Here is a 115,343-nt window from a genome sequence, read left to right on the forward strand (position 1 = left end):
TCTCCCCTGATCGCCGAATGGGTGGGAGTAAAAGCTTTCTCTCCTACACGCACAGGAGAGCAACCGGACTATGACGGTCCCCGGATAGCCTCGATGGAATTGACGGAAGATACTCTACCCCGTGTAAGTACCCGTGCAACAGTGCCTGCGGGAGTCTATTTCCGGCTGATTGTTTTCCGGAAGTCCGGAAATAACTATGTCTTCCAGTCGGTTGCCGATTACGCCTCCAATGGTACGGGCACTCCTGTACTCAAACAAGGGAAACTGCTGACACGCTCGGGAACGATACGTGTGGTGGGCTACTCCTTTAATACCACTGCCGACTTGGGAGATATGCCTTCCACGTATGCCTACAACAGCAGTACAGTGTCTATCCCTGACATGAGCAAGGACTTCATGACCTTCGATTCCGGAGATATAACAAATGTAAATAGCCTGAGCCACAATCTTCTTCCGGTGAGTTTCAGCCAGAAGCTATGTAAATTGACGATTACCATCAGTCCTACCGGATTTCCAAGCAATACGATCACCAATTGCACGGGTGTATACGTAAAGCAAGGTGGAAATTCCACATCATGGAAGATCGGTCCTTCGACCAATGTGGTAGCCGCCAACACGAATAATACGGCGGCATTCAGTCCGAAGACGACTCTGAGTACAACCATACGCATGGTTCCGTTTGCAGGGGCAAGGACCATTACAGTGCATTTCAATACGCTGACAATAAGCGGACGGACCGTTCCCAACAATACGGAAATCACCTCCACCCAAAGCATACAGTTGAAAGAGGGAAAAAGCTATACGATGAAAATACAGTTTAAGAAAACCATCGGAATTAATGTACCCTCCGGAAGTATCAATTTAACTACAAATGGTTGTTCCTCAGCCGATAAAACAGCGTTAGCCAAGCTGATCTGGGCAGACGGGAATCTGAAAAGCACCGGATCTGCTAGTTATGTGTGGGGGACTTATTCAGAATATGGATATTATTACACATGGAAAAGTACATATACGGGAAATACATCACTCAATAATACCGATCCTTGCCCAAAACTTAAAAGTGATTACGGAACGGGGTGGCGTACCCCTTCAAAAGATGAAATGGACAAGTTATCCAGATGTACGAATAAAGCTGTTGTAACCAGCGGAGGTAATAAGGGATTTTGGTTTATGAACTCAACAATAGGACTTTTCTTACCATTTGGTGGATCTCACGGTGGCGCTACAGGAAGTAAGACAACTCCTCCAGGCAATGCCGGTTCAGAAGGAGCTTACTGGTGCCTTGATGCTAATGGTTCAACATATGGTTATCTACTATATTTTACTACTGGTGGTGAATCCCGAACGGGCCACTATCCAAAGACTAATGGACAATCTGTCCGTTGCGTGAAAAACAAATAATAATATTCACTTTTAAACTTAACAAATCATGAAAACCGAACTCAAAGGCTGGCTTGCGGACAATACCGTGACCACCGACAACAAAGAAGACAAAATCCTGGTACTGGAAAGCGCCGGAAACCTGACACTATCCGATGTACTGGATGAAATGAAGAAAGAAGATACCGGCTTGCGGGCAGAGACTTTAAAGCATGCCGTCGACCTCTTTCAGCGTACCGTATCGGAATTGGTACTGAACGGATACTCTGTCAATACGGGGCTTTTTCGTGCCGTACCCCAGTTTCGCGGTGTTATAGACGGTGGAGTATGGAATCCCGAGAAAAATTCTATCTATGTTTCTTTCAATCAGGATAAGGATTTACGTGAAGCCATCGCACGGACCGGCGTGAAAATTCTGGGAGCCAAAGGTGACCCGGCCTACTTCATCGGCGGTGAAGACGCCGCTACCCGAGCTACGGATGGTAGTGCAACTGCCGGACGTAACTATCGTCTGCAAGGAAAGAATATTAAAGTAACTGGTACAGACTCTGCAGTGGGTATCGTATTGATTGATGAGAAAGGTACGGAAACAAAGTTGCCGATGGATATGATCGCCGTAAACAACCCTTCGGAAGTGTTGGTGCTACTTCCTGCAGACTTAAAAGACGGAGTCTATGAATTACGACTGACTACCCAGTTTTCAACCGGTAATAAGTTGCTGAAAGTACCTCGTACAGTGATACGTAGCCTGGTTATTGGTCTTCCTTCGGGAGGGGGTGGTGATATTGTAGATGATCCTACAGCCTGATTCCTGGGAAAGAGGTTTTCCTTACTCGGGGAAACCTTGCTTCCTGGTGGAGGGAAACTATCGTTCCTTGGCTTAGGAAAGAGGATTGTGCAAAAACTCCGCCCTGCATTGCTTCATCTTTTATGTGAAGTGATGCAGGGCGGAGTTTTTCTATGGAATAAGGCGTCCTTTGTCAGGCTTTGCCATCCTCGTGGCAATGACAATGCTCGCCCAGCACCCGGTGAGGCAGTGTGCCGTGTCCCAGCAGCTCGATCGGGCAGTTGAAGTTCCGTTCCAGCCATTCGGTGTTGACGCTTGCGGCCGGGTGATAGTCCAGTGTTTCGTTCACGCAGGCGATGTTCTTTACCTGTTGCAGCACCGTCCCGATGTCATGGCTGACGAGGATGATGGCGCAGTCGCGGTTGATCTCCGCCAGCAGCTGGTAGAGGCGGGCTTCGAAGCGCTTGTCGATGTAGGTGCTCGGCTCGTCGAGAATAAGCAGTTGCGGGTCGCTGATGATGGCTCGTCCCAGCAGGGCGCGTTGCAGTTGTCCGCCGCTCAGCTGTCCGATGGCCCGGTGTTCAAGTCCCTCGAGTCCCATGCGGTGGATCACTTGTCGGGCTTTCTCGCGGTGACGGTCATTGAAACGGCCGGTCAGCGACTTCTTGGAGCTGAGTCCCGAGAGGACTACCTCGAGAACCGAGATGGGGAAGGAGCGGTCGATCGAGTTGTACTGCGGGAGATAGCCCGTCGTGAGTGGTTCGTGATATTTGATGATTTCTCCTCCTGTGGGGCGAAGCAGTCCCAGAATGCATTTGATAAGCGTTGTCTTGCCTCCGCCGTTGGGCCCGATGATGCCGAGGAAATCGTGCTCGTAGACCTCCAGATCGACATCGTGGAGCACCGTGCGTCCGTCATAGGCGGCGGAGAGTCCTCTGATGGAGAGGAGGGGGGAGGAAGTCGCTGCTTCCGTATGCTTGTGGGGTTTTCTTTCTTTATCCATGAATTGCTTGAGGTTGGTTATTAGTATCCGGATTCACCACGGAGGCTTCTCGCCACATTCAGCATCTCTTCTTCCCAGTCGTACGAAAGGGGATTGATGGAGATCACCCGGGTGCCGGTCTGCTTCGCGATGATTTCGGCGTTTCGGCGGTCAAATTCCGGTTGGACGAAAATGACGCGTACCCCTTCCTTTTTACAGAGATCCATCAGCCCTTTCAGGTGGGCGGGCGACGGCTCTTTGCCTCCCTCTTCGATACTGATCTGATGCAGTCCGTAGTCGCGGGCGAAGTAGGAGAGTGCCGGATGGTAGATGATGAAGGCACGGTCGGCGCCGGGCACCGACAACGTTTGCCGGATCAGGCTGTCTGTCTGCTCGATGCGTTGGCAGAGCGAGTCATAGCGAGTCTTGTAGTATGCTTCGTTCTCTTTGTCGAGTACGGTGAGCGCCTTGAATGTATTTCCGGCTATGATCAACGCGTTGGCGGTGGAGTTCCAGATGTGCGGCTCCACACCTCCTTCATGGCGGTGGTCGCCGTGATCGAAGGCGGACTCAAAGATCAGGTCCACCCCTGTTGAGGTGTCGAACACCTGGATATGAGGAGTATTGTTCATCAACCGGTCCATCCACGAGCGTTCGAATCCGATATAGCCGATGCGCAGATATGCCTCACTTTCACCCAGCGATACCAGTTGCTGCGGGGTGGGGTCGTAAGTCTCGGGGCTGCTGCCTTTGGGCACCATGCTGCGTACGGTGAACTTATCTCCGGCAATGGCTTCGGTGAAGTACCGTTGCGGTTCCATCGTGACGGTGATGATCCGCTCTCCCGCATCGCCTTTCCCGCGGCCGGAACAGGCGGAAAGGAGCAGGAGGAAAAGGAAGAGAACAGTCTGTCCTCTCATTCCTCTCCCGGGGATATGGGTTACTATTGACTGATGTGTTCGATTCATTCTCATAATGTTTATCCTTTCTGTTTTAATGTGGGTTGCGCGTTACATTGCGTTACGGCCGGAGAATCCTGGGATCTCTTCTTTGCCCTCAGTATCTCCCTTTTGCCTCCCGGAGGTCCGGGCAGACGTTCAACGATGAATCCTGCCGCTTGCAACATCCTTCTTACCACTCCTTTAGCGCAATAAGTGGTCAGTATTCCTTCTTCTTCCATCATAACGTACAGCTCATCGAATAGTTCTTGCGTCCACATCTCAGGTTGTTTCTCCGGTGCGAAGGCATCGAAATAAAGGAGGGAGAATAACGATGTACGGTCAGTGATCAATGATGAACGGTCCATGATTGTGAAGTCTCCCTGTATCTTCCTCAGGGTGAAATGCGGAGTGATCCGCACGTCTTCTCCCCAGGGCGATGTATGGAGGGCTTTCATCCATTGCGCGGTCTGTTCATCGCCGGTCGTTAATCGTTGTTCACCATCCCCTCCCGGTCGGTCGTTATATCTCAGTTTCTCTACCGTTTCCCATGGCAGCGGGTAAAGCTCGATGCCCGTATAATGGATCTGTCTGCCCGATCTTTCCGCTTCAATCAGTGTGAGCAATGCGTTCAGCCCCGTTCCGAAACCGATTTCAAGGATATGGGGTGCAGGAGAAGCAGAGGCTTTCAGGCCCATGTCGATAAAGATATGAGAGGACTCCGTCAGAGCCCCTTTCACGGAATGGTAGTGCTCGTTCAGCTCCGGAACGAAGAGGGTGGCACTTCCGTCGGCCGTATATTCAATGATTCTTTCCATATTCTTCTTTACATAACCAGGTTCAGGGCTTCCTGCATGGCTTTCAGCAGGATGATGTAGCGTATCAGTTTTCCGGCGAACATTGAAGCCGTGGTCAGCCATACATTGCTCCTCATATATCCGAGGGCTATGGATATCACTTCACCGATGGCGGGCAGAAAGGCGAAGAACGCCATCAAAGCGCCTTTCCCCTGAAGGAAGCGTTGCATCTTGTCTATCTTTTCCTTCTTGACCTTGAAGTATTTCTCGATCCAGTCTATCCTGCCCAAGCGCCCCATATAGTAGCAGGTCATCCCTCCGGCGGTGTTCCCCAGCGAGGCGGAAATGAGGCAAAGGGTAGGATCGAGTCCCAACTTTACCAGTCCCAGCAGCACGATCTCCGAACTGAACGGGACAATACTTCCGGCCAGCAGTGCCGAAATGAACAGGCCGGGATATCCCCAGTCGATAAGTATCTGTGAAACGGTTTCTATAAAAGCGTCCATATATTAAAGCAGAATAAAGCGATAAGGGTAATCATCGAACCGATAAAGAAGAGGTTGGACGATTTGCTGTTGGTCAGTACAAACAAGTGTCCCACTAATATACTGATGCCTATCAGCAACAGCGAAAGCAGATTCATGCTCAGGGCGGGTTGCAACACAATGAACAGGAAGATGCAGAAGTTGAGGAAAATAAGAAAGTGCAGATAAGCGCGTGTCCGTATCTTGTCCTCATATCCTGCCACGATGCAATGTATCGAACTGACTATGTAGAGGATGAATAGATAGCCCAGCGTGACGACTTCCCATAGTTGGAAGTCACGGCCGAAGTCAATGTCCCGGAAGTCGGCCAGATGGATGAACGGTTGGTAGAAAAGCTCTATTTCGTTGTGAAAAAAGGCATGTCCCAATAAGAACCAGTAAGGGATGCTCCAACCTATTATGGCACCGCAGAAACTGCGGAACGTGAGCGACTGAAAACCGGATGCACCCATCAGCCAGATGGGGATGAAGTACGTCAGCTGAGGAAACGCCACGCTGCCGGCGCTCAGCAAAGCAAACGAATGGAACAGATAACCGGCAGGACGAGGCTGCTGATAGCTTTTGAACAGGAAATAGAGCGAAATGAGAAAGGTTACAGCAGCGACGTCGCCCGCATAGAGCAGGTGCATGCCGGGGCAGGCCGTGATGAGCAGAAAGTAAAGTGAGGTTTGTACGGATGCTCTCATGCGGATGATGGCAAACGTATTGTTCAGCTCTATCAGGAAATAGCCGATACCGGCAAAGAGCAAAAAGCTGACAATGCGGTTGGCCCATGCGGGTATGTTCACGATATTCCACAGCGGGTAGGACGACTCCTTAACTTCCAGTCCGGGCAGGAGAACGGAGGTCAGCACCCAACAGGCAATACACGTAAAGATAACGATGGGCAGCGTAAATCTGCCCGCCGTTATCCGTCCTTGTAATCTTTGATTCCTCATTATAAATCGAAGCCGATGTCGCGGCGATAATTCTTGTCTTTGAAGTCAATCATGTCGGCCACTTTGTAGCATTGTGCCAGTGCGTCGGCCTTGTCGTTGCCATACGAGCAGATGGCAAGCACACGTCCGCCGGAGGTCACTGCCTGTCCGTCCTTCATGGCTGTTCCGGCATGAAACAGAATGCTGTCCGTTGCCCGGGCTGCTTCCAGTCCGTTGATGGCATATCCTTTCTGATAGGTTTCGGGGTATCCTCCGCTGACCATCATCACACAAGTGGCTGTACGCGGATCGATGACAAGCGATCGGGCGTCGAGGTTACCTTCGGCCACCCCTTCCAGCAGTTCTACCAGGTCGCTCTGTATGCGCAGCATGACACTTTCGGTTTCGGGATCACCCATACGGACATTGTATTCGATTACCATCGGTTCGCCTTTCACGTTGATCAGCCCCAGGAAGATGAATCCTTTATAGGTGATACCTTCTGCCTTTAGTCCGTTGACAGTCGGTTCGATGATGCGGGTACGTACCTTTTCCATAAACACTTCGTCGGCAAACGGAACGGGAGTCACACTGCCCATACCGCCGGTATTGAGCCCTTTGTCACCTTCGCCGATGCGTTTGTAGTCTTTGGCTACGGGCAGCACCTTATAGTGGTCGCCATCTGTCAGTACAAATACCGAACATTCGATACCACTCAGGAACTCTTCAATGACAACGGTTGCCGAGGCATTGCCGAACATACCTCCGAGCATCTCTTTCAGTTCTTTCTTGGCTTCTTCGAGAGTCGGCAGAATCAATACTCCTTTTCCGGCACAAAGTCCGTCTGCTTTCAGCACATAAGGAGCTTCAAGTGTTTCGAGAAATGCCAGTCCTTCGTTCAGGGTATCGGCTGTCACGCTTTGGTAGCGGGCTGTCGGTATGTGGTGGCGGTGCATGAATTCTTTCGCGAACTCCTTACTGCCTTCCAGCCTGGCTCCTTCTTTCGACGGGCCGATAATGGCGATGTTTTTCAGGCAGGGGTTACTTTGGAAGTGGTCATAGATACCTTCTACCAACGGGTCTTCGGGGCCTACCACAATCATATCGATACTTTCTTCAAGAGCGAATGCCCCTAAAGCGGCGAAGTCGGTTGCTTTGATATTCACGTTTTCACCTACTTCACCGGTTCCGGCATTGCCGGGTGCAATGAACAGCTTCTCTACTTTCGGACTTTGGGCGATTTTCCATGCCAGGGCGTGTTCACGGCCGCCCGAACCTAATAGTAATATCTTCATGTCTTTTGAGGATTTATATCTTTATAAATAGTCTTCGAAATAACGGGTTATCTTTTCATGCAGATGTACACGGTCGCGGCCTGACACATTGTGCTTGTGGCACGGGTAGATGAAGAGGTCCGGATACGTGCGGGCATCGATGCACGCTTTCATAAACGAGAGGGTGTGCTGCGGCACGCAGGTGTCGTCGTGGTCATCGTGGATGATCATCAGATGTCCTTTCAGGTTGCCTGCCAGGTTTTTCAGGTTACACTCTTTATATCCTTTCGGATTGCTTTGCGGGGTATCCATATAGCGTTCTCCGTACATCACTTCGTAATACCCCCAGTCAATGACGGGACCGCCGGCCACGCCCACTTTAAATATTTCGGGATAGCGAAGGAGAAGGGCAGTGGTCATGTGACCGCCAAAGCTCCAGCCGTGTACTCCGATACGGTTCCCATCGACGTAGGGGAGGCTTTTCAGGAATTCGGTTCCTTTCACCTGGTCTCTTCCTTCTTCGATTCCCAACTGGCGGAAAGTAACATTCTCAAAATCGAGTCCCCGATTGCTGCTTCCACGTCCGTCTACGGTAAACATGATGTAACCTTTGTTGGCCATATAGATATCCCAGCCTCGTGCACCGTTCTGCCAGCCGTTGGTGACCAGTTGTGCGTGAGGACCGCCGTATACGTATACGATAGCCGGGTATTTCTTGTTCGGATCGAAATCGGCCGGTTTTATTAATCGGTAATATAAGTCCGTCTTGCCATCTGCTGCTTTGATGGTACCTGTCTCGATACCCGGCATCTTGTAGCCGGTGAAAGGATCGGCTGCTGTGAGCAGATTGACGCTTTTACCACTTTGCACATCGATGATATTGATACTTCTCGGGACAGTCGGTGAGTTGTATTGGTCAATCAGGTAGCGTCCCGAAGGGCTCAACTGGCCGCTGTGTACGCCTTCTGCACTGCCCAGGGGAGTACGTGTTCCGGTTTTTGTATCCAGGCGGAACAGGTTGTCCTGCAATGGCGAGAACTCTGTGCTGGCAATAATAATCTCTTTTTTCTTGGTGTCGAAGCCCAGAACCTCTTTTACCAGCCAGTCTCCCTCGGTCAACTGACGGATTTGCCGGCCGTTCGTATCGTACAGGTAAAGGTGGCTGAAGCCATCTTTTTGGCTCTGGTAGATGAACTTGCTGTTATCCCAAGGCAGGAAAATGATAGGGTCCTGCGGCTCTACATACTTGTCGCTCTTCTCTTCAAAAAGAGTGGCCGTCAATTCGCCTGTTTCAACATCATACCGGCACAACTTGGCATGATTTTGATCGCGGTTCAACTCGATCAGATAAAGGCTCTTTTCATCCGGCGCCCAACTGATGTTAGTGAAATAGCGATCGGTCGGGTCTCCGGCATTGAGATAGATACTTTTGCCGGTAGCGGGGTTGTAGATGCCTACTTTTACCTGGTGGCTGGTCATCCCTGCCATCGGGTAGCGGATGTTGTTGACTTCGGCAATGGGAGCTGTGACATCGACCAGGGGATATTGGGCTACCATACTTTGATCCATCCGATAGAATGCGAGCAGATTGCCCAAGGGACTCCAGAAAGTTCCTTTCTTAATTCCGAATTCGTTGCGATGAACAGACTGGCCGCATACGATACCTTCCGGTTCGTTGGTTACGGCCCGATCGTCCACATACAGATTGTTGCCTATGGTATAGGCTACATGTCCCGTTTCAGGGTGATAATCTCTATTGGCACCTTCCTTTGGCAATGGACGTGTGCTGATAACCTCACGGTAGTCGAAATCGTATACGATGTATTTATCCGGCAGGGTGATCAGCATAAGGCTTTTCTTCGGCCATGGGAAACTGACATTGTAGAAGTGTTGCAACTTACCGTGATTTCCGGCTTCCAACGCCTTGTTTACTATGTTGCGGGTGGTGAGCGGTGTTTCTTTTCCGTTTTTAGGGTTTATCATGAACACTGCTTCTATTCCCGGTTTGATACATTGGTCACCCCACCATTGCAGGCCGGATATATTCTCGGCAGAACGGTAGGTAGCTCCACCCGGAATCAGATCCTCCAAGGTCGGCATTTTCGGTTCTTGTGCCATAATGTTTGGTATTAGTAAGGATAAGAGCATTACTAACAAAGCACTCTTTTGTTTACTGTTGGTTTTCATGATTTGCTTTATCATTATTTAAATCCTTTGATTTATACTCTGTCTGATTTCGTCGTTTCCGGGCGGATGACAGCGTCATACTTTGGTACCGTATCGTTTATCTTCTATGACTGCCTGTTCATCCGTCTGTATATTTGTGTTCGGAACGGTTTAGTCCTCCTGGGGCTTTTTGATTTTGGGCTCACGGTTGCCTTTGAATTCTCTCGGTCTTCTGTCTCCGTATTCCGAATTACGTTCTTCGCGTGGGCTTCTTTCTCCTCTGAAACCGCCTTCCTCCCGGCGCGGCTTGAACTCTCTTCTTTCCTTCGGAGCACGTTCACCGTTTTCATCACCGCCTTCCTGGCTTTTGAATTCCTTATATTTACCGTCGAAAATCTGATATTTACGGAATTCACATTCCAAAGGACCGTTGAATAAGGGAGTTTTTACGCTCGGTTTCAGGCCAATCTGATCGAAACACTCTTCACGATAAGAAAGTATCCATGCATCGTTACCCACAAAAGCGTGTTTCAGGCGTTCGCCGATCATATTGTACAGTCCCAGCAAGTCGTTGGTCGAAATACGTTCTCCGTAAGGGGGATTGGTTATAATGATCGATTTTTCAGCCGGCTGTTCGAATTGCTGGAACGGTTGCAACTTCAGGATAATGTCTTTTGATACCCCTGCTGCCTTCACGTTGTGCGTTGCGATTTCGTTGGCTTTGGGATTGTTGTCATAACCGTATATCTTGTGGGTAAATTCACGTTCCTGACTGTCGTCGTTGTATATCCGGTCGAACAGGTTTTGATCGAAATCTCCCCATTTTTCAAAAGCAAACTCTTTGCGAAACACTCCCGGCGCGATATTACGGGCAATCAGGGCTGCTTCAATGGGAATAGTACCTGAACCGCACATCGGGTCAATCAGGTCGCATTCGCCTTTCCATCCGGTCATCAAAATCATACCGGCGGCCAGAACTTCATTTAATGGAGCTTCTACGGCTTCCTGACGGTAACCTCTGCGGTGGAGCGATTCGCCCGATGAATCGAGTGAAAGCGTACAGGTAGTCTGTGCAATGTGTATATTCAGTAGTACATCCGGTCTGCTGATACGCACAGAAGGGCGTTTTCCATTCAATTCGCGGAAATAATCGACAATGGCATCTTTTACTTTGTATGAGACAAACTTGGAGTGGCGGAATTCATCGCTGAATACTACTGCGTCGACAGCAAAGGTTTTGTCTACATCCAGGATTTCTTCCCAACGGATGGCTTTGATTTGTTCATATACAGCATCAGCGTCTTTTGCGGTGAAGTGCTTAATTGGTTTTAAAATACGGATTGCGGTACGCAGGCAGAAATTTGCTTTGTACATCATCTCCTTGTCACCGGTAAACGAGACCATGCGGCGGCCTATTTGTACGTCGTTTGCCCCAAGTGTTGTCAATTCCTCAGCCAGTATCTCTTCCAGTCCCTGAAAGGTTTTGGCAATCATTTCAAATTGTTCGCTCATAAAAATGGATAACATGCCAGTATGCTAATGTTCCGGTAATGAACCGGGCGACCGGCGCTTTAATGTTGTTAATTATATTATTTTTTCGCTTTTGTCTGTACGATTCTTGCCCCTGCCGGTATGTTCTCTGTCACCCAGATGTTACCGCCTACGGTCGCATCACGCCCGATGGTAATCCGGCCCAGAATGGTGGCATTGGAGTATACAATCACGTTATCTTCCAGAATCGGATGACGTGGAATGCCTTTAATAGGTTTGCCGTCAGCATCCAGGGGGAAGCTTCTGGCACCCAATGTCACCCCCTGATAGAGTTTCACATTATTACCGATGATACTTGTCGCACCAATCACTACACCGGTTCCATGGTCGATCGTGAAATGTGTGCCGATTCTTGCTCCCGGATGTATGTCAATACCGGTTTCGCTATGTGCCATTTCGGTGATGATACGGGGGATAAGCGGTACACCCAATTCCAGAAGTTCGTGGGCGATGCGATAGTTGCTGATGGCTTTGATGGCCGGATAGCAGAAGATCACTTCACCAAAACTTTGTGCAGCCGGGTCACCGTTGTAAGCAGCTTCCACATCTGTAGCCAGGACACGGCGCAAGTGCGGTAGTTTGCTGATAAACTTGGCAGCCAGGCGCGCTGCTTCTTCACGTTTGGCCTCGGTACATTCATCGCACCGGTCACCATTACCGAAACATAAACCGGCGAGAATCTGCTCTGTTAGCAGATTGAACAGCTTTTCTACATTGACACCAATGTGGTAATTGATAGTCCGGCTGTTGACTGTTGAGTTTCCGTAATATCCGGGAAAGAGAATGGAACGCGCTAATTCGATAACATCGCACAATACCCGTGGCGAGGGTAATGGCTCACCGTCTTTATGTTGGTGAAACAGTCCTTTGTATGATTCGCTTTCCGATAGCTCATCGACTGTCTGTGTCAGGATGTGAGTGAAGTTCAGTGGACTCATTATGAGACTATTCTAATTATATTGGCTACAAAGATATGAATAATTGCGCATAAAAAGTAGTACGTTTGTTATCGAATTTAAAAAAAGGATGTATTTTTGTTGGGTATTACACGATAAATCAAAACAATGAGGCATAGAGCAAACCTGGCAATTGTATTTTTTTGTTTGTTATTACCGTTAACAGGCTGTAAGCAAAAAATAAACCGTTCTGATTCCGCTTTTGGGGGTATGAGCATAGACTCTGTGGAACGTTGTGCTCAGGATTCATTGTTTAGTAATACCCGATATTCACGTTCTTTGTTGCGACACGCCATGGCGGATGCTCCGGATAGCCTGTCTTATTATTACCTTTTGTCATTTTATTCCAAATCTTATTTTGTTACGGCAGACTTTGATTCAGTCTTGTATTACAATCGGCTTGTGAAGCGCTTTTGTAATGAAGTGGAGCTTTCCGCGGAAGTGCATGATCTGCTTTCGACTGTTTATAATATGGAAGGCAACGTCTTGATGCAGCGCACTCAGCCCGATTCGGCGATTATCTCCTATAAAAAAGCCTACGAAGAAAGGCTTCAAGGACAACAAACGGACTATCTACCGGACTTGTGCATAAATTTGGCTGATGCCAATGTGCATAAGGGAGATTATGCGTATGCCGCTTATTATTATCGTCGCGCACTGTTCATTTGTGATTCTCTCGGATTGCCCGATCGTAATAAATTTCCGGTTTACTATGGTCTCGGACAGACTTATATGGAATTACGTGATTTTGAGCTTTCCAATCATTATTATGAACTTGCAGGAAACTTTTTTCCTCAGATGAGCGTGTCTGAGAAATGGACTTACCTGAATAACCGGGGAAACCATTTTTATTATAAAAAAGACTATCCGCAGGCTGTTCATTATATTGGGCGTGCATTAGAGGTCGTGAAGTCTTATCCTCAAATGGTTTTTGAACAGAATTTGTGTAAGGCAAATCTTGGAGAACTTTATGTGATTACCAATAAACTGGATTCAGCGCAATTATATCTGGACGAGAGCTATCGCTTCTTTTCCGGAATCGGGAATCAATCGGCGCTTTATTACATAGAGACTCAAATGATCGAGCTTGCACTTAAAAAGGGAAATGTCGCTCTTGCCGGAGATATAATCAGACGATCAGCCGATTACGGGCATATAGATGCCAATATGATCAATATCCGTAATCACTATCTACAGCATTATTACGAGCAGGTGGGAAACTATAAAAAGGCTTATGAATATCAGAAACACGATCTTCAACTTAATGATTCCATCCGTAATGAACGTGTCAGGACGCGTGTAGCCGAACTGGATATGCGTTACCGGCAGGATACGATTGTGATGCGGAAAGAATTGGTGATCGAGAAACAAAAAGGAGAGATGGAGGTGCTGAAACTGACAACCTATATATGGGCTCTGATCGGTATTGTATCTGTTATTGTAGCGGGACTTGTTTATTGGTATATGAAGAAGAAACGCATGTTTCTTCAGGAACGGCATATCAACCAGATCAGCCGTTTCCGTATGGAGAATATCCGGAATCGTCTTTCACCGCATTTCACGTTTAATGTATTGAATCGTGAGATCAGTCGGTTTAGGGATGGGGAAACGTTGTGTGGTGATCTGACAGAATTGGTGAAACTACTTCGTAAGAGCTTGGAATTGACAGAGAAACTCAGTATTTCTCTTTATGATGAACTGGAATTTGTGAAGACTTACATCCATCTTGAGCAAGGACGTCTCGGAAGTGATTTTTCAATGGATGTGAAGATCGAGGAAGACTTGGATATTCAGCAGGTTGTCATTCCTTCAATGGTAGTACAGATACCGGTGGAGAATGCATTGAAACATGGATTGGCCGGAATTGATGGTTTGAAGTTACTTGGTATATCTGTTTGCCGAAAGGGAAGTGGAATCCTTATTGATATTTGCGATAATGGACGTGGATATTCTCCACAAACTTTATCATCTACACGTGGAACAGGAACAGGGTTGAAAGTGCTTTATCAGACTATTCAGCTATTGAATGATAAGAATCGCGAGAAAATACGTTTTGAAATCAAGAATCTGGTGAATAATGGACAGACCGGAACACAAGTTCTAATCTATATACCATTGGATTATTCTTACAATTTATAAAGATAGGAAATTATGTATAAGGTGATCATTATAGATGATGAGAAGGCGGCTATTGAGACCTTACGCCGGGATCTGGAGGTGCAGACTGATCTGGAAATAAAAGGGACTGCCGGCAATGGGGCAAAAGGGAAGAAACTTATTATGGATATACATCCCGATCTTTTGTTCCTGGACATAGAGTTGCCCGATATTCAGGGAATCCGTTTGCTTAGTGAGATTCGTGAACAGGTGTTGTGGGATATGAAAGTCGTTTTCTATACTGCCTATGATAAATATCTGTTGCAGGCCTTGCGCGAATCGGCTTTTGATTATTTACTGAAGCCTTATGATATAGATGAACTGAATTTGATTATTGAACGTTACCGCAAGACGATGGCTTCTGTTCAGCCTCTGCCTTCTTTTGCTTCTGCTGTGGGTACTTTGATGCCCGGTAGAGATTTGTTTATGATTAGTACAGTAACGGGATTTAGATTTCTTCGTCTTGAAGAAATAGGTTATTTTGAATATCTGAAAGATAAGAGGCTGTGGCAAGTGGAACTTTTTAATCAAACGAAACTTTGTCTGAAGAAAAATACGACTGCCGGTGATATAATCGGCTATTCCGACGCATTTGTACAAATCAGTCAGTCGGCTATTATCAACATCAATTATCTGGCAATGATAAAGAGCAAACAGTGCTTACTCTATCCTCCTTTTAGTGATAAAGAAGACTTGATTATTTCACGCGGATTCTTGAAAGAACTACAAGAGCGCTTTTGTATAATTTGAAGTTTTTCTGTCGGATAGACTCTTATTTTACCGCTTATACTCTGACTGTAACCATATAATCGGCTTTCAGATAAAAAAGGGTTGCTATGCTTTTACTTTGATTGTATCTTTGTGAGGTACGATTACTCTTAAAAACAACTGAGATGAACAGTGTTAAACAATTAAACAACTCTCTTGATAGTTAACTGGTTGGGTAAAGCCGGAGCTTTTTGTGAAAAAACTCCGGCTATTTTATGATGTTGTTATCTCAAATAATCTTTTTTATTTCTTCTTTATGTTTCACGTGACACAAAAAAAGACCGAAGCTGTTAGCAACGGTCTTTTTTAGAGTATTTAATGTGTTAGATCTTTAAGAAAGAGTAAAGTGTTTGGAGATTATAGATTAGGGTTATCCATTGTAACGGTCATTTCCGGAGCCAGTATAAATTCACTTTTCCGGTTATTCCATTTATAATAGTTTGTGGTAATGGTTTTGCCTTCGTACGTATAGCGAACCAGCAAATCGTTCTCCCAATTATTTTTATTGCTGTTCCATTTCATAGTCTGACTTTCAATCATGCGTTTATTGTCATCGTATTTATAGTTATATTTCATATAATTGGCTAGGGAAGAGCCTTCTTTCTTATAAACGGTTTGTCCTATTAACATGCCGTTTTCTTCTTCGGAGTTATAAATAAGATTGTTATCATAGTTCCGGGCGGAAACTGCAACGCTGCTTACCAAAAGAACTGCTGACAATGCTACTGTTTTTAAAAATCCTGTTGTTTTCATGATATCTGTTTTTAAGTCTTTAAATTGTCATATTTCTACCATTTGTTGGCTTTAACGGTGGCAAAGTTACATATTAAACGGATATAAATGCATAAAATCGAAAGAATTTTATCATATTGTCAGTATTAGGACCTTTGAGTTACTTTCTTTTTGATAAGTATGCTGACAAAAAGATATCCGGCAGATTGTTTGCCGGATATTTATATAAACAGTAAGCATTTTTAGATGGATCTTTCATAGCTTTCTGTACGAATGGTTAATGATTGTTATCAATGTGCCTCCAGCCAGTTTGTACCCCATCCGCAATCTGCTTTTAAGGGAACATGCATACGATAGGCTTTCTCCATTTCCTCAATAACCACTTGCTCTACTATTTCTTTCTCTTTTGCCGGTACACTGAAATTCAGCTCATCGTGTACTTGCAAAATCATTTTTGCTTTCAGGCCTTCTGCTTTGAAACGTTCATAAATACGTGCCATAGCAACTTTGATTATGTCAGCTGCGCTTCCCTGTATCGGAGCATTGATGGCATTTCGCTCTGCGTATCCGCGTACTACGGCATTACGGGAGTTAATATCCGGTAAAAAGCGTTTGCGATGGAAAATCGTTTCCACATAACCGTGCTCGCGTGCCACCTGGATACTCTTGTCCATATAGGATTTTACTTGCGGATAGGTTTCAAAATAACCGTCTATCAGCTCTTTGGCTTCTTTGCGGTCGACATTCATGCGTTCCGCCAGGCCAAATACGGAGATACCGTAGATAATACCGAAATTGGCAGTCTTGGCCTTACGGCGCATATCGGCGGTAACCTCTTTTATATCTACCTTATAAATCTTGGCAGCTGTAGCCGCATGAATATCATAGCCACTGAGGAAAGCATCGATCATGTTTTTGTCTTCACTCAGGTGTGCCATTATGCGTAGCTCAATCTGTGAATAGTCGGCGGAGAAGAAACTGCAACCATCATCCGGAATAAAAGCTTTGCGTATCTCTTTACCGTCTTCGTCCCGGATCGGGATATTCTGCAGGTTAGGGTTACTTGAACTCAATCTTCCTGTTGCGGTAACGGTCTGGTTAAAGGAGGTGTGTATACGTCCGGTTTTGGGATTGATCAATTGCGGCAGAGCATCGATATAAGTACTTAATAGTTTCTTAAGTCCCCGGTATTCCAAAATCTTACCGATGATATCGTGCTTATTTCGCAAGCTCTCCAATACCTCTTCTGAGGTGACGTACTGTCCGGTTTTTGTTTTTTTAGCTTTCTCTACTATTTTCAATTTATCAAAAAGTATCTCTCCTACCTGTTTGGGAGATGCAATGTTGAATTCTCCTTCGGCGAGAGTATAAATTTCTTTTTCGATACTTTGCAGTCTCGTAGTGAAGTGTTCCGACGATTGTTTCAGAGCCTCCGTATCTAAACGCACTCCGTTGCTCTCGATATTGACAAGAACAGGGACCAGAGGCATTTCGATTTCATAGAATAACTTCTCGGCATCATTTTTCTTTAATTCCTGTTCCAGTATATTTTTAAGTTTTAGTGTAACGTCTGCATCTTCGCAGGCGTACAGATAAACTTCTTGAGGGGAGAGGTCGCGCATATTTTTCTGCCCTTTGCCTTTTGGCCCTATTAACTCTTCAATATGTATGGTTTGATAATGCAGATAGATTTCGGCCAGATAATCCATGTTATGACGGAGTTCGGGTTGGAGGACATAATGTGCTACCATGGTATCGAAGAGTTTACCTCGGACTTCAATCCCATAGTTTTGCAGAACGAGCATGTCGTACTTTATATTCTGACCGACCTTGAGTGACTTCTCGTTTTTGAAGACAGGTTCGAACTCCCGAACGATTTTGATTGCCTCTTCCCGTTCGGCAGGTACCGGAACGTAAAATGCCTGATTTTCGGTAATACTAAAACTCATTCCAACCAATTCTGCATCCATTGGATCCGTTCCGGTGGTTTCCGTATCTAACGCAAGAATTTCGGATGTAAGTAGTTTTTTAATAATTTCGTTTCTTTTCTCCTCTGTATCAATTAATTGGTAGTCGTAGCTTAATGAATTTAAGCTTTCCAGATTTGATTTTTTTTCTTCATTCGTATGATCGGGCGTAAATTCTTCAAAGAGATTGCCTTGAACCGGGCCGTTTTCCTGATTAAATAATGTACCGGCGATAGGGGAGGCGGGTGATGATTCTTTTTTGAATATCCGTTCCATCAGTGTGCGGAATTCCAGCTCTTCAAATATTTTACGCAACGTGTCCTCATCTGCTTGTTCCCGGACGAGTGAGTTCATATCGAGCCGGATAGGTACATCCACTTTGATTGTTGCCAGGAATTTGGAGAAAATAATCATTTCCCGATTCGTCTCGACTTTTGTCTTCAGTGCTCCTTTCAACTGATCGGTATGTTCAAGCAGATTTTCTATACTCCCAAACTCGGCAATTAATTTTTGGGCAGTTTTTTCTCCCACACCCGGACACCCCGGAATATTATCGGAAGAGTCGCCCATCAGTCCGAGCATATCTATCACTTGTGCCGGTGATTGAATATCGAATTTAGCTTTTACTTGTTCTACCCCCATAACTTCAAATTCTTTGTCTCCATATTTGGGGCGATACATAAATACATGATCCGTTACCAACTGACCATAGTCCTTGTCAGGAGTCATCATATAAGTAGTGATACCCTGATTGCCGGCTTCTGTTGCCAGAGTTCCGATTACATCGTCCGCTTCATATCCCGCTACCTCCAGGATGGGGATTCGGTAAGCCTTGATAATATCTTTTATAATAGGTACCGAAAGACGGATTGCTTCCGGAGTTTCTTCTCGTTGAGCTTTGTACTGTTCAAAAGCTTCGTGGCGGAATGTGGGTCCCGGTGGATCGAATGCAACTCCAATGTGGGTGGGGTTCTCTTTCTTCAGCACCTCTTCCAGGGTGTTGACGAATCCTAGTATGGCTGAAGTATTAAAACCCTTGGAATTAATGCGGGGATTTTTAATGAACGCATAGTACGCCCGATAGATAAGAGCATAAGCATCCAAGAGGAATAGTTTGCTGTTTTGATTCATATTTTTCAGTTTTTTCATGGTAAAAGTACAAAAAAATACCGTATTAACCGTTTTATTATTACTTTTGTGCTCAAATAGTGTGTGCATGGATAGCTTATCTTTAATAAAGTCCCCGATTACTACGGAGCTGGAAGATTTCAAAAATCTATTTGATAGTTCTCTGTCCAGTTCAAATCTTTTGCTTAATAATGTGATTGCTCACATCCGGCAGAGGAATGGTAAGATGATGCGCCCTATCCTTGTGTTGCTTGTAGCAAAGCTTTACGGAGAAATAAAGCCTGAGACATTACATGCGGCAGTATCCCTTGAACTTCTTCATACGGCAAGTCTGGTGCACGACGATGTGGTAGACGAAAGTACAGAACGTCGCGGACAGTTATCAGTGAATGCTATTTTTAATAATAAAGTAGCAGTGCTGGTAGGCGATTTTCTTTTGGCAACAAGTCTGGTGCATGCCGAACGTACTCGTAATCATGATATAATCGGTGTGGTAGCGTGTTTGGGACAAGATTTGGCAGAAGGGGAGATACTTCAACTCTCTAATGTCAGTAACCGGGAATACTCTGAGACTATTTACTTCGATGTGATCCGTAAGAAGACGGCTGCCCTTTTTGCCGCATGTACTAAAGCTGCTGCTCTTTCAGTAGAAGTTACCGATGAAAAGGCTGAATTTGCACGTCTTTTTGGTGAGAACATCGGAATTTGCTTTCAGATTAAAGACGATATATTCGATTATTTTGAGAGTAAGGAGATTGGAAAACCGACCGGAAATGATATGCTGGAAGGTAAGCTTACTCTACCTGCTTTATATGTACTGAATACCACGACTGATGCGTGGGCTCAGGAAATGGCCCTTAGGGTAAAAGCCGGTACGGCTACAGTAGACGAAATCACCCGTTTAATCGAGTTTATCAAGCAAAACGGGGGAATAGAATATGCTGTGAAAGTGATGTATGAATACAAAGAGCGTGCTCTTGACCTATTGCGCACTTTGCCGGATTCGGCAGTAAAGACCTCCTTGATTACCTACTTGGATTATGTGGTCGATCGTGATAAATAAGTTTCTTATTTATTTCAGTGTTCTCTTTTTCCATGGACTGTTTGGGTTCTCTGTGGCCTGACGGTAAAGACGGATGTATAGTTCCTGCTTCCTTTTTTCAGTAGCTTCCATTGCCTGTCCTAATAAGAAACTTTTTCCTACCTCAGTCCAATCATTAAAAGCTTGTATGCATTGTTGTCCGGCCGAGCAAATATAGTTCCATGCAAGGCTTTCATCTATAAATCCCGCATCATAAGCTATGCGTGTCAGGCATACCATTCTTCCCATATCCCATGCAAGTACCCCTCTTTTTAGCTCCTCTTCTCCTATTTTGAAGGTTTGATCGGCTTTTATACAAGTGATGAAATGGTGCAGATTATTGCATTTGCGGATGAAAAGTTCTATGCCGAAAAAACGTTCGCGTATCTTTTCTTCCAGTTCTTTCGGATCATATTCGGCCACTAAAAAGGGTAGGAGAATGCTGAATGAAATGCGGTCGCCTTCATCATGCAGGAAATGAATCATTTCAATAACAGCCGTTTCATTTTTAATTCTGGGGTTTCTTAAAAGAAGTTTGGATAGGGTTTCTTTGCTTGCTCCGGTTGTCAGGCTGTCTACGTAGAAGTCTTCCTGTAAACTGGGGATCAGGCTGATTAGTAGACCCGTCTCTTTTGTGTTCTCTAAATTCTCCCTTTGTTGGTTCCGGTTGAATGGTTGAAATAATGCTTGTTCTGCCATACTCTTGTTTATTTTAATTCTTTGTTAACCGAAAAGCGTGAGAACTGTTGCTCTGTATCTTTCCTGGGGCTTCGGCAAGCCGTTATGATGATACAAGCAACAGTCTCACGCTCCATTCGATATATAACAAGAGTATATACGTGAAGGTGCGTGAGACCCGTTTGCTTATTACCTTTCATAACATGAATTTTGCCGAATTCCAGGAAAAAGATAATAATTGAAACGTTCTCTAATACAATGAATTAGCCTATTCTCTGTGGGCTAATATCTGCGCAAAGATAGAAAAATCTTCTGACTTCTCTGTAGCTAACTTTAGTTTTTCTTAAATAAAAATACCGTGTCACCCCACATGAATAAAGAGGACGACACGGCATGACATATTTGATTGCTAATGTAGCCTTTAGAAAAATTTCAGCTCTTCACCTTTAATTTCAGATAAAAGAAGATTAGCCAAACGGCTGGTTCCTAAGCGAAACAGCTCGTTGCTGAGCCATTCTTTACCCAATACTTCTTTTACGATGGTATAATAAATCAATGCATCGTTTACGGTATTGATGCCGCCTGCAGGTTTGAAACCGACTTTGTTTCCTGTCTGTTCGTAGTACTCTTTGATAGCTTGGCACATTACATAAGCTGCTTCCGGGGTTGCTGCCGGTTGCTGTTTTCCGGTGGATGTTTTGATGAAATCGGCTCCGGAATACATGGATAGGATAGAGGCTTTTTTAATGTTAGAGGCAGTCTTTAAAGCGCCTGTTTCGAGGATTACTTTCAGATGGTGTTCTTTGCAAGTCTCTTTTAATTCCATGATTTCTTCACACATCGTTTCGTAGTCGCCACTCAGAAATGCCCCTACGGGAATTACGATATCTATTTCATCGGCTCCGTCAGCCAATGCCATAGCTGTTTCTGCTATCTTTACTTCGGTAAATGTCTGAGAAGAGGGAAAGCCTCCTGATACACAGGCAATGTTTATACCTTCTACCTCAAGTGTGTCTTTTACTACTTGTGCAAAATTCGGATATACACAGATAGCTGCAACGTTCTTCAGGTCAGGGAATTCATCATCAAACCGATTTACTTTTTCTGTGAATCTCATGACACTTTCATCACTGTCTGTTGTATTGAGAGTGGTCAGGTCAATACAGTTGAAAAGGAATTTCTTCACTTCTTCCGTATTGTTTTCGGGAACCTTTTTCTCGATTAATGCAGCAACCTGAACCTGTACATCAGCATCATTCAGTTGCGTGTCATACTTGGCCAATGCCGTCAGGTACTTGTCTTGAGGGGTATCATTCATTTCCATGTTCACTCAGTTTTGGATTATTGATATGTCTTTTGTTGTCTCTTTGGGTTTTCTTTTCCAGATTTCGTGCAAATGCTTCTGTGAGGTTTACCCCGGTCTGGTTTGCGATGCAAAGGAGTACCCAGAGTACGTCCGTTATCTCGTCGCTGATATCGTCTTTTTCACCTTCCTTGAAAGATTGGTCTCCATATTTACGGGCCATGATACGTGCCAGTTCGCCTACTTCTTCGGTGAGAACTGCCATGTTGGTCAATTCGCTGAAATAACGTACACCGTATTTGTGTATCCATTCATCAACGGCTTTCTGTGCTTCTTCTAATGTCATTATTCCTTGTTTTTGGTATCGATGCAAATAGTTACAGGTCCGTCGTTCAATAACTCTACTTTCATGTCGGCTCCGAATTCTCCTGTTTTCACTTCTTTCCCTAATGCACAACTCAAATCTTTGCAGAATTGTTCGTAAAGTGGGATTGAAATTTCCGGTTTAGCAGCCTTTATGTAGGATGGACGATTTCCTTTTTTAGTAGACGCATGTAGTGTGAATTGACTAATAACCAATATGTTACCTTCGTCTTCAAGGATTGATTTATTCATAACTCCGTTTTCGTCGTCAAAAATACGGAGATTTACGATTTTCTTGCATAACCAATCGATATCCTCCCGGCTGTCCGTCTCTTCGATGCCTACCAGGATCATCATTCCTTTCTGAATAGCCGATTTGCAGTGCCCGTCAATCGTGACTGATGCGTGGCTGACGCGTTGTATAACTACTCTCATTCGAATTATATTGCTTAATCTTTGTTATTGCAAAGATAGCTATTTTTAATGATTATCGAGACCCTCTTTTATGATTTTTGCCTTTGATTCACCTATTATGGCTGACACTTCTTCTATGGTGGCTTCTTTGATACGTTTTACGCTCTTGAACTCTTTCAGCAGGGCGGTTTTGGTTTTCTCGCCAATTCCTTTGATATTGTCCAGGGCAGATGCTACTTGCCGTTTGCTTCGTTTATCCCTGTGGAAGGTAATGGCAAAGCGATGTACTTCATCTTGTATCTGTTCCAATAGGCGGAATAGGGGGCTATGTTGTTTGATGCCGATGGTTTGAGGTGGAAACCCGAAAAGAACTTCAGATGTACGGTGTTTGCGATCCTTGGCGAGTCCTGCAATCGGAATATCTAACTGTAACTCTTCCATTACTTGTCTGACCACCTCCATTTGCCCTTTTCCGCCATCGGTGATAATTAGGTCGGGCAGGGGGGATTCTTCTTCTATAGCGCGCTGATAACGCCTCCTGACGACCTCTTTCATTGAGGCGTAATCATCAGCGCCCACAACCGTTTTGATGTTGTATTTCCGATAATCGCTTTTCGATGGTTTCGCCTTTTTAAAAACAACACAAGCTGCTACCGCATCTGTTCCCTGGATGTTTGAGTTATCAAAACATTCTATCTGCATAGGCAGTCTGTCCAAGTGTAATTCCTGTTGAATCTCTTTCATCAGGCGCATGCTACGCTGTTCCGGATTCAACTTTTCGGCTTGCTTCATCCTGTCTGCTTTGTACTGTTTCACGTTGAGTAGAGATAATTCCAACAGCTTCTTTTTGTCTCCTCGTTGAGGAATGGTGAAAGTGACATCATTCAGTTCTATCTCGATGTCAAACGGGACGATGATTTCGCGTGAAGCGCTCTTGTAGCGTTCCCGCATTTCTATAATTCCCAGTGTCAGCAATTCCTCTTTTGTTTCATTCAGTTTCTTCTTGTATTCGAAAGTGAAAGCTTGGTTAATGGCTCCGTTTGTGATATGCAGATAGTTGATGAAGGCTGACTTTTCGCCGTCTTCTTCGATGGAAAATACATCTATATTGTGTAATACGGAGCTGACAACCTCGGACTTTGAACGATAATTTTCGATTAATGCATACTTTTCTTTCACCTTTTGCGCTTCTTCGAATTTCATTTCTGCGGCAAGGTCCTGCATGCGCTGGTATAACAATCTGCTTATCTCCTGGGTATTCCCTTTCAGGATCTCTTTTATCTCGGCAATATTTTTTAGATATTCTTCCTGTGATTGCAGGCCGATACACGGGCCGGCGCAGTTCTTTATGTGATATTCAAGGCATACATTGAACTTTCCCGCACGGATATTCTCCGGTGAGAGGTTGAGGTTGCATGTACGCAGAGGGTATAAGTGTTTTATTAAATCGAGCACTGCGTGCATGGATGGGCTATGGCTGTACGGGCCATAGTACGAAGAGCCGTTTCGGATAATACGCCTGGTCTTGAATACTCTTGGAAAATATTCGTTTTGTACGCAGATGGACGGATAGGTTTTGTCGTCTTTTAGCAAAACATTGTAACGCGGCTTATATTTTTTGATTAGGTTGTTCTCAAGCAGTAGTGCATCTTCTTCTGAGTTTACCACGATATAACGTATGTCTGCGATCTTGCTTACCAATACCCGGGTTTTTCCGGGCTGATGCTCTTTGCTGAAATAGGAGTAGACTCTCCGCTTCAGGTTTTTGGCTTTCCCTACATAGATGATAGTTCCCTCTGCATTCAGATATTGATAAATGCCGGGCTTCTCAGGAAGATTTGAAACAATTCCTTTTAGATATTCGCTGGTTTTAAGTTCTTGATTTGTATCCATGAAAAAAGGGCATAGCGATTATCGCTATGCCCTGCAAATATATTCATTTTATTTATAACGACAATACTGATTGTATATCTACGTCTTGGTCGTTTTCAAATACTTGTTTTCCGTTCAGTTCCTTTAACTCAATGATGAAGTTTACGTATACCTTTTTCGGATGGAGCTTTTTCACGAGGTTGCAGGCGGCTTTCATAGTACCTCCGGTAGCCAGTAAGTCATCGTGCAGCAATACGACGTCGTTCTCGTTCAATGCATCTTTGTGTATCTGCACGGTGTCTTTGCCATATTCTTTATCGTAGCTTTCTTCCATTGTTTCGGCAGGGAGTTTGCCGGGTTTACGGATGGGGATAAATCCTGCCCCTAAGCGGGTGGCAAGAATCGGTCCCATAATGAAGCCTCTCGATTCGATGCCTACTACCTTGGTGATTCCTTTATCCTTGTACATTTCGTACATAATATCCGAAAGTTCCTGAAGACGTTCCGAATCTTTGAATAGTGTGGTTACATCGTAGAACAGGATTCCGGGGATTGGAAAATCGGGTATCTCACGGATGCTTTTGATAAGCTTTTCTTTGCTCATAATCATTCTTTTATGTTGTTTCTTTAAATGTTTTGTTTCACGTGAAACGCAGCAGTCTATCGTCCCGAAAGCACTAATAATACATTGATGTCGCTTGGTGACACGCCGGGGATGCGGCTTGCCTGAGCTATTGTTTCGGGGTCGATCTTCTTCAGTTTTTGCCGGGCTTCGGTCGAAAGTGATTGAAGGCTGTCATAGTCGAACTTACCTTTTATTTTAATACTTTCCAATCGTGCCAGTTTGTCTGCTATAATTCTTTCCCGTCCAATATAGCCTTCATATTTGATTAAAATCTCAGCGGCCTCCAGAATCTCTTCTTTTCGTTCATCTGTGATTTTATCCAGTTCCCGTTTAAATGCCGGTACATATTCGGAGATATTTTCTATTGTAATCTGTGGACGGTTAATCAAGTCGATCAGTTTGCATCCTTGACGCAGGGGAGTCGTTCCTAAATTCTCAAGTGCATCGTTTATTAATGCTGCCTTGATCGAATAATTGCGGGTAAAGTTTACGATATTTTCGACTGCTTCTCTTTTACTCTTTAATAGAGCATAGCGGTCTTCTTTTACTAATCCCAGTTTATAGGCTCTTTCTGTAAGTCGCATGTCCGCATCATCCATACGAAGTAGAATACGATATTCTGCTCGTGAAGTAAACATACGATAAGGCTCATCTACCCCTTTGGTCACCAAGTCGTCTATTAATACGCCGATATATGCCTCGTCTCTTGCTAAAGTGAAAGGTTCTCCACCGTGGCAGTTGATGTGAGCATTGATACCTGCAATGATACCTTGTCCTCCTGCTTCTTCATATCCGGTAGTACCATTTACTTGTCCGGCGAAGAAGAGGTTTTTGATTTTCTTCGATTCCAGCGTATGTTTTAGTTGCGTTGGATCGAAATAATCGTATTCGATGGCATATCCCGGACGATAAATCACCAGGTCTTTAAAAGCAGGGATCTTTTTTAGTGCTTCTATTTGGATCTCCATTGGCAATGAAGAAGAGAATCCATTCAGGTATAATTCTTGTGTGGTTTCTCCTTCCGGTTCAAGGAATAGCTGGTGTTGCTCTTTGTCGGGGAAGGTGACGATCTTCGTTTCGATGCTAGGGCAATAGCGCGGGCCGATACTTTGTATTTGTCCGTTGAAAAGGGGAGAATCCGCTAATCCGTTACGAAGAACATTATGTGCTTCTTCATTAGTAAAGCATGTCCAGCATTGCAATTGTTTAAGGTGACGCACACTAGTATTCATGAATGAAAACTTGTGAAAGTCACATTCTCCATCTTGGGTATCCATCAGCTCATAGTGTACACTTCTTCCGTCAATCCGTACGGGGGTTCCGGTTTTCATCCGGCCGTACTCAATGCCATGTTTTGCGATGGATTCGGTTAATTTATACGATGCCGGTTCTGCCATGCGTCCACCCGGGAGTTGATTTTTTCCTACATGCATCAATCCGTTCAAGAAGGTTCCTGCTGTTAATACAATACATCTGGCGTGAAACGTCACATCCCAAAATGTTTTTAATCCCACAACTTCACCGTTTTCAACGATGATTTCCTTTACAGTATCTTGCCAGATATGAAGGTTCGGAATATTTTCTAATATTTCGCGCCAGGCCCAGATAAACTTGTTTCGGTCACATTGGGCGCGGGGACTCCACATGGCCGGTCCTTTCGAGCGGTTTAGTATGCGGAACTGGATAGCTGTCTGATCTGTTACCAATCCCATATATCCGCCTAAAGCGTCTATCTCACGTACAATTTGTCCTTTAGCAATCCCTCCTACGGCGGGGTTACAGCTCATTTGCGCTACCTTGTTCATATCCATAGTGATCAAGCAGGTTTTTGAGCCTAAGTTTGCTGCCGCTGCTGCTGCTTCGCAGCCTGCATGTCCGGCACCAATTACAATAACGTCGTACTTAAAATCCATTGAATCAATGTTTATTTCTTAACCGCGCAAAGTTACGAAAAAGTTGCCAGTTGCGGGTTTTATGCAATAAGTTTTAAGGGTTTATAGGGATCGCCAATTGCAGGATTGTTTTGTCAATAAGCGGCTGATCGGGGGCACTTACTTACATAATGTTTGTAACTTGAGTATTTTGAAAACTTGAATTGTAAATAGAATGTTCTTAATAGACCGGGTTCCGAGGTATTTTATGCATCTTTTGTCATAGATGACCAAATGAAGTTAACTTCATACTTCTGTGAAGTTAACCTTCTGTCGATAGGATATTAATTCTTTCCAAATATGAAGTTAACATCCTGTTGGCACGAAGTGCGTTTTGGGTTGGGGGGAATTAGCTTTTATCCTTAAAGAGTTGTTTGCTATCCTATAAAATACCTTTTTCATTTCCAGAATATATCAAAAGTGTTTTTGCTTTTGTGTGTCTTAATGTGGCGAATTTGTACTTTTTGTTTTTGATAATGTCATTGTTTTACGTTTATATCGAATATATTGTTCGTGTAAATGGCAAATTGTTGTTTTATTGATATTACGAAAATCGAAATACAGGCATTTTTTTTAATGAGTCTTCCGGTTGGTCGGAAATAGAGCGTTTTAGAACGGTTTGAAAATACAGAATGACAGATAGACAGTTGTCTTCCTTTGAAAAATTTGGAAGTGGCTGAAAAGAATCGTAAGTTTGTCATCATAAAGTATTTTAATTATGAATAAGACATTTGTCGGTTTTATCTTTTTATTGTTTTTAGTGAGCGGAGTAGTTTCTTGTCAACGTTCCTCGTCACCGTATCCGTATTCTTTGAGATATGCCGATTCTTTGATGGAGATATCTCCTGAACGTACGTTGGCTTATCTTCGTAAACTTGATGTTTCTACTTATTCAGCGGGTGACAGGGCATACTTTAGCTTACTGTTCACGCAGGCTACTGATAAAAATATGCTTTCTCTTCTTCCATGTGACTCTTTGATTGATACTGCATTAGATTATTATATTAAAAAAGATGGTGTCAATTGGGCTAAAGCTTGGCTTTATAAAGGCCGGATTCAAAAAAAAATGAATATGACTGAACAGGCTTTGAAGAGTTGCTTTACTGCTCTGCAGGGAGTTGAAGGAAATACCGGGGAGGAATTAAAACTGAAAGGAATGCTATATGAAGATATGGGATCGATTTATTTACATCAATCTCTTTATCAGAAAGCGTTTGATGCGTTTTATCGCTCTTATCAATGTGATTCTTTACTGAATGACCATAGATTGGTAATGTATCCTTTGTCAAATATGGGGTGGGTGCGTGTGATTCAAGGAAAAACGGTAGAAGCTTTTTATTATTTGAACCAATCTATACAATTAGCTTTGAGATTGAATGATTCAGCTTTTGTTAGTGATATATATGAACGAATGAGTTTGAATTGTGAGAATGTCGATTCTGCTTTCCTATATGCCCATTTGTCACATCAATATTTGACAAAGGATGGCGACTCTATTAGTTTATGGTTAACATTTGGTGATTTGTATTTAGACAAGCAAGAACTAGACTCTGCTGAATATTATTTAAAGCGTATACTTGATACTGCTGATTTTAAAAGGAAGATTCTAGCGTCGTATTCTTTGGCTGAAGTCGAGAAGATTAGGGGTAATTATCAACGGGCCTTTGAATATCAGTCTTATTATGGTGATAATATAGATTCTATTTTTTTGTTAAATAAAGCCTCCGATATTGAGCGCTTAGCGTATAAATATGATTCAGAAGCAAAAGTAGTAAAGGAAAAGGAAAAGCAGAGGTTTTTCATTCAGCAACTTTGTTATGGAGGAGTTTTGTTTCTGCTGGTTATTATTGTAATTTTTCAATGTATTTATCGGCGTCGTCAAATAGCTCGATTACTGTACGAACAGCGTATAACTTATTTAAATGAGAAAACAGCCTTATCTCAATTACAAATAGAACGTTTGGAAGTTCAAATTTCTGCTTTAAAGCAGTCTGGCATGGAGCGTGAACAGGAAATAGATTTGAAACAAGCAGAATTATGCTGTGTTATTGATGAAAAAGCACGATTGCGTAACTGTTTGTTTATGGAAACTTCTATTTTTAAGCATATTCGAGAACTAAGCACTCAACCCAGGTTGGGACAAAATGGAACAAAGGGGAGTCCGAAAGTTCTTCTTATGAAAGAACAGGAACAATTGAAAAATATATTGTTTGGTATTTATGATGATTATATTCGATACCTTAAGGGTACTTATCCTAAAATAACAGATAATGACTGTATTTATTGTTGCTTGAAACTTTGTGAATTTGATGATCAAACCATAGCTTATTGTTTTGGTAATGTAAGCAAGCAAATTGTAGCGCAGCGGCGTTTACGATTAAAGAAAAAAATGGCTGAAGCCAATTGAACAAGCCCTCTTTAGCTTTTTAGAGTATTGGTGGACATAAATGTTATCATACCCCATTGCTTTATATCTGTTAATCTGCTATTTACAATGTTTAAGATGTTATCTCTTTTCTTCTTTTTAGAAGAAGAAATGTGGTAACTTTGCTTTTGAAATAAAAAAACACATAACAATGAAAACAAAGATGATTGTATTAGTGGGGATGCTGTTTACACAAATAGTATTCACGTCTAATAATGTTTATGGAGAGGATGTAATGGCTATTATGAAAGATAGACATAAGGTACATTTGATTACTCATAAGGAGGCAAATCTGCAGAGAAGTACTCTACTTGTTGCTTGTGGTTATATTGAAGAGAGCCAACTATTTTTAAATTTTAATTCCTCCTTAGAAAATAGAAAGATACAGGTTGTTGATTCCGAAACAGGGCAGACTGTTTTTGATGATACTATAACAGGTACTTCTTTCTCTATCTTTTTGGAAAGGGATTCTGATAGTTTTGACATTTATATTGGAAGGTAAAATTGATTTTAATTAGAAACTCAAAATAATACGAGATGAAAGAAATATTTAAATTAATATTGTTATTAGTTATACTTAGTGGATGTATTGAGAATGACGAAGAAATCATTTTGAATAATAGCGATTTAGAGGATGTATCTGAGTATAAAAGAGCCGAAGACTTGATATGTCAATTCAGTGAGAGAATAGATAAGGAGAAAGGTGGTACGAGAAGTAGTACTTCACAAATTATATTATCTTTAGCCGGTAAGAAATCTGTTGTTATACCGAAAATAGCTACAAGAACTGGTGAGATAAGTACGGATAGTGTGAATATGTTCATATTTGATACGGAAAAGGATGGACGATTTGGATTTGCAATAGCCACCGGAAAAGCTGAAGTAGGAAGAGTTTATGCTTATGTGGAAAATGGAATCTTGTCAGATACTATAGAAAATGAAGGTATGGCTTATCTCGTTAGTCAGATTCCGGATATTATAAAACAGGATCAGTTGAATCCGAATTTAACAAGAAGCGGTGAACAAAGAACGACACATGTTTCTATACCATTGGTAAAGACTGAATGGAATCAACATTATCCTTATAATGCACAAATGCCGACAAACGGAAAGTGCTCTATAAGTTATTATTATGCGGGTTGTATTCCTATTGCAGTTGCTCAGGCGATTACTTATTATAGAAAATGCCCGGTTGCTTATGATTGGGATGCATTTACTGTAAATACTGGAATATACGATGCTAATCTAATAGCTCCTGTATCTCAATTTGTAAAAAAGGTGGCGGATGGTATTAAGGTCGGTTATAAATGTGATGGAACAGGAGCAAAAAATTTAGGTTCAACCAATGACTTCTTGAAAGGATGGGGATATAACGTTGAAAGGCATAAAACGAATGACGTTGATAAGAATTTATTGTATAAGTGTCTTATAACTAAGAATGTTGTTATCTTTGGGGGAAAGAAGAAAAAGAGTACAGGACATGTTTGGCTAGTTGATGGTGGAGTTTTTGAATATTCTGGAAATATGATGATTGGCTGCACGAATATACAGGTAAAGGCAATTCATTGTAATTTTGGATGGAATAGAGCTAATAATGGCTGGTATGCTATTAAGGATGGGGCTTATAATAGACCCGCTAATAGCGCTTCTCAAGATGGCAATAATCCAACTAATGATAAAAATTCACCGAATGGTAATTTTTATACTGAAAATGATTACATCTATTTTCATGAAGCGATGGGAACTGAAATTTTGTGGTAAAATATAAACTTATAATTATGAAAAAGGTATTCTTTTTGTATTGCATTTCTTTATTATGTATTTATGGATGCAATGATGATTCTGATAAATATTCTTCTAATTTTCTGAAGAGTAGGGAAGTGACTCTGAATGCGGAAGGAGGAGATATTACTGTAGAAGGAAGAGAGAAGTTTATACTTGTACAGACAGAAGAGATTCTAAATCAGGATACTATCTTCAGTATAGGCGAGATTAATGGCGTTGAATATCAGGGAGGATGGTATCAATTAGAGGTTAATGGAAAAGAAATGACTCTCAACTGTGACAGAAATTTAACGGGAAATAAGCGGAAAGTTGTTTTGCATTTCCAAGGGACCGGTAATTCATTTGATGTTTTTTCTCTGACACAATTAGAATAATAAGATTTCGCCTTTTAAGGATAGCCGTTTCTCAAACTGGCAGTTCTCTGTTTATATTCCTTTGTCGAAATCTGCGTTTGGAAAATAACCTAAACAATGGGCTGTCTTGTCTTCTTCTTATCCGTTTCTTTGGTCTGCGAAGCCAGTTCGTAACACGGTTTTATGCAGTCCGTGCTCAATCAGTCCCAAAGGAGAAGAATTAATTTCTGATAGGCTCTATATTTAACTATAAAGATGGGATGGAATGATTGCCATGCATGATTCCTATCCCATCTTTTATTTGAGGGAGAATTACTGCTTTCTCATAGCTAGTGCCTTATTCTCTGCAGCTTCCATAATTTCACGTTCTCCAGGACCCTTATCGTTGATTCCGCAAAGGTGGAGTATACCGTGAATAATTGTCCGGTGGAGTTCTTCTTCATAAGGAGTGTTGAACTGTTCCGAGTTAGTCTTCACTGTTTCCAGGCTAATGAATAAATCACCTGAAAGACGATTGCCCTCGCAATAGTCAAAAGTGATGATATCTGTATAGTAATCGTGTTGAAGATATTGGCGGTTCACTTCCAATATTTTTTCGTCCGAACAGAAAATATAGGCGATTTCACCGATTCTTTTTTCATAAGTGGCGGCTACGGCTTTGATCCATTCGGTAGTCTCACGTTTTTTGATATCGGGCATTTTGATACCCTCTGTCTGATAAGTTATAGCCATATTATTTGATTTTTAATAATGATCGGAATACGCAGTTTTCGGGAGAGTTACCATGCTTCCGATGTACTTTAAAAAAAAGTATTTCTTTTTTTCAAAGACAAAGATAAGAATTTTAATTGAGGATAAGCGCAAATTGCAGTAATAAGGCTGATGAATAGCGGTTTAAACTACACTGTTCCGTTACTTCCTTGGGTTGGTAGTGGTTAGGATCGTTTTCAAAGAACTGATTTCTATGATTTTCAGACACTATTTGTTTGCCAATATAACCGAAGCTCCGAAAAGCAGAAGTGATATAGAGGAAAATCGTGAAATGTCAAATTGGACAGCTTGTCCGGTCAGAGTATTATTGCACAAGAAGAATACTATCTTTTGAGACCGTAACTATTTTGTTTTTTATATATTTGCAAATGACAATTATCCAGGTCGGATATTACTATTACATACAATACTATGACAGAGTTCAGATACAGTATTTGCGAACCACTTAATCCGAAAGTGATAGAAAAAGGAATGATAGCCCCTGACTCCGTTATCGGGTTGTTCAATGATTTTCAGTGGGACTATTATTTAAAGCAGATAGAAGTCGCTGAAACGAGGAAAATGGACATTTATTTTTCTCCCTCGCTGGAAGTGGAGAATAAAGCGAATAAAAACGGGCTTACGATCTCTGCTGTCGGCGATCCGGAAGATCCTGAGTTTTATATTTTTTACAAACGTCCCATAAGCGTGGTGAAGAAGCAGTTTTTTCGTAAACCGCAAACGGTCGTGGAGGATTATGTCAGTGAGATCACTGGTCAAACGAAAGAGGATGTTATTGAATGTCTGAATGCCCTTATCAAAAACGATCAGGAATTCCTAAGGAGAAAAATTGCATAAAGAGTAGTACCCCCAGGATAAATGAGATAGAAAGCCTTTTAGATAAGCAAAATACGGAAGCTAAGAGCAACTTTTGGAAGATTGTTGCTTAACAGTACTGATCAAGTCGTTTTTGTAGCACCCGAAGATAAAATATAAATCGTTTAAAAAGAATAACCGAATCAATGAAAATAGTAATAAAGGAAAAAGTAATACCGTATATCTTGATTTCCCTGTTCAGTTTCATCGGACTTTCAGCGTACGGTTACAAGGCAGAGAGACAAGGCGGTAGCAAAGCGGTCGTTTGGTCGATATCCAAAATTGATACGATGCACAAGAATGTACAACGTAACGATGGGCGGAATCCTAATATACAAAACATCGAATATCTCAAAAAAATGTTTCGGCAAAAAGCTGTCGACGAAATATCCGAAAATATAGTTTATCCGTTGAAGAGAACATCCCCTATACCGAGTGTTGAGAATGCAGAGGAATTGAAAGAAAGATTCGATTCAATCTTCGATGAAGACTTAATCCGTATTATTACGAGTTCGGATATTGATCAATGGTCGGAAATGGGATGGAGAGGAATAATGCTGGACGATGGCATACTTTGGATGGATTACGACGGAAAAATTACAGCTGTGAATTATCAAAGCAAATACGAGAAAAAGCTTGCCAAGAAGCTTACCTCCAAAGTAAAAGGTGACCTATCCTCGGATTTGCGACATAACTTCAAAGGGGAAGTATATAAATTTAAGACAAAAAATTATTTTATAAGGATAGATGAACTGAAAAACGGCATGTACCGGTATGCCTGTTGGAAAAAAGAGAACCCAGAATCGACCAAGCCGGATTTAGTCTTGGAAAATGGAAAAATAGAATTTAGTGGAAGTGGAGGAAATCACGTGATTACATTTAAAAATAATATCTATGAATATAAGGTGTTCCATAATAAAATAGCCGCGTCGGGGATCGCGGACATCACTCTTGTTGTAGAGAAAAATGGCAAAGAAATACTCTCGGAAGATGGGAAATTGGAAGGTGACACCACCCAAACTGATTAGCGGTACGAGGATCTTATGTTTAGTTTTAAGCGCACATATAATTTGAATCACACCATTTCCAAATCATTGGTCTGATAGTGAAACTTACGAGGTATGCAAAGTACGGAATATTAATGCTGTCTGACTTTTGTCAAATCGCTATCGACAACTTGTTATTTCTCAATTACTGTTTATCAATCAGATAAATACTGGAAAGTATATGGGATATCAGCATCCTTTGTACGCAAGGGAAGAGCTACCGGGCTCGAAGGCAATTTCGGTACGCAAAAACAGCATTACTCGCTATCAAAAATCAAGGCACGGAACAGGAAAATAGAAATCCTGTGGATTTTCTTTGGAATACATACGGCAAACGCCATATTAATGATTGACAAAATCAAAAACAGACAGAGGGAAACCGCATAGTATGATTATAAAGAATCTATTAGAAGAAGTTGTCAGGCTTCTTCCGGAACATCATGCCCAAACGGATAAGATTTTAGGTCAGAGAGAGAAACTATAATAAAAATGGCATATGAGATGATATTAGCAAGTCATCTTCATATGCCATCTTACTTTTTAAAGACATTTACTGAATATCCCGTAGTATGGGTGTTTGTGGCAGGCCCAGAAAGCCCGTTCTTTAAGGTGTCAGGCTTACTGGCTTCTGACTTCATCTGGCAAACTCGCTAGAGATTGTGAACACATCGGACAGAAACACCGGACTTCCTGTTACCGTTAGCGTCTACGAAGACGTCATTTTTAAGGATATAAAGACCATAGGCTGAATTACCGTTGAGGTCACTACTCCAGTAGTAGCTGCCTGTACCATCGGTATAAGCGGTAGCAGTAGTACCACTGCCATTGTTGCCATCTCGCCAGCCTGCAGCAGGCAAAAATAGACCGGTCGAGCTATTCATAAACCACATACCTTGGATACCGTTATACTTTACCAATTGCTTGTTGCTACAGCGGGAGAGACTTATGAATTCACTTCTTGTTGGAGTACGCCAACCACTACCGTATTTACTTTCGTCAAGACGTGTACAAGGATCAACAGCACCATAGCCTGTATACCCAGATGATACATATACATTCTTCCATATATAATAATAACCGTAATCGGTAGTAGAAGAAGCCCATGTCAGATTATAGTTGCTTTGGGAATTGAGATTACCTTCAGCCCATCGGAGTTTTGATAAGATGGTTTTGTCGTTTTCTATACACCCATTTTGCGTAAGATTAATGTTACTTGCGGGTACATTAATTCCGATGGCTTTTTTGAACTGTATTTTCATCGTATAGCTTTTTCCCTCTTTCAGTTGCACGCTTTGGGTGGAGGTGATTTCCGTATTGTTGGGCACAGTCCGTCCGCTTATTGTCAGCGTATTGAAATGCACTGTAATGGTCCTGGCCCCTGCAAACGGAACCATGCGTATGGTTGTACTCAGAGTCGTGTTCGGACTGAATGCCGCCGTATTATTCGTGTTGGCGGCTACCACATTGGTCGAAGGACCGATCTTCCATGATGTGGAATTTCCACCTTGCTTTACATATACACCCGTGCAATTGGTGATCGTATTGCTTGGAAATCCGGTGGGACTGATGGTAATTGTCAGTTTACATAGCTTCTGGCTGAAACTCACCGGAAGATTGTGGCTGAGGCTGTTTACATTCGTTATATCTCCGGAATCGAAGGTCATGAAGTCCTTGCTCATGTCAGGGATAGACACTGTACTGCTGTTGTAGGCATACGTGGAAGGCATATCTCCCAAGTCGGCAGTGGTATTAAATGAGTAGCCCACCACACGTATCGTTCCCGAGCGTGTCAGCAGTTTCCCTCGTTCGAGTACAGGAGTGCCCGTACCATTGGAGGCGTAATCGGCAACCGACTGGAAGACATAGTTATTTCCGGACTTCCGGAAAACAATCAGCCGGAAACGAACTCCCGCAGGCACTGTTGCACGGGTACTTACACGGGGTAGGGTATCTTCCGTCAGTTCCATCGAGGCTATCCGTGGACCTTCATAGTCCGGTTGCTCTCCTGTGCGTGTAGGTGAGAAAGCTTTTACTCCCACCCATTCGGCGATCAGGGGAGAGTGGCTACGGGTCGAAGCGTCGTTAAAAGAGGAAGAATGATAGTCGTTGTCACCCGTCAGACTGATATGGATAGGAATTAACTCGTCGGCAGTATCCCCGCTGTCAGCAGACAGGGGAGTCATTCTGTCATCTTCCGCACATCCTGTTATCGAAAGGCAAAAACACAGCCATAAGGCTTTACCGAGACACTCTCGCATAATAAAAGTTCTATTCATATACTAAGATATTAAAGTGAATAATCGTATCAAAGACGCATTGCGGACCTATACATCTTCGTATGAGTCCGGAAAGACTGTTTGATACAACTTTTATTATGCGTAAGTTTGTGTATTACAATCAGATATAACGGTCTTGAATACACAATGGTGTTTCAAAAAACGTACGTCTTTTGAAACAAGATTTTATAATGTAAGATGTTTATTATCAGAATAATCTGTCTTCCTTTAGTAGATTTTTTAGGTATACTTTTTCTGGACTCTAGTTGTCAGAGTCTTTGGAGAAGTTAACATCAGAATTTTTGGTGTATGCAGAACATGGTAAAGTTTGTGAAGTCAACTGTCATAATAGCTCTTTGACGGAATATCTCTAAGTGAATAACTACTTTAGACACTCCGGTACTTTCAACCATCCCAATGCTGCCGAACTGTCGTTACGGATTTCTGCCGGAGATAGCCCTTGGATACCTAATTCTTGTTGATGTTCTTTTTAAAAGAAAAATAAGTAACTGATTAAAATGGCTGCAATAATTCCGGCAAAGTCGGCAATCAGTCCGCACGTGACCGCATTACGTGTTTTTGTGATGCCTACGCTTCCAAAATATACTGCTAAAATATAGAAGGTGGTGTCCGATGCACCGCGAACGACACAACTGACACGTCCGACAAATGAATCGGGTCCAAACTGTTTCATGGTGTCGATCATCAGGCCATTGGCACCGCTGCCGCTCAGTGACTTCATTAAGGCCGTTGGCAGTGCTCCCACAAAGCCGGTGTCCAGTCCGCAAAATTCTACGATTGCCCCAATGCCGCCGACCAGTATATCCATGGCACCCGAAGTGCGGAAAACAGCGATTCCAACGAGAAAAGCCACTAGATAGGGGATGATCCGGACCGCAGTGGTGAATCCCTCTTTGGCTCCTTCGACAAAGGAGTCGTACACATTGATTTTTTTCCGGATACCTGCTATAATGAACAGTAAAATGACCGAGAATAAGATTACATTAGCAATCAGAGTGGAATAAACTCCCATCTCTTCACGGGAAAGTGTAGTTGTCAGATAGATAATTCCGCCGAAGAAAAGGCTCAGGCAACCCATTAGTGTCAATATAGCTTTGTTTATCAGGTTAATGCGTTGGGAGATGCTGACGGCAATGACTCCTACGAGTGTAGAAATGAAGGTGCTTAGCAGGATAGGGATGAAGATGTCTGTAGGTTGGGCCGCTCCCATTTGAGCCCGGTAGACCATGATGCTGATCGGGATAATGATCAGTCCCGAAGTGTTAATCACCAGGAACATAATCATCGGGTTGCTGGCAGTGTCTTTTTTCGGATTCAGTTCTTGCAGTTCCTTCATAGCTTTCAGTCCCATGGGAGTGGCAGCATTGTCAAGCCCCAGCATATTGGCGGACATATTCATGAAAATAGATCCCATGACCGGATGTCCTTTCGGAATGTCCGGAAACAAGCGGCAGAAGACCGGACTCAGCCAGCGTGAAAGGGCATTAATCAGGCCGCTGTTCTCGCCAATCTTCATTACACCGAGCCAAAGCGACAACACACCTGTCAGGCCGAGAGAGATTTCGAATGCCGTTTTAGATGAATCGAAGGTGGAGTTGATGATCTCTGTGAATATTTGGGTATCGCCGAAGAACAAAAGTTTGCAGACGGCAACTACGAAAGCAATCACGAAGAATGCGATCCAGATGTAATTTAAAACCATAAATATGCCCGTTAATTTTCCTACAAAATTAAGAATATGTTTCCACTCATTGCGGCTTTTTTGACTATTTTTGTCCGTATATAACTTTGTAGACTCAAATATCCCGATGAAAGCGATAGAAATTCAAAAAGAACTGGAGACTTATATTGATCCGGTAAAAAGGGAATATCTTCCCGGATTCTTTAAAACCGGCAAGGGGCAATATGGTGAAGGCGACCGGTTTCTTGGAATAGTGGTTCCTGCAACCCGGCTTGTAGCGAAGAAGTATAAGAACGCGCCTTTTGAGGTGATGGCGGAGCTTTTACAATCCGAATGGCATGAATGTCGTTTGTGTGCATTACTGATGATGGTGGAGCGGTTTAAGAAAAGTGGTGGAGAGGAGCGGGAAGCGATCTACCGTTTTTATCTGTCGCAGACGGAGCGCATAAATAATTGGGACCTTGTGGACCTGTCGGCACCTTATATTGTGGGTGAATACCTAAAGGATAAGTCGCGTGATGATCTTTATCGGCTGGCGGAAAGTACTCTGCTGTGGGATCAGCGTATTGCTGTCGTATCTACGGTTACCTTCATCCGGAATAACGATTTCATCGATATTCTCCGTCTTTCGGAATTGTTGCTGCAACACAAACATGACTTGATGCGGAAGGCTATAGGCTGGATGCTGCGTGAAATGGGAAAGCGGGACAAGACCCTGCTGTTGCAGTTTCTGGATAAATATAGCAAAGTGATGCCCCGCACTATGCTGCGTTATTCCATAGAGAAGCTCACGGACGAGGAGCGGAAGTTGTATATGGGGCGATGATCCGCATTGAACGGAGGAGAAATGGGCTTTCAGAACCGGAAGTGAGGTCGGTGTGTAATGAAAATGTCCGACAGAAGAACCATTGGCTTGAACTGCTTCCGGGAGAGAACCGTTGGAAAACTTTGTACGGGATATAAGTTCCGGTGCAGCGAAAGAGATCAGCTGTCCGGAGTCAGACAATAAAGAACGGCAGATTTGTCGGAGGAACCTTTGGGCTTGTCTTAGCCTAAACAAAGCTTAAACGTACTTCGTAAAGGAAAAACTCTGTGAAACTCTGCCTTACTATGTAGCGAAATCTATATCTTTGCTACCTATTTATAAAAAAGGAATGGAAGAAGATTTTAATATACGTGATCATCAGCTGACCAGCAGAGAGCGGGATTTTGAAAATGCCCTCCGGCCATTGAGTTTCGAAGACTTCAATGGACAGGATAAAGTGGTAGATAATCTCCGTATTTTTGTCAAGGCAGCTCGTTTGAGAGCAGAAGCACTGGACCATGTATTGCTTCACGGCCCCCCCGGATTGGGTAAAACCACTTTATCGAACATCATAGCCAACGAACTGGGAGTAGGATTTAAGGTAACTTCCGGACCGGTACTCGACAAACCGGGTGATTTGGCCGGCGTCTTAACCAGTCTCGAACCTAACGACGTGCTGTTTATCGATGAGATCCACCGCCTTTCACCGGTAGTGGAGGAATATCTGTATTCGGCCATGGAGGATTACCGGATCGATATTATGATCGACAAGGGCCCCTCGGCGCGTAGTATCCAGATCGATCTGAACCCGTTTACATTGGTGGGAGCCACTACCCGGAGCGGATTACTGACGGCACCTCTGCGTGCCCGGTTCGGTATTAACTTGCATCTGGAATATTACGATGACGATATTCTGAGCAACATTATCAGCCGTTCGGCCGGCATACTCGATGTGCCCTGTTCGTCTCAGGCTGCGGGTGAGATTGCTTCGCGCAGCCGCGGGACACCTCGTATAGCCAATGCGCTGCTGCGCAGGGTGCGTGATTTTGCACAAGTGAAAGGGTCCGGTTCTATCGATACGGAGATAGCCAACTATGCGCTTGAGGCGCTAAATATCGATAAATACGGACTGGACGAGATAGACAACAAGATTCTCTGTACTATTATTGATAAATTTAAGGGTGGTCCCGTGGGGCTTACGACTATTGCCACTGCACTGGGCGAAGATGCCGGAACGATTGAGGAGGTCTACGAACCGTTCCTGATCAAAGAGGGATTCCTGAAGCGTACTCCCCGCGGACGTGAGGTGACGGAACTCGCCTATAAGCATTTGGGGCGCAGTCTCTACAATAGTCAGAAAACACTGTTTAATGATTAGTGGAAACACTATTAATCACAAAAATAACATGGCCGGATTAAAATCCCTGGTAAAAGATACAGCCTTGTATGGGTTGAGTAGTATGGTTGGCAGGTTCCTGAACTATCTGTTGGTGCCTTTATATACCGCAGTTCTGCCGGCTGCGTCCGGCGGATACGGAGTGGTTACCAATGTGTATGCCTGGGCCGGGTTGATTATGGTACTTTTGACGTTCGGTATGGAGACCGGTTTCTTCCGTTTTGCCAATAAGTCGGAAGAAGATCCGGTGAAAGTATATGCCAATTCACTGATTTCGGTAGGGGGCATTTCACTGATATTTGCTATTCTCTGCCTGACGTTTCTCCAACCGGTCTCTCATCTTCTGGAATATGGCGATCATCCCGATTTCATCGGAATGATGATTATAGTGATGGCACTCGATGCTTTTCTGTGCATTCCGTTTGCTTATCTGCGTTTCAAGAAGCGGCCCATTAAGTTTGTTGCCATTAAGTTTGTCTCCATCATTGCCAACATTGTTCTGAACTTGTTCTTCCTGTTGCTGTGTCCGTGGTTGCATGAACACTTTCCCGCTTGGGTCGATTGGTTCTATAACCCGACCTATTTGGTGGGGTATATCTTCGTTTCCAATCTGATAACAACCTGTCTGCAGCTCTTTTGCCTGATTCCCGAACTTCGCGGTTTCGCTTACAGGGTTGATAAACAGTTGTTGAAGCGGATGCTTATCTATTCTTTCCCGATATTGATTTTCGGGTTGGTAGGCATTCTGAATCAGACGGTAGATAAGATTATCTATCCTTTTCTCTTTGCCGACCGGCAGGAGGGATTGGTGCAGCTCGGCATTTATGGGGCCGCCACCAAGATTGCCATGGTAATGGCCATGTTCACCCAAGCTTTCCGCTATGCCTACGAGCCTTTTGTGTTCGGCAAACAAAAGGAAGGGGATAACCGCCGGATGTATGCACAGGCGATGAAGTATTTCCTTATTTTTGCGATGTTCGCTTTTCTGGTGGTAATGTTTTACCTGGATCTTTTGCGTTATATGGTGGCACCTGATTATTGGGCGGGACTGAGCGTTGTCGCCATCGTGATCGGAGCGGAAATATTCAAAGGTATCTATTTCAATCTTTCGTTCTGGTATAAGCTGATAGACGAAACCCGTTGGGGAGCATACTTTTCCATTGTCGGATGTGTCATCATTGTAGGAATGAATGTGATGCTTGTCCCCACTTACGGATTTGTGGCTTCGGCATGGGCTTCGGTGGCCGGATACGCTGTGATTACGATCCTTTCTTATTGGATCGGGCAGAAGAAATATCCCATTCACTATGACCTGAAACACCTTGGTACGTATGTGCTGTTTACAGCAGTGCTTTATGTGATCGGAGAGTGGGTTCCCATTGAGAATATCGTGCTCCGTCTGGCTTTCCGTACTGTATTGTTGCTGATATTTATGGCTTATGTTGTTCGGAAAGATTTACCGCTGAGCCAGATTCCTGTGATTAACCGAATTATAAAGAAGAAATAGTTATGAAGGCAGACAACCGAAACATTTTTGCCATTAAGGCGTTTCTGAGAGAGTATCTCGATCTGAGAAAGGATAAGGACAATGAACTGGCAACCGTCGACTCTATCCGCAAGGGAGTTGAGTTTAAAGGAGCTAATCTCTGGATTCTGATTTTTGCCATTTTCATGGCTTCACTCGGACTGAATGTCAACTCGACGGCCGTGATTATCGGTGCCATGTTGATTTCTCCGTTGATGGGCCCGATTATGGGGGTGGGGCTGTCTGTCGGTATGAACGATTTCGAGTTGATGAAGCGTTCCCTGAAGAGCTTCCTGATTACAACTGCATTCAGTGTCACGACGGCGACTGTTTTCTTTCTTTTCACTCCCATCGCTGAGGCGCAGTCGGAACTGCTGGCGCGTACGTCACCGACCATTTATGACGTTTTCATCGCACTTTTCGGCGGACTTGCCGGAGTGGTTGCCCTCTCTACCAAGGAGAAAGGAAATGTAATTCCGGGAGTTGCCATTGCCACTGCGCTGATGCCTCCTCTCTGTACGGCCGGTTACGGATTGGCTTCGGGCAATCTGATCTATTTTCTGGGCGCGTTCTACCTCTATTTCATCAATTCCGTATTTATCAGTCTGGCTACGTTTATCGGTGTGAGGCTGATGCATTTCCAGCGGAAAGAGTTTGTGGATAAGAACCGGGAAAAGAAAGTGCGGAAATACATCGTATTGATCGTAATCCTGACCATGTGTCCGGCTATTTACCTGACTATGGGAATTATCCGAAGCACCTTCTTCGAAGCGGCAGCGAATCGTTTCGTTTCCGAACAGCTCAACTTCGACAATACCCAGGTCTTGAATAAGAAGATTCATTATGAAGGAGATTCATGCGAAATCCGGGTTGTGCTGATTGGTCCGGAGGTGCCGGAAGCTTCCATTGCCATTGCCCGCAGCAAGATGAAAGATTATAAACTGGAGAATACGAAACTGATCGTTCTGCAGGGGATGAACAATAATGAAGCGATGGATATGTCGTCTATCCGTGCCATGGTTATGGAAGACTTCTATAAAAACAGTGAACAACGCCTGCAGGAACAGCAAGTCAAGATAGCCACGCTCCAGCAAAGCCTCGAACGGTATAAGTCTTACGATGAAATGAGCCGGAAAATTATCCCGGAACTGAAAGTACTCTATCCGTCGGTGACGGCTTTGTCTATTTCACATACCATCGAGACAACGGTCGATTCGATGAAAACGGATACCATAGCGCTCGCCGTATTGAAATTCACCCGTCATCCGAAGAACGAGGAAAAAGCGAAAATCAGTGCATGGCTTCAGGCGCGGATAGGGGCGAAGAAACTTCGGCTGATTGTTGAAGAGTGACGGTAAGCGTGTCGCCAGAGAAAAGAAGATGAATAAACATGATTTATATAAATGAATAAAATGAAAGTGATTACCTCTTTCCGCAACGGAAAGAGGTGGGGGGAGGCTCTGTTTCTGGCATTGCTTTTACTCTATCCGGTTTCGATGCATGCCGATGAAGGTATGTGGATGCTTGGCAATTTGAATAAAGAAACCCGTAAGACGATGAAAGAGTTGGGTTTGCAGATGCCTGCCGACCAACTTTATTGCACCAGGCACCCGTCTCTGAAAGACGCTGTGGTCAGTTTCGGAGGATTCTGTTCGGGAGTAGTCGTCTCCGAAGATGGCTTGGTGTTTACCAATCACCATTGCGGATTCAGCAGCATACAGCAACACAGTTCGGTGGATCATGATTATTTGAAAGATGGGTTCACGGCACATAGCCGGGAGGAAGAATTGCCCAATCCCGAGCTGTATGTCCGGTTTCTGCTTCGTACGGAAAACGTAACCCGGCGGGTACTGAAAGCTACGACACCCGGTATGACCGAATCCGAACGCAGCCTGGCCATCGATTCGATGATGGTGTTGCTGGGAGATGAAGTCACTAAAAAGGACTCTACACTGGTCGGCATTGTGGATGCGTATTATGGTGGCAATGAGTTTTGGCTTTCTGTTTACCGCGATTTCAACGATGTACGCCTGGTGTTTGCTCCACCGTCTTCCATCGGTAAGTTCGGTTGGGATACGGACAATTGGATGTGGCCCCGTCATACTGGCGATTTCTGCGTCTTTCGTATCTATGCCGGTAAAGACAACCGTCCTGCCGACTATTCACCCGACAACGTGCCCTATCGCCCCGAATACGTGGCTCCCATCACATTGGATGGATACAAAGAAGGTTCATTCTGCATGACTCTGGGTTATCCCGGTAGCACGGAACGTTATCTTTCTTCGTTTGGTATCGAAGAGATGATGAACGGCATGAACCAGGCTATGATCGATGTCCGCGGAGTGAAACAGGCCATTTGGAAACGTGAGATGGATCGCAGGGATTCCATCCGTATCAAGTATGCGTCAAAATATGATGAAAGTTCCAATTACTGGAAAAACAGCATCGGAACCAATAAAGCGATACGCAAGCTGAAGGTGCTTGACAAGAAACGGCAGGCGGAAGAAGCACTCCGGCAGTGGATTCAGAAGACTCCGGCAGAACGTGAGAAACTGTTGCATCTGATGTCGTCGCTCGAACTGAATTATAAGGACCGTAAGGAGGTGAACCGGGCGATGTCTTATTTCGGGGAGTCATTTATCAATGGTCCCGAGCTGGTGCAATTTGCGTTGACTATCCTCAATTTTGATTTTGAGGCGGAACAGAAACAGGTCGTGGCCCAGCTCCAGAAATTACTCGATAAGTATGCAAATTATGACGTTTCCATCGATAAGGAGGTGTTTGTGGCCATGCTGAAGGAGTATCGGACCAAAGTGGATAAGGCTTATCTGCCCGATCTTTATCAGGCCATAGATACACTTTACGGAGGCAATGAACAGATGTATGTCGACACGTTGTATGCTCATTCGGAACTTACCTCCCCCCGCGGCTTGAAGCGTTTTCTGGAGCGTGACACAACTTTCCACATGATCGATGATCCTGCTGTTTCGCTGGGCATCGATCTCATTGTAAAACTCTTCGATATGCGTAGTCAGATGGCTGAGGCTTCCGATAATATAGAGAAGGACGAACGTGAGTTCAATGCTGCCATGAGACGGATGTATGCCGACCGTAATTTCTATCCCGATGCCAATTCTACCATGCGGTTGAGCTTCGGTACCATTGGCAGTTATTCACCTTACGATGGGGCTGATTATGGCTATTACACTACGGTGAAGGGTATTTTCGAGAAGGTAAAAGAGCACAGCGGCGATCCCGACTTTGCCGTGCAACCCGAGGTGCTGTCCCTGCTGTCATCGGGTGATTTCGGGCGTTATGCCGATACGAAGGGAGACATGAATGTCTGCTTTATCTCAAACAACGACATCACAGGTGGAAACTCCGGCAGCGCCATGTTCAATGGCAAAGGCGAATTGTTGGGATTGGCGTTCGATGGAAACTGGGAAGCCATGAGCAGTGATATTGTTTTCGAGCCCGATGTGCAACGCTGCATTGGAGTCGATGTGCGTTATATGCTCTTTATTATCGAGAAGTTTGGTAAAGCAAGCCATCTGATACAAGAACTGAAAATAGAGGGGTGAGGGCATCACTTACCGCAGAGTAACGCAGGGTACGGTTTCGACATACCTCCTAACGTTTCAGTATAATAACGATTACTGCCGAAATAATCAGCAGAATACCGATCCCGATGCTTTGGGTAAAGGGTTCGCCGAATATAAAGATACCTACACAAACAGCTGTCACCGGCTCCATGGCTCCAAGTACGGAAGTGAGCGTGGAGCCGATGCTTTTTACCGCCCGTACCAATGCCAGGTTGGAGACCACTGTCGGGATCAGTGCCAGGAGTACCAGGTTTCCACCCGTGTGCCAGTCAGGGATAGTTTGTATGCCTGTAGTAGCACCTATGCCTGCCAGCAATAAGAGCGTGCCGAACAGGAAAACATAGAAAGTAAGCCGTAATCCCTTCATCTGTCCGATTTTGAGCTGGCTGACCGTAACCAGATAAAGTGCATATCCCAAAGCCGACAGGAGGACGATAAACAATCCGAGGGCGGTAATTCCTCCCGAACTGTCGCCATAAGAGAGGCAGGAGACACCGACCACTGCGAGGGCGATAGCAAAGAAACGCCACGTCGATTTCCTTTCGCGGAAGAAGATCATCATGATCAGAGTGGTCAATACCGGATACATGAAATGAATGGTGGTGGCTACGCCGCTTGCCATAAATTTATATCCCCAGAACAGAAAGACTGCGGACATCAGATACAGAAAAGCAAGTAACATTAATGACGGGATCTCTTTCCGCTTGATATGGAAAGACTGCTTGTCTAGCAATAGGATGCATCCCAATGCCAGGCAGGCAAACAGGAACCGGTAGAACAGAATGGACTCGAAGTTCATTCCTTCACGCATGGCAGGGATCGTGAAAAGAGGAATAAGGCCGAAAGAGGCCGACGACAGCAAACCGTAAAGGAAACCATTCAATTTGTTCATACCCGAAAACTATTACCTGTTTTTTTTAATTCACGCAAAGGTAGCACTTTTAAAGACAATAATAAAGAGGGGAAGGATTTTTACTATGGGGGATCGCAACTCGTGTTCACTGCGGATTCCACAGCTTTCCGCAGATAAATATCATTCGTTACCCATAGGTCAGGTTTACTCTTTGTTGCTCTGCGGTGGATGTTGTCATTTTGACTTTTTGCTTTTCCGACCCATTCAGAATCGTTTATTTCGGCCCTCTCTCCTGTGGAGGTAATAAAAATGGCTGGATTTTGCATCAGGGAAAGGATCCGATGCTTGAGAATTCTTCTGTTTCCTTTCTGATTTTTGCTATAAGCGGTGATCTGTGAGCAAATAGACCTTTCGGATAAAAATATAGTGCCTTTTTGATAGTTCGTTCGTGCTCCTCTTCGGATACCAACCGACTCGGAAACGGGAGCTTTTATGAAGAATGTACCGATAGAGTGGGTCTCTTCTTCCGATGCAGCAGGCATTTGCTCCCGATGCAGTAACCTTTTGGGGTAAATGCAGTAAGCATTTCATTCGGGAGCTTGCTTGTCGGAACGGGAAAGCCCGGCTCTCCGTCTCACTCAGACGGTAGCTGAGTGGGATGAAGCGCCGGGCTTTCGTTCGGGATCTCTCTGAAAGAGTGATCTTATAAAGAGGGAAGGTTGGTCAGAAACGGCTATTTGAATCCTTTTGTAAGTCCGTCAGCCGTTTTCCCTGTCCTTTTGTATTTAGCTCTTTTTAGGCTTTCTTCTTGCCCATCCTTCTTCGCTGAAGTCGGGTTCGGCATCTTTAAAGAACTGTTTCCATTCATCTTTGCCTTTGGGGCCGCGGGCTGCGGAATATCCCCGTTCCTCACGGCTTGGCTTTTTGCCTTTCCGGCTGTCGGCTTGTTTGCTGTCTTTGCTGCCTTTGCCTCTCTCTTTGCGGTCGGCAGATGGAGCGCTGCTTCTTCCTCTGCCACCCTGATCGTTACCTTCATTCCGCTTTCCACGTCCTTTGTGCTCTGTAGATGCCTCTTCTCCGGCTACCTCTACTGTGACTTTACGTCCGTTCCAGTTTGTCCGGTTCAGCGCCTTTACGACGTTTTGTGCTTGTTTCTCTTCCACTTCGAAGAACGAGAAATTTTTCATCAGGTCGATGCGTCCCAATTCTACTCTTCCTCGTGTGTTATTGTTGAGCAAGGTGATCAGTTCGTGAGGGAAGAAGTTATCCATCTTACCCAGATTGATGAAAAGGCGGGTGTAACCCGGTTCTGCCTGGCGGCTGCTTTTTCCTTCACGGCTTTTTCCGGCGCGTTCACTGCGGCTATCAGTCGGCACCTCTATTTCTTCGCGGTTGCGATAATAGTCGACAAACCGGTTGAACTCATGCGATACCATGCGCTTGATGAGGTCTTCTTTACTCAGCCACTCCAGTTTACGGTAAATCTCAGGCATGAAATCATTGATATCCTCCTCGTTTACCTTTACTTTTTCAAGATCGTCTATCACTTTGAGAAGCTGTTTCTCGCAGATCTGCTTACCGGTAGGCATTTCACCGGCAATGAATTTCTTACCGATGATGCGTTCTATTTCGCGCATCTTTCCTTTTTCACGCAAATTGATGATGGCGATGGATGTACCTGTCTTTCCGGCACGTCCTGTACGTCCGCTACGGTGCGTATAACTTTCCGTATCGTCCGGCAATCCGTAGTTGATGACGTGTGTCAGGTCGTCTACGTCCAGTCCGCGCGCAGCTACATCGGTGGCTACCAGGATCTGGATGTTGCGGATGCGGAACTTCTGCATCACCGTGTCACGCTGTGCCTGTGAGAGTTCTCCGTGCAACGAGTCAGCGTTATAACCTTCCTGCATCAGTTTATCGGCAATCTCCTGTGTCTCTTTGCGGGTACGGCAGAAGATGATACCATAAATCTGCGGATAATAGTCTACGATGCGTTTCAGAGCGGCGTATTTATCTTTTGCATGTACGGTATAGACCACATGCTTCACGTTGCTCGTACTTTCGTTCTTGCGTCCGATGGTGATCTCTTTTGCATTGTGAAGGTAGTTCTTCGAAATACGGGCTATTTCCGGGCTCATAGTGGCCGAGAAAAGCAGTGTGTTACGTTCTTGCGGAACATCTGCCAGGATGGCATTGATACTGTCCGTAAAGCCCATATTGAGCATTTCGTCCGCTTCGTCCATCACTACGTTTGTGACAGTGGCAAGAGATACCGTTTTGCGTTCCATCAAGTCGAGGAGTCGCCCCGGTGTGGCAACAATGATATGCACACCCCGTTTCAGGCTGCGTATCTGGCTGTCGATGGATGAACCGCCGTATACAGGCAATACTTTCAGCCCGTCGATGTATTTGGAATAGTCGTTCAGGTCGCCTGCTATCTGGAGGCAAAGCTCGCGTGTGGGGCAAAGAACGAGTGATTGAGGTATTCTGTTTTTTACGTTAATTTTCTGGATGAGGGGCAAGCCAAACGCTGCGGTCTTACCCGTCCCTGTCTGTGCAAGAGCTACTACATCATTATTCTCTCCTAATAGGTATGGAATCACTTCCTCCTGTACCGGCATGGGATTCTCGTATCCCATCTCTTCAATAGCTTTACGTATCTCCGGAGAAACGCCAAGCTCTTCAAATGTCTTCATTAAATCTCTGTATATCTTTATTTTCGGGTGCAAAGATACGCATTAATTGTGAATAATGAATGATAACAATAAATAATGATGAACAAAAAGTGCGTTATTCCAGTAAGATGGTGCGTAGCCTGTGTATGTCTTCGGACTGAAGGCCGATTGCCTTTCGCAGATAGGTGGGTACATCACCGTATTTCCGCTCTATCTCGTCTTTGGCTGCATTGAGAAAGTCTTCTTTTGCCGAAAAGAGGGTGGTGATGGCTTCCTGTGAATTGACCGGCAGGTTATAGGCGTATTTGGAGGCTTTGGGGATGTTGAAGTAATCGTTGCTCAAACGGTAATCTTCCATAATGATATCTGCATTGACATCTAAAGAGGCCAGTATCAGTGCGGATACAATGCCTGTCCGTCCTTTTCCCGACGAGCAGTGAATCACGACCGGATAACTGTTTTTATCGAGCAGGATGTCGAAAATCTCTTTATATTCCTTTTGGTATTTTGCCACCAGTTCACGATTCATCGCTTCTACCATGTGGTAAATGGTATCTGTCTTGATCTTCTCTTGCTGTATGCCGTGCAGGATATGTTCCATGTCGCCCGTGTTGATGGGGATATGTACTACATTGAATCCCTTTTGCAAGGGAGGTGTATTATGGAGTTCGCTCTCGGAGCGCAGATCCAGAATGGTCTTGATACCCAGGTTTTGCAGTTTCCTGAGGGCAAAGCAATTCAGGCTGTCTATCTGTGCCGAACGGTAGAGCTTGCCCCAACGTACATGCTTTCCGGTGGCGGATTTGTAACCTCCCAAGTCACGGAAGTTTTGAATGCCGGGCATATTCACGTTGCGGGGAGCCACTTTCACACGGTATTTATCGTTGAACACCAGCATGTAATAAGAGCGCCTGGAAGGATCGTTGGTCACAATCGTCATTCGCGCATCGGAGATATTGGCCATGGCAACCGGATTATCTTCGGGTATGAATTCCGGATTGTCGGATGTATATACTTTCACCTGCCCCTTGATGAGAGGAGTCGTTTCCCATTTAAGAATACAGTTTCCTATATTATTCTCTTCGCAAACCACCGAAATGTTAGGAGACATGTCTGTGCACGAAGGCAGAATAAGTAAAATAGTTAGTAAATTGAACAGGTTCTTGTACATAGTTTGTATTTGTCTGAAAGCACTGATTGCAAAGATAGGAATTCTCGTTACATGGTATAATTACTTTGCGATAATTAGGCAACGTTAATAGTAATTAGCTACGAATTGCAGGCTACAAGCTACAGGTAACCGTGCCGGATGACTGTACATTCATTCGCAGTTTGTAGCCCGTAGCTTATTGCTTTCAACGGTAGTTGGCCGCAAACTCCCCGGATATGGAGTTGTTGAAACTTTTGCAAACTTCGGCTGCAAAGTCTTGTCCGCATTGTATCACTTTATCCCAGGTCTCTTCACTCAGGTGTTGCAAGTCACGGTACCGGACGTCGTACTTTAGCATGCCATAGATCAGCCCGGCATTAAAATTGTCTCCTGCACCGATAGTGCTGACTGCCTCTAATGGCGCGACAGGATACTCTTTGGATATTGCGTTCGTACGCAGTGAGATTCTTTCGGCTCCGGCTGTGCAAAGGAAGAGCGGACAATAGAACTTTATCTTGTCCTTGTAGATTTTTTCTACGTCTTTGATTCCGTACATATAATAGAAGTCTTCCAAAGAGCCTCTTACAATGTCGGCATATTCCAGGTTCTCGATAATGGTCGGAGCCAGTTTCATCGCTTCATTCTTGTGTGAGGATCGGAAATTGGGATCGTAGTATACAATCGCTCTTTTTTCTTTTGCTATGTCCAGCAGTTCCAATATCTTATCACGCAATACCGGATTGAGAGCATAATATGAACCGATGACAATGATGTCGTCTTCATTGATGGACGGGAATAAAACGTCCAGCCGCTGTTTTGGGTAGTCTTTATAGAAGATATATTCTGCATCGCTGTGTTCGTTGAGGAAAGCTAGGGATACGGGCGATTTGCCGTCCGGAAACACGTTGACGTGATCCGTCGGGATGTGATTGTCACGCATGAATTGCAGAATGATGTTTCCTACATGGTCATTCCCTGTTTCACTGATGAAGCATACATTGACTCCCATGCGTCCCAAAGAAACGATGCCGTTGAATACAGAGCCTCCGGGAACGGCTGCCGAAGGCTGGTCGTTCCGGAAGATGATATCGAGTATAGTCTCTCCGATGCCGATTACTTTACGCATAGTTTTCTTGATTTTTCGCCCAAGTAGCCACCGTGATGGCGTTTGGAGTATTCTTCAATAGTAAATTCGGTCCTTTTCATGGTTTGCACTACGAGAATATCGCCGATGACGGTCATTACCGTAGTCGAAGTGGTCGGAGTCATCCCCAGGGTACAAACTTCGGCAGGATGTCCTGTGCTCAGGCATACATCCGATTCGCTGGCAAGCGGACTGTCCGGATTGCCGGTGATGACAATGAATTTCAGACCCGGATTCAGGTTGTGGGCCAGCTGGGTTAACTCTACGATTTCACGGGTTTTACCTGAATTTGAAATCAATAATAACAGGTCGTTCTCTTGCAGGATGCCCAGATCGCCGTGTTGTGCCTCGCTGGGGTGCAGGAAGACAGAGGGAATTCCGGTCGAACAAAACGTAGTGGCGATGTTCATCGCTATTTGTCCGGCTTTACCCATGCCGGAAGTTACAAGTTTGCCTTTTTTTCTGTGTATTTGTTCCACTATTAATTCAACGGCCTTTTCGTAGGCATCAGTCACAGGAATATTCAGCACAGCTTGTGCTTCCTTTTGCAGGAGTTCTTGAATAGATTCAATCATTATATCTTAATTGTTAATTCATTAAATGTGTTTGCTACTTCATAATAGGAGGACAGAGGGTGACGGGTGAATCCTCTTGCCTGTAATTCGCTGAGCACGGCGAGCAGTGGGTTGTAGAAACCATCTGCATTGTAGAAGATCACTTTCTTCTGATGATAGCCGATGGAAGCGGCTGCCATGACATGAAATACCTCATCCAGCGTGCCTATGCCGCCGGGAAGGGCCACCAATACATCCGATTGTTGCAGGATGATATCCTTGCGGTCGCTCAGGTCGTGTGTGGCGATTATCTCATCGGGGTATGTACTCACTTTGCCGTTTTCTTCCAGTTTGGAAGGTACTACACCGATGACATGTCCCCCGTTTTCTTTGACTGCTTTGGCCACGCATTCCATGAGTCCGAGGTTGGCACCACCATAGATAAGTGTCTTGCCGTTTTTCCCCATCCATTCGCCAATCTGATGGGCGGCATCGAAGTATATCGGGTCGATGCTGCCGGATGCGGAACAGAAAATTCCTATCTTCTCCATAAGGGTTATTGATGTTATAGCTTACAAATATCTGCAATTTTCTATAAACGACAATAAGTTTTATTGTATTTTTGTGTCCTCAACCTAACTTAATAGTAAGAATGAAGCAGTTAAGTACCCGTGCAGAAATGCAATATAATATACATACCCTGTCCAATGGACTTCGCATTATTCATGAACCCTCTTCTTCGAAGGTGGCTTATTGCGGATTTGCCGTAGATGCCGGAACCCGTGATGAGGCCGAAAATGAACAAGGAATGGCTCACTTTGTAGAGCATCTTATTTTTAAAGGTACCCGGAAACGGAAGGCTTGGCATATCCTGAACCGCATGGAGAATGTGGGTGGCGATCTGAATGCGTATACCAATAAAGAGGAAACTGTGATATATTCGGCATTTCTGACCGAGCACTTCGGAAGAGCACTGGAACTGCTGGCGGATATCGTTTTCCATTCCACCTTTCCGCAGAACGAAATCGAAAAAGAGACAGAGGTGATTATCGATGAAATACAGTCGTACGAAGACACTCCTTCGGAATTGATCTTTGATGACTTTGAAGATATGATCTTCCGCAATCATCCGTTAGGACGTAATATCCTGGGCAGACCCGATCTGCTGAAGAAATTCCGGAGCGAGGATGCCATGGCTTTTACTTCCCGGTTTTATCAACCCTCCAATATGGTATTCTTTGTCCTGGGTGATTTCAATTTTCAGAAAATAGTCCGTCAGGTGGAGAAGCTGTTAGTGGATCTTCCGTTGGTTACGGTTGAGAATCAGCGTACGATACCTCCGCTTTATGTACCCGAGCAGTTGGTTGTTCACAAGGAGACCCATCAGGCACATGTGATGATTGGCAGTCGGGGATATAATGCCTATGATGACAAGCGTACCGCATTGTATCTGCTGAATAATATTCTGGGTGGTCCGGGGATGAACAGTCGTCTGAATGTCTCTCTGCGCGAACGCAGGGGACTGGTCTATACGGTGGAGTCCAACTTAACGTCATATACCGATACGGGAGCTTTCTGCATTTATTTCGGTACCGATCCGGAGGATGTGGATACTTGTCTGAAACTGACTTACAAGGAGCTGAAACGGATGCGTGATGTGAAGATGACCTCTTCGCAATTGATGGCTGCCAAAAAGCAACTGATCGGCCAGATCGGGGTCGCTTCCGATAATAACGAAAACAATGCGCTGGGAATGGCGAAGACTTTTCTGCACTACAATAAGTATGAATCATCCGAATCTGTTTTCCGGCGTATCGAAGCCTTGACGGCAGAAGGACTGTTGGAGGTAGCCAATGAAATGTTTGCAGAGGAATATCTCTCTACACTGATTTACAGATAAGAAAAAAAGGAAGAGGGTGCATCTGAGGATTGACATTACTATTAGACACACAATTAATACTTATATAAATCTTTACGATGCACTCTCTGACCTTGGAATATATAAACTAAAAAAACATCCTGGTGCGGGCTGTATATGAACCTATAAAGCCGTGATGCAGAAAGTGCTAAATAAGGATATGCCTGAGCGCAAATACATCGTATTTTTGTGCAGGCTTAACTCTGTTACGGAGGGTATAGGTAGAAGTATCTTCTTTGAATGTTATCGGTCTCTGAGCATCCGTCTTGATAGCGGGATGGAAGTTATTGCTCTGTTTATACGGATTGGCTGAATCCGAAACCGATTTCTTAAGCAGTATCCCCTGATTGAAGTCAAACAGATCGTGACCGGAGTTATCAAAAGAGGGAACATTGTGAGTGTGGCTTTTTACGGCAGTAGTGACCGCCACCCCGTTATTTACGGGCTGTAGAGCACTGCTTTTCTGGGTACCGAATACCAAAAACAACAGGCATAACATTAGTAGTTTGATGTATGCTGTCATAATTGGCGGCAAATGTATGGATTAATATGGCTCTTTGGTCCGGGTGACTCTGCTTTTTCTCGCTTATTAATTATTTTTAATAGTATTGGATTGAACCTGTCGGGGGATGTCCGTCGGTGAATAATGCCTGCATATCTTCTGCTTACAAAGATTGCGTAAAAATGTTTAAAGACTGCTGTCTTCCGGCTTATTCAGCTTATCTTTGCTCGAAAACATAGAATTTATGATGACATTAATCCGTATTACGAGTGCTGACGATTCACGTCTGAACCGTTTGATTCCTTTGTACGAGGAGTCTTTTCCCGAAAGTGAGAGAAGAAAAATCGGGCAGTTGAAGCGAATGATTGAGAACCATGCCCCAATGTATTTCAATGCTATTGAATGTGATGGAGAATTGAGTGGAATGTTTGTATATTGGGATATGGGTGACTTCTACTATCTGGAACATTTGGCTGTATTCCCTGAGATGCGGAATAAAAAGATAGGGCAGCAAGTGCTTGATTATGTGGCTGAACACCTGAAAGGGGTACGCCTGCTCGAAGTAGAACCTACGGAAGATGAAATGACTACCCGTCGTGTGAATTACTACCGGCGTAATGGATATGAAGTGCTGGATAAAACTTATGTGCAGCCTTCTTATCATGCGTTGGAAGATGCTTGTCCGCTTTGGATTATGGGAAGTGAAGATTCTCCCCGGTTGGCTGAGCAGGTAGAAAGAATCAAGGAGGAGGTGTACAGGCAGCAAGTCGGCTGACCCTTGTACAAACCTTGTATATTTGTCGATATACTATTGATTCCACAGATTAGCAGAGATTGATTGTCCTATTGGAGAATCTGTGTTAATCTGTGGAATCTGTATTTGTACCGGATAAAGAAGTTGGCTGTTGTAGCTTTCGGATTTTAAAAGATTGACTTTGCAATTCCCATTTCCAATCCCCTTAACTCGGCAAGTCCTCGCAGGCGTCCTATGCAGGAGTATCCCGGGTTTGTTTTCTTTTTGAGGTCATCCACCATCTGGTGTCCGTGGTCCGGGCGCATGGGGATCGATACTTTTCTTCTCTGTTGTAACTCCAGGAAGGCTTTCATGACGTGATACATGTCCACGTCTCCTTCCAGGTGATTGGCTTCGTAGAAATTACCTTCAGCATCCCGTTGGGTACTTCGGAAATGGACAAAGTTGATCCGGTCTCCGAACCGTCTCATCATACCTTCCAAGTCATTGGCACAGCTTACACCGAGTGATCCGGTACAAAGGCAGAGTCCGTTCGATTCGTTAGGGACGACATCGATCAGTGCCTGAAAATCTTCTGCACAGCTCATGATGCGTGGCAAACCGAGAATGGAGCAAGGAGGATCGTCCGGGTGGATAACCAGCTTCACGCCGGCTTCGTCCGCCGTCGAAGTTATTTCTTTGAGGAAATGGATTAAGTGGGTGCGTAACTTTTCTGCATCGATGCCTCTGTATCGGTCCAATTCATGCTGAAATTGCTCCAATGTGAAACTTTCTTCCGAACCGGGAAGCCCGGCAATCATATTACGGACAAGGAGTTGTTTCTCCTTTTCGTCCATCTGTTCAAACCGGATTCTCGCTTTCGTTTTTTCTTCATCTGTGTATTCGGCTTCGGCACCCGGCCGTTTCAGTAAGAAAAGATCAAAAGCTATGAAGGCGGCGCGTTCAAAACGCAGGGCTTTGGAGCCATCGGGGAGGGTATAGGCAAGATCCGTACGAGTCCAGTCGAGCACAGGCATAAAATTGTAAGTAACGATATGGATGCCGCATTGTCCCAAGTTACGCAAACTCTCTTTATAATTCTCGATGTATTTCCGAAAGTTGCCAGTCTGGGTTTTGATATGTTCGTGTACCGGGACACTCTCTACTACCGACCATTTCAGCCCGACAGATTCGATCAGTTCCTTTCGTTTCATAATTTCTTCGACGGTCCACACTTCACCGTTGGGAATGTGGTGTAAAGCGTTAACAATACCCGTAGCTCCGGCTTGTTTAATATCCCAAAGGCTGACAGGATCGTCCGGTCCGTACCAACGCCAGGTTTGTTCGGATAAAAAGAGTTTGTCTTTTGGTAAAGTCATGATATTTGGTTGATTCATAAGTCTGTTTTCATTTGAGGTTGGTTTAATCAGTCAGTGTGTCTGTTCTGTCTCTTCCCTTTTCAGATATGTGTGGGATCAGAAGTTAGACTTTCTTTACATCGCAAAGGCATTGAATCCTCCATCCACTACCGCCACTGTACCCGTTACAAAGCTTGCTGCGTCGCTGATGAGGTATTGAATTGTTCCGCATAACTCTTCGGCACGTCCCATACGCCCGAATGGCGTTTGACGGATTACGTCTTGTCCCCGTTGTGTATAGGTACCGTCCGGATTGGTTAGTAGTGCACGATTCTGTTCTGTCAGGAAGAATCCCGGGGCGATGGCATTTATACGGATTCCTTCACCAAACTTTTTGGCAATCTCCGTGGCCATAAATGCGGTGAAATTGGTGATTCCGGCCTTGGCAGCGGCATAGCCGGCCACACGCGTCAAAGGGCGGAAAGCAGCCATGGATGAGAAATTGACGATAGCGCCCGCTCTTTGCTCCACCATGGGTTTCAGGAATACTTGTGTCGGCAGTATCGTACCGGTCAGGTTCAGATCCAATACTTTCTGGAATTCATCTATTTTCAGGTCAAAGATATCGCCTGTAGGTGAGATCGTAGCTCCCGGCATATTGCCTCCTGCCGCATTGAGTAATGCATCTATCCGCCCATAAGCTTTCAGTATATCCGCCAGGTTCTGTTCAAGTATCTTCCGGTCGAGTACATCGGTTGTCAGAAACAGAGCTTCACCTCCTTGGGTACGAATTGATTCTACAATCTTATTACCCACTTCGGTTTTACGTCCGAGGAGAATGACTTTGGCACCTTCTTCTGCCAGGTGGGCTGCAATTGCTTTTCCTAATACTCCCGTTCCACCGGTAATGACTACTACTTTGTCCTTTACACTAAATAAGTTTGCCATACTATTGCTTTTAAAGGTTAGACTTCTTGTCTTGTGGCTTCGTTATCGCACACGCAGAGCGCAAATATAGCTATAAAGTTGATGGGATGGTTTAAAAAAAGAGGGAAATTCAAGGGGATCGCTCCCTTTTATTGAGAATCGGCACATGTTTTCTGCAGTATCAGCAGGCTTTCCGGTCCCATATTAAACAGAAGGTCGATGATGCTCAGGTTGGGTAGAAAACCGTGGCGGGCTTCGAATACCTGATAGTAAGGCTGAGAGATAAATTCCGGATCTGTCCGGTGAAAATCTTTCTTGGGATGGATCGCTTCGCGAAAATCGATTTCGTTCGGGGCAAAGTCTGTTTTATATTCTTTCGTCCGTTCAATGGCAGGCTGTATATCTATCAGTTCGCAAACCAGTCGGCATAATTCTTCGTTGAAGTCCGTCAGAAATTCATGTTTTTTCTCATAGAACGGGCGGAAATCATCTTTGTAATATTCAAAAAATGGAGTACTGTTATAGGCCGACTCTATTGCATTCCAGTGTAGATGCCTCCAATTCCCATGATCCGAAATCCGGATATCTTTCATCGGGCATTTAGGCCCTTCCGGTTTTACGGTGGGGATAGAAAGTGCCAGTTCGCCTTCCGGTCCGGCAATGGTACAACGGTTCCGGTAGGTCTGCTTCATGTAATGGTCATGTTGTTCGATGAATATTTTATCGTAGTTCAACAATTTGCTGTAGTATTCTACAGGAGCCAGATAGGCAGAAGAAAGATAGGCAACTTTCATTGGTAATTGATGATTAGTGATTACTTGATTGTTATTATATAATTTGTTATCCGGGGATACGAACTATTTTACCGGTTGGAAGAATCGTTCCCAGCGGTATCCGCTAAAGATTCCCGTATGGTCTGTTTTTGAGAACCAGATTCGTGAAGCTTTTCCAATGACATGATCCTGCGGTACGAAACCGAACAGGCGGGAATCGGAAAGATTTACCGAATTATTGGAAGCCATCCAGTAATAATCTTTGGTGAAATAACAATGTTGTGAAGGACGTCCTTCGATGTAGAGCGTATCGTTTCGGATCTCCGCCTGTTTACCCTCATGCAGTACCAGCGTGTTTCGTAACAATGTCCGGTTCCACGGATATACCCGGACTGCTTTTCCTTTACCCGGAACAATAAGTGGTTTAGCTTCTTCCTGTAAGCTTTGTTGTAAAGGCTGTATCCAGCTTTTCCCGTTCATAGCCTGATCGAGCAAATAATACTCATAGCGGCTGAAGCTCCGTACATTTTTTCCTTCGTGTTGTCCCATCAGTTCATTAGGGCCAATAGAAAGAATAGAAAGCAATGAATCCAGTTGCTGTTCCTTGGTTTGCGGATACGTATATAGTTGTTTCCGGTCCGGTCCGAGTTGTGTGCTACGGTCGACCACGTTGAAGAGTGAATCGATAAGTAACGTATCCCCCGGTACACCGATGCATCGGCTTATATAAATCTCTCTTCGGTCTATAACGGGTTCTTTGATACCCGCAGGGTTATTGAATACGACGATGTCGTCTTTATGTATGGGACTTTCTCCCCAGCGGTGGTAGGAGAATAATGACATATAGGGTACACGAAGTCCGTAGCTCCATTTATTTACCAGAATACGTTCACCCTGAAAAAGGGAATTCTCCATACCCGCCGAAGGTATCAGGCATGAGGTAAAAGCAAAGCCGCGGAGCAACAGTACGATGACCATTGCTCCGGCAAAAGCTATAATCCATTTGAGTCCCTTTCCCATTGATTACTCAGTCTACCCACTTAAAGATGCGGTTCCAGCGGATTTTACCATCGAACCAGTTACGGTCTTTATCTAATGATAACCATACGACGATCGGTTTACCTACTACGTGATCTTCCGGTACGAATCCCCAATAGCGGGAGTCGGCGGAATTATGACGGTTATCGCCCATCATCCAATAATAATCCATCTGGAAAGTGTATTGGTTTGTCTTCACACCGTTGATGTAGATTCCGTCTTCTTTCTGTTCCAGTTTATTGCCTTCATAAGCAGTGATACACCGTTCATAAATGGGCAGATTGTCCGGGGTCAGTGTGATGGTGGCACCCTTTGCTGGAATCCAGATAGGGCCGTAGTCACTACGATTCCAATGGGTATTTAAATTCAGGGGATACACTTCTCCGGAGTATTCTTCCGGTTCTATTACAATCTTACCGACTAATTTTTTGTTACCGGATAGAGTGTCATACATCTTCTTCGTTAACGGAAGATGATAAACAGGATTCAGTCCACCTTGGGCATTTCGTCCGTCCAATCCCAGCTCAATCAGTCCCTCTTCATAGCCTGCTCCTTCGGGAGTTAGTCTTTGGTCGGCTTTGCTGATACCCAGTTCGCGGAACATTTCTTCCGTGATGTACGGGCCGGTAGTTTGCACAAAATAGTTGAATTGCAAGTTTTCCGGGTTTTCAATGGCCTTGCCATCGATCATAACCTGACCGTTGATAATCTGGAGTGTATCTCCCGGAAGTCCTACACAACGTTTTACATAGTTCTCCCGGCGGTCTACCGGACGGGTAACAACTTTACCATATCGTTGAGGGTTTGACAGTATCTCTTTCCGACCGGCATTATAGTATAAATCATACACTGTCTTCTGCTGCTCCCGAGTCAGGCTGTCCATGTCGATCGGGTTCGGGTAAATCTGCTTTCCGATGTTGTACGCCAATGTATAAAAGTCTGCATCCTGGAAATTCAGTGCGACGGTATCTCCCGCAGGGAAGTTAAACACTACGATGTCATTCAGTTTCACTTTACCGAATCCGGGTACACGTTTGTATTTCCATTGCGGCCATTCAATATAGGATTTAGTATTCAGAATCGGCAATGTATGTTGTGCCAAGGGCATTGATAGCGGTGTGTTCGGCACACGGGGGCCGTAACTCATTTTGCTCACGTAGAGGAAGTCTCCAACCAGCAGCGATTTTTCCAGTGACGATGATGGGATCTGATAATTCTGAAAAACATAGATGTTTACGAAATATACTGCTACCAAAGCGAAAACGATGGCATCTACCCAACTCATCACACTACGGACCGTCGGGTTTTTAGATTTCTTCCAGAACGACCAGGGAATCTTTTTGGTGATGTAGATGTCGAAGATGAAAGGAACTACGATCAGTCCCCACCAGCTTTTCACCCAAATCAGGAATATCAGATACAAAAGAATGGCAATGGAACACTTTATCCATTGAGTACGTGTTGCTTTTCTCATGATGTTAATCTTTTAAGAATGGGAATAAATCACTCATACCCAGATAGCCTTCATGGGCTGCTGTATACTCAGCCGCCAATACGGCTCCCAATGCGAAACCTCCCCGGTTTTTGGCATCGTGGGTGATGGAGATACTGTCTGCTTCGGAGTCATAGCGGATGGTATGGATACCGAATACTTCTCCTTCGCGAATAGAGTGGATCGGCAATTCATTGGTTGCATGTGCTTCCTCTTTTACCCAGACGCTTTTGCGTTCCATATTTTCAAGGATTCCTTCTGCCAGTGTGATCGCTGTTCCGCTTGGTGCATCGAGCTTGTGTACGTGGTGGGTTTCGCTCATGGTTACGTCATAGGCGGGGAATTGGTTCATTATCTTAGCCAGATACTTGTTGACAGCCGAGAAGATAGTTACTCCCAAACTGAAATTAGATGACCAGAATAAGGTCTTTCCACCTTTGTTACACAGTTCTTTTACTTCGTCACCGTGCTCTGCCATCCATCCGGTACTGCCCGAAACCAACTTTACACCTGCTTTGAAAGCTTTCATATAATTGCTGTAGGCTACCATGGGATTAGTGAATTCAATGGCCACATCTGCCGATTTGAACGCTTCGGATTCGAAATCATCCTGGTTGTTGATGTCGATAATGCTGACAATTTCGTGTCCGCGACTGAGGGCAACCTTTTCGATTTCTTTGCCCATTTTTCCGTAACCTATTAATGCTATTTTCATTGTTTTACTGACTTTATAGACTTTATATCCAGAATATTAGTCGCAAAGATAAGATTTTTATTACATTTGTCGAGCACATTAACGTCTTGTTAACAATGGAACAACTCCTGCACTATGTGTGGAAACACAAAATCTTCCCTCTCCATGAACTGCAAACAACCACCGGGCTGCCTGTTGAAGTGATTGATACCGGATTGCCGAATTCTGATTCCGGCCCCGATTTTTTTAATGCCAAACTAAAAATCGGTGGTACGCTTTGGGTAGGTAATGTCGAAATACATACTGCTTCTTCTGATTGGTTTCGTCACGGACATGACCGTGACATAGCGTATGACTCAGTGATTCTGCACATTGTCACAGAGATCGATTGCGAGATATATCGTTCCAATGGGGAACCGGTTCCGCAACTCCGGTTACCTTGCCCCGAACAGGTGAAAGAGCATTATGATGAGCTTTGCCGGGCAGATATACACCCGCCTTGCTATTCCATTCTGGAAACCCTTCCTAAATTAACGATTCACTCTTGGCTGACCGCTTTACAGACAGAGCGCTTTGATCAGAAGAACCGAACCATAACTCGGCGACTCCAACGTTGCAATCAGCATTGGGAAGATGCTTTTTTCATCACGTTGGCACGTAATTTCGGATTCGGGCTGAATGGAGATGCTTTTGAGACTTGGGCAAATCTGCTCTCGTTTCGTGCCATTGATAAGCATCGTGACGATCTGACACAGGTGGAAGCTTTCTTCTTCGGACAAGCCGGTTTGTTGGAGGGAGAATCCGCCGACGATTATTTCAGTTGGATGCAGAAAGAATTCCGTTATTTGCAACACAAGTTTGAACTTCCTCCGGTGATGAATCCCTCTTTGTGGCGTTTCCTCCGTCTTCGTCCGGGTAACTTTCCCCATGTGAGACTGGCACAATTAGCTTCACTTTATTACAGAGAACGCTCTTTGTTTTCACGGGTCATGGAAGCGGAGACTCTGAAAGATCTGAAACAGATTTTTGCCGGTCACACTTCTGCTTATTGGGAAGAACATTTCATGTTTGGCAAATCCTCCCCACGGAGAGAGAAAAGTATTGGTGCCGGTGCAAAGGAGCTGATCATTATCAATACGGTCATTCCTTTTCTGTATGCATATGGCCTGCATAAAGCCGACGAACGGCTGTGTGAGCGTGCGGCCTCATTACTTGAAGAACTGAAAGCTGAAAATAATTATGTTACCCGTATGTGGAGCGGAGCCGGCATTCCGGTTCAGACAGCGGCGGATAGCCAGGCGTTGTTACAATTGCAGAAAGAATATTGCGATAAGAAGAAGTGTCTTTATTGCCGTTTCGGCTATGAGTATCTGAGACATAAATAATTCTGTCCCTCCGAGTTGGATATTAGGAAGATATATTATCTTTGCCCGCTGAAAATGCGGGGTGAGATTCCCCGTTCTAAATCCATTCGTTATGAAAGTGAAAAGATTTGTGCTTTGTCTGTTTATGCTTACCCTGATAGGGGGTATTTGCTTTATTTCCTGTGGAAATACTTCGAAAGCGAAGGCAGAGAGTGATGTTGCTGCGGAGACGGCTGAGGAGACCTTCCAGTCGTTTCTGAAGAAATTCACCTCAAGTGCTTCTTTCCAGTATACCCGTGTCAAGTTTCCGTTGAAAACTCCCATCACCTTGATGACGGACGATGGGAATAGTGAAAAGACCTTCCCCTTTACTCAGGAAAAATGGCCGTTGCTGGATGCCGAGACTCTGAAAGAGGAACGCATCACTCAGGAAGAAGGAGGAATTTATGTTTCTAAGTTTACGGTAAACGAACCGACACATAAAGAGTTTGAAGCCGGATATGAAGAGTCGGAAGTAGATCTTCGTGTGATATTCGACTTGATTGATGGTAAGTGGTACGTGACCGATTGCTATACCGGATGGTATGGATACGACCTTCCGATTGACGATCTGAACGAAACTGTGAAACAAGTGAAAGAAGAAAACGACACTTTCAAAGAATTGCATCCGTAGGAACGTAAAAAACGGTGGGAGAGAAGGGCTAAGAGGGCTCTCCCTTTTTTCGGATACCGGTGCGTCAATTTAAGAGGGATGTATCAAAATTCGTATTTGCCACAGAGTAACACAGATAACTATCATTAGTTATTAATGGATGAGGCTCACTCAGTGAAACTCTGTGTTACTCTGTGGTGAATTACATTTTTTATCACAATGCCGAACGGACGGCAATGTTGTATTTGGCAAGCGTAGTGCTTTTATGGATAGCTTTCCAGCTCTTTCGGTCTATTTGTGGGGCCAGATACTCCCAGAACGTTTTCATCTTAGTCACCAGTTGTGCTTCGCCACCTTGTATCTGTGTCTCATAGTGTTGGAAAACGGCTGTGTGCAGTGCTCTCAACTTTTCTCTCCATTCTTCAGGCGTAAGTTTCCTGCCTTCTTTATATTCCCAACCCAATGCAGGGTTTGCCAATAATCCGCGGCCGATCATCACTCCGGTAAGTTTCGGAAACTTTTCGGTGATGCACCGGATATCTTCTATGGTCAGGATGTCTCCGTTGTAGATAACAGGATGTCTGCATGCTTCGTAGAAAGCTGTAAAGCCCTCCATATTTACTTCTCCTTTGTATTGCTGGATACCTAAGCGGGGGTGAACGATAATCTCGGTCAGCGGAGCCGCATTCAATAGAGGCAACAGGGTCAAACATTCATCCGGCTTTTCCCATCCCAGGCGCATTTTTACTGAGAAGCTCACATCGGGATACTGTTCGATCTGTTTGAGTAATGTTTCCACTTTATCAGGGTGGGGCAGCATGCCCGATCCACATTGCCGTTTTGCCAACATCGGGAAAGGGCAACCGAGGTTAATGTCCATCTCCCGATAGCCTTGTTCGATGAAAAGGGCGATTATTCGCTCTGTTTTGTCCATCTCGGAGGCTATAAGTTGTGGAATGAGGTGAGGAACCCGGTTGTTTTCGGGAAGAATATCCCGTACATCCTTATGGCGGAATTCTCCCCGATCTATTCGTACGAAAGGAGTATGATAGACATCCACACCGCCGAAAACGGCGGCATGGGCATTGCGATAGGCTGCTTCGGTATAACCTTGTAGCGGAGCGAGGTGGATAGGTAATGTGTTCATCTGTTTTTAGAACATAAACATGGCTACACCTACGATGCGGTTGTTACCAACGGAGTGTGTATCGATGATTTTACCGTTTTTAAGATACAGTGAGCCATAAGCGGCGGAAGTATAGGTATATTCCACTCCAAACTTCCAATGGTTGACATTATAGGTCAGTTCAGCGCCGGCTGTCACCACTTGGTCCACATTGGTTCCTGTTCCGTATACTTGATTGGATGCCAGGGCATCGCTTGTTCCCATATTCTTGACATATCCCAGGAAGATACCCGGTTTCCATTTCTGTCCGTATACTACGTTCAGCCATGAACTGGATACCCGGATCGGTGTATATTTTTGTTCTCCGGTCCGATTATCGATGGATTTGATTCCGAATCCTCCCAGCATGGAGGTTTGTGTCAGGTTGGAGCCTAATACGGTTTTAGCACCTACAAACCAATCTTTATTGCTATACTTCACATGACCTTCGTAAGACAGGGTGGTGATGCGCTCGTTCACTTTATAGACTTGGTCCTCTACTTTAGACTCTGTACGAGGCTTCAGAGAGAGCAGTTCGATTCCTGCTCCGGCTATCCATCCATTGGCTTTATAGTCGAGTCCCAGATAGAACTCAGGAACACAACTGTTTTTTATATAAGTCTGACTTTTACCGACAATACCTTGTGACAGATACTGTGATTGCCAGATAGCTGCTCCCGTCAGTTGGAACCCTTTGTGTGTATAGCGGTAACGAATTTGCGGAGCACGGCTGAACGGTTGGAAAGGTGCTCCGACCGAAAGATTCAGGATTTGAGGTGATACGTCACCGAAGAGCGGATGCCAGGTTTGTCCGAGCAAAAGAGCCGAACGTCCCCAATCCAGGTTCAGGTAAGCGTGACGCAAGCGTATAGTAGAGTAAGAAGTTCCTGAACCGCGGAAGTCTGCTTCTACTTTGGCGGAAGTCATGGCGCGTCCCAGTTTAGGTCCCTTTACATCCAATCCCAGGCGGGTATATAGGGTGTAAAAGCTACCGTTGGCAGTTGCATTTAAATCTCTGCCATTGCTATCGAATACTTCGTCTTTGGGGTACATGTAAAACAATCCGTCTACTGTCTCTTCGTTGGCACGACTGTTGTAATAAAGGTCTGTGCGAATCTGTCCGTAAAACTTATAACTAAAGTCCTTTTTTTGAGCAAAACTGCTTATTGCCATTATCAGGCAAGCAGATAAAATCAGATGCTTCTTCATTTTTTGTGTTATTTGTTAGATACATTAGGGATTTACCCGTTGAAGTTATTATCTTAAATCAATGCAAAGTGGTTGTTTCACGCTGCAAAGGTAAGGAAATCATCTGACTGACCATAAAAAAGGAGATCCGAAAGTAAACGTTTTCGGGAAAGGTTGTAAAATAGCATCGGATGGAGAACGGAATACTGAAATAAAGTATATATTTTTGCAAGATAAAAATAGAATAGACCATGAAAGTAAAGAAGATCAGTATTGCTAATGTGGAGGTCGATGCACTTCCCGAATTACTGGATAAAGAAAAGATCGGTTTCCAACCCATTGATAATGTGAATTGGGAAGCCTACCCTTATCGTCCGAAAGTGGAGTTCCGTATAGCACATAGCGATGATGCTGTTTTGTTACACTTCAATGTAAAAGAGGCCAGTGTACGGGCCAAGTATGGAGAAGACGATGGCTCCGTATGGACTGATTCCTGTGTGGAGTTTTTCTCTGTACCTACCGGCGACGGTATCTATTATAACATCGAATGCAACTGTATCGGAACCATTCTTATTGGTGCAGGAGCAGAACGCAACAACCGTGAACGCGCTTCTCGGGAAGTGACAGATCAGGTGAAACGTTGGGCCAGTCTGGGACGCCAGCCTTTCGATGAACGTATCGGTGAGTGCAACTGGGAGGTGGCATTGGTGATTCCATATACAGCTTTCTTCAAACATCACATTACCTCTTTGGACGGGAAAACAATCACAGCCAACTTCTATAAATGTGGCGACGAACTGCAAACTCCGCATTTCCTCTCATGGAATCCGATCAAAATAGAAAAGCCGGATTTTCACCGTCCCGACTTCTTCGGTACGTTGGAATTTGAATAGTCTGTGATGAACCTGCCTCTAAAGGGCCTCGATACTACTAAAAAAGGTGTAGCCTTCTTTCTGAGATGGCTACACCTTCTTTTATAAGCAGAGAATGGTTTCTATTTTACGATTCCACGCTTAGACTCTTTGACAAAAGCCACTATATTCTCTATCTCTTCGCTCATGGGAACCTGGTCTATAATTTTTTGCACTGCATCCTGCAAGCTGAAGTTTCCCTGATAGATCAGGCGATAAGCATTGGCTATGTGGCGTAGAACTCTTTCGCTCGTATTTTTATGTTGTTGCAATACTACGGCATTTACTCCGTGATATTCTACCGGGTTACCGGCCATAATGCTGTATGGGGGCACATCTTTTGAAATACGGCAACCGCTCTGTACCAATGTCCATTGTCCCACATGACAATATTGATGGAGGGTAACATTGCCACTCAGGATGACACAATCATCCAAGGTACATTCTCCGGCGATGGTGGTGCCGATACCGGCTACACAATTATCTCCGATTTGTACATCGTGACAAATGTGGACTTTATCCATCAAGAAATTGCCATTGCCTATTTTGGTAGCATTCCCACCGAAAGTAGCCCGACTGATAACTACGTTTTCGCGGATATGGTTGTTATCCCCGATAATCAGTGAACTTTCTTCTCCTTTGTAGTGGAAATCCTGTGGTTCTGCTCCTAATACGGCATGTTGATATACTTTGTTACCTTTTCCCAGCCGTGTACCATTCAGCACACTGGCATAGGGCATAATGATACAGTCGTCCCCTATTTCGACATTATCTTCAATGTAAGCAAACGGTTGAATGATCACATTCTTTCCGATTTTTGCCCCGGGGGCTATCGATGCTAATGGACTAATCATAATTGTATTGTATTTAAAGTTAATCTTCTCTTCCGCCGCCCAATGCCTGATAGAGGCTCACTACAGCCTGCATCCGGTCGAAGGTGTCGTTTACCTGAGATAAACGGGCACTGAGCAAAGACTGTTCGGCCGACAATACCTCCAGATAAGTAGACGTCCCTAATTTAAACAATTCTTTTGTATATTCGGATGCTTTTTCTGAAGATTCTACCTGTAATTTGCGGGAAGCAGTTTTTTCAGAAGCACTCTGATATTGATACAATGCATTGCTTACTTCACTTCCGGCATTCAACAAACTCTGCTGGAAGGCCAGTTTAGCCTCTTCCTGTTGTGCCTTGGCTATCTTCAGGCGGGCAATGTTTGCACCACGGTAGAAGAGAGGCTGGGTAAGCGAACCAAGTACAGAGGCAAGCAGTTTACCAGGATTGATAATGGCACTACCGGCGCTATTGGTCCAACCGGCCGAGCCGCTGATAGTGATTTGCGGATAGAAGGCGGCACGGGCCGAATTTGCATTGTAGTAAGTACCGGCCAATGCCATTTCGGCTGCTTTCACATCCGGACGGTTAGAGAGTAGTTGCAAAGGAACGCCCACTGAGAAATCTTCAGGTAATTGCTGCTCTTCCAGAACCCCCCGTTTGATAGTCTGTGGTGCTTGTGCCAATAGCATGGACATAGCGTTCTCAGCTTCACGGATACTCTTTTGGATAGCCGGAATAGACGCCAGTACTTGTGCATAGGCAGCCTTGCTTTGTTCCACCCCTGCAGAGGTAGTGTTGAACATAGCCGCATCTTTCATTGCCTGCATGGTTTCAACATTACGCTTCATGATGTCGGCAGTCTGTTCGGTAATATCGAGCTGACGGTCGAGCATCAATAAGGTGTAATAGGTATTGGCAATGCCCGAAATGATCTGAGTCTGTACAGCCTGACGATATGCTTTGGTTTGCAACAATGTTACTTGTACACCGCGTTTGGCATTCAGCAACTTGCCGAATAGATCGATCTCCCAGCTGGCTGTTGCCGGCAACGAATAGGTTTTGGTTGCGGCATGCTTATCAAAGCTGCTGATGGTTCCTTGTGGTGACAATCCGAGTGAAGGAGCGTAAGCCAGACGGGCTGACATCAGTGATGCCTGTGCCTCTTTCACTTTCAGCGCAGCAGTCAGCAGATCTGTATTGTGGGTTAATCCCTGTTCGATTAACGCTTGCAGTTGAGGATCGGTGAAGACCTCTCTCCAAGGCAGATTTCCGAAGTTGACAGTATCGGATACCAGTGTATCGGCAACAGATACTGTGTCCCGGTAAAGACCGGAGGCTTCAATATCTTTAGGTCTGTCATATGATTTGTAGATGTGGCAGCTGCTCAAGAGAGCAGTTGCACACAACATACCTATAATTTGTTTCTTCATATTCTTTTCTTTATTCCTATTTAGCGTATTGTTCAATTTCTGTTTCTGCATCCGTATTATCGATGTCTTCCCATTCAATAGGTTTCACCTTCTCTTGTAGATACTGGAAGATAACGAACAAAGCAGGAACCACGAATATCTGGCATATCATACCGATAAACATACCGCCTACCGCAGCCGTACCCAAAGCACGGTTACCATTGGCACCTACGCCCATGGCAAACATCAAAGGCAACAGGCCGACAACCATGGCCAATGAAGTCATCAGGATCGGGCGGAGACGGGCACCTGCACCCAATACGGCAGCCCAAGTGATACTCATACCCATCTTACGACGGTCGAGAGCAAACTCTACAATTAGGATGGCGTTCTTTGCCAACAGACCCATCAACATGATCAATGCGATCTGCATATAAATGTTGTTGGTAGCTGCTCCCAGTATCGGAAGGACATTGTTTGCCAATCCCATCAGGTGGGCGAAAATGAAGCTACCTGCCAGACCGAACGGTATAGAAAGCAGTACGGCAAACGGAAGAATATAACTTTCGTATTGTGCACTCAGCAACAGATAAACAAATACGAAGCAGAGGACGAAGATCATCGCAGTAGTACTGCCGCTCGAACTTTGTTCTTCACGGGTCATACCCGAGAATTCATATCCGTATCCGGTAGGCAACGTCTGTTCTGCCACTTCCTGCATGGCTTGGATGGCCTGACCGGAACTGTATCCGTCAGCCGGCGAACCATTGATAGTCATCGCCGTAAACATGTTGAAACGCTTGATGTTGTCCGGTCCGTAAATACGTTTAACGCTCATAAACTGAGTGATAGGAGCCATCTCGTTGCCGTTGCGTACTTTAACCGAGTTCAGTGACTCCAGATTGGTACGGCTGTTCGGATCGGCCTGAATCATTACACGGTACATCTTACCGAACCGGTTGAAGTTGGACGAATATAGACCACCGTAATATCCTTGCAGGGTAGTAAGGATGTCGCTCGGAGATAATCCGGCCTTCTTACAAGCAGCGGCATCGATATCGATCATGTACTGCGGGAAGTTCGGGTTGAACGAAGTCTGTGCCGACTGAATTTCGGGGCGTGCCTGTAGCTTGGTGATAAAGTCCTGAGCTACTTCATAGAATTTATCCAGACTACCGCCTGTCTTATCCTGTAAGTTCATTTCGAAACCGTTGGATACACTGTAACCCGGAATCATAGGGGGAGCGAATAACAGTACGCGGGCGTCTTTAATCACTTCACGGGCTTTCAGATACAGCATACCTGAAACGAAGTCAGAACGTTGAGCGATGGAACGCTCATCCCAGTTCTTCATTTTACAGATAAATGAACCGTAGCTGGGACCCTGACCGGCGATAAAGCTATAACCGGCGATCATGGTACGGCTTTCGATAGCCGGGTCGGAGGCCAGTAGGCTATCTACCTGCCACATCACTTCCTGAGTGCGTTCCAGTGAGCTTCCGGGAGGCATATCGACTACTGCCATAATCGTTCCTGTATCTTCATTCGGTACCAAACCGGTCGGAGTCACTTTCATCAGGAAGATGAGCAGTGCGAAACCCACTACTACGGAGCCGATGGTCAGCACCGGTTTCTGGATGAAGAAGAGAACACGTTTTTTATATTTCTTCAATACTGTGTCATAAGCAGCATTGAACGAAGCATGGAAACGGCTTGCCAAAGTCGATTTCTTTTTAGCATCAGGATCGTGGGGTTTCAGTAAGATGGCGCACAATGCAGGGCTCAGTGTCAAGGCATTTACTGCCGACAAGGCAATAGCAATAGCCATAGTCAGACCAAACTGACGGTAGAATGTACCGGAAGTACCGGTCATAAAGCTTACCGGAATAAACACGGACATCATAACCAATGTAATGGAGACGATAGCGCCACCCAATTCGTTCATGGCGTCGATGGAAGCTAACCGAGCTGATTTATAGCCTTGGTCGAGCTTGGCATGGACACCCTCGACGACGACGATGGCATCGTCCACCACTATGGCAATGGCGAGTACCATGGCACAGAGGGTAAGCAAGTTGATACTGAATCCGATGATGTAAAGCACAAAGAATGTACCGATCAATGCTACCGGGATCGCGATGGCCGGAATCAGTGTCGAGCGTAGATCCTGCAAGAAAATGTAAACCACGATAAATACCAAGATAAAGGCTTCAATCAAAGTCTTTACAACTTCGTGGATAGAAGCAAACAAGAAGTCGTTGGCATTTTGTGAGATATTTACTTTAACTCCCGGCGGGAAAGTCGATTCTGATTTTTCAAGCAAGTCGAGGATGTCATTGATGATGGCAGTCGCATTCGAACCGGCTGTCTGGAATACGATAACCGTTACGGCAGGGTGACCATTTACGTTGTTAGAGAATCCGTATGTCAGACGACCTAACTCGATTGTGGCAATATCTTTCAATCGGAGCACCTGCCCGTCAGAATTGGCACGGATCACGATGTTCTCAAACTCTTCCTGGCTCTGCAGACGTCCTTTATAACGCAGCGTATATTGGAAAGTCTGTTTGCCCTGTTCACCAAATGAACCCGGAGCAGCCTCGATATTCTGTTCGGCCAATGCTGCCGAAACATCGGTAGGCATCAGGTGATATTGGGCCATTACGTCCGGTTTCAACCAGATACGCATAGAATAGTCTGCACCGAGCACCATGGCGTCACCTACACCCGGTACACGTTGAACTTCCGGTACGAGATTGATTTTAGCATAGTTCTCAAGGAATTCGTTATCATATTTGTCATCCGAACTATACAGGGAGAATACCAGCAACATACTGGTTTGTCGTTTTGAGGTAATCACACCTACCTTGGTTACTTCGGCCGGCAACAGACCCTGTGCTTTGGCTACACGGTTCTGTACGTTTACGGCAGCCATATCCGGGTCCGTACCCTGTTTAAAGTAAACCTCGATAGAGGCCTCTCCGGTATTGGTGGCAGTAGAAGTCATGTACATCATGTTTTCTACACCGTTGATCTGCTCCTCCAACGGAGCAATCACACTGTTTAATACAGTTTGTGCATTGGCTCCCTGATACGTCGTGTTGACACGTACAGTAGGAGGGGCAATATCCGGATACTGGGAGATAGGCAGCGACAGCAGGCCTAACACACCCAGAATCACTATCACGATGGAGATAACCGTTGATAGTACCGGACGATTAATAAATCTATCTAATTTCATATTCTGCTTTTTGAGTTAACTCGTTTACTGATTTTTGCGTTCTTCCAAAGCTGCTTTAAAGCGTTCGGCCGATTCCTGCTGGGTGAGCGGCTTGATAGTAGCACCGTCTTTCAGGGTGCTGACGTTTTCGACAACGATTTTGTCGCCGGCTTTCAGTCCTGCAGTAACTACATAGTTTTGTCCGTCGTTGAGATTTAATATTTCTATTTCGGTATTTTTCACAGTGTTATCCGGCTGGAGCAGATATACGAATTTCTTATCCTGTATTTCGTAAGTTGCTTTTTGAGGGATAACGATTACATTCTCCTTGCTATAAGGAATCTGGATGTTACCGGTACCGCCTGTTCTCAACAGATGTCCGTGATTCGGGAAAGTGGCACGCATGCTTACAGCACCTGTGTTTTGGTCGATGACTCCGCTTACCGTCTCTATTTTACCGCTATCGGCATACAACGTTCCGTCAGCCAATGTCAGTTGAACAGCCGGGAAGCTATTCAGAAATTCAGTCTGAGAACCGTCCTGACGGATCAGGTTCAGTAATTCCTTTTCTGTCAGTGAAAAGTAAACGTACATCTGAGTGATGTCCGAGATCACAGTGAGAGGTGACGGGCTTGAAGCGCTTACCAAGCTACCTACACGGTAAGGGATTGTTCCGGCTACACCGTCCGAAGGGCTTGTTACGCGTGTGTATGCCAGATTTTGGTTAGCGCTGATCAGCTGGGCTTCGGCAGATGCCAATTGAGCTTTTGCAGATGCAAGTGTATTTTCAGCCATTTCCAGATCATAGTCGCTGATGATGTTTTTCTTGTTTAATTCACGTTTGTTTTTTACAGTGATTTCCTGAGTAGAAACATTCGCTTTAGCTGTGGCTACAGCGGCTTTTGCTGCACGGGCGGCAGATTCATACTGCACCGGATCGATGACGAACAGTACCTGTCCTTTTTTGACCATAGATCCTTCATCAATATTCAGTTTAGTGATAAACCCGGAAACCTGCGGGCGGATTTCGATATCCTGTTTACCCTTGATTGTGGCCGGATAGGAGCTTTTCAGATTGACAGTGGTGGGCTGCAATGTCTCTACTGCACATTCGGGAGTTCCTCCCATGTTGAAGCCCTTTTTGCCGCAACCCGACAACAAGGCTAAACAAAATGCAAACAAAACAATTTTACTTTTCATACCTTCTTTATATTCAATTTTTAATGATGTTCATTTTGTGGCAAAGTGGTTTATCGTGATAACCTTATCAGGTATAGGTGAAAACTGATTACCCTTAATTAGTTTTCCGCGACAAAAGTACTCTTTATTTTCTATACCGTTGTTTTTTAATATCTGTTTTTAACGATGTTTTTCTCTAATTAATATAGGTGTAAAGCTCAAAATTACTTCAGATGGGTGCGAAACAGGCGGGGGCAGAAAAAAGATGATAAAAAAACAGTGATCCGGAAAATTCCGGACCACTGTCCCTGTTGTCATGGAATCTTGTTTCACATATTCACTTTGTGGCGTACGGGGGTCAGGATGAAACTGAATTCATAATCCTGATAAGGTACACGGTATTTCTCCAGTGGAAGTGTTCCCCAACTGTTGACACATCCCAGACCCATCTGTACTTTATCGATGCAAAGGTTAGTGAAAGGAGCTTTCGCTACTTCAGGAGAGTGGCGTTGGTCTTTTTGTACTCCGTCATCCAAAGACTCGATGCTATAGTTCAAGGCAGAGGCGGAGAAAGGAGCGTCACCTACAAACTGCAGACCGTTTCCGCTGATATTCAATACTCTCCACCAGCGCAAATCGGTTTTGGTACCGGTTTCTTGCGGACGGATGTACGGGTAGAACTGTTCGGCAACTGTCTGGCGATATTTGCCAATTAAAGTAGAGTGATTGCGGTCGGCATAATTTTCAACCGGACCACGGCCATAATATTCCACTTCATTGAAGTTTTCGGGCATTTGCATTTGCATGCCGAAACGGAACATATCAGAAACCTTTTCTTCTTTGCCGGCTTCCATCTTTTGAGTTACTTTGACCGCTCCCTCATTGTTGATAACATAAGTCAGGAATAGTTTTCCTTTTACAGCTTTCATTTCATATTCAGCCTGAACGATTGCCTGTTCGTTTTCGATACTTTGTTTCAATGAAGTCAACTTCAGTCCCGGATTTTTCCAGACAGCATACCGGTGCTGTAATCCTGCTCCATAATCATTATCGGTAGGAGCACGCCAGAAGTTAGGAGTCAGTTGAGCTCCCGGATTTAATAATTGCATACCATCTGCTTCGTAACGAGAGAGATATCCATTGTGCTTATTGAATTCGATTATGAAGTTTTCGCCTTCTACAATCAGATAATTATGGTCGTTGTCCTTAATGACCGGTACGACAATGTCAAGATTAGATGCTTTCTGGTTCTTTAATTCCAATGCTTTGGCTGTATACGGACGGATGGTCAGCTGGTCATATGCCACTGTACTTCCTGCCGGCATCAGTGTTTCGGCAGCTTTCAACTTATAAGTTACGTTGAGCAACAACTCTTTACATGGACAGATCTTTTCCGTATTCAGATTCAGTTTGAGAGTCGCTGTTTGTTGGGGAGCCACGTTCAGGTCCTGAACGACTCCGGTTTGCATTACTTCACCGTTTGCCAGTAATTGCCACTCCATATAATAAGCGGACAAATCGCGGAAGAAGTTTTCGTTATATACCTTTATTTCTCCCTTTGACAGATCGCCGGGAGTAGTCCAGATTGACTGGTAGAAGTATCCCACTTCATGGGCATGCGGGTTGGGGCGACGGTCGGGGCTGATCAGTCCGTTGTCGTTAAAATTATTGTCCGAAGCATCGTATTTATTGAAGTCACCGCCATATCCGTAGATGTCTATTCCATCCTTATTTTTCCAATGGTTCGACTGGTCTACAAAGTCCCAGATAAAACCGCCCTGATATTTGGGATATTTGCGTATCAGATCCCAATACTCTTTGAAGCCCCCTTGCGAGTTACCCATAGCATGAGCATATTCACATTGGATCAAAGGTTTGTCTATATTGCCTTCGCTGTACTTCTTGCAGGCGTCATAATCGTAATACATCGGGCAGAAAATGTCTGTAAATTCATTGGTACCCGCCTGCTCATATTGTACGGCGCGTGTTTTGTCCTCGTTTTTGATCCATGTATAGCACTGTTCGAAGTTCGGGCCGTATCCGGCTTCGTTTCCTAATGACCAGAAAATGATGGAAGGATGGTTATACCCTCTCTGTACATTGCGTTGGTTGCGTTCCATGTGTGCTTTTTTGTAAGATGGATTTTTGGCAAGTGTTTCTTTGCCATATCCCATTCCGTGCGACTCGATATTGGCCTCTGCCACTACATAGATACCGTATTGGTCGCAAAGGTCATACCACAGATTGTCGTCCGGATAGTGACAGGTACGTACCGCGTTAATGTTCAGCTGCTTCATACGCAGAATATCTTGCAGCATGCGTTCACGGGAAACCACGTATCCTCCGTCCGGATCCATTTCGTGGCGGTCGGCACCTTTAAAGAGCACCGGTTGCCCGTTCACCAGTATCTGTCCGCCCTTCAATTCAATTTTGCGGAAACCTACTTTTACCGGGATCACTTCCAGCGTGTTGCTGCCGTTTTTCAGGGTTGCAGTCAGTGTATATAAGTTGGGTGTTTCTGCTGTCCATTTTTCAGGATTGCTCACGTCCATGACAACAGACTTTTGTCCATTTCCGTTAACCTGTGCCGTAGCAACACTTTTTCCTGCCGGATCTGTCAGGTTCAACTCTACTGTTCCGCTTCCGTTCAGATTGAGTGCCACGTTCAATGTACCGTTTGTATAATTGCTGTCCAAGTCGGGAGTTACACGGATATCTTGAATATATTTTTTATTGCGGCTGTACAAATAGCAGTTACGTCCCACTCCCGAGTAGCGGAAAAAGTCCTGATCTTCCAGGTACGTACCGTCACACCAGCGGAATACCTGAAACGCAATCAGGTTCTTGCCCGGTTTCAGATATTTGGTCAGGTTAAATTCAGCTTCCAGTTTACTGTCTTCGCTATATCCCACATATTTACCGTTGACCCATAGATACATGTTTGAAGTGACCGAACCAAAGTGGGCGAATATTTCTTTTCCTGACCATTCGGCAGGAATAATGATTTCTTTCCGATACGATCCTACATGGTTGTTTTCTATGGGCACATAAGGAGGATTGTTTTTGTATTGGCTTCTCCAGGCGTAACCTACGTTGACATAAATCGGATCACCGTATCCGTTCATTTCCCAAACACCGGGGACTTTCATCTGTCCCCAACCTTTATCATTATAGTCTGTCCGGTAGAAGTCGGTCGGTCGAGCATCTGCATTTTTCACCCAGTTGAATTTCCAGATGCCATTCAGGGTCATAAAGTTGCTTGAGTTTTCCTTATCGGCTTTTGCGGCTTCTTCACTTGAAGAGTAAGCAAAGTAATTGGTGTGCATCGGTGCACGGTTTACCGCATTAATTTCGGGGTTTTTCCATTCGTCATGTTGAGCCATGGTCGCCAGGCTACACATCGCCAGGCAGCAAGTCAGCAGTTGTCTTTTCATGGGGTTAATCTTATTAGGTTTGTAAATTGTTGGTCAAAGATACGTTTTTTGTCTTGTCGGACAGAGTCTTTTTGGATAAATTAGTGTAAAGTATAGCATTAATTAATGGATAAGGCTTATTTTTGCAGCATGTTAAAAGACAATATATATAGAAAAAAACGACTCATCCGTAGTCTGTTGGGAGTTGCTGCTCTGGTAGCTACCCTTTATTCTTGTGCCAGTATGGGACGTCCGGATGGGGGACCTTTTGATGAAACTCCACCCCGCTTCATCGGCAGTACGCCGGCAGCAGGAGCCGTAAATACTAAAAAGTCAAAGATTGTCCTTGATTTCGATGAGTTTATTAAACTTGAAAAGGCCAGTGAAAAGGTAGTGGTTTCGCCTCCCCAGTTGCAACAACCGGAGATTAAACCCGGAGGGAAGCGGATTACTGTAAACCTGCTCGACTCTTTGAAGCCCAATACCACCTATACAATCGATTTCTCGGATGCGATCGTCGATAACAACGAGGGCAATCCGCTCGGTAATTTTGCGTTTACATTCTCTACAGGGGCCTCTATCGATACAATGGAGGTATCGGGCACCTTGCTTGAAGCTTCTGATCTGGAACCCATTAAAGGTATGTTGGTGGGACTACATTCCAACCTGAATGACTCGGCTTTTACCAAACTTCCTTTTGATCGTGTAGCTCGTACCGATAGTCGTGGACACTTCACGATTCGTGGGATTGCACCGGGCAAATATCGTATTTTCGGTTTGATGGATGCCGATCAGAATTTCTTCTATAACCAAAAAGGTGAAGCGGTGGCTTTCAATGACTCGCTGATTATTCCCCGCTTCGAAGAGCGGATACGCCAGGATACTGCCTGGGTCGATTCACTGACCATCGATACGATTGTTGAGCAGAAATATACCTACTTCCTGCCCGATAATATTGTGCTTCGCTCATTTAAAAAGCCTTCTGTTTCACAATACCTGGTTAAGAGCGAACGCCTTACTCCGAATAAATTTTCTTTGTATTTTTCGGCTCCGGCAGATTCTTTGCCTGTGTTGAAAGGCTTGAATTTCGACGAGAAGGATGCTTTTGTGATAGAAAAGACATTTCGCAACGACACTATTCATTATTGGATACGCGACTCTTTGCTTTATCAGCAAGATACACTTACGTTGAGCCTGAACTATTTGTACACTGATACGTTAAATCAATTAGTTCCTCGTACGGATACGCTAAGGTTGGCCGCAAAGAAAGTGAAGAAAGAAGAGCCTAAAAAGAAAAAGAAGAAAGACGATGAGCCGGAACCGACTAAGTTCTTGTCGGTAAACACACACGCTCCTTCGTCTATGGACGTGTTCGATTATATCACCATGACTTTTGAAGAACCGGTAGCCCGCTTTGACAGTGCGGCTATTCATCTTCGCCAGAAAGTAGATACGATATGGACCGACGTTCCTTTTGAGTTCGAACATGATTCGCTCGATGTGCGCCGCTATAACCTCTATTATGATTGGGAACCCGGAGGCGAGTATGAATTTGCCGTCGATTCCACAGCTTTTCATGGCATTTACGGGCTGTTTACCGATAAGATAAAGCAAGCCTTCAAGGTTCGTCAGATCGAAGAATACGGTAATGTGTTCCTCAACATAACCGGAGCAGATTCTATCGCTTTTGTCGAACTGTTGGATAATCAGGATAAAGTTCTTCGCAGGCGTCCGGTGATTGACGGGAGAGCGGAGTTTTACTATCTGAATCCCGGCAAATACGGAGCCCGGTTGGTAAACGATACCAATGGTAACGGAGTGTGGGATGCCGGTGACTATGAGAAGGGCATACAGCCTGAAATGGTATACTATTATCCGCATATTATTGAATTTAAAGCAAACTGGGATGCTACTCAGGACTGGAATGTGACAGCTGTGCCTCTGGATAAGCAAAAGCCGGACGAACTTAAAAAACAGAAACCAGATGAAGACAAGAAGAAAAAGACCCGAGATAGTCAAAACGCAAACCGTAGCCGCCGCAATTAGGCGGAAAGAGTGGATATGTCTTATTATCGCCCTGCTTTTTGCTTTCCCATCATCGGGCAATGCCCAGTGTGAAGCAAAGAACGATGCGTTTAAGTCCGGTGAGCACGTCATGTACGAACTTTATTTCAACTGGAAATTCATTTGGAAGAAAGTGGGACTTGCCAGCCTTACTACTAACTCGACGACTTATCACTCCGAGCCGGCCTATCGGGTCAATTTATTGGCCATTAGCAGTAAAGAGGCCGACTTCTTCTTTAAGATGCGGGATACGCTGACAAGCGTCATGACTGAAAAGCTGGAACCCCGCTATTTTCGGAAGGGAGCCGAAGAAGGAAAACGTTATACCGTCGATGAAGCCCGTTTCTCGTTTCGGGAGGGCATGTGTTATGTCAATCAAAAACGGGTGCGTAAAGACGGGAGTATCACCGAGACAGAGCAAAGTGACAATCGTTGTATCTATGATATGCTTACTATTCTGGCGCAGGCCCGTTCGTTCGATCCAAAGGAATATACCATCGGTCAACGTATCCAGTTCCCGATGGCGACGGGGCGTAGAGTAGAAGAACAGACCCTGATTTACCGGGGAATTAAGAAGATTACTGCCGAGAACGATACTACCTATCGCTGCCTGATATTCTCACTCGTGGAATATAATAAAAAGGGAAAGGAGAAAGAGGTCATAACGTTCTATGTGACGGACGACCGGAATCACCTTCCGGTACGTCTGGATATGCACCTTAACTTTGGTTCGGCCAAGGCATTCCTGAAGAGTGTCAGTGGTTACCGACATCCTCAGACTTCTATTGTCACAAAGTGAACGGAACTTCGTCTTTTTTGCGGAATACGCTCGACTCGAAGGTAGCTATCAGTCTGCCTTCCTGATCGGTTACATCTATCTGATAATAACCTGTGCTACGTCCGGTATAGCGTTCGCGTGCTTCGGCATAGAGTGTGTCTCCGGGGCCGCTGGCGCGCAAGAAAGTGATATTGGAAGAGAGCGAAAAGGCCAATGTGCCATGTGAGTTAGCTGCTGCCGCAAGTGCCAGATCGGCTAAAGTAAAGATGGCGCCTCCCTGTGTCCGTTGTCCCGCATTCAGATGTTCGGGTTTTATTTCCAGTTTTGCTTTGCTGTATCCTTCTCGTATCTCGATCAGCTCTACACCCGCATTGGTGGCAAACAGGTCGTTTTTGAAAAATTCTTGTGCTGTCATTTTTATATCTGTTCTGAATTAGCCACAGAGGACGCGGAGCATACAAAGCTATTACTTTGTTCCCTCCGCATCCTCTGTGATGTTTTCTAAATACAACTTTCTGAAGCTTTTTATTTATTCAGTTTCCACTCAAATCCGTCCTTAGTATCTTTAATTTCGAATCCCAATGCAGTCAGTTCGTTACGGATCAAGTCACTGGTTGCCCAGTCTTTGTTGGCTTTTGCCTTCACACGTTGTTCCAGCAACATATCGACCACTTTTCCATAAGCGGCTTCACGTCCGTCCGACGAACCGATTTCTTCTTTCAGACCCAGGATATCGAAGCAGAATGTATGGAATACTTCTTTCAGGTCTTTCAGGTCATCGGCAGAAATGGTGTTGTTGCCGGCAATGATATTATTGATCATCTTGGCTCCGTCAAAGAGATGTGAAATCACAATCGGAGTATTCAGGTCATCGTTCATTGCTTCAAAACACTTCGTGCGCAAGCTTTTTACATCGACGTTCGAAGTAGCTGCGGGAGTGATTTTTTCCAGACTGTCTACTGCTTCCATCAGTCGGCTCAGTCCCTTTTCTGCTGCTTGCAAGGCTTCGTTGCTGAAATCCACCGGACTGCGGTAGTGTGCCTGCAAGATAAAGAAACGTATGGTCATCGGGCTGTAAGCCTGAGTCAGCAATTTGTGCGAGCCGCTGAAGAATTCATCCAGCGTGATGAAGTTTCCGAGACTCTTGCCCATCTTGGTGCCGTTGATGGTGATCATGTTGTTGTGCATCCAGTAGTGAACCATATCGTCACCCTGTGAAGCTACCGACTGTGCGATTTCACATTCGTGGTGCGGGAAGATAAGGTCCATGCCTCCTCCGTGAATGTCGAAGTGTTCGCCCAGATACTTACGTCCCATAGCTGTACACTCGGCATGCCAGCCGGGGAAACCGTCACCCCATGGTGAAGGCCAGCGCATGATATGTTCCGGTTGTGCCCGTTTCCAAAGAGCAAAGTCGGCAGGATTATGTTTTTCTTCCTGGCCGTCCAGCTCGCGGGTTGTATTCAGTACATCGTCCAGGTTACGTCCCGAGAGTTTGCCATAATGGTAGTCTTTATTGTATTTGGCTACATCGAAATATACCGAACCCTGGCTTTCGTATGCATAGCCGGCATCCAGAATCTTTTTTACCAATTCTATTTGTTCGATGATATGTCCCGAGGCATGTGGCTCAATGCTGGGGGGAAGTACGTTCAGTGCCTCCATGGCTTTATGATACCGGTTCAGGTAGTATTGCACTACTTCCATGGGTTCCAATTGTTCCAGACGGGCTTTCTTGGCAATCTTATCTTCGCCTTCATCTGCGTCATGTTCCAGGTGGCCTACGTCGGTAATGTTACGCACGTATCGCACTTTATAACCCAGCCGGGTGAGGTAACGGAAAAGTACGTCGAACGTGATGGACGGACGGGCATGTCCCAAATGGGCATCGCCATATACCGTCGGTCCGCAGACATACATACCCACATGCGGAGCGTGCAAAGGCACAAACAGCTCTTTTTTTCTATCTAAAGTGTTGTAAATCGTCAGTTGATGTTCCATAACGTTTGAGATTTATTCTGTTTTAAACCACAAAGTTAGAATAAATAATTTGAATTGGGACGTGTTCTGCCGGATTATTCTTTGTCAGCATATCTGTCTGGTGTAAGATCGGGCCACTCATACGAAAAACGCATTCCGATCTTCCATCTTCCACCCACTGTTTTTGATGGATAAGGTATTGATCTGTAATTGTATATAGCGTATTATCTATCTGTTTATGCCGTTTAAAGCATTTCCTTTTCCTTAGTATCTTTAGTGAAAATGGTCCGGACTTTATCTCGTCCCGCATGCCCGGGCCCATAAGCCCGCATACCTGTGCCCATGAGCCCGTATACCCGGGCCCACCGGCCCGGGTATACGGGCTGAGATAAGTTTAGTATGATGAATGATAATATACTTATATATAACGCGTTAATATCATGGAGAAATCAACTTGCTTTCTTATTAATTTCTGTGTTTAAGCTGTTGTCTCCCCCTTCTCGGGTGCTTTTGTAAAGAACTTGTTTACGACCGCAGCTACACCGTCCTCCTCGTTGCTAAGGGTAATGTAGTCGGCGGCTTTCTTTACCGGTTCCTGTGCATTGCCCATGGCTACACCCAATCCGGCAAATTGAATCATTGAAAGATCGTTGTAGCCGTCGCCTACAGCCACTATCTCTTCCCGGTTCATGTTCAGCTTGTTAAGTAAGACAGATAAAGATTGTGCCTTGTCTATTCCCTGTGGTACCAGTTCGAGGAAGAAGGGCTCCGAGCGGTAAACACTCAGTTGACCTTGCAGTTCTACCGAAAGTTCGGCTTCAATGGGAATCAGACGATGTGGCTCACCCACAATCAAGCACTTAGGAAGCGGCAGACGGATATCTTTCAGAAAATCCTTGGAAGGATATATCTGCATTTTATTGAGGAAAGCCTCTTTCCGGACATACACGTCATCGGGATATTCAGTGATGATATATTGCCGGTCGTAAGTCAGGATAGGGAGTTGGTTGCGTGTGGCGCATTCGTATAGCCGAGGTATCACTTCGTCCGGCAATACATTGGCATAAACGATCTCTCCGGTACTCCAGTCGATAATTTCTCCGCCGTTATAGGAGAGGATAAATCCGCCGAACTCCTTCATGCGCAGTTCGTCGGCCAAGGGTGCAATGCCGAAGGTAGGACGTCCCGATGCAAGTATCAGTTTCACACCCTGTTGCTGTACACGTATCAGTGCTTCTCGGTTGCGTGGAGTTATCTCTTTTTTAGCGTTGGTCAGTGTTCCGTCCAAGTCGAGTACGAGGAGTTTGTATTTCATCAGTCGCTTTTGTTTGGGTTTTGAGGGTGCAAAGGTAGTGGTTTTGGGTATATCACCCAAACAGGATGCGAGTAAATAAAGAATGAATGATACGTAGTCTGTTTGATGCGCTTTGATACGTTTATGCTATTGGGGAATTTATTGTCTTGAAATTTTTCTTTATTTTCTTTAAAATCAGAAATAAATACACGATATTTGTATAAATAGAGAATTAGATATGAGGCCGATAAAACTAATTTGGGGTATTGGAGGGACACTATTGGTAGCTTTATTAATAGGTTGTTATTTCTATCAGAGAAGTAATGAGATGATGCGTGTGGAATCAAAAAATCTATTCATACAGGCATTAAAAGGTGAAATGCTGCGAATGGAAAGGGAACTGGATCTATCATGTGTGTCTATGAATGTATCGGGTGCAACGGCTCTTTGGACCAGACTTTCTGTGAAAACTGAGTTTGGTACAAAAGATTATGTTGTAGATGTAAAAAAGGATTTGAAAAATATATCTTCTGATTTTAATGAGCGTTCTTTGCATTCTGTTGTTTGCATGGAGAAGCAGCTTTCTGCTGATACTTTGAATCGGATTTGGGCAGATAGTTTGAGAATGCGGCATATTGTCGCTAAAACCTCTGTACAGGTAGTTAGTGCCGATTCAAGTAAATGTATTCGTTCTGAAGGGAGTTGTGACAATAATTGTTTTGTATCGCCCATTTGGATTGCCTATGTCGGGAACGAGTGTGAGGTAGAGGTTGCCGGTTTTTTATCTTCTACTTGTTGGTCGGTGATTCGATACTCTTCTTCTTCATTTGTCCTTATTGTTGGAGTGACTTTTATACTTTTTGCTTTTTTCTACTATGTGTATAAGGTGAAAAAACATTTGTCTGATTCGGAGGTTGAAGAAGAGCTTCTAAAGGAAAGGCTGGAGAAGGAGAGAGAGCGGTATCAAGATTTAGAAGAGAAACGCAGGCAATATGAACAACAATTGAATTTGCTTCAACAAGAAGAAAAAATGCGGATAAGAGAACTGAGTGATCTACGGGAGAAGCATAAACAAAAAGAAGCTCAGATTGAAGTATTGTCAGTAGAGAAGAAACGTAGCAAAGAACAGCAAAGTATTCTTGAAAAGGAATGTCAAGAGGGTATGCTCCAAATAACGATGCTTTCCGATAAATTGGAAAAGGAAAAGATAGACCGGGGAGAGCTTCAACAAAAGTTGGCTGCATGCGAACTGCAAATAGCGGAACTGAGAAAAATAAAAGAAATGTTGGGTGAAGAATTAGTCATTTATAAACTCTGTTCAGGGTTGACTTTTGATCCTCGAAATCATATTTTGGATTGTGCCGGAAACCGGATAAAACTGGATGCTCAGGGTAGCCGGCTTTTACTCCTTTTTTTAGAGGCCTCTGAAAATAAACTATCATATGAAGAACTGCTTGAAATGATGTGGGCTGATCGTCGAAAGGATAAGAATCGTTTATGGACGGCTGTTTCTCGTTTGCGTAAAGCTTTAGCGCCTACTCGTGTTATCATAAAGGTGAAAAATGAAGGCGGGTATCAGTTAGTGCTGCCTAAGGAGAGTGATGACTTCTCGCAGAGAGAACTCTTTTGATGTAAGTTCTTGTAAGGAGGCATTTTATTGATTTTCAACTTGTAAGTTTTAGTAAGGAACGTTTTCTTAATAGATAGAAAAAATCGTCTATATTTGTTATGTGTTACTAAAACAACCGAGTATATGAAAAAGTTTTTAAAAGCAATTGGCTGCTTTGCCATTTTTGTATTGGCTGTATTCTCGTATTTCAGAGAGCAACCTTATAAGTTGGATTCTTTGTCGTTACAGAATGTTGAAGCATTGGCTGAAGGTGAGGAATATACACATATTTCTTGTATAGGTGTAGGCTCTTTGGATTGTCCTGTTAATCATAGTGGTGTGAAGTATATATTTAAAGGATATTAAATATTTAATTGGGTTGGGAAGGGGGTGGAACGATGCATGCTCTGGAAAAGTTTAGAATCGTCCACTCCCGGAAAAACCTTCAAAAGAAAGGAGGTTTATAGGTTACAAAGGTAATGAATTTAAGTAAGAATCAGTAGGTGCATCATTTACTTTTTCTGCGGGTGGATGATTCCCCGAAAAAGAGACACAAGAAACAACAAAATTATTAACCTCATAAAAATGTATAAAAATTATGGGTAAGAAAATCTTCGCGACCTTGATAGTCGCTGTAGTCGCAACTTTTGCAGGCTACAATATATATCAGTCACAGAGAGCGAAAAATACAATGTCGGAATTGGCGATGGCTAATGTGGAAGCATTGGCTGATATTAATGAAACAGATTCTTCTGGGCAAACATTATATTGTTGCGGTAATGAAGATACATGCGCTAAAGGAGAAGATGAGGATACTGGCGAAGAGTTTATCATTCATGGTGTACTATCTAGTAAAAAATGTAAATAAAATAGATGTAATATATGAAAAAATATATATATGCGTTCTTTTTTGCTTCTTTGATTATTGTCGCTTTGGGATTAAAGGCAAAGATAAAGAGTGATACTGAATTTTCGGAACTTACTTTAAGTAATATTGAGGCTTTAGGAATGGAAGAAACCGATGGGGCTAAAGACTATTGGTGTTGTGGAAATGAGGATGTTTGTGCAGAGGGACCTCACTATAAAATAAAAGGAAAACTTAAAGAGAATCCTTGTAAATGAGTGTAATAAGAAAGGGGTGATTTAAACTGCTTCATGTTAGGAATGTGTCATTGAGGCAGTTTTGACTTTTGAAAAAATACGTTTGATTTCAGTTGTATGAGCATATGTGTTATAAAGTAAAAGAAAAAAATGCTAACTTGATACAGTTTATTTTACCTCATTCTGGTTATGGTTAAGAAAATACTGGTTGATAAATATGATCTTTTTGTTTTATCCAGTCTTATTCATTATTTAATAAACTTATTATATATGTGTGAAATAAGATTTCTTTTATTTATATTATTTATGGGGTGCTTATGTGCTTGTGGGCGCGTTGACTTAAAATCTCCCAAGACCTTGTTCTCTAGCGTATCAGAGATATCAGAAGTTGAATGGAGTATAGAAGCTGATTCTTTAGCTAGAGTTGAAGGTATACAATGTAATGATTCTGTTTTATTGGTCTTTGATTTTTATTCAGGTAAGAGTTACTCTTTATTTGATATTTATTCAGGTAAGATGATATCTCGTTTAGGCTCGATTGGGCAGGGAAGGGATGAAATACCATTAGGCGTTTTTGGATATATTGAGAATAATAGATTTTATATTTACTATGATCAGACAGGTTATATTGGCAAATTTAATCTCGATTCTTGTTCTGTTATTCTTGACTGTCCACCTGTTTGTCTCGCTAAGTATAAAATACCCGGAGCTCAGATTTCTAAAATCGCAGTAGTGAATGATAGCCTTTTTTTAGGGGCAGGTACTTACAACGCAGAATATCAATATCTACTTTTTGATAATAAAAGTAATGTAATTGATTCTGCGGTGACTATATATAATTCGAATGAAGCGAATTTAAATATATATCATAAATTTTTGTCTAATCAGGGACGATTAAGGAAACGTCCAGGAAAATCTCAATTTGTATATTCAATAAACAATTCATCTAACATTGATTTTTTCGAAATTAAAAACAATAAGATTAATTTGATTAAATCTTTGCGATTTAATAATCCGGAATATACACCTACCCAAGATGGTGATTATAGCAGGGTTCTTTTTTCAGACAACAATGTTATTGGTTATATTGATATAGGTGTTACAGATAAATATGTATATACATTATATACAAATAAGAAAATATGTGATAATAATACTTATAATGATCTAAGTTCAACCACTGTATTGGTTTTTGATTGGAATGGAAATCCTGTGAAACAATATGAGTTATCAAAAGAGGCATATTATATTACTATAGATAAAACATTACAAAGAATGTACGCAGTGGTGAGAAAGCCAGATATGGGTTGGACTATTGTATGCTATGCTATAGATTAATTTTTATACTTATGTAATGATTGATTTTATTGATAATTCTTGTTGGATATATTGAGTATGCGTATTTTATATGTTTTGTTTTTTCTTTTGACTTTAAACTCATGTCAAAAAGTGAAAGAAAAAGAAGTTGTCAGGCTGATGAAAGAGTGGAATAGAAAAGAAGTTCTTTTTCCTGATGATTTGCTATTTACTGTATTGGAAAAAGATACATTAAAGGAGATTCCTAAGAGTGATTATACTATAATTACTTATGTTGATTCTATTGGTTGTACGAGTTGCAAATTGAAATTGCAGAACTGGCTTCTTCTTGAAAGAAAATTGAGAAGCATAACAAATAAAAGGGTCTCTTGTCTATTTGTTATACATCCCAAGAGTAAAAAAGAGGTTAACTATATTTTACAGGAGAATCATTTTGATTGTCCTGTCTGCATTGATGATTCTGATATATTCAATAAGTTGAATAAATTTCCTGCAAATATTATGTATCAGACATTTTTACTTGATGCGGGCAATAAAGTAGTGGCTATTGGAAATCCCATTCATAATGATAGAATAAAGAAATTATACTTGGATATTATTTCTGGAAATAAGATGACTTCTAAAAAGGGAAGTATGCAAACAGAAATAACTGTTTCTGAAACATTATTTGATTTTGGGAAAATTTCGTTTAAAGAATCACAAAAGTGTATTTTTACATTACAAAATACTGGTAAGGCTTTACTAGTTATTGATGATGTGAATACTTCTTGCGGTTGTACTTCTGTACAGTATTCTAAAGAACCTGTCAAACCTGGGGAGTCTTTAAGAATAACTGTGATCTATAAAGCGGATCATCCGGAACACTTTAGGAAAACTATTACAATATATTGTAATGTTCCTACTTCTCCTCTGCAATTGAAAATAACTGGAAATGCTGAATAATTTAATGTTTATATTTAGTACTTATGATCTCTGTTGACAGATTTTATATATGTATGTCCCCTCAGCTTGAATATATGTTGCTAAATATAGGTAGTTAACCTTGGATCATTGCATTGGAACCTATAAATGTTATGGTTCAAGGTTGATTTTTATTTAATATTTGTTATATGAGAAGTCTGTTTTTAATATTCTTTTTTTGCTATGTAACTGGGAAAGCCCAGGACAGAGCGTGTGTCGTGAGTGAAAAGGATAGCATTCCTCTTTCAAATGTATATATCTGTTTGAAAGATAGGAGAGTCATAGCTATCAGTGATGAAAAGGGGGTGTTCTCATTAGAGAAATATGATTCGTTGTCATTGAATGATACTTTATATTTTTCTCATATTAATTATTTGCACAAGAAATTGTCTTATGGTGATTTAATTAAAAATAGATGTACCGTTTTTTTGATAGAGAATAATCGGGTTTTGGAAGAAGTATCTATTTTTAGCAATAGGCATTTAAATCGCTTTTTGCATTATGAAATATTGTCTCCATTGAAAAGAGGAGTCTATTCGTTTGCTTCGGTCTTGGTAGATGGGCAGATTTATATTGTAGGAGGGAGTACATCGTGCGGCCCCTTTCAGAGTAATATACGTTCTACTTTATTTTGGGAAAAATATAGTAACATGATGTATAGATATGATATCAAGCAAGATAAGTGGGAGACGATCAGGCATAAGTTTAGAGAAAGGGCATATCATACGGCGGGTTATTATGATGGAAAAATTTTTATTTTAGGGGGAAAGAGATTATCTGAAACCAGAATTGTTGATTATCTGGATAATGCAATAGAAATATATGATATTAAGCGTGATACCGTCTGGACAGATTATACTAATCCGCATCAAGCGACTTTATTGGGATCCGTTGTGTATAAAGACAATATGATTGTTTTAGGCGATGTTAAAAAGGTTTTGCAAAATAATGAAGGAGTCTATTCGGATGAAATGCATTTATGGAATTTAAAATCCGGCTACTGGTATGAGTTGGGAAAAATGCCGATTAGGCAAGCTCCTGAAACAATTCTGGTTGATCATTGTATTTATTTAATCGGAAATCGTAACGGTGGCGGCTGGAGTATTGAATGTTATAACTTATTGACAGGGGCATGGGCCAATGCCGGACGTTTGTTATATCGGCTTGGCTGGCCTAGTTTGGCTTATCATAATGATATAATTTATATTTTTGAACAAGGTGTTGTACAGACGTTTAATATAAAAAGCAGGCAAGTTCGTTCGTATATGATAGATCTGAAATTGAAATCTCCAGCTTTGTATTACTTTGATGGGAAATTATATATTTTGGGCGGATTTTATATGGGAGATCCTTCGCGCAATGTATATAGTGTTGATCTGAAGGAATTTGATAAAACAGAAGTCGATTATTATTATAACAATGTAAGATGAAAAATATTTAATTGCAGCCCGGTTCTTATACCATTTCTTTATGATGGGAATACTTTTTCTATAAGATTATTTATTAGCAACTGATATATCACAAGGAATTGTATAAATATAGTCGTCAGTCAAAGCAGGATAGTAAGAAAATTAACTTCTTCTTTTGTTCTCAGCGGAATAAGAGATATGCCATCAGATATGTCATTTTGTTAGCTTCGTTTTGCTGATATATGCGGGATTGGAAGTACTTTATTATAGGATTGACCCTCTTTCTGTCCGCATGACATTCAGGATAGGAAAAAAGTCTTAACTTTGTGCCGTTCAGGTTGATCGGGACGAATAACATACAATAAAAAAGACTCTTTATGTACAGCATACTAATCATTGAAGACGAACAGCGGGTGGCCGATTTGCTTCGCGCCGGTTTGGAAGAGAACGGTTACAACTGTCTGGTAGCTTACGATGGAGCTATGGGACTGAGAATGTTCCGTGCAAATACGTTCGACCTTGTCATTTCGGACATTGTGCTCCCCAAGATGGACGGATTTGAATTGTGCAAAGAGATTCGGGCTGCTAACCCTGCCATTCCTATCCTGATGCTCACCGCATTGGGCAGTACGGACGACAAACTGGATGGGTTTGATGCCGGAGCGGATGATTACATGGTGAAACCCTTCGACTTCAGGGAGCTGTATGCCCGTATCCGAGTTCTTCTGAAACGAAAACTTGCAGTAGTGACTGATGTGGAGGAAGAGTTAAATTATGCAGACTTATCCGTAAACCTGTTGGACAAGAGCGTAAAGAGGGCGGGACGGGACATTAAGCTCTCTCCCAAAGAATACAACCTGCTGGTATATATGATCGAGAATGCAGAGAAAGTTGTCAGCCGGATGGATATAGCCGACAAAGTGTGGAACACGCACTTTGACACGGGTACGAACTTCATTGATGTCTATATCAACTATCTCCGTAAGAAAATAGACCGTGACTTCGATACTAAACTCATACACACAAAGACAGGCATGGGATTTATTCTCACCGATAAGTTATGAAAATAAGAAGTATCCTTACCATCAAATATGCAGGTATCACGGCCACTATCTTTCTCGTGTTTATGGCCACTATCTATTGTGTGAACGAACATCTGCGCAGTGATTCTTTTTATCGTAGCCTGCGAAGCGAAGCTATCACTAAAGCCCATCTGTTTCTTAACAATCAGGTTGATGTAGAAACCATGCAGTCGATATATCTCAATAATCGTCAGTTCATTGATGAGGTGGAAGTAGCTGTATACACTCCCGATTTCCGGATACTCTACCACGATGCGTTGCACAACGATATCATTAAGGAGACTCCCGGAATGATCGATGAGATTGTCCGGAAAAAGGAGATCGACTTCCGTACAGGAGACTATCAGGGGATAGGGATTTTATATGAGTTCGGGGGTAAAAATTATGTGGTGACAGCTGCCGCTTACGACCGTTACGGACATATTAATCAGGTCATAATGACGCGGCTGCTTCTCCTTTTATCTATCGGCGGACTGAGTGTGCTCGTCATTGTGGGTTATATGCTTGCCAAAAGTTCACTTGCCCCTATCCGTAGCATCGTACGTAAAGCCGAGGGTATCACCGTCACTCAAATCGACGAACGGTTGCCTGTCAAGAACGAGCATGATGAACTGGGAGAACTAGCCCTTGCCTTCAATGCACTGCTGGACAGGGTGGAAAAGACTTTCAATGATCAGCGGATGTTTGTGAGCAATGTATCACACGAACTTCGTACACCTATGGCGGCACTGTCGGCAGAACTTGACTTGGCGCTGCAAAAGGAACGTACTGTCACACAATATCAAAATTCAATACACAATGCGTTACAAGATTCCCAGCGTGTCATTGAACTGATAGATGGCTTGTTGAACCTTGCCAAAGCGGATTATTATCCCGAGCAAATCAAGAAAGAGGAAATCCGGCTGGATGAATTGCTGTTGGATGCCAATGAGCTTGTGCTCAAAGCCCATCCGGATTATCACATAGAACTGATTTTCGAGCAGGAGGCAGATGATGACCGTGTGTTGACTGTGATCGGGAATCCGTATCTGCTTACCACTGCTTTTGTGAACCTCATAGAGAATAACTGCAAGTATTCTGATAACCGGACGTCGTTTATCCAGATCTCATTCTGTGATCAGTGGACCATCGTAAGTTTATCCGACAACGGTGCCGGGATGTCCGAAACGGATAAGGAGAACTTGTTCAAGCTCTTCTACCGCGGAGAGAATAAAAACCAGGCTCAGGGACATGGTATCGGAATGACGCTTACAAAGAAGATACTCACCCTCCATAAGAGTGAGATCTCGGTGTATTCACACCAAGGAGAGGGCACTACCTTTGTGGTAAGGTTTCATCATTTATAATTCCGGTAAGATTGTAGAATCGATCTCTTCCGATCCGGCAAACTCTAATACTTTTCTAATACTGCTCTAATTTGTTTCTAACTACCTTCTCATAAGGTGGTTTGTACCTTTGTGGCGTTAAAAACGAACCGAGTGTCTACTTATTAAAGCGCAAAGATTATGATTTGGAGAAAGAAAGAAAAACAGAAAGCGCAGTATCAATTTAATTCCGAACGGGTATTCCTGGTTGCCACACAACCTGCTAAGACTGCATATTCTTATTTCCAGACTTCGAGTGTGGGACTGAGTGAAGAAGAGATCGGGCAACGACAATCCGCCTATGGTAAAAATGAAATCTCACGAGAGCAAAAGAAGAATCCACTCGTACTTTTCATCCGTACGTTCATCAATCCGTTTATCGGTGTGTTGACGGCGCTGGCTGTCATCTCTCTGGTCATCGATGTAGTAATGGCCCGTCCTGAAGACCGTGAGTGGACGGCTGTTCTGATTATTATCTCGATGGTAGTTTGCAGTGCCATTCTCCGCTTCTGGCAGGAGTGGAAAGCAAGTGAAGCTACTGACTCATTGATGAAGATGGTCAAAAATACCTGTTTCGTAAAGCGGTTTTCGGGAAGTGAGGAGGTTGATATTACGGAATTGGTACCGGGTGATGTTGTTTGCCTTGCTGCCGGTGACATGATTCCGGCAGACATCCGCATCATTGAATCGAAGGATCTGTTTGTCAGCCAGGCATCACTTACCGGTGAGTCCGATCCAGTAGAGAAATTTCCTGAAATAAACGGTAGGAGACACAGTCACGGAAGCGTCATCGAGCTTGACAATATCTGCTACATGGGTTCCACTGTTATCAGCGGATCTGCCAAAGGAATCGTTTTCGGGACGGGTAACGATACCTATCTCGGAACGATAGCCCGAAGTTTAGTGGGTGAACGTGCGACTACCGCTTTCGACAAGGGAATCAGTAAGGTCAGTTTCTTACTGATACGCTTTATGCTGGTGATGGTTCCATTCGTCTTCTTTGTCAACGGTTTCACAAAAGGCGATTGGTTCGAGGCATTCATATTTGCCTTATCGGTGGCTGTGGGATTGACTCCTGAGATGCTTCCGATGATAGTCACAGCAAACCTCTCGAAAGGTGCTGTATCAATGTCGAAGAAAAAAACGGTCGTGAAGAATCTCAATGCCATCCAGAATTTCGGGGCCATGAACATTCTTTGTACCGATAAGACCGGTACGCTGACCTGCGATAAAATCGTATTGGAGAAGTATATCAATGCGGACGGCAGCGATGATCATTCCCGAAGGATATTGCGCCACGCATTCCTTAACAGTTACTTTCAGACAGGTCTCAAGAACCTGATGGACAAAGCTATCCTTGCCCACGTACGCGAAGAAAATCTGGAACATCTGACGGAAGGTTACACGAAGATTGATGAGATACCGTTTGATTTCAGTCGACGTCGGATGTCGGTAGTTATTGAAGATCAGCAGGGAAAAAGGCAAATCATCACGAAGGGAGCTGTGGAGGAGATGCTGAATATTTGCTCTCATGCCGAGTTCAACGGTCAGGTATATGAATTGACCGATAAACTCAGAAGTAAGGCAAAGAGAATCAGTGATGATATGAATCGTAACGGGATGCGGGTACTTGCCATCGCACAAAAAAGCTTTATCAGCAAGGCACGGGACTTTGCCGTCACCGATGAGGACGAGATGGTACTTATTGGTTACCTGGCGTTTCTTGATCCCCCCAAGCCCTCTTCTGCCGAGGCTATCCGCCAATTGCGCGAATATGGTATCGAGGTTAAGATACTTTCCGGTGATAATGATGTAATCGTGAACGCCATTGCCCGGCAGATAGGCATTGATACGTGCCATTCGGTAACAGGGGTTGAGCTTGAAGGCAAGGACGGGGAAGAATTACGTGAAATAGTGGGACAAGCCACTCTCTTTTCCAGGCTGACGCCTTTGCAGAAGAGCGAGATAATCATGATTCTTCAGCAAAATGGCAACACGGTAGGATTTTTGGGTGACGGGGTGAATGATGCCGGAGCATTGAGGCAGTCGGACATTGGTATTTCCGTAGATTCTGCCGTGGACATTGCGAAGGAGAGTGCCGATATCATTCTTTTGGACAAAGATTTGAGTGTGCTCAAAGAGGGTGTCTTGGAAGGGCGTAAGACCTTTGGCAATATCACCAAATACATAAAGATGACCGCCAGTTCCAATTTCGGCAATATGTTCAGTGTGATGTTCGCCAGTGCATTTCTGCCGTTTCTGCCCATGTTGCCGATACATCTGCTCATTCAGAACCTTTTGTATGATATCTCGCAAACTACCATTCCGTTTGACCGGATGGATGCCGAGTTTCTGAAGCAACCCCAGAAGTGGGACGCATCCGATCTGAGTCGGTTTATGATTTACATCGGGCCGATAAGTTCCGTTTTCGATATTGCCACCTATTGTTTGATGTGGTACGTGTTTGCCTGTAATTCACCTGAGCACCAGACTCTCTTTCAGTCCGGTTGGTTTGTCGAGGGATTATTGTCACAGACATTGATCGTACATATGATCAGGACTCGTAAGATACCGTTTTTTCAGAGTCGTGCCACCTGGCCGGTGCTGGGGTTGACCTTCCTGATCATGGCAATGGGCATAGCTATTCCTTTCACATCGTTTGGCCTGTCGATAGGACTTGAACCGTTACCGTTGAGTTACTTCCCCTGGCTGGTGCTTATCTTGGTATCCTACTGTGTTCTTACACAATTTATGAAGAGCTGGTATATTCGAAGATTTTCGAAATGGTTATAAAGATGGGGAAGAAGTAGGCTGAATCGAACTCTATTTACTGACTGAATTACAAGAATGGGAAATTATGAACTATATTGCAATAGTCTGTTGGATGCTTTTCGGGAGCGTCCTCCGCCTTTGCGCCCAGACGTGTGGCGCCACCTATATTACCGAGTTCCAATATGATCTGAAGAAGAGGACGAACTGGTGCAACCTGTTAAGATTGGACGCATACGTGCCCATCGGTACGAAGGGAATCTTGGAGTTTGCTTCGATACACGTATATAAGACGCGTCCGGAACGGATCATTAATGACCTGCAAACCTTCTCGAATATTGAAGAGGATAATTTACCTTGTGCCATTGCTGTGCTGGGATATACCCGGCTTATCGGAAATATCACTTTGTTTGCCGGGATTCGCAATCTGAATGAAGATTATTTCACAACTCCTTGTATGTCACTGTTTACAAACAGTTCGTGCGGGATATTCCCTACTTTGTCCGCTAACTATCCGATAGCCAATTATCCTCTGGCTGCATTATGTCTCGATTATAAGATGACGCTGGGCCGGTTCGGTATTGAAAGTAGTCTGTACAACGGTAAAGGGTACAACGGATGGAGTAAAGGTAAACATCCGTTCACATTCAATCCTCGCAAGGACGGAGTATTCAGTATAACGGAAATTAATTATCAAACAGAATATGGAAAGTGTTTTGGCGGTTTCTCTCTACATACTAACGGTGATATGCCTGATGTGGCTGGAGAGTGGAAGACCCGGGAAAGGGAAAAGAAAGTCTCCCCGAAGATGACGTTTGCCTGGTGGGGGTATGCAGAACGAAAGTTATGGAGTAGAGTTCGTCAGGAGGTAAACCTGTTAGTACAATACACCCGTACTTCTTCTGTGTTCAGTGAATGCAGAGATTATATGGGAGCAGGTGTGACGTGGATTTATGTTCCGGGTGGTCAGAAGCGGCATGAGGCGGGCTTGTTCCTGTCTGCCGCTCAGTTCAAATCGTGTAATGAAGTTGCCGGAGAAGTGACATATCGTTATTCGTTTAATCGGGATACATATATACAGCCGGCAATACATCTGATAAAGAATGGAGGAGGGCTTCATGAAGTTTTTCTGATAAGGATGGGGTATATATTGAATGGTGGAAGAGTCAGATAGTTGATGCGGGGAAACGATGTAAATGGTATCGGAGGGAAAAGAGTGGACCGGGATTTTAGGTTCAGCGATTTTTAGGGCGGGAGAGGAGATATACTGTCAGATTTAGATTGGGTGATAAAAAGATTCTGAATGATAATTTTCTAAAAAAGAGAGAAATAGAAACTCTCTAAACAAAAAATGCATATATTTGTCTGATAAGTAACCATAAAAACACAAAAACATGAAAACTCGGGCATTACGAAGCTATCTATGCTTTACTTTACTGGCTACAGCCTTTCTGCTGGGACTGGCCGGCTGTGATAAGGAGGAATCCGAATCGTTAAGAATTGGAGACGATTCATTTAATAATATTGAAAATGGTGTCTGGACTGCTTATTATCCGAATACAAATCAGACGTCTATCACCATTTATGGAGGAGTAAAACCCTATACCGTAAGTAGCAATTCTGATATCCTCAAAGTGAATATGGATAAGCTTTCGGATGCTTTCAACTACGAAACACTGGGCGTTGGTGATGCGGAAGTGACTATTACCGATGCGAAAGGAGAATCCGTCGGTTTAAAAGTGAAAATAGATTATTGGTCTGATAAAATGAAGATCGTTAAGCTGGATGCTTATGTGAAAGGCGATAAGATGACGGTGGCTGCACAAAAGGAACTGAAAGAAAAAGCCTTGGCTTCCATTCCTGTAAAAGCAGGAGGCGGTTATCAGTTTATATATACAAAGGATCAAGGGGGAATTGTATATGTCTATCCGGATAAATACGGTGAGAAATATAAAGAAGGGACTTTCACCCGTAGTTCTCTTGCGGTTGGGAATAGTTCATATCGGAAATATGAAATAAAGTTGGATGGTATGGAAAGGACATATATTGTTCAGAGATATTATCCGTCGAAGACACGAAGTGTGGCTATGGTGCCTTATGGCTTTTATGAGGATCTCCTGGATCAGTTTACAGATGACTATCCCGAAGTGGAAAGTGTATACACCATGCAGGTTGTCAGTGCGGTTTTCTGATCTTGAATGTATGAGAGAACGGGCCTGATAAGCAGCGGGAAGAAGGCTATGATCCTAAAAGTCGGGCCCACTCTCGGTTGGTTAGTGCCGGAAGCTGCTCGGTATCTGTAATAAAGGTTTCGGCCAGTTTGCGCTTTTCTTCTTGCAGTTGTATAATTTTCTCCTCTATGCTGCCTTGAGTGATAAAACGGTAAGCAATCACCTGATTGTTTTGTCCGATACGGTGGGCGCGGGCGATGGCCTGTGATTCGGCTGCCGGGTTCCACCAAGGATCGATAATGAATACATAGTCTGCCTGTGTCAGGTTGAGGCCTACACCTCCGGCTTTGAGTGAGATAAGAAAAGCCTGTATCTTGGGGTCACGGTTAAAGCGTGCTATTTCTTCCGGACGATTGGTTGAAGAGCCTGTCAGGAAGGCGTAATCCCATTTGCGTTTACGAAATTCACCGGCAACTAATTCCAGGTGTTTAACGAAAGAAGAGAAGATCAGAACTTTATGTCCTTCGCTGCGGAGCGTTTCGAAGGTTTCTATAATTTGATATAATTTACCCGAATCACCGATGAAATCGGGTAAAACCAATTGCGGATGACAGGAGAGTTGTCTTAGACGGAGGATTCCATTGAGTACCGTGAAAGATTGTTGTCCCTTCTCTGCAGTCTGTTCCAGTAAGATGTTCCGAAGGCTGTTCTTTTCATGTTGATAGAGTTCGTTTTGTCTTTCTGTCATATCGCAATAAACTACTTCTTCGGTTAATGATGGCAGTTCCGGGGTTACTTCCTGCTTACTTCTGCGTAGGATGAATGGTGTGATGAGCTGACGTAAGCGATCCTTCATTCGTTCGTCTCCTTGCCGGATGGCATTGATAAAATGCTTGCTGAAAGTGGTTTCATTTCCTAAAAGTTCGGGTTGAAGAAAATGAAATTGTGCCCAAAGGTCTTTCAGTGAATTTTCGATGGGAGTTCCTGTCAGGATCAGCCTGTGTTTGCTGCGTAGCTGTATGGCTGAACGAAACGTGAGGGATTCGCTGTTTTTAATGTTTTGACTCTCGTCAAGGACAATGCATTCGAATGTATATTGGCTTAAGGTTGCTATGTTATTGCGCATCGTACCATAAGTAGTGAAAATCAAATGATAACGGTCGAAATATTTTTTCAATCGGGTAATTTCGTTGGGTGAACTTCCATTGTATTCCATCATTGACAGATTGGTGAAACGAGATGCCTCACGTTTCCAATTATGTAAAAGGGAGGTAGGTACGACTATCAGGGTACCGTGTAAAGGGGATATCCGGTTTTGCTTTTGAACCGGTTCCGGAATTTGTGGAACTTGGGGGGCGATCCGGGAGTTTTCTTCCTCTTTGCTTTGCATGGGAAAGAGTGAAAATTGTCCCTTTTCATCGAAGAATACTTGTTTTTGAGGGAGGTAATCCGAAGTGCTTTCCGCTTTTTTCAAATCGATTGTTTCCCGAATAGCTTCGGTTGTATTTCCCGGTTTGTAGACATATTGCAGGAGAGCGAGTGTCTGTAAAGTCTTGCCCAATCCCATATCGTCGGCCAGGCATCCGCCAAATCCTTCAAGATAGAGGTTTGCCAACCATGAAAAGCCTTTCTGTTGATAAGAGCGAAGATTAGCCTTAAGCCCGATGGGTACGGGAATTTCTTTGCTCAGCAACGTTTTGATGCTTGTGCTTTGTCGGTCTTTTTCTAAAATAGATTCTATTACACCGATAAAGGGGCGTTTTAGACGGATCGTTTTGTCTGATTCTTTGCCTGCTTCAAGAAGGTTGGCATACTTGCTGAACCATTCTTCGGGTAGAAGGACAATGCGTCCGTCGGGGAGGATATATTCTCTATTGCCTTCCAGTATGTTTTTTCGGAAGCGGCTGAAAGGAATTCTCTGATTGCCGATGACAACAGTGATGTGTAGGTCAAACCAATCGGGACCGTCTTCACAACTCTGTTCTATCCGGATTTCGGGAAGATAGTACGGTTTGTTTTGTGTATCACTGGACAAGACAAACTCTTCGAGCAACATTTGGCGATGGTGGCTGATCCATTCGGTAATGTTCTTTTCGGGAGCCGCGGATGATAGCTTGAAATGGGAGTCACTGATGCATTGCAAGCCGGCTTTCTGAAGCAGATGTACAGCTTTTCTTTCAGCGGTTGAATTACGCTGGAAATAGTGTATGACGATTTCCTCCTCTTCTTGCTCACGAAAGACAAATTTCCTGGTTTCATCGGAGGGCTGCGGTGAAAAGGACTGTTCGCCGTAACGAAAATCAAGCCGTAACAATGTATCGTTATAAATCGTATCTTCAAGATAGAGATAAGCATTACACGGACGTTTCTCTCTGACGACTTTTAATCCTTGTATACTGATGTCGTGATAACGTGCGAGAGGAATTATGATATTATCTATATATTTTTCGGTTAGTGAAGCATCTGCGCTGATACGTTCTTTTTTAGTGAAGGGTAACAAACGTGAGGCTTCGATGTGGCTAAAAGTATATAAATCCATACCCAGCAGCAGAGTGGCAGGATTTGAGGTAAGGACGACGACAGGTTTCTGCTCCATTAATGAAACCGGAGTATCATCATCGTAGCACTGCAACTGATAACTGAAGTGTTCTTCGGTTACTTTGAATGAAAAATGAGTTTTTAGGTTGTGAGGATGGACGCGGTACGCGTGGTGTTCATAAAGTTGTTTGCTGCCACTTGGCTTTTGATAGAACGGAAGCTGTCCGTTACATATCAGTTCTAGCATTTCCAAGAGCTTTTTCTCGATGAAAGGGCGGATTTGCTGCTTTAGTTTATTGCTGTCCTCGGTTAGTTTACGGAGGAATTTGGGAACTGTCTTCTCACGTGAATAGACTCCCATCAAATATTTCTCAGTATAGTGTGAAGCTATGTCGATAGCTTTTTGTTCCGCTTCATTCATTTTTTTCAGGGCATCGGGAGAAGCATGAAAAGCTTGTTCGATCACTTCCAACGTATTGTCCAAGGCCCGGCCGACGGTGTACGGTACGAGCAATAGTCCCAAAACAGGGTGCTCTACGAGTACAATGACAACTTGGTTCGTGGTAAGTGCTTCTTTCATTCTATCGGGTTTGGAGGATCAAAGATACGGGATTTTATGTAATTTTGCGGTATGATGGAAAAAAACAAACGAGTCTTGTTGGGAATGAGTGGCGGTACAGACAGTTCTGTGGCTGCTATGTTATTGCTTGAAGCCGGTTATGAAGTAACAGGGGTTACTTTTCGTTTTTATGAGTTCAACGGTTCTACTGAATATTTGGAGGATGCCCGTGCGTTAGCTGCTCGTTTGGGTATCGGTCATATTACGTATGACGCTCGCAAAGTTTTTCAAGAACAGATTATAGATTACTTCATTGATGAATATATGTCCGGTCATACTCCGGTACCCTGTACTCTTTGCAATAATCAGTTGAAATGGCCCTTGTTGGCAAAAATCGCCGATGAAATGGGCATTTTTTATTTGGCTACGGGACATTACGTGAGAAAACAGTGGGTAGATGGGAATTATTATATTGCACCTGCTGAGGATGTGGATAAGGATCAGTCCTTTTTCCTGTGGGGGTTAAAGCAAGAGATTCTGCAACGCATGTTACTCCCGATGGGTGGAATGACTAAGTCTGAAGCACGTGCTTATGCCGCCGGGAGGGGATTTGAAAAGGTCTCGAAAAAGAAAGATAGTATCGGTGTTTGTTTTTGTCCGCTCGATTATCGTAGCTTTCTGAAGAAATGTCTTTGTGATGAGTCCGGAGATAAGAACCGTAACATATACAGAAAAGTAGAGAGAGGACGATTCCTCGATGAAAGCGGCAATTTTATAGCTTGGCACGAGGGATATCCTTTTTATACGATTGGCCAACGTAGAGGATTGGGCATTCAGTTGAATCGTGCTGTTTTCGTAAAAGAAATCCATCCGGAAACGAATGAAGTGGTATTGGCATCCTTGAAATCACTTGAGAAATCAGAAATGTGGCTGAAAGATTGGAACATAGTGGATGAATCTCGTCTGTTGGGCTGTGATGATGTCATAGTGAAAATACGGTATCGGAAACAAGAAAACCATTGTTCGGTTACAATCACTCCTGAAGGGTTGCTACACATACGATTGCACGAACCTTTATCTGCTATTGCAGAAGGACAAGCTGCCGCTTTTTACAAAGACGGTTTGTTGTTGGGAGGAGGGATCATAACGATGAGCGATCAACGATGAGTGGGCTGCGCTATTTACATTATATTCATCGTTGATCGTTCAAAACCACCGGTCGTTCATCACCGTTCATTCAAAGCAATCATTTCTTCAATATAATCTCTTGTATTGCTTAGTCTTGGAACTTTATGCTGACCGCCTAATTTTCCTTTCTTCGCAAGCCAGTCATGAAAGAGGCCCTTGCGTGCTACAATTACCTCTAATGGCTGGAGAGCAATATCTTTCCATCGTTTTGCTTCATAATCCGAATTGACCTCTTTCAGGGTAGCATCCAGTATCATTGCGAATTTCTCGATGGAATCGGGCATTTTGGCAAATTCAATAAGCCATTGATGACGGCATTTGGCATTTGCATCCATAAATACGGGAGCAGCAGAATATTCGCTGACCTGAGCTCCTGTTTCGGCGCAGGCTTTGGCAAGTCCTTTCTCGGCATTATCTACGATTAGCTCTTCGCCGAATGCGTTGATGAAGTGCTTGGTACGTCCGGTAATGACGAATTTATACGGATTCTTTCGGGTGAATTTTACTGTATCCCCAATCATATAGCGCCATAATCCACAAGAGGTGGAAATCACCATTGCATAGTTCTTATTTAATTCTACTTCTTCCAGGCAATAAGTACGGGGATTTTCTTTTTCTACATCCTCCAAAGGAATAAACTCGTAGAAAACACCATAGTCGATCATCAATAGCATAGACGGGTCGGAAAGGTCATTCTGTGTGCCGAAATAGCCTTCCGATGCATTATAAGTTTCGACATAATGCATTTTAGAAGAATGAATGACTTGTCTGTATTGTTCGCGGTAGGGGGTAAAAGCCACACCGCCGTGGAAAAATACTTCCAGATTGGGCCATACCTCTTCTAAGGTTTGTTTGCCTGTTTTCTCAAGGATACGTTTGATGAGTACCAGCATCCAGGAAGGAACACCGGAAAGGTTGGTCACATCCACCGGTATGGTACTGTTGGCGATAGCTTCAATCTTAGCCTCCCATTCGTCCATTAACGCGATTTGTTTGCTTGGCACGCGTATCAGGTTGATCAGTGGACTGACATTTTGAATCAATATGGCCGAAAGGTCGCCCACCAGGCTGTGGTTGGAGTTGAGGTTCGGGCTGTGGCTACCTCCCAGAATTAATCCTTTACCGGAAAAGAAACGACTTTCGGGGTTCATGCGAAAGTAGATTGCAGCTGCATCTTTTCCGCCCCGGTAATGAATATCCTCCAAGGCTTCCTTGCTGACCGGGAGGAATTTACTCTTATCGTTTGTTGTACCCGAAGATTTGGCAAACCAGCGTATCTCCGAAGGCCACAACAAGTTTTGTTCGCCCGCGCGGAGACGCTCTACATAAGGTTTAACTTCTTCGTAGGTTTGTATGGGGAGGCGATTTTTAAAGTCTTCGTAATTGCGGATAGATTTATAATCGTACTTCTTTCCCCATTCGGTATTTTCTGCTTGTTTCACCAGACGAGTCAATACCCGGTGTTGTATTTCTCCGGCTTGTGTATCGTAAAGATCTATTGCTTTTAAACGGGAATCAAAAACTTTGCTTATAATCTTTGTAATATTCATTGCTCTTTAACATATAATGTTTAGTCGTGCAAAAATAGCCTTAATTATCTTTTTTTTCTATCTTTACGACGGAAATAATAGTTAAAAGTGAGGATATGTCATGCTTTTGTATGTAATAGAGTAGCTTTTTTCTTTTAAATACGTAATATTCAATAAAAAAAGAGCAGCAATGAAGATCGGAATTCTTACATCAGGCGGCGATTGCCCCGGTATAAACGCTACAATTCGTGGGGTATGCAAAACAGCTATTAATCATTACGGGATGGAAGTTGTAGGGATTCACAGTGGTTTTCAGGGACTGTTGACGAAAGAAGTAGAATCGTTTACTGAAAAATCTTTGTCCGGATTGTTGAATTTAGGCGGTACCATGCTGGGAACTTCGCGGGAGAAACCGTTTCGTAAGCAAGGCATTATCTCGGATGTAGATAAACCTGCGTTAATACAACGTAATATTGCAGAATTGGGTCTTGATTGTGTAGTGTGTATCGGGGGGAATGGTACACAGAAAACCGCTGCAAAGTTTGCTGCGATGGGAATCAATATTGTTTCTGTGCCCAAAACGATCGATAACGATATCTGGGGTACCGATATCTCTTTCGGATTCGACTCGGCAGTGAGTATTGCTACAGATGCTATTGACCGGCTTCATTCCACGGCGAGTTCGCACAAAAGGGTGATGGTGATCGAGGTGATGGGACATAAAGCCGGTTGGATTGCTTTATATTCGGGCATGGCAGGTGGAGGCGATGTTATTCTGGTACCGGAGATACCTTACAATATTAAAAATATAGGAGATACGATTTTAAATCGCTTGAAGAAAGGAAAACCCTATTCGATTGTAGTGGTTGCCGAGGGCATCCAGACCGATGGACGTAAACGTGCTGCCGAATATATTGCTCAGGAGATTGAATATGAAACGGGTATTGAGACACGTGAAACTGTATTAGGTTATATTCAGCGTGGTGGGTCGCCTACACCTTTCGACCGTAACTTGTCTACCCGTATGGGAGGACATGCAACAGAACTGATCGCTAATGGACAGTTCGGTCGTATGATTGCTTTGAAAGGGGATGAGATATCTTCTGTTGCATTAGAGGAGGTAGCCGGAAAGTTGAAGTTGGTGACCGAGGAACACGATCTTGTGGTGCAGGGACGCCGGATGGGAATCTGCTTTGGATAAACAGTGTCTGTATTTGGATTACACACTGATCTCTTCGGTTGATATAATTTCGTCGATCTGTTGATTTTCTGCGGTCAGAGACGTTTCTGATTCGGGAGTCGTATCTTCTGCAGGTACATTATTCTGTGTTTTGGCTTCTTGTACACTTGCCATAAACTCAGGATCTCCTTTAATCTTTTTGAGGGTCATCTGTGCTGCATTCTGTTGGGATTCTTTTTTAGAGTATCCTGTTCCTGATCCACCGAGTATGCCTTCGATTCGCACTTCTGTCTGGAATACAGGATTATTTTCTTTGTCGAGGGACTGCTCAATCAATTCGAAAGAAACTTCCATCTTGTTTTTTTGACTCCATTCAATCAATTTTGACTTGAAGTTGACCTCCTTACGTGAAAGTTTATCCAAATCGATATAAGGTTCGATGATTCTTCTTTCCATGAACTGTTTGCAGCATTCATATCCGCGGTCAAGATAAATTGCACCGATGAAGGCCTCAAATGCATTGCCATACATGTAGCTGTTGTGGGAGGAAGAGCGTGTCGAATATTTGATGAGTTTATCCAAGCCTATTTCGACAGCCAGTTTGTTCAAAGTCTCACGTTGAACGATTTTAGAACGTGTATTGGTCAGGAATCCTTCCCTTTTACCTTCGAAGTGTTGATAGACAATATCTCCTACGATGGCGTCAAGGATGGCGTCACCGAGGAATTCCAGGCGTTCATTGTTCAACGGACGTCCTTTTTCCGAACGTACTGCCGTTGATTTATGCAGTAGAGCCTGCTCGTACAGCCTGATGTTGCGGGGATAGAACCCGAGTATACGGTAAAAACAAGAATAAGACTCTCTATCCTTGCGGAACAGGAGTCTTATCTTATCTATTTTATTACGTAACACGACTTTATTCAGCGTATTTCTTGAAGATTACACAAGCATTGTGACCGCCGAATCCGAATGTATTCGAAAGGGCAACATTAATTTCGCGTTTCTGTGCTTTGTTGAACGTGAAATTAAGATTATAGTCAATGTTCTCGTCATTGTCACCTTCGGCATGATTGATAGTCGGAGGAACGATGCCGTTCTTAATAGCCAGAATACTTGCAATTGATTCTACCGCACCGGCAGCGCCCAACAAGTGACCTGTCATTGATTTGGTTGAACTGATATTCAACTCAAAAGCATGTTCACCAAATACTTCTTTGATTGCTTTGGCTTCCGATATATCTCCGACCGGAGTAGATGTTCCATGAACATTGATGTAATCCACTTCTTCAGGACTCATCTCTGCGTCTTCCAGGGCATTCTTCATCACCAATTTTGCACCGAGTCCTTCCGGATGAGATGCTGTCAGGTGGTGAGCATCAGCAGACATACCTACGCCGGCAACTTCTGCATAGATTTTTGCGCCACGGGCTTTTGCATGTTCCAGTTCTTCAAGAATCAAACATCCACCACCTTCACCCATTACAAAGCCGTCACGGCTTGCACTGAACGGACGAGATGCAGATTGTGGTTCGTCGTTACGAGTTGACAATGCATGCATAGCATTGAAACCTCCTACACCGGCAGCTGCGATAGCGGCTTCCGAACCACCGGATACAATCACGTTTGCCTTACCCAGACGGATCAGGTTGAATGCATCGGCGATGGCGTTAGTAGAAGTTGCACATGCAGAACAAGTTGCGTAGTTCGGGCCGTGGAAGCCATACATAATAGAAATCTGTCCGGCAGCAATATCTGAAATCATCTTAGGGATGAAGAACGGATTGTACTTAGGACCGTTTTCTTTGTGAAGGGCGTAATTACTCGTTTCCTCCTCAAATGTACGTATACCACCGATACCGGCACCAAAAATAACGCCGATTCTGTTTAAATCCTCATTTTCGATATCAAGACCCGAGTCTGCAACTGCTTCTTTGGCAACGGCAACGGCATACTGTGTGTACAGGTCCATTTTACGAGCCTCTTTGCGGTCGATATATTGAGTTGCATCGAAGCCTTTGACTTCACATGCAAATTGAGTCTTGAATTGCGATGCATCGAAATGAGTAATAGGTCCTGCTCCACTAACCCCGTTCACGAGGTTCTCCCAGAATTCCGGGACATTATTGCCAACAGGAGTAATGGCGCCCAGACCTGTTACTACAACTCTCTTTAATTCCATACTGATGAAATCGAATTACTTAGCGTGTTCTTCGATGTAAGCTACAGCATCCTGTACTGTGCCAATCTTTTCAGCTTGGTCATCAGGAATAGAGATACCGAATTCTTTTTCGAATTCCATGATAAGTTCTACAGTGTCAAGAGAATCAGCTCCCAGGTCGTTAGTGAAGCTTGCTGTTTCTGTAACTTCTGATTCTTCTACGCCCAATTTATCGACGATAATCGCTTTCACTCTTGATGCAATTTCAGACATAACTTTAAGTTTTTAATTAATAATTAGTTTTATTTCTTTAAATTTGCGGTGCAAAGGAATAAATATTTATCGTCCTGCGCAAATTTTTGATTAAATAAATGCAATCTTTTGCACATTTTTCACTGTTTTGTGCACTAAAAGGTCTGATTATGGGAAAAAACATCGCTATTTTTGCTTCCGGCTCCGGTACAAATGCTGAAAACATTATCCGGTATTTCGAAAAAAATGCTTCTGTTAGAGTGAGATTGGTTCTTTCTAACAGGAAAGATGCGTATGTTTTGGAGCGTGCATGTCGTTTAGGAGTGCCTTATAGGGCTTTTCCGAAGTCTGATTGGGAAGCTGCGGAGTCCATCTTGGATTTGCTGCGTAAATATCAGATAGACTTTATTGTGCTGGCCGGTTTTCTGTTACGTATTCCGGATGCACTTTTGCATGCTTATCCTGATAAAATTATAAATATTCACCCTGCACTTTTACCTAAATTTGGCGGAAAAGGGATGTATGGCGACCGGGTACATGAGGCGGTGGTAATGGCAGGTGAGTCCGAAAGTGGGATTACTATACATTATATAGATGAGCATTACGATGAGGGAAGTACTGTTTTTCAGGCAAAATGCCCGGTACTTCCCGGAGATACCCCTGCGGATGTGGCTAAAAAAGTTCATGCATTGGAATATGAATGGTTCCCCAAGATCATAGAGCGCGTTGTAAACAGCTTATAAGATGATCGGGGACATTCTCCACAGATTATATCCATGATTATTTAGTTATTACGATCCGATACGCACCTTCCTCTCTTCTTAAAGGATAGTCTCCCCGAAGTTGTTCGAAGAGCCCCGGGTGAGATTTCAGGGCATCACTGTCTCTGCGAGGATCGTAAATCATAAGGGATGCCTCTTCATAAGTTGCAGTAGAAATCAGTTTATTCTTCGGTTCCGGAGGAGTAATCCGATAGTCGGTTTCTATCCGGAAGAACCGGCATAAGGCTTCGAGTGACATTCGGGTTGCATTTGCTTTCCCGTCCGCTGAATATCCGGCGATGTGGGGAGTGCCTATAATTACTTTCTCCAGCAGTTCAAGGTCGATATCCGGTTCATGTTCCCATACGTCAATGACAGCATCAGACAGAATGCCGGACCGGAGAGCTTCAAGCAGTGCTTCTGTTTCGATGACTTCACCGCGTGAAGTGTTCATGATTACCGCTCCTTTTTTCAGTGAATGGAAGAAATGCTTGTCCGCCAAATGATACGTTTTATATTTCCCCTCCTTATATAAAGGTACATGGAAAGTGATAATATCGCATTTTTCGGCTATACTTTTTAAAGAAGCGAACATTGTACTTTCTTCTCTCTCTTCTCTCGGAAGGTCATTCAGCATCACTTGTATTCCTAATTTTCGGGCTACATCAGCTACTTTGCTTCCTACATTTCCCACACCTACAATACCGATGGTCATTTGATTCAATTTCATACCACGGGTTTGCTGTAAGATAAATAGTGCGGATTGGATATACTGTGCTACGGAAGCCGAATTACATCCCGGAGCATTAGTCCATGTGATGCCGGCTTCACGGCAATAAGCCGTATCGATGTGGTCGAATCCGATCGTGGCAGTTGCGATGAACTTTACTTTGCTTCCGGCAAGCAGTGAACGATCACAACGGGTGCGTGTACGGATGATTAACGCATCGGCATCTTGCACTAGTTCAGGCGTAAAATCTTTTCCGGGGGCGTATATTACTTCGTCCGCTATTTGTTCGATAGCTTCTCTGATGTAAGGTATTTTGTTATCTACAATTACTTTCATGATTGGTTAGGGGTTTGCATGCAAAGGTAGGAAATAAAAAGCAGGAAAGATTGGCTATATGGAAAATATTGCATAGATTTGCCCGGTAATGCGCATTACGATAAGTTTGAACTTAGACAATTTATATTCATAATGAAGTGTATCCACATTATTACTCCGGTAAAAGATTCTATCGAGTTGACGTTGCAAACGGCTGAAGCTATTTTAAAATCAGATTTCACCGTTCCTTTTCATTACACTATTTACAATGACTTCAGCACCGATGAAAATACGAAACAATTGAAGGAGGCATCCCTTAAGATGGGATTTGAATTGGTCAATCTGTCCGAGATCACTTCTCATCCTTCTCCCAATTATTTGCTGGTGCTCCAGATGGCACAAGAGAAGGCCATTGCCGCCGAAGCGGGATTGTTGATCGTGGAATCTGACGTGATTGTGAAGAAACATACTTTACAGTCTCTTTTTGATGGTGCGCAGGCTCGCAAAGATTGCGGTATAGCTGCCGCGGTGACAGTAGATGAACATGAGGCGATCAATTATCCCTATTTATATGCAAAAGGCAAAGAGAATCAAGTCTTCCCGGAGAAGAAGCATCTTAGCTTCTGCTGCTCTTTGCTGACGACTGACTTTTTACGTGCTTTTGATTTCCATTCTCTGAACCCGGAGAAAAACTGGTTTGATGTGACCATTTCTCATCAGGCTCTTGAAAAGGGTTTTGTTAACTATCTGTTTACTACCTTGACTGTTTGGCACCGTCCGCATAGTAGCCGTCCGTGGAAACAGTTGAAATACACTAATCCGCTTAAATATTACTGGTTGAAATTTACTAAAGGATTAGATAAAATTTGATGGTATGACAAAGAGGCTGACGAAAATTGGTGTAAACCCTGATTTTCAGGAATTATCTTCGTTTGTACATGAGCTCCCTACTGTATTCGAAACAGGGGGTAAAGTGATTTACAAAGGACGTAACGAGCTTAAAGAGTTTGATGTAGAGGGTAAGAAGCTGATTGTAAAGTCCTACCAATTACCTCATCTGTTGAATCGTATTATCTATAATTTTTTTCGTGCCTCAAAGGCCAAACGTTCGTATTCCTATGCTTTGATGCTCCGTAAATTGGGTATCGGATCACCGGCGCCTGTGGGATATTATTCTACAGGTTCATGGCTTTTGTTCGGTAGAAGTTATTTTGTGTGTTTGAAGTCAGATTGTCCTTATACATATCGTGACTTTGAAAAAACGGTGTTTCCGAATCAGGAGCAGATCTTACGTGCCATAGCCCGGACTACAGCCATGTTGCATGAGAATGGACTGTTGCACAAGGATTACTCTGCCGGTAACATTCTTTTTCGAACAATTGATGAAAAAGTAGAAGTGGAGATCATCGATTTAAACCGTATGCGTTTTGGAAATGTGGGTATAGAAGCGGGATGTAAAAATTTTGAGCGTCTTCCCGGTACTCATGAGATGTTTGCCATATTAGCCGAAGAGTACGCCAAAGCCCGTGGCTTTGACGTACAAACTTGTTTGGAACTTATTGAGCAAGCTCATAGTCTTTCAGATTAATATATTTTGATTTTTTTATTCCTGTTATGTAGAGGAGTCTTTTGAATCCGGTGATGACACGTGTCTGAAAGTCAATAATAGGGCGTGTTCCTTTCCATGGTGTCATGTCGAGGTATTTAAAATATTCTTGTTTCAAAGGGTGCATACTGTCATAATTCCATGGCTTTTTATTGGTATAATGAAGAATTGCCGGGTGCAGTAAAGCTTCTTTTAAGCCGCTATGCTCTTTCACCTTGTGACTGTAAGTTCGGCGGTAGAACGTGTCTTGCACATTCCAGCGGAAAGGTACGAATAATTTGTCCTTATACAACAGTGCATTGAGAAGATCTTGATCATTGAACCGGATACGATCGGAATGTGCCAGAAAATACTGTTCACACATTTCGTCTATTTTGTGTTCCCTCCAATACTTCAGGTTGATCAATAATACTCCGGCATTAAAATAAGAGTACTTCTTGTCGTATTGCAAACGGGAATAGTATTCCTCTTCGTCACTACCGATATCTTCTATACATCCTATTGCATATTGCGTAATATCTGTATTCCAGAATTCACTTATATCATTCAGGACCACAATGTCACAGTCTATATATAGGATTTTGTCAATATTTACAGGCAGTATCCGGGATAAGAGACAACGATAGTATGTTGCAATCGAAATTCTGTTTCCACTTTTCTTGATGGAAAAATTGTTTAAAAGATCTTTTTCCGGGAAATAAAAACAGATTTTGTTTCCGTATGACTCTGCAATGCTGGAAAGTGCTTTTTGATCGGCCTCCGGCAAAGTACTGGCTATGATATGAACACAAAATTCAGAATTACGATTGTTGGCGAACAATGAAGTCAGGGTTACAGCACAGTGAATCGTAAAGTTAGAGTCGATGTTACATGCAATGTGTATCATGGTGATTGAGTTTATGGTTTGTAGTTATTACATTTCTCCGCTTTGTCCAGTCGCTTTGAAATATTTGTCTAAAACAAGAAGTGAAATGAGTCTTTCCCGTTTCTTGTTCTGGAACTGTTTTATATATTCGTGGGCATGATCGATTATTTGTTGAGCCTTTTCCGGATGGTTTATGTAATAAGTGAGTTTCTCTTCAAAATCAGAGAAATCATTCTTGATTTCAATGTAATGGTAGTCGGGAATTAGTTTTCCTTCCATAAACCAGGTTTCGCAAGTAGGGCGGGTCATCACCGCAATAGAGTTGGAAGACATGACCCATTTCAGGTTAGATGCAACATCGTTCCCTTCAAGTGACAGAATAAATTTGTATTCCAGATGTTCCCGGATCGTCTTCTTGGCAACCATCCATTCCTGAGGTATACCTGTTTCGTGACCTACTACTCCGCAGTCGCATAGAGGATGATTTATATACATTTTTATAAATTGAGTCCGGATACGACTGTCACGGATCTTACCACGAAAAATAGCACAGTCCTTTTTGGTTGTGAAAGATCTTTTATCATTTACAAACATAAAATGGCGAAGTGCATCTAATTTTAGGATAACGGAGTTTTGGTTATCACCGGCCAACAATCTGCTTTTTACAATGGTAGGTGAATCCGGTGTGAAATAAACATCTCCCGGACAATATTGCCATCTTAAATCAGGACTGAACCAACGTGTATATTCTCTGGCATCAAAAAAGTAGGCCTTGTGAAAGTATGACATTTTGTAGTTGCCTAACTTTCCTCTGTATATCAGATACCTGATTTTATTTTCTACATGCGTTCCCTGCGGGATGGGATGATTATTTCCGGATAACCTGTTATAATAACTAACACGCTCTTCAATATAGGCCCTGTCCGGACGTTTTGATAGTTGGGCGATTGTTCTCTTCAGCTGCATTCTATAAAAATAGGAGGGAATAGCCATCTTCAACATATCATAAGCGAAGTAGATGAATTTAGGCGGTTTCCCACTACGCAATTTATATACCAGACTGTCACCCATTTTTATTCTTGTTTTAAGTATTTACTTACTCCGTTTTCGCAGTAAACTATATTTTTTTCATTGTTTTTCCGGAAATATTCTGCATTCTTCTGGTCACTTTCCATGCTTTCGTGTCCATGCCACAAATGATATACGATGCCGGCGAACCTTAAAGAACGTTTTTTGCAGCCTTTCCGTTGTAAACGGTGAGTCAGGTCATCATCTTCTTTTCCCCAGCCTTCAAAAAATTCATCATATCCGTTAATTGCCAGAAAATCGGATCTCCAGAAAGACATGTTGCATCCCAGTCCGGAAGATACGTTCTTTTTGTATCTGTCAGCAAAGAAATTAGAAACCGGTGTAGAGTGAATTGCTGTCTCAGCCCTGTTTTGTATACCGATTGTCCAAGGATAAATTCTTCGGTTTACTTTTGATTTACAGATTTCTTCTGTTAGTTTCTGCCCCAGATTCACTCTGGTTCCCCTCAAATAATGTCCTGGTTTCGCTAATCGTTTGTGGTCTTCTACAAATTTGTTGTGGAGGAAGATATCTCCATCTATTTCAATGATATAATCTCCTGTTGCTGCCGCAACAGACTTGTTGCGCATCATAGCCAAGCGAAAACCTTTGTCTTCTTGCCATAAATGTATAAGAGGCACCGGAAAATCTTTTTTGAAAGACTCTATTAAATCTTTGGTTTCTGAAGTGGAGCCATCATCGCCAACAATGACCTCGTCGGGCATAACGGTTTGGAAACGAACACTGTCCAGGCATACGGACAAAGCCTCCGGTCGATTGTAAGTAGAGATAATAAGAGTTGTTTTCATCTTAGTTCAGTTATTATTTAAAACCGGAAAAAGCTTTATGTTACAGCTTCTTCCAAGGTGAGGATGATACAAATGTAATACTTATTTTGAAATAAAGGACTTTTATATTGCTCTTATTGTTTAGATATAAAGAATTGATCTCATAGCCGTAGCCAAAGAGGTTGCCACTCGTCTTACAAAGAAGAATTCTGTTGTCGATTTTACCGTTCTTGCCGGAATATATTTTCTGTAGGTGATAATTACTGAGGCATACGCATTAAAATAATTATATACGAAAAAGCGTCTTAGGGTGGCTGCAACTCCTATTTCCCAATTCCTTAAATAATCATAAGTATGTGCTATTTCGAAAGCATCATTGATATACTTCTTCTTTAACGAAGAAGGCGGCAAAATAATAATGTGATTAATAAAATGAAACGTTTTTTGAACCAACTTTTTGGGCTTCCTTACTTTTATGTTATTTTCGGCAGCAAACTGAAATTGCTCATGTAACGCTTGCAAATATTGAAACTCTTTGAGCGGATTACGTGTACTGTTTGTAATGCTGCCCGGTCGGGTTCGATAATGGTATTTAGGAGTCTGCAATAAAACGATTTTCCGGGCTTTATGAAATATTTTATAACATAAAGCTATGTCTTCAAAACTCCATCCTACCGGAAAACGGAGTTCTGTAAACAATTCACGTTTGAATAGTTTCTCCCAGATATAATTTTGGATTATTTTGTCTTCAATTAAAGTCGCTATTGCTTTTTGAGAACTAAAAATCTTTGTCTTTTTTGATTTATATTTTACTTTTGTTCTGTTGGGCAGTTCTGTATAGTGTGTACAAATTGAAATATCAGCTTGATGTTCGTATATCAAGTGATATAGAGTCTCGTACATATCCTCATCAACCCAGTCGTCACCATCAACAAAACCGATGTATTCTCCCGTAGCCACGTCTAACCCTGCATTACGTGCATCGCTGAGTCCTCCATTTCTTTTATGGATAACTTTAATCCGTTCGTCTTGTTCGGCAAATTCATCGCAGATAACAGGCGAATGATCGGTTGAGCCGTCATCTATCAAGATGATTTCAATATTTTTGTAGGTCTGGTTGATTAAGGATTGTATGCATTCAGAAGCATATTCTGCTATATTGTATATAGGCACAATGATGCTAATAAGCGGCAGAGGTTTATTTACTTCCATTCTTTTAAGCAGGTTTAGGTAATTGCTATATTCTATATTTTATATAGTTTGTGCAAAGATAGAACGTTTATATTAGAATGTTACTAAAAAATGGAGAAAAGTGGGATACTTTTATAATATTTAGAGGTTCTAAAACTAAATTGGGGTCTAAATGTAAGTGTAACAGCACTGTTTGTTCTTGTCGGGGAGTTATAATTTTTGCTATATGTGACTTTGATCGGAATTAATAGGGGGATAGCTTTTGTGGTGGAGAGTGATTGAAAATGGAATGATCTGTTTTAATATATTGGTTATTATTTCGATAACAAATGTTAGTTATTGGGCTTGAAGTAAGAAATATAGTGTAGGTTTATGCGATGATTTATAAATTCACTAAAGATTTTCTGTTATCTTTGTGCCCTAAACATAAATAAGATATAATGAAGGAATTCTTTCAACTCATGCGGCGGTTTGTGTCGCCTTACAAGAAATTTCTGGGATGGGCTGTATTCTTAAACTTGCTGTCGGCTGTTTTTAATATATTTTCGTTTACTTTATTGATTCCGATTCTTCAGATTCTTTTCAAGATGGACAATAAAGTCTATGAGTTTATTCCTTGGGATGCTGCGGGAGAGGGCTTGAAGGACATCGCTGTGAATAATTTCTATTATTATGTGACTCGGATGATTGAAATAAACGGTCCTTCTCTTACATTGCTGTTTTTGGGTTTGTTCCTGGCATTCATGACTTTATTGAAAACATCGTGCTATTTTGCTTCTTCCGCAGTGATGATTCCTTTGCGTACGGGAGTCGTTCGTGATATCCGCATCATGGTTTATTCTAAAGTGATGAGTTTACCATTGGGTTTCTTTTCAGAAGAGCGCAAGGGAGACATCATTGCCCGTATGAGTGGTGATGTGGGTGAGGTTGAAAACTCGATTACAAGTTCATTGGATATGTTGATCAAGAATCCGATTCTGATTGTCATGTATTTTGGAACGTTGATTATCACCAGTTGGCAACTGACTTTGTTTACATTGTTAGTGGTTCCGGGTATGGGATGGATCATGGGTAAAGTAGGTAAAAAATTAAAGAGGCAATCACTTGAGGCGCAGGCTAAATGGAGTGATACGATGTCTCAACTTGAAGAAACTTTGGGGGGACTCCGTATTATTAAGGCTTTTATCGCCGAGCAAAAAATGATAAATCGTTTTACGGAATGCAGTAATGAGTTTCGTGACGCTACCAATAGGGTTGCCATGCGTCAGGCATTAGCACATCCGATGAGTGAATTCTTGGGCACATTGCTTATTGTGGTTGTATTGTGGTTTGGCGGATCACTGATATTAGGAAATCACTCTTCCATTGATGCTCCTACATTTATCTTTTATATGGTAATTCTTTATAGCGTTATCAATCCCTTGAAGGAATTCTCGAAAGCCGGATATAATATCCCTAAGGGACTGGCTTCTATGGAGCGTGTCGATAAGATACTGAAAGCAGAAAATAAGATTGTGGAGATTCCGAACCCGAAACCGTTGAATGGGTTGGAAGAACAAGTCGAGTTCAAAGATATTTCTTTCAGTTATGATGGTAAGAAAGAAGTACTTCAACATATTAACCTGACTGTACCCAAGGGTAAAACCGTTGCTTTGGTTGGGCAGTCCGGCTCAGGCAAGTCTACGTTGGTAGATTTATTGCCACGCTATCACGATGT

General features: G+C 43.5%; 95 protein-coding genes and 1 pseudogene (1 of these 96 cut by a window edge). 42 read left to right on the forward strand and 54 right to left on the reverse strand.

The genetic code is table 11. The features are described from left to right. Positions 1-1,401, forward strand: a 1,401-nt coding sequence (locus BSHG_RS16815; protein ID WP_008657884.1) for a fimbrillin family protein, incomplete at its 5' end; no start/stop codon positions are given. A 28-nt stretch (positions 1,402-1,429) separates the two neighbouring features. Further along, entirely contained in the window at positions 1,430-2,188 is a 759-nt protein-coding gene (locus BSHG_RS16810; RefSeq protein ID WP_005813927.1) for a DNA-binding domain-containing protein, read from the forward strand. Positions 2,189-2,360: 172 nt separating this feature from the next. On the opposite strand, the gene BSHG_RS16805 is transcribed toward BSHG_RS16810, so the two are convergent. From BSHG_RS16805 to BSHG_RS16765, 9 genes are all read right to left on the reverse strand, one after another. Continuing rightward, positions 2,361-3,170 carry a metal ABC transporter ATP-binding protein gene (locus tag BSHG_RS16805; RefSeq protein WP_005797003.1) on the reverse strand — a complete coding sequence of 270 codons (810 nt, stop codon included), beginning with the start codon at positions 3,168-3,170 and terminating at the stop codon, positions 2,361-2,363. A gap of 20 nt (positions 3,171-3,190) precedes the next feature. Next, complete coding sequence (locus tag BSHG_RS16800; RefSeq protein ID WP_008657886.1) at positions 3,191-4,117, reverse strand: metal ABC transporter solute-binding protein, Zn/Mn family; 927 nt, start codon at positions 4,115-4,117, stop codon at positions 3,191-3,193. 11 nt (positions 4,118-4,128) lie between these two features. Next, entirely contained in the window at positions 4,129-4,905 is a 777-nt protein-coding gene (gene mnmD, locus BSHG_RS16795; RefSeq protein WP_005783682.1) for a tRNA (5-methylaminomethyl-2-thiouridine)(34)-methyltransferase MnmD, read from the reverse strand. Between the two features lie 8 nt (positions 4,906-4,913). Then, the gene (locus BSHG_RS16790; protein ID WP_005783683.1) at positions 4,914-5,390 is read right to left on the reverse strand and encodes a YqaA family protein; all 477 of its coding nucleotides are present in this window, start codon (positions 5,388-5,390) and stop codon (positions 4,914-4,916) included. Further along, positions 5,375-6,367: a hypothetical protein gene (locus BSHG_RS16785; RefSeq protein ID WP_005783685.1), complete on the reverse strand. Its 993-nt coding sequence runs from the start codon at positions 6,365-6,367 to the stop codon at positions 5,375-5,377. Before BSHG_RS16785 ends, BSHG_RS16790 begins: the two co-directional genes overlap by 16 nt. Beyond that, positions 6,367-7,641, reverse strand: coding sequence for a phosphoribosylamine--glycine ligase (purD, locus tag BSHG_RS16780; protein WP_008657892.1), 1,275 nt, complete (start codon positions 7,639-7,641; stop codon positions 6,367-6,369). Before purD ends, BSHG_RS16785 begins: the two co-directional genes overlap by 1 nt. Before the next feature lie 21 nt (positions 7,642-7,662). Continuing rightward, the gene (locus BSHG_RS16775; protein WP_008657894.1) at positions 7,663-9,807 is read right to left on the reverse strand and encodes a S9 family peptidase; all 2,145 of its coding nucleotides are present in this window, start codon (positions 9,805-9,807) and stop codon (positions 7,663-7,665) included. A 150-nt stretch (positions 9,808-9,957) separates the two neighbouring features. Further along, complete coding sequence (locus BSHG_RS16770) at positions 9,958-11,298, reverse strand: class I SAM-dependent RNA methyltransferase (RefSeq protein ID WP_032497329.1); 1,341 nt, start codon at positions 11,296-11,298, stop codon at positions 9,958-9,960. Between the two features lie 77 nt (positions 11,299-11,375). Then, positions 11,376-12,275 (reverse strand): serine O-acetyltransferase, encoded by a 900-nt coding sequence (locus tag BSHG_RS16765; protein WP_005783689.1) that lies wholly within the window; start codon positions 12,273-12,275, stop codon positions 11,376-11,378. Between the two features lie 126 nt (positions 12,276-12,401). On the opposite strand from BSHG_RS16765, the gene BSHG_RS16760 reads away from it, so the two are divergent. Both BSHG_RS16760 and BSHG_RS16755 read left to right on the forward strand, forming a co-directional pair. Next, positions 12,402-14,432 carry a histidine kinase gene (locus BSHG_RS16760; RefSeq protein WP_008657897.1) on the forward strand — a complete coding sequence of 677 codons (2,031 nt, stop codon included), beginning with the start codon at positions 12,402-12,404 and terminating at the stop codon, positions 14,430-14,432. Between the two features lie 12 nt (positions 14,433-14,444). Next, on the forward strand, positions 14,445-15,200 hold the full coding sequence (locus BSHG_RS16755; protein ID WP_008657898.1) for a LytR/AlgR family response regulator transcription factor: 756 nt from the start codon (positions 14,445-14,447) through the stop codon (positions 15,198-15,200). A gap of 375 nt (positions 15,201-15,575) precedes the next feature. Here BSHG_RS16755 and BSHG_RS16750 read toward each other — a convergent pair whose 3' ends face one another. Both BSHG_RS16750 and polA read right to left on the reverse strand, forming a co-directional pair. After that, entirely contained in the window at positions 15,576-15,971 is a 396-nt protein-coding gene (locus tag BSHG_RS16750) for a DUF3836 domain-containing protein (protein WP_005783692.1), read from the reverse strand. A gap of 269 nt (positions 15,972-16,240) precedes the next feature. Then, positions 16,241-19,048 (reverse strand): DNA polymerase I, encoded by a 2,808-nt coding sequence (polA, locus tag BSHG_RS16745; RefSeq protein ID WP_005796991.1) that lies wholly within the window; start codon positions 19,046-19,048, stop codon positions 16,241-16,243. A gap of 85 nt (positions 19,049-19,133) precedes the next feature. On the opposite strand from polA, the gene BSHG_RS16740 reads away from it, so the two are divergent. Next, a complete protein-coding gene (locus BSHG_RS16740; RefSeq protein WP_005796989.1) occupies positions 19,134-20,108 on the forward strand; it encodes a polyprenyl synthetase family protein in 975 nt (324 codons plus the stop codon). 9 nt (positions 20,109-20,117) lie between these two features. Here the strand turns inward: BSHG_RS16740 and BSHG_RS16735 are convergent, their stop codons facing one another. From BSHG_RS16735 to mnmG, 7 genes are all read right to left on the reverse strand, one after another. Then, entirely contained in the window at positions 20,118-20,825 is a 708-nt protein-coding gene (locus tag BSHG_RS16735) for a DUF1266 domain-containing protein (protein WP_008657904.1), read from the reverse strand. A 400-nt stretch (positions 20,826-21,225) separates the two neighbouring features. Next, the gene (gene deoC, locus BSHG_RS16730; RefSeq protein ID WP_005783699.1) at positions 21,226-22,128 is read right to left on the reverse strand and encodes a deoxyribose-phosphate aldolase; all 903 of its coding nucleotides are present in this window, start codon (positions 22,126-22,128) and stop codon (positions 21,226-21,228) included. Continuing rightward, positions 22,115-22,453 carry a nucleotide pyrophosphohydrolase gene (locus tag BSHG_RS16725; RefSeq protein ID WP_005783700.1) on the reverse strand — a complete coding sequence of 113 codons (339 nt, stop codon included), beginning with the start codon at positions 22,451-22,453 and terminating at the stop codon, positions 22,115-22,117. The genes deoC and BSHG_RS16725 overlap by 14 nt, the downstream gene beginning before the upstream one ends. Then, complete coding sequence (gene dtd / locus BSHG_RS16720; protein ID WP_005796976.1) at positions 22,453-22,905, reverse strand: D-aminoacyl-tRNA deacylase; 453 nt, start codon at positions 22,903-22,905, stop codon at positions 22,453-22,455. Before dtd ends, BSHG_RS16725 begins: the two co-directional genes overlap by 1 nt. A 45-nt stretch (positions 22,906-22,950) precedes the next feature. Next, positions 22,951-24,777: an excinuclease ABC subunit UvrC gene (gene uvrC / locus BSHG_RS16715; protein ID WP_005783702.1), complete on the reverse strand. Its 1,827-nt coding sequence runs from the start codon at positions 24,775-24,777 to the stop codon at positions 22,951-22,953. A 52-nt stretch (positions 24,778-24,829) separates the two neighbouring features. Further along, positions 24,830-25,366 carry an adenine phosphoribosyltransferase gene (locus tag BSHG_RS16710; RefSeq protein WP_005813901.1) on the reverse strand — a complete coding sequence of 179 codons (537 nt, stop codon included), beginning with the start codon at positions 25,364-25,366 and terminating at the stop codon, positions 24,830-24,832. A gap of 50 nt (positions 25,367-25,416) precedes the next feature. Further along, positions 25,417-27,294, reverse strand: coding sequence for a tRNA uridine-5-carboxymethylaminomethyl(34) synthesis enzyme MnmG (gene mnmG, locus BSHG_RS16705; protein WP_008657907.1), 1,878 nt, complete (start codon positions 27,292-27,294; stop codon positions 25,417-25,419). 736 nt (positions 27,295-28,030) lie between these two features. On the opposite strand from mnmG, the gene BSHG_RS16700 reads away from it, so the two are divergent. The 4 genes from BSHG_RS16700 to BSHG_RS16685 all read left to right on the forward strand — a co-directional run bounded on the left by BSHG_RS16700 (position 28,031) and on the right by BSHG_RS16685 (position 31,896). Next, the gene (locus BSHG_RS16700; RefSeq protein WP_008657910.1) at positions 28,031-29,719 is read left to right on the forward strand and encodes a tetratricopeptide repeat protein; all 1,689 of its coding nucleotides are present in this window, start codon (positions 28,031-28,033) and stop codon (positions 29,717-29,719) included. A gap of 169 nt (positions 29,720-29,888) precedes the next feature. Continuing rightward, positions 29,889-30,239, forward strand: coding sequence for a hypothetical protein (locus BSHG_RS16695; RefSeq protein ID WP_005783706.1), 351 nt, complete (start codon positions 29,889-29,891; stop codon positions 30,237-30,239). 35 nt (positions 30,240-30,274) lie between these two features. Continuing rightward, positions 30,275-31,498: a C10 family peptidase gene (locus BSHG_RS16690; RefSeq protein WP_008657911.1), complete on the forward strand. Its 1,224-nt coding sequence runs from the start codon at positions 30,275-30,277 to the stop codon at positions 31,496-31,498. Positions 31,499-31,515: 17 nt separating this feature from the next. Continuing rightward, the gene (locus BSHG_RS16685; protein ID WP_005783715.1) at positions 31,516-31,896 is read left to right on the forward strand and encodes a hypothetical protein; all 381 of its coding nucleotides are present in this window, start codon (positions 31,516-31,518) and stop codon (positions 31,894-31,896) included. A gap of 291 nt (positions 31,897-32,187) precedes the next feature. On the opposite strand, the gene ybeY is transcribed toward BSHG_RS16685, so the two are convergent. Then, on the reverse strand, positions 32,188-32,607 hold the full coding sequence (gene ybeY / locus BSHG_RS16680; protein WP_005783716.1) for an rRNA maturation RNase YbeY: 420 nt from the start codon (positions 32,605-32,607) through the stop codon (positions 32,188-32,190). A 450-nt stretch (positions 32,608-33,057) separates the two neighbouring features. Here ybeY and BSHG_RS16675 point away from each other — a divergent pair, with 450 nt between their 5' ends. The 3 genes and pseudogenes from BSHG_RS16675 to BSHG_RS23400 all read left to right on the forward strand — a co-directional run. Beyond that, positions 33,058-33,483, forward strand: a complete 426-nt coding sequence (locus BSHG_RS16675) for a hypothetical protein (protein ID WP_005783718.1) — start codon at positions 33,058-33,060, stop codon at positions 33,481-33,483. Between the two features lie 164 nt (positions 33,484-33,647). Further along, entirely contained in the window at positions 33,648-34,529 is an 882-nt protein-coding gene (locus BSHG_RS16670; RefSeq protein ID WP_008657912.1) for a hypothetical protein, read from the forward strand. 150 nt (positions 34,530-34,679) lie between these two features. Next, positions 34,680-34,934: pseudogene (locus BSHG_RS23400) on the forward strand (DDE transposase); the annotation flags it as partial. Between the two features lie 263 nt (positions 34,935-35,197). Here the strand turns inward: BSHG_RS23400 and BSHG_RS16665 are convergent. Next, positions 35,198-36,823: a fimbrillin family protein gene (locus BSHG_RS16665; RefSeq protein WP_008657914.1), complete on the reverse strand. Its 1,626-nt coding sequence runs from the start codon at positions 36,821-36,823 to the stop codon at positions 35,198-35,200. A gap of 490 nt (positions 36,824-37,313) precedes the next feature. Continuing rightward, the gene (locus BSHG_RS16660; RefSeq protein WP_005783728.1) at positions 37,314-38,546 is read right to left on the reverse strand and encodes a nucleoside recognition domain-containing protein; all 1,233 of its coding nucleotides are present in this window, start codon (positions 38,544-38,546) and stop codon (positions 37,314-37,316) included. A gap of 106 nt (positions 38,547-38,652) precedes the next feature. Here BSHG_RS16660 and BSHG_RS16655 point away from each other — a divergent pair, with 106 nt between their 5' ends. The 5 genes from BSHG_RS16655 to BSHG_RS16635 all read left to right on the forward strand — a co-directional run bounded on the left by BSHG_RS16655 (position 38,653) and on the right by BSHG_RS16635 (position 45,832). Next, positions 38,653-39,351 carry a DNA alkylation repair protein gene (locus BSHG_RS16655; protein WP_005783729.1) on the forward strand — a complete coding sequence of 233 codons (699 nt, stop codon included), beginning with the start codon at positions 38,653-38,655 and terminating at the stop codon, positions 39,349-39,351. A 328-nt stretch (positions 39,352-39,679) separates the two neighbouring features. Beyond that, positions 39,680-40,708, forward strand: a complete 1,029-nt coding sequence (ruvB, locus tag BSHG_RS16650; RefSeq protein WP_005783731.1) for a Holliday junction branch migration DNA helicase RuvB — start codon at positions 39,680-39,682, stop codon at positions 40,706-40,708. A gap of 28 nt (positions 40,709-40,736) precedes the next feature. After that, positions 40,737-42,233 (forward strand): lipopolysaccharide biosynthesis protein, encoded by a 1,497-nt coding sequence (locus tag BSHG_RS16645; protein ID WP_005813883.1) that lies wholly within the window; start codon positions 40,737-40,739, stop codon positions 42,231-42,233. Positions 42,234-42,235: 2 nt separating this feature from the next. Beyond that, positions 42,236-43,603, forward strand: coding sequence for a TIGR00341 family protein (locus BSHG_RS16640; RefSeq protein WP_008657923.1), 1,368 nt, complete (start codon positions 42,236-42,238; stop codon positions 43,601-43,603). Positions 43,604-43,654: 51 nt separating this feature from the next. Next, positions 43,655-45,832: a S46 family peptidase gene (locus BSHG_RS16635; protein WP_008657925.1), complete on the forward strand. Its 2,178-nt coding sequence runs from the start codon at positions 43,655-43,657 to the stop codon at positions 45,830-45,832. 49 nt (positions 45,833-45,881) lie between these two features. On the opposite strand, the gene BSHG_RS16630 is transcribed toward BSHG_RS16635, so the two are convergent. The 6 genes from BSHG_RS16630 to BSHG_RS16605 form a co-directional block, all read right to left on the reverse strand. Continuing rightward, entirely contained in the window at positions 45,882-46,745 is an 864-nt protein-coding gene (locus BSHG_RS16630; RefSeq protein WP_005813879.1) for a DMT family transporter, read from the reverse strand. Between the two features lie 746 nt (positions 46,746-47,491). Continuing rightward, entirely contained in the window at positions 47,492-49,402 is a 1,911-nt protein-coding gene (locus BSHG_RS16625) for a DEAD/DEAH box helicase (RefSeq protein ID WP_011201875.1), read from the reverse strand. Positions 49,403-49,496: 94 nt separating this feature from the next. Then, entirely contained in the window at positions 49,497-50,552 is a 1,056-nt protein-coding gene (locus BSHG_RS16620; protein ID WP_005783744.1) for a tyrosine-protein phosphatase, read from the reverse strand. Positions 50,553-50,736: 184 nt separating this feature from the next. Beyond that, complete coding sequence (locus BSHG_RS16615) at positions 50,737-51,657, reverse strand: carbohydrate kinase family protein (RefSeq protein WP_005783746.1); 921 nt, start codon at positions 51,655-51,657, stop codon at positions 50,737-50,739. Continuing rightward, positions 51,645-52,250 carry an SIS domain-containing protein gene (locus tag BSHG_RS16610; protein WP_005783748.1) on the reverse strand — a complete coding sequence of 202 codons (606 nt, stop codon included), beginning with the start codon at positions 52,248-52,250 and terminating at the stop codon, positions 51,645-51,647. The genes BSHG_RS16615 and BSHG_RS16610 overlap by 13 nt, the downstream gene beginning before the upstream one ends. Further along, on the reverse strand, positions 52,250-52,780 hold the full coding sequence (locus BSHG_RS16605; protein ID WP_008657929.1) for a TIGR00730 family Rossman fold protein: 531 nt from the start codon (positions 52,778-52,780) through the stop codon (positions 52,250-52,252). The genes BSHG_RS16610 and BSHG_RS16605 overlap by 1 nt, the downstream gene beginning before the upstream one ends. Before the next feature lie 128 nt (positions 52,781-52,908). Here BSHG_RS16605 and BSHG_RS16600 point away from each other — a divergent pair, with 128 nt between their 5' ends. Beyond that, entirely contained in the window at positions 52,909-54,129 is a 1,221-nt protein-coding gene (locus tag BSHG_RS16600; protein WP_008769163.1) for a M16 family metallopeptidase, read from the forward strand. A 166-nt stretch (positions 54,130-54,295) separates the two neighbouring features. On the opposite strand, the gene BSHG_RS16595 is transcribed toward BSHG_RS16600, so the two are convergent. After that, positions 54,296-54,670, reverse strand: a complete 375-nt coding sequence (locus tag BSHG_RS16595) for a hypothetical protein (RefSeq protein WP_032497330.1) — start codon at positions 54,668-54,670, stop codon at positions 54,296-54,298. Positions 54,671-54,893: 223 nt separating this feature from the next. On the opposite strand from BSHG_RS16595, the gene BSHG_RS16590 reads away from it, so the two are divergent. Continuing rightward, the gene (locus BSHG_RS16590) at positions 54,894-55,424 is read left to right on the forward strand and encodes a GNAT family N-acetyltransferase (RefSeq protein WP_005783757.1); all 531 of its coding nucleotides are present in this window, start codon (positions 54,894-54,896) and stop codon (positions 55,422-55,424) included. A gap of 146 nt (positions 55,425-55,570) precedes the next feature. Here the strand turns inward: BSHG_RS16590 and uxuA are convergent, their stop codons facing one another. The 6 genes from uxuA to dapB form a co-directional block, all read right to left on the reverse strand. Then, positions 55,571-56,779 (reverse strand): mannonate dehydratase, encoded by a 1,209-nt coding sequence (gene uxuA / locus BSHG_RS16585; RefSeq protein ID WP_008657933.1) that lies wholly within the window; start codon positions 56,777-56,779, stop codon positions 55,571-55,573. A 96-nt stretch (positions 56,780-56,875) separates the two neighbouring features. Beyond that, a complete protein-coding gene (locus BSHG_RS16580) occupies positions 56,876-57,688 on the reverse strand; it encodes an SDR family oxidoreductase (RefSeq protein WP_008657934.1) in 813 nt (270 codons plus the stop codon). 128 nt (positions 57,689-57,816) lie between these two features. Next, a complete protein-coding gene (locus BSHG_RS16575) occupies positions 57,817-58,461 on the reverse strand; it encodes a WbqC family protein (protein ID WP_008657936.1) in 645 nt (214 codons plus the stop codon). 63 nt (positions 58,462-58,524) lie between these two features. Beyond that, entirely contained in the window at positions 58,525-59,460 is a 936-nt protein-coding gene (gene lepB / locus BSHG_RS16570; RefSeq protein ID WP_005783767.1) for a signal peptidase I, read from the reverse strand. A 7-nt stretch (positions 59,461-59,467) separates the two neighbouring features. After that, positions 59,468-60,952, reverse strand: a complete 1,485-nt coding sequence (locus BSHG_RS16565; protein ID WP_005783769.1) for a S26 family signal peptidase — start codon at positions 60,950-60,952, stop codon at positions 59,468-59,470. A gap of 4 nt (positions 60,953-60,956) precedes the next feature. After that, positions 60,957-61,685: a 4-hydroxy-tetrahydrodipicolinate reductase gene (dapB, locus tag BSHG_RS16560; protein ID WP_005783772.1), complete on the reverse strand. Its 729-nt coding sequence runs from the start codon at positions 61,683-61,685 to the stop codon at positions 60,957-60,959. Positions 61,686-61,780: 95 nt separating this feature from the next. On the opposite strand from dapB, the gene BSHG_RS16555 reads away from it, so the two are divergent. Next, positions 61,781-63,049 carry a DUF2851 family protein gene (locus BSHG_RS16555; protein WP_005783775.1) on the forward strand — a complete coding sequence of 423 codons (1,269 nt, stop codon included), beginning with the start codon at positions 61,781-61,783 and terminating at the stop codon, positions 63,047-63,049. A gap of 91 nt (positions 63,050-63,140) precedes the next feature. Further along, positions 63,141-63,701, forward strand: a complete 561-nt coding sequence (locus tag BSHG_RS16550; protein WP_005783777.1) for a DUF4348 domain-containing protein — start codon at positions 63,141-63,143, stop codon at positions 63,699-63,701. A 193-nt stretch (positions 63,702-63,894) separates the two neighbouring features. Here BSHG_RS16550 and BSHG_RS16545 read toward each other — a convergent pair whose 3' ends face one another. Then, on the reverse strand, positions 63,895-64,827 hold the full coding sequence (locus tag BSHG_RS16545; protein ID WP_005813861.1) for a tRNA-dihydrouridine synthase family protein: 933 nt from the start codon (positions 64,825-64,827) through the stop codon (positions 63,895-63,897). Between the two features lie 6 nt (positions 64,828-64,833). After that, positions 64,834-66,054, reverse strand: a complete 1,221-nt coding sequence (locus tag BSHG_RS16540) for a hypothetical protein (protein WP_005783781.1) — start codon at positions 66,052-66,054, stop codon at positions 64,834-64,836. A 230-nt stretch (positions 66,055-66,284) separates the two neighbouring features. Here BSHG_RS16540 and BSHG_RS16535 point away from each other — a divergent pair, with 230 nt between their 5' ends. Further along, positions 66,285-66,926, forward strand: a complete 642-nt coding sequence (locus BSHG_RS16535) for a carbohydrate-binding family 9-like protein (protein ID WP_005813856.1) — start codon at positions 66,285-66,287, stop codon at positions 66,924-66,926. A 101-nt stretch (positions 66,927-67,027) separates the two neighbouring features. Here the strand turns inward: BSHG_RS16535 and lpxA are convergent, their stop codons facing one another. The 5 genes from lpxA to BSHG_RS16510 all read right to left on the reverse strand — a co-directional run bounded on the left by lpxA (position 67,028) and on the right by BSHG_RS16510 (position 77,021). Continuing rightward, entirely contained in the window at positions 67,028-67,798 is a 771-nt protein-coding gene (lpxA, locus tag BSHG_RS16530) for an acyl-ACP--UDP-N-acetylglucosamine O-acyltransferase (protein ID WP_005783787.1), read from the reverse strand. 19 nt (positions 67,799-67,817) lie between these two features. After that, positions 67,818-69,209, reverse strand: a complete 1,392-nt coding sequence (locus tag BSHG_RS16525) for an efflux transporter outer membrane subunit (protein ID WP_008657948.1) — start codon at positions 69,207-69,209, stop codon at positions 67,818-67,820. Between the two features lie 16 nt (positions 69,210-69,225). Continuing rightward, entirely contained in the window at positions 69,226-72,429 is a 3,204-nt protein-coding gene (locus BSHG_RS16520; RefSeq protein WP_005783792.1) for an efflux RND transporter permease subunit, read from the reverse strand. 24 nt (positions 72,430-72,453) lie between these two features. After that, the gene (locus BSHG_RS16515; RefSeq protein ID WP_005783796.1) at positions 72,454-73,608 is read right to left on the reverse strand and encodes an efflux RND transporter periplasmic adaptor subunit; all 1,155 of its coding nucleotides are present in this window, start codon (positions 73,606-73,608) and stop codon (positions 72,454-72,456) included. A 308-nt stretch (positions 73,609-73,916) separates the two neighbouring features. After that, positions 73,917-77,021: a glycoside hydrolase family 2 TIM barrel-domain containing protein gene (locus tag BSHG_RS16510; protein WP_008657952.1), complete on the reverse strand. Its 3,105-nt coding sequence runs from the start codon at positions 77,019-77,021 to the stop codon at positions 73,917-73,919. Positions 77,022-77,126: 105 nt separating this feature from the next. Between BSHG_RS16510 and BSHG_RS16505 the strand changes: the two genes are divergently transcribed. Both BSHG_RS16505 and BSHG_RS16500 read left to right on the forward strand, forming a co-directional pair. After that, on the forward strand, positions 77,127-79,046 hold the full coding sequence (locus BSHG_RS16505; protein ID WP_005796864.1) for an Ig-like domain-containing protein: 1,920 nt from the start codon (positions 77,127-77,129) through the stop codon (positions 79,044-79,046). Beyond that, the gene (locus tag BSHG_RS16500) at positions 78,985-79,863 is read left to right on the forward strand and encodes a DUF3108 domain-containing protein (RefSeq protein WP_005796861.1); all 879 of its coding nucleotides are present in this window, start codon (positions 78,985-78,987) and stop codon (positions 79,861-79,863) included. The genes BSHG_RS16505 and BSHG_RS16500 overlap by 62 nt, the downstream gene beginning before the upstream one ends. On the opposite strand, the gene BSHG_RS16495 is transcribed toward BSHG_RS16500, so the two are convergent. From BSHG_RS16495 to BSHG_RS16485, 3 genes are all read right to left on the reverse strand, one after another. Continuing rightward, positions 79,853-80,257, reverse strand: coding sequence for a PaaI family thioesterase (locus BSHG_RS16495; RefSeq protein ID WP_005779558.1), 405 nt, complete (start codon positions 80,255-80,257; stop codon positions 79,853-79,855). The genes BSHG_RS16500 and BSHG_RS16495 overlap by 11 nt on opposite strands. A gap of 110 nt (positions 80,258-80,367) precedes the next feature. Next, positions 80,368-81,843: a cysteine--tRNA ligase gene (cysS, locus tag BSHG_RS16490; RefSeq protein ID WP_005783807.1), complete on the reverse strand. Its 1,476-nt coding sequence runs from the start codon at positions 81,841-81,843 to the stop codon at positions 80,368-80,370. A 457-nt stretch (positions 81,844-82,300) separates the two neighbouring features. After that, positions 82,301-83,137 (reverse strand): Cof-type HAD-IIB family hydrolase, encoded by an 837-nt coding sequence (locus BSHG_RS16485; RefSeq protein ID WP_008657959.1) that lies wholly within the window; start codon positions 83,135-83,137, stop codon positions 82,301-82,303. Between the two features lie 217 nt (positions 83,138-83,354). Between BSHG_RS16485 and BSHG_RS16480 the strand changes: the two genes are divergently transcribed. From BSHG_RS16480 to BSHG_RS16425, 12 genes are all read left to right on the forward strand, one after another. Beyond that, on the forward strand, positions 83,355-84,746 hold the full coding sequence (locus tag BSHG_RS16480; protein ID WP_008657960.1) for a transcriptional regulator: 1,392 nt from the start codon (positions 83,355-83,357) through the stop codon (positions 84,744-84,746). Positions 84,747-84,869: 123 nt separating this feature from the next. Beyond that, positions 84,870-85,091, forward strand: a complete 222-nt coding sequence (locus BSHG_RS16475) for an NVEALA domain-containing protein (protein WP_008657962.1) — start codon at positions 84,870-84,872, stop codon at positions 85,089-85,091. A gap of 232 nt (positions 85,092-85,323) precedes the next feature. After that, positions 85,324-85,593 carry an NVEALA domain-containing protein gene (locus BSHG_RS16470; RefSeq protein ID WP_008657963.1) on the forward strand — a complete coding sequence of 90 codons (270 nt, stop codon included), beginning with the start codon at positions 85,324-85,326 and terminating at the stop codon, positions 85,591-85,593. Positions 85,594-85,607: 14 nt separating this feature from the next. After that, complete coding sequence (locus BSHG_RS16465; protein ID WP_008657965.1) at positions 85,608-85,847, forward strand: NVEALA domain-containing protein; 240 nt, start codon at positions 85,608-85,610, stop codon at positions 85,845-85,847. A 168-nt stretch (positions 85,848-86,015) separates the two neighbouring features. Continuing rightward, positions 86,016-87,164: a BF3164 family lipoprotein gene (locus BSHG_RS16460; RefSeq protein WP_225481459.1), complete on the forward strand. Its 1,149-nt coding sequence runs from the start codon at positions 86,016-86,018 to the stop codon at positions 87,162-87,164. Positions 87,165-87,275: 111 nt separating this feature from the next. Further along, positions 87,276-88,085, forward strand: coding sequence for a DUF1573 domain-containing protein (locus tag BSHG_RS16455; RefSeq protein WP_225481460.1), 810 nt, complete (start codon positions 87,276-87,278; stop codon positions 88,083-88,085). Positions 88,086-88,252: 167 nt separating this feature from the next. Further along, entirely contained in the window at positions 88,253-89,533 is a 1,281-nt protein-coding gene (locus BSHG_RS16450; protein WP_008657968.1) for a Kelch repeat-containing protein, read from the forward strand. A gap of 356 nt (positions 89,534-89,889) precedes the next feature. Further along, positions 89,890-90,576, forward strand: coding sequence for a response regulator transcription factor (locus tag BSHG_RS16445; RefSeq protein ID WP_005783816.1), 687 nt, complete (start codon positions 89,890-89,892; stop codon positions 90,574-90,576). Continuing rightward, the gene (locus BSHG_RS16440; protein ID WP_008657969.1) at positions 90,573-91,940 is read left to right on the forward strand and encodes a sensor histidine kinase; all 1,368 of its coding nucleotides are present in this window, start codon (positions 90,573-90,575) and stop codon (positions 91,938-91,940) included. The genes BSHG_RS16445 and BSHG_RS16440 overlap by 4 nt, the downstream gene beginning before the upstream one ends. Before the next feature lie 159 nt (positions 91,941-92,099). Further along, on the forward strand, positions 92,100-94,751 hold the full coding sequence (gene mgtA, locus BSHG_RS16435) for a magnesium-translocating P-type ATPase (protein WP_008657970.1): 2,652 nt from the start codon (positions 92,100-92,102) through the stop codon (positions 94,749-94,751). Positions 94,752-94,815: 64 nt separating this feature from the next. After that, positions 94,816-95,901 (forward strand): hypothetical protein, encoded by a 1,086-nt coding sequence (locus BSHG_RS16430; RefSeq protein ID WP_008657971.1) that lies wholly within the window; start codon positions 94,816-94,818, stop codon positions 95,899-95,901. A gap of 220 nt (positions 95,902-96,121) precedes the next feature. Further along, the gene (locus BSHG_RS16425; RefSeq protein WP_008657972.1) at positions 96,122-96,919 is read left to right on the forward strand and encodes a hypothetical protein; all 798 of its coding nucleotides are present in this window, start codon (positions 96,122-96,124) and stop codon (positions 96,917-96,919) included. A 46-nt stretch (positions 96,920-96,965) separates the two neighbouring features. On the opposite strand, the gene BSHG_RS16420 is transcribed toward BSHG_RS16425, so the two are convergent. Continuing rightward, positions 96,966-100,016: a DEAD/DEAH box helicase gene (locus BSHG_RS16420; RefSeq protein WP_008657973.1), complete on the reverse strand. Its 3,051-nt coding sequence runs from the start codon at positions 100,014-100,016 to the stop codon at positions 96,966-96,968. Positions 100,017-100,070: 54 nt separating this feature from the next. Between BSHG_RS16420 and mnmA the strand changes: the two genes are divergently transcribed. Further along, a complete protein-coding gene (gene mnmA / locus BSHG_RS16415; RefSeq protein WP_005796817.1) occupies positions 100,071-101,162 on the forward strand; it encodes a tRNA 2-thiouridine(34) synthase MnmA in 1,092 nt (363 codons plus the stop codon). 59 nt (positions 101,163-101,221) lie between these two features. Here mnmA and BSHG_RS16410 read toward each other — a convergent pair whose 3' ends face one another. Then, positions 101,222-102,733, reverse strand: coding sequence for a GH3 auxin-responsive promoter family protein (locus tag BSHG_RS16410; RefSeq protein WP_005783832.1), 1,512 nt, complete (start codon positions 102,731-102,733; stop codon positions 101,222-101,224). A 169-nt stretch (positions 102,734-102,902) separates the two neighbouring features. Here BSHG_RS16410 and BSHG_RS16405 point away from each other — a divergent pair, with 169 nt between their 5' ends. After that, positions 102,903-103,913 (forward strand): ATP-dependent 6-phosphofructokinase, encoded by a 1,011-nt coding sequence (locus tag BSHG_RS16405; protein ID WP_005779516.1) that lies wholly within the window; start codon positions 102,903-102,905, stop codon positions 103,911-103,913. An 18-nt stretch (positions 103,914-103,931) separates the two neighbouring features. Here BSHG_RS16405 and rnc read toward each other — a convergent pair whose 3' ends face one another. Genes rnc through BSHG_RS16390 form a run of 3 tightly spaced genes read right to left on the reverse strand, consistent with a single transcriptional unit; the run spans position 103,932 to position 106,323 of the window. Next, positions 103,932-104,804 (reverse strand): ribonuclease III, encoded by an 873-nt coding sequence (gene rnc / locus BSHG_RS16400; protein ID WP_005796814.1) that lies wholly within the window; start codon positions 104,802-104,804, stop codon positions 103,932-103,934. 4 nt (positions 104,805-104,808) lie between these two features. Further along, on the reverse strand, positions 104,809-106,071 hold the full coding sequence (fabF, locus tag BSHG_RS16395; RefSeq protein WP_005783836.1) for a beta-ketoacyl-ACP synthase II: 1,263 nt from the start codon (positions 106,069-106,071) through the stop codon (positions 104,809-104,811). A 15-nt stretch (positions 106,072-106,086) separates the two neighbouring features. Continuing rightward, entirely contained in the window at positions 106,087-106,323 is a 237-nt protein-coding gene (locus BSHG_RS16390) for an acyl carrier protein (protein WP_005779510.1), read from the reverse strand. 98 nt (positions 106,324-106,421) lie between these two features. Here BSHG_RS16390 and purN point away from each other — a divergent pair, with 98 nt between their 5' ends. Beyond that, positions 106,422-107,045 (forward strand): phosphoribosylglycinamide formyltransferase, encoded by a 624-nt coding sequence (purN, locus tag BSHG_RS16385; protein ID WP_005783840.1) that lies wholly within the window; start codon positions 106,422-106,424, stop codon positions 107,043-107,045. A gap of 37 nt (positions 107,046-107,082) precedes the next feature. Here purN and pdxB read toward each other — a convergent pair whose 3' ends face one another. Further along, positions 107,083-108,129: a 4-phosphoerythronate dehydrogenase PdxB gene (pdxB, locus tag BSHG_RS16380; protein ID WP_005783842.1), complete on the reverse strand. Its 1,047-nt coding sequence runs from the start codon at positions 108,127-108,129 to the stop codon at positions 107,083-107,085. Positions 108,130-108,261: 132 nt separating this feature from the next. Between pdxB and BSHG_RS16375 the strand changes: the two genes are divergently transcribed. Continuing rightward, complete coding sequence (locus BSHG_RS16375) at positions 108,262-108,978, forward strand: glycosyltransferase family 2 protein (RefSeq protein WP_008769187.1); 717 nt, start codon at positions 108,262-108,264, stop codon at positions 108,976-108,978. 4 nt (positions 108,979-108,982) lie between these two features. After that, a complete protein-coding gene (locus BSHG_RS16370; protein ID WP_005796811.1) occupies positions 108,983-109,696 on the forward strand; it encodes a lipopolysaccharide kinase InaA family protein in 714 nt (237 codons plus the stop codon). Here the strand turns inward: BSHG_RS16370 and BSHG_RS16365 are convergent. The 4 genes from BSHG_RS16365 to BSHG_RS16350 all read right to left on the reverse strand — a co-directional run bounded on the left by BSHG_RS16365 (position 109,665) and on the right by BSHG_RS16350 (position 113,647). Continuing rightward, positions 109,665-110,600, reverse strand: a complete 936-nt coding sequence (locus BSHG_RS16365; RefSeq protein ID WP_005783848.1) for a glycosyltransferase family 8 protein — start codon at positions 110,598-110,600, stop codon at positions 109,665-109,667. The two genes, BSHG_RS16370 and BSHG_RS16365, sit on opposite strands and share 32 nt — an antisense overlap. 27 nt (positions 110,601-110,627) lie before the next feature. Then, positions 110,628-111,650 (reverse strand): glycosyl transferase family 90, encoded by a 1,023-nt coding sequence (locus BSHG_RS16360; RefSeq protein WP_005796808.1) that lies wholly within the window; start codon positions 111,648-111,650, stop codon positions 110,628-110,630. 2 nt (positions 111,651-111,652) lie between these two features. Then, positions 111,653-112,456 carry a glycosyltransferase family 2 protein gene (locus BSHG_RS16355; protein WP_008657976.1) on the reverse strand — a complete coding sequence of 268 codons (804 nt, stop codon included), beginning with the start codon at positions 112,454-112,456 and terminating at the stop codon, positions 111,653-111,655. Between the two features lie 120 nt (positions 112,457-112,576). Beyond that, positions 112,577-113,647, reverse strand: coding sequence for a glycosyltransferase family 2 protein (locus BSHG_RS16350; RefSeq protein ID WP_008657977.1), 1,071 nt, complete (start codon positions 113,645-113,647; stop codon positions 112,577-112,579). Between the two features lie 419 nt (positions 113,648-114,066). Here BSHG_RS16350 and BSHG_RS16345 point away from each other — a divergent pair, with 419 nt between their 5' ends. Beyond that, on the forward strand, positions 114,067-115,343 hold the 5' portion of the coding sequence (locus BSHG_RS16345; protein ID WP_005796802.1) for an ABC transporter ATP-binding protein. The gene runs 559 nt beyond the window's last position; 1,277 of the gene's 1,836 nt are visible here — the first part of the coding sequence; it begins with the start codon at positions 114,067-114,069; its stop codon lies beyond the right edge, outside the window.

The organism is Bacteroides sp. 3_2_5 (assembly GCF_000159855.2).
GTDB lineage: Bacteria > Bacteroidota > Bacteroidia > Bacteroidales > Bacteroidaceae > Bacteroides > Bacteroides fragilis.

Excerpts from the sequence above, each read along its gene's own strand:
- BSHG_RS16810 (WP_005813927.1), top strand. The coding sequence starts at position 1,430 with ATGAAAACCGAACTCAAAGGCTGGCTTGCGGACAATACCGTGACCACC.
- BSHG_RS16805 (WP_005797003.1), bottom strand. The coding sequence starts at position 3,170 with ATGGATAAAGAAAGAAAACCCCACAAGCATACGGAAGCAGCGACTTCC.
- BSHG_RS16800 (WP_008657886.1), bottom strand. The coding sequence starts at position 4,117 with ATGAATCGAACACATCAGTCAATAGTAACCCATATCCCCGGGAGAGGA.
- mnmD (WP_005783682.1), bottom strand. The coding sequence starts at position 4,905 with ATGGAAAGAATCATTGAATATACGGCCGACGGAAGTGCCACCCTCTTC.
- BSHG_RS16790 (WP_005783683.1), bottom strand. The coding sequence starts at position 5,390 with ATGGACGCTTTTATAGAAACCGTTTCACAGATACTTATCGACTGGGGA.
- BSHG_RS16785 (WP_005783685.1), bottom strand. The coding sequence starts at position 6,367 with ATGAGGAATCAAAGATTACAAGGACGGATAACGGCGGGCAGATTTACG.
- purD (WP_008657892.1), bottom strand. The coding sequence starts at position 7,641 with ATGAAGATATTACTATTAGGTTCGGGCGGCCGTGAACACGCCCTGGCA.
- BSHG_RS16775 (WP_008657894.1), bottom strand. The coding sequence starts at position 9,807 with ATGAAAACCAACAGTAAACAAAAGAGTGCTTTGTTAGTAATGCTCTTA.
- BSHG_RS16770 (WP_032497329.1), bottom strand. The coding sequence starts at position 11,298 with ATGAGCGAACAATTTGAAATGATTGCCAAAACCTTTCAGGGACTGGAA.
- BSHG_RS16765 (WP_005783689.1), bottom strand. The coding sequence starts at position 12,275 with ATGAGTCCACTGAACTTCACTCACATCCTGACACAGACAGTCGATGAG.
- BSHG_RS16760 (WP_008657897.1), top strand. The coding sequence starts at position 12,402 with ATGAGGCATAGAGCAAACCTGGCAATTGTATTTTTTTGTTTGTTATTA.
- BSHG_RS16755 (WP_008657898.1), top strand. The coding sequence starts at position 14,445 with ATGTATAAGGTGATCATTATAGATGATGAGAAGGCGGCTATTGAGACC.
- BSHG_RS16750 (WP_005783692.1), bottom strand. The coding sequence starts at position 15,971 with ATGAAAACAACAGGATTTTTAAAAACAGTAGCATTGTCAGCAGTTCTT.
- polA (WP_005796991.1), bottom strand. The coding sequence starts at position 19,048 with ATGAATCAAAACAGCAAACTATTCCTCTTGGATGCTTATGCTCTTATC.
- BSHG_RS16740 (WP_005796989.1), top strand. The coding sequence starts at position 19,134 with ATGGATAGCTTATCTTTAATAAAGTCCCCGATTACTACGGAGCTGGAA.
- BSHG_RS16735 (WP_008657904.1), bottom strand. The coding sequence starts at position 20,825 with ATGGCAGAACAAGCATTATTTCAACCATTCAACCGGAACCAACAAAGG.
- deoC (WP_005783699.1), bottom strand. The coding sequence starts at position 22,128 with ATGGAAATGAATGATACCCCTCAAGACAAGTACCTGACGGCATTGGCC.
- BSHG_RS16725 (WP_005783700.1), bottom strand. The coding sequence starts at position 22,453 with ATGACATTAGAAGAAGCACAGAAAGCCGTTGATGAATGGATACACAAA.
- dtd (WP_005796976.1), bottom strand. The coding sequence starts at position 22,905 with ATGAGAGTAGTTATACAACGCGTCAGCCACGCATCAGTCACGATTGAC.
- uvrC (WP_005783702.1), bottom strand. The coding sequence starts at position 24,777 with ATGGATACAAATCAAGAACTTAAAACCAGCGAATATCTAAAAGGAATT.
- BSHG_RS16710 (WP_005813901.1), bottom strand. The coding sequence starts at position 25,366 with ATGATTATGAGCAAAGAAAAGCTTATCAAAAGCATCCGTGAGATACCC.
- mnmG (WP_008657907.1), bottom strand. The coding sequence starts at position 27,294 with ATGGATTTTAAGTACGACGTTATTGTAATTGGTGCCGGACATGCAGGC.
- BSHG_RS16700 (WP_008657910.1), top strand. The coding sequence starts at position 28,031 with ATGAATAAGACATTTGTCGGTTTTATCTTTTTATTGTTTTTAGTGAGC.
- BSHG_RS16695 (WP_005783706.1), top strand. The coding sequence starts at position 29,889 with ATGAAAACAAAGATGATTGTATTAGTGGGGATGCTGTTTACACAAATA.
- BSHG_RS16690 (WP_008657911.1), top strand. The coding sequence starts at position 30,275 with ATGAAAGAAATATTTAAATTAATATTGTTATTAGTTATACTTAGTGGA.
- BSHG_RS16685 (WP_005783715.1), top strand. The coding sequence starts at position 31,516 with ATGAAAAAGGTATTCTTTTTGTATTGCATTTCTTTATTATGTATTTAT.
- ybeY (WP_005783716.1), bottom strand. The coding sequence starts at position 32,607 with ATGGCTATAACTTATCAGACAGAGGGTATCAAAATGCCCGATATCAAA.
- BSHG_RS16675 (WP_005783718.1), top strand. The coding sequence starts at position 33,058 with ATGACAGAGTTCAGATACAGTATTTGCGAACCACTTAATCCGAAAGTG.
- BSHG_RS16670 (WP_008657912.1), top strand. The coding sequence starts at position 33,648 with ATGAAAATAGTAATAAAGGAAAAAGTAATACCGTATATCTTGATTTCC.
- BSHG_RS16665 (WP_008657914.1), bottom strand. The coding sequence starts at position 36,823 with ATGAATAGAACTTTTATTATGCGAGAGTGTCTCGGTAAAGCCTTATGG.
- BSHG_RS16660 (WP_005783728.1), bottom strand. The coding sequence starts at position 38,546 with ATGGTTTTAAATTACATCTGGATCGCATTCTTCGTGATTGCTTTCGTA.
- BSHG_RS16655 (WP_005783729.1), top strand. The coding sequence starts at position 38,653 with ATGAAAGCGATAGAAATTCAAAAAGAACTGGAGACTTATATTGATCCG.
- ruvB (WP_005783731.1), top strand. The coding sequence starts at position 39,680 with ATGGAAGAAGATTTTAATATACGTGATCATCAGCTGACCAGCAGAGAG.
- BSHG_RS16645 (WP_005813883.1), top strand. The coding sequence starts at position 40,737 with ATGGCCGGATTAAAATCCCTGGTAAAAGATACAGCCTTGTATGGGTTG.
- BSHG_RS16640 (WP_008657923.1), top strand. The coding sequence starts at position 42,236 with ATGAAGGCAGACAACCGAAACATTTTTGCCATTAAGGCGTTTCTGAGA.
- BSHG_RS16635 (WP_008657925.1), top strand. The coding sequence starts at position 43,655 with ATGAATAAAATGAAAGTGATTACCTCTTTCCGCAACGGAAAGAGGTGG.
- BSHG_RS16630 (WP_005813879.1), bottom strand. The coding sequence starts at position 46,745 with ATGAACAAATTGAATGGTTTCCTTTACGGTTTGCTGTCGTCGGCCTCT.
- BSHG_RS16625 (WP_011201875.1), bottom strand. The coding sequence starts at position 49,402 with ATGAAGACATTTGAAGAGCTTGGCGTTTCTCCGGAGATACGTAAAGCT.
- BSHG_RS16620 (WP_005783744.1), bottom strand. The coding sequence starts at position 50,552 with ATGTACAAGAACCTGTTCAATTTACTAACTATTTTACTTATTCTGCCT.
- BSHG_RS16615 (WP_005783746.1), bottom strand. The coding sequence starts at position 51,657 with ATGCGTAAAGTAATCGGCATCGGAGAGACTATACTCGATATCATCTTC.
- BSHG_RS16610 (WP_005783748.1), bottom strand. The coding sequence starts at position 52,250 with ATGATTGAATCTATTCAAGAACTCCTGCAAAAGGAAGCACAAGCTGTG.
- BSHG_RS16605 (WP_008657929.1), bottom strand. The coding sequence starts at position 52,780 with ATGGAGAAGATAGGAATTTTCTGTTCCGCATCCGGCAGCATCGACCCG.
- BSHG_RS16600 (WP_008769163.1), top strand. The coding sequence starts at position 52,909 with ATGCAATATAATATACATACCCTGTCCAATGGACTTCGCATTATTCAT.
- BSHG_RS16595 (WP_032497330.1), bottom strand. The coding sequence starts at position 54,670 with ATGACAGCATACATCAAACTACTAATGTTATGCCTGTTGTTTTTGGTA.
- BSHG_RS16590 (WP_005783757.1), top strand. The coding sequence starts at position 54,894 with ATGATGACATTAATCCGTATTACGAGTGCTGACGATTCACGTCTGAAC.
- uxuA (WP_008657933.1), bottom strand. The coding sequence starts at position 56,779 with ATGAATCAACCAAATATCATGACTTTACCAAAAGACAAACTCTTTTTA.
- BSHG_RS16580 (WP_008657934.1), bottom strand. The coding sequence starts at position 57,688 with ATGGCAAACTTATTTAGTGTAAAGGACAAAGTAGTAGTCATTACCGGT.
- BSHG_RS16575 (WP_008657936.1), bottom strand. The coding sequence starts at position 58,461 with ATGAAAGTTGCCTATCTTTCTTCTGCCTATCTGGCTCCTGTAGAATAC.
- lepB (WP_005783767.1), bottom strand. The coding sequence starts at position 59,460 with ATGGGAAAGGGACTCAAATGGATTATAGCTTTTGCCGGAGCAATGGTC.
- BSHG_RS16565 (WP_005783769.1), bottom strand. The coding sequence starts at position 60,952 with ATGAGAAAAGCAACACGTACTCAATGGATAAAGTGTTCCATTGCCATT.
- dapB (WP_005783772.1), bottom strand. The coding sequence starts at position 61,685 with ATGAAAATAGCATTAATAGGTTACGGAAAAATGGGCAAAGAAATCGAA.
- BSHG_RS16555 (WP_005783775.1), top strand. The coding sequence starts at position 61,781 with ATGGAACAACTCCTGCACTATGTGTGGAAACACAAAATCTTCCCTCTC.
- BSHG_RS16550 (WP_005783777.1), top strand. The coding sequence starts at position 63,141 with ATGAAAGTGAAAAGATTTGTGCTTTGTCTGTTTATGCTTACCCTGATA.
- BSHG_RS16545 (WP_005813861.1), bottom strand. The coding sequence starts at position 64,827 with ATGAACACATTACCTATCCACCTCGCTCCGCTACAAGGTTATACCGAA.
- BSHG_RS16540 (WP_005783781.1), bottom strand. The coding sequence starts at position 66,054 with ATGAAGAAGCATCTGATTTTATCTGCTTGCCTGATAATGGCAATAAGC.
- BSHG_RS16535 (WP_005813856.1), top strand. The coding sequence starts at position 66,285 with ATGAAAGTAAAGAAGATCAGTATTGCTAATGTGGAGGTCGATGCACTT.
- lpxA (WP_005783787.1), bottom strand. The coding sequence starts at position 67,798 with ATGATTAGTCCATTAGCATCGATAGCCCCCGGGGCAAAAATCGGAAAG.
- BSHG_RS16525 (WP_008657948.1), bottom strand. The coding sequence starts at position 69,209 with ATGAAGAAACAAATTATAGGTATGTTGTGTGCAACTGCTCTCTTGAGC.
- BSHG_RS16520 (WP_005783792.1), bottom strand. The coding sequence starts at position 72,429 with ATGAAATTAGATAGATTTATTAATCGTCCGGTACTATCAACGGTTATC.
- BSHG_RS16515 (WP_005783796.1), bottom strand. The coding sequence starts at position 73,608 with ATGAAAAGTAAAATTGTTTTGTTTGCATTTTGTTTAGCCTTGTTGTCG.
- BSHG_RS16510 (WP_008657952.1), bottom strand. The coding sequence starts at position 77,021 with ATGAAAAGACAACTGCTGACTTGCTGCCTGGCGATGTGTAGCCTGGCG.
- BSHG_RS16505 (WP_005796864.1), top strand. The coding sequence starts at position 77,127 with ATGGATAAGGCTTATTTTTGCAGCATGTTAAAAGACAATATATATAGA.
- BSHG_RS16500 (WP_005796861.1), top strand. The coding sequence starts at position 78,985 with ATGAAGACAAGAAGAAAAAGACCCGAGATAGTCAAAACGCAAACCGTA.
- BSHG_RS16495 (WP_005779558.1), bottom strand. The coding sequence starts at position 80,257 with ATGACAGCACAAGAATTTTTCAAAAACGACCTGTTTGCCACCAATGCG.
- cysS (WP_005783807.1), bottom strand. The coding sequence starts at position 81,843 with ATGGAACATCAACTGACGATTTACAACACTTTAGATAGAAAAAAAGAG.
- BSHG_RS16485 (WP_008657959.1), bottom strand. The coding sequence starts at position 83,137 with ATGAAATACAAACTCCTCGTACTCGACTTGGACGGAACACTGACCAAC.
- BSHG_RS16480 (WP_008657960.1), top strand. The coding sequence starts at position 83,355 with ATGAGGCCGATAAAACTAATTTGGGGTATTGGAGGGACACTATTGGTA.
- BSHG_RS16475 (WP_008657962.1), top strand. The coding sequence starts at position 84,870 with ATGAAAAAGTTTTTAAAAGCAATTGGCTGCTTTGCCATTTTTGTATTG.
- BSHG_RS16470 (WP_008657963.1), top strand. The coding sequence starts at position 85,324 with ATGGGTAAGAAAATCTTCGCGACCTTGATAGTCGCTGTAGTCGCAACT.
- BSHG_RS16465 (WP_008657965.1), top strand. The coding sequence starts at position 85,608 with ATGAAAAAATATATATATGCGTTCTTTTTTGCTTCTTTGATTATTGTC.
- BSHG_RS16460 (WP_225481459.1), top strand. The coding sequence starts at position 86,016 with ATGGTTAAGAAAATACTGGTTGATAAATATGATCTTTTTGTTTTATCC.
- BSHG_RS16450 (WP_008657968.1), top strand. The coding sequence starts at position 88,253 with ATGAGAAGTCTGTTTTTAATATTCTTTTTTTGCTATGTAACTGGGAAA.
- BSHG_RS16445 (WP_005783816.1), top strand. The coding sequence starts at position 89,890 with ATGTACAGCATACTAATCATTGAAGACGAACAGCGGGTGGCCGATTTG.
- BSHG_RS16440 (WP_008657969.1), top strand. The coding sequence starts at position 90,573 with ATGAAAATAAGAAGTATCCTTACCATCAAATATGCAGGTATCACGGCC.
- mgtA (WP_008657970.1), top strand. The coding sequence starts at position 92,100 with ATGATTTGGAGAAAGAAAGAAAAACAGAAAGCGCAGTATCAATTTAAT.
- BSHG_RS16430 (WP_008657971.1), top strand. The coding sequence starts at position 94,816 with ATGAACTATATTGCAATAGTCTGTTGGATGCTTTTCGGGAGCGTCCTC.
- BSHG_RS16425 (WP_008657972.1), top strand. The coding sequence starts at position 96,122 with ATGAAAACTCGGGCATTACGAAGCTATCTATGCTTTACTTTACTGGCT.
- BSHG_RS16420 (WP_008657973.1), bottom strand. The coding sequence starts at position 100,016 with ATGAAAGAAGCACTTACCACGAACCAAGTTGTCATTGTACTCGTAGAG.
- mnmA (WP_005796817.1), top strand. The coding sequence starts at position 100,071 with ATGGAAAAAAACAAACGAGTCTTGTTGGGAATGAGTGGCGGTACAGAC.
- BSHG_RS16410 (WP_005783832.1), bottom strand. The coding sequence starts at position 102,733 with ATGAATATTACAAAGATTATAAGCAAAGTTTTTGATTCCCGTTTAAAA.
- BSHG_RS16405 (WP_005779516.1), top strand. The coding sequence starts at position 102,903 with ATGAAGATCGGAATTCTTACATCAGGCGGCGATTGCCCCGGTATAAAC.
- fabF (WP_005783836.1), bottom strand. The coding sequence starts at position 106,071 with ATGGAATTAAAGAGAGTTGTAGTAACAGGTCTGGGCGCCATTACTCCT.
- BSHG_RS16390 (WP_005779510.1), bottom strand. The coding sequence starts at position 106,323 with ATGTCTGAAATTGCATCAAGAGTGAAAGCGATTATCGTCGATAAATTG.
- purN (WP_005783840.1), top strand. The coding sequence starts at position 106,422 with ATGCAATCTTTTGCACATTTTTCACTGTTTTGTGCACTAAAAGGTCTG.
- pdxB (WP_005783842.1), bottom strand. The coding sequence starts at position 108,129 with ATGAAAGTAATTGTAGATAACAAAATACCTTACATCAGAGAAGCTATC.
- BSHG_RS16375 (WP_008769187.1), top strand. The coding sequence starts at position 108,262 with ATGAAGTGTATCCACATTATTACTCCGGTAAAAGATTCTATCGAGTTG.
- BSHG_RS16370 (WP_005796811.1), top strand. The coding sequence starts at position 108,983 with ATGACAAAGAGGCTGACGAAAATTGGTGTAAACCCTGATTTTCAGGAA.
- BSHG_RS16365 (WP_005783848.1), bottom strand. The coding sequence starts at position 110,600 with ATGATACACATTGCATGTAACATCGACTCTAACTTTACGATTCACTGT.
- BSHG_RS16360 (WP_005796808.1), bottom strand. The coding sequence starts at position 111,650 with ATGGGTGACAGTCTGGTATATAAATTGCGTAGTGGGAAACCGCCTAAA.
- BSHG_RS16355 (WP_008657976.1), bottom strand. The coding sequence starts at position 112,456 with ATGAAAACAACTCTTATTATCTCTACTTACAATCGACCGGAGGCTTTG.
- BSHG_RS16350 (WP_008657977.1), bottom strand. The coding sequence starts at position 113,647 with ATGGAAGTAAATAAACCTCTGCCGCTTATTAGCATCATTGTGCCTATA.